Source organism: Pontibacter coccineus (genome assembly GCF_030546575.1).
GTDB lineage: Bacteria > Bacteroidota > Bacteroidia > Cytophagales > Hymenobacteraceae > Pontibacter > Pontibacter coccineus.
Map to the genome: position 1 here is coordinate 284,359 of NZ_JAUOTN010000002.1, position 115,343 is coordinate 399,701.

Annotated in this window: 98 protein-coding genes and 2 tRNA genes (2 of these 100 only partly in view); 46 read left to right on the forward strand and 54 right to left on the reverse strand. The window is 52.0% G+C overall.

What is annotated here, in order from left to right; genetic code table 11:
• Both Q4E40_RS05210 and hemC read left to right on the forward strand, forming a co-directional pair.
• Nucleotides 1-631 carry the 3' portion of a DNA polymerase III subunit gene (locus Q4E40_RS05210; protein WP_303410474.1) on the forward strand. 497 nt of this gene lie to the left of the window's left edge, so only the last 631 of its 1,128 coding nucleotides appear in the window; its start codon lies off the left edge, out of view; its stop codon occupies nucleotides 629-631.
• Between the two features lie 12 nt (nucleotides 632-643).
• Nucleotides 644-1,597 carry a hydroxymethylbilane synthase gene (hemC, locus tag Q4E40_RS05215; RefSeq protein ID WP_303410475.1) on the forward strand — a complete coding sequence of 318 codons (954 nt, stop codon included), beginning with the start codon at nucleotides 644-646 and terminating at the stop codon, nucleotides 1,595-1,597.
• A 93-nt stretch (nucleotides 1,598-1,690) separates the two neighbouring features.
• Here hemC and Q4E40_RS05220 read toward each other — a convergent pair whose 3' ends face one another.
• Entirely contained in the window at nucleotides 1,691-3,250 is a 1,560-nt protein-coding gene (locus Q4E40_RS05220; protein ID WP_303410476.1) for an alanine/glycine:cation symporter family protein, read from the reverse strand.
• Between the two features lie 294 nt (nucleotides 3,251-3,544).
• Between Q4E40_RS05220 and Q4E40_RS05225 the strand changes: the two genes are divergently transcribed.
• The 5 genes from Q4E40_RS05225 (at nucleotide 3,545) to Q4E40_RS05245 (ending at nucleotide 8,233) form a co-directional block, all read left to right on the forward strand.
• Nucleotides 3,545-4,186, forward strand: coding sequence for a peptidylprolyl isomerase (locus tag Q4E40_RS05225; RefSeq protein WP_303410477.1), 642 nt, complete (start codon nucleotides 3,545-3,547; stop codon nucleotides 4,184-4,186).
• 174 nt (nucleotides 4,187-4,360) lie between these two features.
• A complete protein-coding gene (locus Q4E40_RS05230) occupies nucleotides 4,361-5,269 on the forward strand; it encodes an SDR family oxidoreductase (RefSeq protein WP_303410478.1) in 909 nt (302 codons plus the stop codon).
• Nucleotides 5,270-5,444: 175 nt separating this feature from the next.
• Nucleotides 5,445-7,097, forward strand: coding sequence for a sodium-dependent transporter (locus tag Q4E40_RS05235; RefSeq protein ID WP_303410479.1), 1,653 nt, complete (start codon nucleotides 5,445-5,447; stop codon nucleotides 7,095-7,097).
• Nucleotides 7,098-7,103: 6 nt separating this feature from the next.
• Nucleotides 7,104-7,265, forward strand: a complete 162-nt coding sequence (locus Q4E40_RS05240) for a hypothetical protein (RefSeq protein WP_303410480.1) — start codon at nucleotides 7,104-7,106, stop codon at nucleotides 7,263-7,265.
• An 8-nt stretch (nucleotides 7,266-7,273) separates the two neighbouring features.
• Nucleotides 7,274-8,233, forward strand: a complete 960-nt coding sequence (locus Q4E40_RS05245; protein ID WP_303410481.1) for a ComEA family DNA-binding protein — start codon at nucleotides 7,274-7,276, stop codon at nucleotides 8,231-8,233.
• Between the two features lie 10 nt (nucleotides 8,234-8,243).
• Here the strand turns inward: Q4E40_RS05245 and Q4E40_RS05250 are convergent, their stop codons facing one another.
• The 3 genes from Q4E40_RS05250 to Q4E40_RS05260 all read right to left on the reverse strand — a co-directional run bounded on the left by Q4E40_RS05250 (nucleotide 8,244) and on the right by Q4E40_RS05260 (nucleotide 10,844).
• Nucleotides 8,244-8,726 (reverse strand): NUDIX hydrolase, encoded by a 483-nt coding sequence (locus Q4E40_RS05250; RefSeq protein WP_303410482.1) that lies wholly within the window; start codon nucleotides 8,724-8,726, stop codon nucleotides 8,244-8,246.
• Between the two features lie 26 nt (nucleotides 8,727-8,752).
• On the reverse strand, nucleotides 8,753-9,844 hold the full coding sequence (locus tag Q4E40_RS05255; RefSeq protein ID WP_303410483.1) for an alpha/beta hydrolase family protein: 1,092 nt from the start codon (nucleotides 9,842-9,844) through the stop codon (nucleotides 8,753-8,755).
• Nucleotides 9,845-10,052: 208 nt separating this feature from the next.
• Nucleotides 10,053-10,844, reverse strand: a complete 792-nt coding sequence (locus Q4E40_RS05260) for a hypothetical protein (RefSeq protein ID WP_303410484.1) — start codon at nucleotides 10,842-10,844, stop codon at nucleotides 10,053-10,055.
• Between the two features lie 158 nt (nucleotides 10,845-11,002).
• Here Q4E40_RS05260 and Q4E40_RS05265 point away from each other — a divergent pair, with 158 nt between their 5' ends.
• From Q4E40_RS05265 to Q4E40_RS05275, 3 genes are all read left to right on the forward strand, one after another.
• The gene (locus tag Q4E40_RS05265) at nucleotides 11,003-14,959 is read left to right on the forward strand and encodes an AAA domain-containing protein (protein WP_303410485.1); all 3,957 of its coding nucleotides are present in this window, start codon (nucleotides 11,003-11,005) and stop codon (nucleotides 14,957-14,959) included.
• 645 nt (nucleotides 14,960-15,604) lie between these two features.
• Nucleotides 15,605-16,459, forward strand: coding sequence for a hypothetical protein (locus tag Q4E40_RS05270; protein ID WP_303410486.1), 855 nt, complete (start codon nucleotides 15,605-15,607; stop codon nucleotides 16,457-16,459).
• Nucleotides 16,460-16,573: 114 nt separating this feature from the next.
• Nucleotides 16,574-17,440, forward strand: coding sequence for an SDR family oxidoreductase (locus Q4E40_RS05275; protein ID WP_303410488.1), 867 nt, complete (start codon nucleotides 16,574-16,576; stop codon nucleotides 17,438-17,440).
• Nucleotides 17,441-17,525: 85 nt separating this feature from the next.
• On the opposite strand, the gene Q4E40_RS05280 is transcribed toward Q4E40_RS05275, so the two are convergent.
• Nucleotides 17,526-19,565: a hypothetical protein gene (locus tag Q4E40_RS05280; protein ID WP_303410490.1), complete on the reverse strand. Its 2,040-nt coding sequence runs from the start codon at nucleotides 19,563-19,565 to the stop codon at nucleotides 17,526-17,528.
• A 405-nt stretch (nucleotides 19,566-19,970) separates the two neighbouring features.
• Between Q4E40_RS05280 and Q4E40_RS05285 the strand changes: the two genes are divergently transcribed.
• Nucleotides 19,971-20,162, forward strand: a complete 192-nt coding sequence (locus Q4E40_RS05285) for a cold-shock protein (RefSeq protein ID WP_116541469.1) — start codon at nucleotides 19,971-19,973, stop codon at nucleotides 20,160-20,162.
• Between the two features lie 72 nt (nucleotides 20,163-20,234).
• Here the strand turns inward: Q4E40_RS05285 and Q4E40_RS05290 are convergent, their stop codons facing one another.
• The 3 genes from Q4E40_RS05290 to Q4E40_RS05300 form a co-directional block, all read right to left on the reverse strand.
• Nucleotides 20,235-21,224, reverse strand: a complete 990-nt coding sequence (locus Q4E40_RS05290) for an endonuclease/exonuclease/phosphatase family protein (RefSeq protein WP_303410491.1) — start codon at nucleotides 21,222-21,224, stop codon at nucleotides 20,235-20,237.
• Between the two features lie 309 nt (nucleotides 21,225-21,533).
• Nucleotides 21,534-22,010, reverse strand: coding sequence for a gliding motility lipoprotein GldH (locus Q4E40_RS05295; RefSeq protein ID WP_303410492.1), 477 nt, complete (start codon nucleotides 22,008-22,010; stop codon nucleotides 21,534-21,536).
• Nucleotides 22,003-23,529, reverse strand: coding sequence for a regulatory iron-sulfur-containing complex subunit RicT (locus Q4E40_RS05300; RefSeq protein ID WP_303410494.1), 1,527 nt, complete (start codon nucleotides 23,527-23,529; stop codon nucleotides 22,003-22,005). The genes Q4E40_RS05295 and Q4E40_RS05300 overlap by 8 nt, the downstream gene beginning before the upstream one ends.
• A 362-nt stretch (nucleotides 23,530-23,891) precedes the next feature.
• On the opposite strand from Q4E40_RS05300, the gene Q4E40_RS05305 reads away from it, so the two are divergent.
• A complete protein-coding gene (locus Q4E40_RS05305) occupies nucleotides 23,892-25,307 on the forward strand; it encodes a lipopolysaccharide biosynthesis protein (protein ID WP_303410496.1) in 1,416 nt (471 codons plus the stop codon).
• A 104-nt stretch (nucleotides 25,308-25,411) separates the two neighbouring features.
• On the opposite strand, the gene Q4E40_RS05310 is transcribed toward Q4E40_RS05305, so the two are convergent.
• Nucleotides 25,412-26,575, reverse strand: coding sequence for a zinc-dependent alcohol dehydrogenase (locus tag Q4E40_RS05310; RefSeq protein WP_303410497.1), 1,164 nt, complete (start codon nucleotides 26,573-26,575; stop codon nucleotides 25,412-25,414).
• Nucleotides 26,576-26,731: 156 nt separating this feature from the next.
• Here Q4E40_RS05310 and Q4E40_RS05315 point away from each other — a divergent pair, with 156 nt between their 5' ends.
• Nucleotides 26,732-27,607, forward strand: a complete 876-nt coding sequence (locus Q4E40_RS05315; protein WP_303410498.1) for a GNAT family N-acetyltransferase — start codon at nucleotides 26,732-26,734, stop codon at nucleotides 27,605-27,607.
• An 86-nt stretch (nucleotides 27,608-27,693) separates the two neighbouring features.
• A complete protein-coding gene (locus tag Q4E40_RS05320; protein WP_303410499.1) occupies nucleotides 27,694-28,023 on the forward strand; it encodes a DMT family transporter in 330 nt (109 codons plus the stop codon).
• Here the strand turns inward: Q4E40_RS05320 and Q4E40_RS05325 are convergent.
• From Q4E40_RS05325 to rsfS, 5 genes are all read right to left on the reverse strand, one after another.
• Entirely contained in the window at nucleotides 28,020-28,886 is an 867-nt protein-coding gene (locus Q4E40_RS05325) for a hypothetical protein (protein WP_303410500.1), read from the reverse strand. The genes Q4E40_RS05320 and Q4E40_RS05325 overlap by 4 nt on opposite strands.
• Nucleotides 28,849-29,619: a UDP-2,3-diacylglucosamine diphosphatase gene (locus tag Q4E40_RS05330; RefSeq protein WP_303410501.1), complete on the reverse strand. Its 771-nt coding sequence runs from the start codon at nucleotides 29,617-29,619 to the stop codon at nucleotides 28,849-28,851. Before Q4E40_RS05330 ends, Q4E40_RS05325 begins: the two co-directional genes overlap by 38 nt.
• Nucleotides 29,603-30,253: a LutC/YkgG family protein gene (locus Q4E40_RS05335; RefSeq protein ID WP_303410503.1), complete on the reverse strand. Its 651-nt coding sequence runs from the start codon at nucleotides 30,251-30,253 to the stop codon at nucleotides 29,603-29,605. Before Q4E40_RS05335 ends, Q4E40_RS05330 begins: the two co-directional genes overlap by 17 nt.
• Before the next feature lie 12 nt (nucleotides 30,254-30,265).
• A complete protein-coding gene (gene ftsH, locus Q4E40_RS05340) occupies nucleotides 30,266-32,401 on the reverse strand; it encodes an ATP-dependent zinc metalloprotease FtsH (RefSeq protein ID WP_303410504.1) in 2,136 nt (711 codons plus the stop codon).
• A gap of 68 nt (nucleotides 32,402-32,469) precedes the next feature.
• Complete coding sequence (gene rsfS, locus Q4E40_RS05345) at nucleotides 32,470-32,844, reverse strand: ribosome silencing factor (RefSeq protein WP_303410505.1); 375 nt, start codon at nucleotides 32,842-32,844, stop codon at nucleotides 32,470-32,472.
• 49 nt (nucleotides 32,845-32,893) lie between these two features.
• Here rsfS and Q4E40_RS05350 point away from each other — a divergent pair, with 49 nt between their 5' ends.
• Entirely contained in the window at nucleotides 32,894-33,643 is a 750-nt protein-coding gene (locus Q4E40_RS05350) for a biotin--[acetyl-CoA-carboxylase] ligase (RefSeq protein ID WP_303410507.1), read from the forward strand.
• Here the strand turns inward: Q4E40_RS05350 and Q4E40_RS05355 are convergent.
• Nucleotides 33,636-34,229: a YceI family protein gene (locus Q4E40_RS05355; RefSeq protein WP_303410508.1), complete on the reverse strand. Its 594-nt coding sequence runs from the start codon at nucleotides 34,227-34,229 to the stop codon at nucleotides 33,636-33,638. The two genes, Q4E40_RS05350 and Q4E40_RS05355, sit on opposite strands and share 8 nt — an antisense overlap.
• Before the next feature lie 821 nt (nucleotides 34,230-35,050).
• Between Q4E40_RS05355 and Q4E40_RS05360 the strand changes: the two genes are divergently transcribed.
• From Q4E40_RS05360 to rlmB, 4 genes are all read left to right on the forward strand, one after another.
• Nucleotides 35,051-35,611 carry a T9SS type A sorting domain-containing protein gene (locus Q4E40_RS05360; protein ID WP_303410509.1) on the forward strand — a complete coding sequence of 187 codons (561 nt, stop codon included), beginning with the start codon at nucleotides 35,051-35,053 and terminating at the stop codon, nucleotides 35,609-35,611.
• Nucleotides 35,612-35,739: 128 nt separating this feature from the next.
• On the forward strand, nucleotides 35,740-38,694 hold the full coding sequence (locus Q4E40_RS05365) for a glycosyltransferase family 117 protein (RefSeq protein WP_303410511.1): 2,955 nt from the start codon (nucleotides 35,740-35,742) through the stop codon (nucleotides 38,692-38,694).
• Nucleotides 38,695-38,784: 90 nt separating this feature from the next.
• A complete protein-coding gene (locus Q4E40_RS05370; RefSeq protein ID WP_303410513.1) occupies nucleotides 38,785-40,047 on the forward strand; it encodes a GWxTD domain-containing protein in 1,263 nt (420 codons plus the stop codon).
• On the forward strand, nucleotides 40,020-40,865 hold the full coding sequence (gene rlmB / locus Q4E40_RS05375) for a 23S rRNA (guanosine(2251)-2'-O)-methyltransferase RlmB (RefSeq protein ID WP_253400785.1): 846 nt from the start codon (nucleotides 40,020-40,022) through the stop codon (nucleotides 40,863-40,865). Before Q4E40_RS05370 ends, rlmB begins: the two co-directional genes overlap by 28 nt.
• Nucleotides 40,866-40,991: 126 nt before the next feature.
• On the opposite strand, the gene Q4E40_RS05380 is transcribed toward rlmB, so the two are convergent.
• Together Q4E40_RS05380 and Q4E40_RS05385 are read right to left on the reverse strand one after the other, a co-directional pair.
• Nucleotides 40,992-42,068, reverse strand: a complete 1,077-nt coding sequence (locus Q4E40_RS05380) for a mannose-1-phosphate guanylyltransferase (RefSeq protein WP_303410515.1) — start codon at nucleotides 42,066-42,068, stop codon at nucleotides 40,992-40,994.
• A gap of 2 nt (nucleotides 42,069-42,070) precedes the next feature.
• Nucleotides 42,071-43,042, reverse strand: a complete 972-nt coding sequence (locus Q4E40_RS05385; RefSeq protein ID WP_303410516.1) for a KpsF/GutQ family sugar-phosphate isomerase — start codon at nucleotides 43,040-43,042, stop codon at nucleotides 42,071-42,073.
• Nucleotides 43,043-43,110: 68 nt separating this feature from the next.
• Between Q4E40_RS05385 and recQ the strand changes: the two genes are divergently transcribed.
• Both recQ and purD read left to right on the forward strand, forming a co-directional pair.
• Nucleotides 43,111-45,291: a DNA helicase RecQ gene (gene recQ / locus Q4E40_RS05390; RefSeq protein ID WP_303410517.1), complete on the forward strand. Its 2,181-nt coding sequence runs from the start codon at nucleotides 43,111-43,113 to the stop codon at nucleotides 45,289-45,291.
• Between the two features lie 228 nt (nucleotides 45,292-45,519).
• The gene (gene purD, locus Q4E40_RS05395) at nucleotides 45,520-46,809 is read left to right on the forward strand and encodes a phosphoribosylamine--glycine ligase (protein ID WP_303410519.1); all 1,290 of its coding nucleotides are present in this window, start codon (nucleotides 45,520-45,522) and stop codon (nucleotides 46,807-46,809) included.
• A gap of 76 nt (nucleotides 46,810-46,885) precedes the next feature.
• Here purD and Q4E40_RS05400 read toward each other — a convergent pair whose 3' ends face one another.
• Nucleotides 46,886-47,302, reverse strand: coding sequence for a BrxA/BrxB family bacilliredoxin (locus Q4E40_RS05400; RefSeq protein WP_303411070.1), 417 nt, complete (start codon nucleotides 47,300-47,302; stop codon nucleotides 46,886-46,888).
• 299 nt (nucleotides 47,303-47,601) lie between these two features.
• Here Q4E40_RS05400 and Q4E40_RS05405 point away from each other — a divergent pair, with 299 nt between their 5' ends.
• On the forward strand, nucleotides 47,602-47,925 hold the full coding sequence (locus Q4E40_RS05405; protein ID WP_303410520.1) for a hypothetical protein: 324 nt from the start codon (nucleotides 47,602-47,604) through the stop codon (nucleotides 47,923-47,925).
• Between the two features lie 122 nt (nucleotides 47,926-48,047).
• Here Q4E40_RS05405 and Q4E40_RS05410 read toward each other — a convergent pair whose 3' ends face one another.
• Nucleotides 48,048-48,812 (reverse strand): SDR family NAD(P)-dependent oxidoreductase, encoded by a 765-nt coding sequence (locus tag Q4E40_RS05410; RefSeq protein ID WP_303410521.1) that lies wholly within the window; start codon nucleotides 48,810-48,812, stop codon nucleotides 48,048-48,050.
• Between the two features lie 170 nt (nucleotides 48,813-48,982).
• Between Q4E40_RS05410 and Q4E40_RS05415 the strand changes: the two genes are divergently transcribed.
• From Q4E40_RS05415 to Q4E40_RS05430, 4 genes are all read left to right on the forward strand, one after another.
• A complete protein-coding gene (locus Q4E40_RS05415; RefSeq protein ID WP_303410522.1) occupies nucleotides 48,983-49,246 on the forward strand; it encodes a hypothetical protein in 264 nt (87 codons plus the stop codon).
• 239 nt (nucleotides 49,247-49,485) lie between these two features.
• Nucleotides 49,486-52,224: a family 10 glycosylhydrolase gene (locus Q4E40_RS05420; RefSeq protein ID WP_303410523.1), complete on the forward strand. Its 2,739-nt coding sequence runs from the start codon at nucleotides 49,486-49,488 to the stop codon at nucleotides 52,222-52,224.
• Nucleotides 52,225-52,641: 417 nt separating this feature from the next.
• Nucleotides 52,642-54,003, forward strand: coding sequence for an FAD-dependent oxidoreductase (locus tag Q4E40_RS05425; RefSeq protein WP_303410524.1), 1,362 nt, complete (start codon nucleotides 52,642-52,644; stop codon nucleotides 54,001-54,003).
• Nucleotides 54,004-54,424: 421 nt separating this feature from the next.
• Nucleotides 54,425-55,099, forward strand: coding sequence for a response regulator transcription factor (locus Q4E40_RS05430; RefSeq protein ID WP_303410526.1), 675 nt, complete (start codon nucleotides 54,425-54,427; stop codon nucleotides 55,097-55,099).
• Nucleotides 55,100-55,113: 14 nt separating this feature from the next.
• On the opposite strand, the gene Q4E40_RS05435 is transcribed toward Q4E40_RS05430, so the two are convergent.
• Together Q4E40_RS05435 and Q4E40_RS05440 are read right to left on the reverse strand one after the other, a co-directional pair.
• Complete coding sequence (locus tag Q4E40_RS05435; RefSeq protein ID WP_303410528.1) at nucleotides 55,114-55,464, reverse strand: hypothetical protein; 351 nt, start codon at nucleotides 55,462-55,464, stop codon at nucleotides 55,114-55,116.
• Nucleotides 55,465-55,682: 218 nt separating this feature from the next.
• Entirely contained in the window at nucleotides 55,683-59,678 is a 3,996-nt protein-coding gene (locus Q4E40_RS05440; RefSeq protein ID WP_303410529.1) for a chemotaxis protein CheB, read from the reverse strand.
• A 240-nt stretch (nucleotides 59,679-59,918) separates the two neighbouring features.
• Here Q4E40_RS05440 and Q4E40_RS05445 point away from each other — a divergent pair, with 240 nt between their 5' ends.
• Nucleotides 59,919-60,959, forward strand: a complete 1,041-nt coding sequence (locus tag Q4E40_RS05445) for a chemotaxis protein CheB (RefSeq protein ID WP_303410530.1) — start codon at nucleotides 59,919-59,921, stop codon at nucleotides 60,957-60,959.
• A gap of 320 nt (nucleotides 60,960-61,279) precedes the next feature.
• Nucleotides 61,280-61,621 carry a hypothetical protein gene (locus Q4E40_RS05450; protein WP_303410532.1) on the forward strand — a complete coding sequence of 114 codons (342 nt, stop codon included), beginning with the start codon at nucleotides 61,280-61,282 and terminating at the stop codon, nucleotides 61,619-61,621.
• Nucleotides 61,622-61,752: 131 nt separating this feature from the next.
• Here the strand turns inward: Q4E40_RS05450 and Q4E40_RS05455 are convergent.
• Nucleotides 61,753-61,862 (reverse strand) — tRNA-Ser (locus tag Q4E40_RS05455).
• A 112-nt stretch (nucleotides 61,863-61,974) separates the two neighbouring features.
• On the opposite strand from Q4E40_RS05455, the gene Q4E40_RS05460 reads away from it, so the two are divergent.
• Complete coding sequence (locus tag Q4E40_RS05460) at nucleotides 61,975-63,255, forward strand: tyrosine-type recombinase/integrase (protein ID WP_368411161.1); 1,281 nt, start codon at nucleotides 61,975-61,977, stop codon at nucleotides 63,253-63,255.
• Nucleotides 63,256-63,519: 264 nt separating this feature from the next.
• Here the strand turns inward: Q4E40_RS05460 and Q4E40_RS05465 are convergent, their stop codons facing one another.
• The 10 genes from Q4E40_RS05465 to Q4E40_RS05510 all read right to left on the reverse strand — a co-directional run bounded on the left by Q4E40_RS05465 (nucleotide 63,520) and on the right by Q4E40_RS05510 (nucleotide 72,437).
• Nucleotides 63,520-63,765 carry a hypothetical protein gene (locus tag Q4E40_RS05465; RefSeq protein ID WP_303410534.1) on the reverse strand — a complete coding sequence of 82 codons (246 nt, stop codon included), beginning with the start codon at nucleotides 63,763-63,765 and terminating at the stop codon, nucleotides 63,520-63,522.
• Nucleotides 63,766-64,249: 484 nt separating this feature from the next.
• Nucleotides 64,250-64,987 carry an outer membrane beta-barrel protein gene (locus tag Q4E40_RS05470; RefSeq protein ID WP_303410536.1) on the reverse strand — a complete coding sequence of 246 codons (738 nt, stop codon included), beginning with the start codon at nucleotides 64,985-64,987 and terminating at the stop codon, nucleotides 64,250-64,252.
• A 5-nt stretch (nucleotides 64,988-64,992) separates the two neighbouring features.
• The gene (locus tag Q4E40_RS05475; protein WP_303410537.1) at nucleotides 64,993-65,916 is read right to left on the reverse strand and encodes a hypothetical protein; all 924 of its coding nucleotides are present in this window, start codon (nucleotides 65,914-65,916) and stop codon (nucleotides 64,993-64,995) included.
• 579 nt (nucleotides 65,917-66,495) lie between these two features.
• Nucleotides 66,496-67,035 carry a hypothetical protein gene (locus tag Q4E40_RS05480; protein ID WP_303410538.1) on the reverse strand — a complete coding sequence of 180 codons (540 nt, stop codon included), beginning with the start codon at nucleotides 67,033-67,035 and terminating at the stop codon, nucleotides 66,496-66,498.
• Nucleotides 67,032-67,955: a relaxase/mobilization nuclease domain-containing protein gene (locus Q4E40_RS05485; RefSeq protein WP_303410539.1), complete on the reverse strand. Its 924-nt coding sequence runs from the start codon at nucleotides 67,953-67,955 to the stop codon at nucleotides 67,032-67,034. The genes Q4E40_RS05480 and Q4E40_RS05485 overlap by 4 nt, the downstream gene beginning before the upstream one ends.
• Nucleotides 67,945-68,340 carry a plasmid mobilization protein gene (locus Q4E40_RS05490; protein WP_303410540.1) on the reverse strand — a complete coding sequence of 132 codons (396 nt, stop codon included), beginning with the start codon at nucleotides 68,338-68,340 and terminating at the stop codon, nucleotides 67,945-67,947. Before Q4E40_RS05490 ends, Q4E40_RS05485 begins: the two co-directional genes overlap by 11 nt.
• Before the next feature lie 106 nt (nucleotides 68,341-68,446).
• The gene (locus tag Q4E40_RS05495; RefSeq protein ID WP_303410542.1) at nucleotides 68,447-69,403 is read right to left on the reverse strand and encodes a toprim domain-containing protein; all 957 of its coding nucleotides are present in this window, start codon (nucleotides 69,401-69,403) and stop codon (nucleotides 68,447-68,449) included.
• 87 nt (nucleotides 69,404-69,490) lie between these two features.
• Nucleotides 69,491-69,823 (reverse strand): helix-turn-helix domain-containing protein, encoded by a 333-nt coding sequence (locus tag Q4E40_RS05500; RefSeq protein ID WP_303410543.1) that lies wholly within the window; start codon nucleotides 69,821-69,823, stop codon nucleotides 69,491-69,493.
• A gap of 92 nt (nucleotides 69,824-69,915) precedes the next feature.
• Entirely contained in the window at nucleotides 69,916-70,869 is a 954-nt protein-coding gene (locus tag Q4E40_RS05505; RefSeq protein WP_303410544.1) for a hypothetical protein, read from the reverse strand.
• A gap of 116 nt (nucleotides 70,870-70,985) precedes the next feature.
• The gene (locus Q4E40_RS05510; RefSeq protein WP_303410545.1) at nucleotides 70,986-72,437 is read right to left on the reverse strand and encodes an RNA-binding domain-containing protein; all 1,452 of its coding nucleotides are present in this window, start codon (nucleotides 72,435-72,437) and stop codon (nucleotides 70,986-70,988) included.
• Nucleotides 72,438-72,788: 351 nt separating this feature from the next.
• On the opposite strand from Q4E40_RS05510, the gene Q4E40_RS05515 reads away from it, so the two are divergent.
• Both Q4E40_RS05515 and Q4E40_RS05520 read left to right on the forward strand, forming a co-directional pair.
• A complete protein-coding gene (locus Q4E40_RS05515) occupies nucleotides 72,789-73,124 on the forward strand; it encodes a hypothetical protein (RefSeq protein ID WP_303410546.1) in 336 nt (111 codons plus the stop codon).
• Entirely contained in the window at nucleotides 73,121-73,390 is a 270-nt protein-coding gene (locus tag Q4E40_RS05520; RefSeq protein ID WP_303410547.1) for a hypothetical protein, read from the forward strand. Before Q4E40_RS05515 ends, Q4E40_RS05520 begins: the two co-directional genes overlap by 4 nt.
• Nucleotides 73,391-73,436: 46 nt before the next feature.
• On the opposite strand, the gene Q4E40_RS05525 is transcribed toward Q4E40_RS05520, so the two are convergent.
• Complete coding sequence (locus tag Q4E40_RS05525; RefSeq protein ID WP_303410548.1) at nucleotides 73,437-73,562, reverse strand: hypothetical protein; 126 nt, start codon at nucleotides 73,560-73,562, stop codon at nucleotides 73,437-73,439.
• 476 nt (nucleotides 73,563-74,038) lie between these two features.
• On the opposite strand from Q4E40_RS05525, the gene Q4E40_RS05530 reads away from it, so the two are divergent.
• Nucleotides 74,039-75,214 carry a hypothetical protein gene (locus Q4E40_RS05530; protein WP_303410549.1) on the forward strand — a complete coding sequence of 392 codons (1,176 nt, stop codon included), beginning with the start codon at nucleotides 74,039-74,041 and terminating at the stop codon, nucleotides 75,212-75,214.
• A 259-nt stretch (nucleotides 75,215-75,473) separates the two neighbouring features.
• Here the strand turns inward: Q4E40_RS05530 and Q4E40_RS05535 are convergent.
• Nucleotides 75,474-75,547, reverse strand: a tRNA-Arg gene (locus Q4E40_RS05535).
• 69 nt (nucleotides 75,548-75,616) lie between these two features.
• Entirely contained in the window at nucleotides 75,617-76,336 is a 720-nt protein-coding gene (locus Q4E40_RS05540; protein WP_303410550.1) for a TVP38/TMEM64 family protein, read from the reverse strand.
• A gap of 176 nt (nucleotides 76,337-76,512) precedes the next feature.
• Between Q4E40_RS05540 and Q4E40_RS05545 the strand changes: the two genes are divergently transcribed.
• A complete protein-coding gene (locus Q4E40_RS05545) occupies nucleotides 76,513-77,652 on the forward strand; it encodes a cystathionine gamma-synthase (protein WP_303410551.1) in 1,140 nt (379 codons plus the stop codon).
• Between the two features lie 73 nt (nucleotides 77,653-77,725).
• Complete coding sequence (locus Q4E40_RS05550; RefSeq protein WP_303410552.1) at nucleotides 77,726-78,250, forward strand: DUF6141 family protein; 525 nt, start codon at nucleotides 77,726-77,728, stop codon at nucleotides 78,248-78,250.
• Between the two features lie 70 nt (nucleotides 78,251-78,320).
• Here Q4E40_RS05550 and Q4E40_RS05555 read toward each other — a convergent pair whose 3' ends face one another.
• The 3 genes from Q4E40_RS05555 to Q4E40_RS05565 form a co-directional block, all read right to left on the reverse strand.
• Nucleotides 78,321-79,037: an OmpA/MotB family protein gene (locus tag Q4E40_RS05555; protein ID WP_303410553.1), complete on the reverse strand. Its 717-nt coding sequence runs from the start codon at nucleotides 79,035-79,037 to the stop codon at nucleotides 78,321-78,323.
• A 317-nt stretch (nucleotides 79,038-79,354) separates the two neighbouring features.
• Nucleotides 79,355-79,720, reverse strand: coding sequence for a SpoIIAA family protein (locus Q4E40_RS05560; protein WP_303410554.1), 366 nt, complete (start codon nucleotides 79,718-79,720; stop codon nucleotides 79,355-79,357).
• A gap of 104 nt (nucleotides 79,721-79,824) precedes the next feature.
• On the reverse strand, nucleotides 79,825-80,217 hold the full coding sequence (locus Q4E40_RS05565) for a DUF5329 family protein (RefSeq protein ID WP_303410556.1): 393 nt from the start codon (nucleotides 80,215-80,217) through the stop codon (nucleotides 79,825-79,827).
• A gap of 145 nt (nucleotides 80,218-80,362) precedes the next feature.
• Here Q4E40_RS05565 and Q4E40_RS05570 point away from each other — a divergent pair, with 145 nt between their 5' ends.
• Entirely contained in the window at nucleotides 80,363-82,291 is a 1,929-nt protein-coding gene (locus Q4E40_RS05570) for a hypothetical protein (protein WP_303410557.1), read from the forward strand.
• Between the two features lie 41 nt (nucleotides 82,292-82,332).
• On the forward strand, nucleotides 82,333-82,830 hold the full coding sequence (locus Q4E40_RS05575; RefSeq protein WP_303410558.1) for a DUF421 domain-containing protein: 498 nt from the start codon (nucleotides 82,333-82,335) through the stop codon (nucleotides 82,828-82,830).
• A gap of 59 nt (nucleotides 82,831-82,889) precedes the next feature.
• Here Q4E40_RS05575 and trxA read toward each other — a convergent pair whose 3' ends face one another.
• Nucleotides 82,890-83,216, reverse strand: coding sequence for a thioredoxin (trxA, locus tag Q4E40_RS05580; RefSeq protein WP_076669473.1), 327 nt, complete (start codon nucleotides 83,214-83,216; stop codon nucleotides 82,890-82,892).
• 650 nt (nucleotides 83,217-83,866) lie between these two features.
• Here trxA and Q4E40_RS05585 point away from each other — a divergent pair.
• The gene (locus Q4E40_RS05585; RefSeq protein ID WP_303410560.1) at nucleotides 83,867-84,214 is read left to right on the forward strand and encodes a transposase; all 348 of its coding nucleotides are present in this window, start codon (nucleotides 83,867-83,869) and stop codon (nucleotides 84,212-84,214) included.
• Nucleotides 84,215-84,499: 285 nt separating this feature from the next.
• Here Q4E40_RS05585 and dnaE read toward each other — a convergent pair whose 3' ends face one another.
• On the reverse strand, nucleotides 84,500-88,123 hold the full coding sequence (dnaE, locus tag Q4E40_RS05590; protein ID WP_303410561.1) for a DNA polymerase III subunit alpha: 3,624 nt from the start codon (nucleotides 88,121-88,123) through the stop codon (nucleotides 84,500-84,502).
• A 289-nt stretch (nucleotides 88,124-88,412) separates the two neighbouring features.
• Between dnaE and Q4E40_RS05595 the strand changes: the two genes are divergently transcribed.
• Nucleotides 88,413-89,741: an MFS transporter gene (locus Q4E40_RS05595; protein ID WP_303410562.1), complete on the forward strand. Its 1,329-nt coding sequence runs from the start codon at nucleotides 88,413-88,415 to the stop codon at nucleotides 89,739-89,741.
• Between the two features lie 233 nt (nucleotides 89,742-89,974).
• Here the strand turns inward: Q4E40_RS05595 and Q4E40_RS05600 are convergent, their stop codons facing one another.
• From Q4E40_RS05600 to Q4E40_RS05615, 4 genes are all read right to left on the reverse strand, one after another.
• Nucleotides 89,975-92,551 (reverse strand): LysM peptidoglycan-binding domain-containing protein, encoded by a 2,577-nt coding sequence (locus Q4E40_RS05600; RefSeq protein WP_303410563.1) that lies wholly within the window; start codon nucleotides 92,549-92,551, stop codon nucleotides 89,975-89,977.
• 203 nt (nucleotides 92,552-92,754) lie between these two features.
• The gene (locus Q4E40_RS05605) at nucleotides 92,755-93,399 is read right to left on the reverse strand and encodes an O-methyltransferase (RefSeq protein ID WP_303410565.1); all 645 of its coding nucleotides are present in this window, start codon (nucleotides 93,397-93,399) and stop codon (nucleotides 92,755-92,757) included.
• A gap of 96 nt (nucleotides 93,400-93,495) precedes the next feature.
• Entirely contained in the window at nucleotides 93,496-94,734 is a 1,239-nt protein-coding gene (locus tag Q4E40_RS05610) for a M16 family metallopeptidase (protein ID WP_303410567.1), read from the reverse strand.
• 66 nt (nucleotides 94,735-94,800) lie between these two features.
• Entirely contained in the window at nucleotides 94,801-95,553 is a 753-nt protein-coding gene (locus Q4E40_RS05615; RefSeq protein WP_303410568.1) for a hypothetical protein, read from the reverse strand.
• 162 nt (nucleotides 95,554-95,715) lie between these two features.
• Here Q4E40_RS05615 and Q4E40_RS05620 point away from each other — a divergent pair, with 162 nt between their 5' ends.
• The 3 genes from Q4E40_RS05620 (at nucleotide 95,716) to Q4E40_RS05630 (ending at nucleotide 100,034) form a co-directional block, all read left to right on the forward strand.
• The gene (locus Q4E40_RS05620) at nucleotides 95,716-96,714 is read left to right on the forward strand and encodes a glycosyltransferase family 9 protein (RefSeq protein ID WP_303410569.1); all 999 of its coding nucleotides are present in this window, start codon (nucleotides 95,716-95,718) and stop codon (nucleotides 96,712-96,714) included.
• Nucleotides 96,715-96,901: 187 nt separating this feature from the next.
• Nucleotides 96,902-98,194: an aminopeptidase P N-terminal domain-containing protein gene (locus tag Q4E40_RS05625; RefSeq protein WP_303410570.1), complete on the forward strand. Its 1,293-nt coding sequence runs from the start codon at nucleotides 96,902-96,904 to the stop codon at nucleotides 98,192-98,194.
• A 385-nt stretch (nucleotides 98,195-98,579) separates the two neighbouring features.
• Nucleotides 98,580-100,034 carry an OmpA family protein gene (locus Q4E40_RS05630; RefSeq protein ID WP_303410572.1) on the forward strand — a complete coding sequence of 485 codons (1,455 nt, stop codon included), beginning with the start codon at nucleotides 98,580-98,582 and terminating at the stop codon, nucleotides 100,032-100,034.
• A gap of 882 nt (nucleotides 100,035-100,916) precedes the next feature.
• Here Q4E40_RS05630 and Q4E40_RS05635 read toward each other — a convergent pair.
• From Q4E40_RS05635 to Q4E40_RS05660, 6 genes are all read right to left on the reverse strand, one after another.
• Nucleotides 100,917-101,063, reverse strand: a complete 147-nt coding sequence (locus Q4E40_RS05635) for a hypothetical protein (protein ID WP_303410574.1) — start codon at nucleotides 101,061-101,063, stop codon at nucleotides 100,917-100,919.
• An 82-nt stretch (nucleotides 101,064-101,145) separates the two neighbouring features.
• Nucleotides 101,146-102,069 carry an aspartate carbamoyltransferase catalytic subunit gene (locus Q4E40_RS05640; RefSeq protein WP_303410576.1) on the reverse strand — a complete coding sequence of 308 codons (924 nt, stop codon included), beginning with the start codon at nucleotides 102,067-102,069 and terminating at the stop codon, nucleotides 101,146-101,148.
• 7 nt (nucleotides 102,070-102,076) lie between these two features.
• A complete protein-coding gene (pyrR, locus tag Q4E40_RS05645) occupies nucleotides 102,077-102,625 on the reverse strand; it encodes a bifunctional pyr operon transcriptional regulator/uracil phosphoribosyltransferase PyrR (RefSeq protein ID WP_303410578.1) in 549 nt (182 codons plus the stop codon).
• Between the two features lie 245 nt (nucleotides 102,626-102,870).
• Nucleotides 102,871-104,349, reverse strand: a complete 1,479-nt coding sequence (locus Q4E40_RS05650) for a hypothetical protein (RefSeq protein WP_303410579.1) — start codon at nucleotides 104,347-104,349, stop codon at nucleotides 102,871-102,873.
• 106 nt (nucleotides 104,350-104,455) lie between these two features.
• Nucleotides 104,456-104,860, reverse strand: a complete 405-nt coding sequence (locus Q4E40_RS05655; RefSeq protein WP_303410580.1) for an EVE domain-containing protein — start codon at nucleotides 104,858-104,860, stop codon at nucleotides 104,456-104,458.
• A gap of 60 nt (nucleotides 104,861-104,920) precedes the next feature.
• Nucleotides 104,921-105,322: a hypothetical protein gene (locus tag Q4E40_RS05660; protein WP_303410581.1), complete on the reverse strand. Its 402-nt coding sequence runs from the start codon at nucleotides 105,320-105,322 to the stop codon at nucleotides 104,921-104,923.
• Nucleotides 105,323-105,481: 159 nt separating this feature from the next.
• Here Q4E40_RS05660 and polX point away from each other — a divergent pair, with 159 nt between their 5' ends.
• Genes polX through Q4E40_RS05675 form a run of 3 tightly spaced genes read left to right on the forward strand, consistent with a single transcriptional unit; the run spans nucleotide 105,482 to nucleotide 109,166 of the window.
• Nucleotides 105,482-107,185, forward strand: coding sequence for a DNA polymerase/3'-5' exonuclease PolX (gene polX / locus Q4E40_RS05665; protein WP_303410582.1), 1,704 nt, complete (start codon nucleotides 105,482-105,484; stop codon nucleotides 107,183-107,185).
• A gap of 3 nt (nucleotides 107,186-107,188) precedes the next feature.
• Nucleotides 107,189-108,112, forward strand: a complete 924-nt coding sequence (locus Q4E40_RS05670) for a rod shape-determining protein (protein WP_303410583.1) — start codon at nucleotides 107,189-107,191, stop codon at nucleotides 108,110-108,112.
• A 55-nt stretch (nucleotides 108,113-108,167) separates the two neighbouring features.
• Nucleotides 108,168-109,166 (forward strand): glycosyltransferase family 9 protein, encoded by a 999-nt coding sequence (locus Q4E40_RS05675; protein ID WP_303410584.1) that lies wholly within the window; start codon nucleotides 108,168-108,170, stop codon nucleotides 109,164-109,166.
• 88 nt (nucleotides 109,167-109,254) lie between these two features.
• Here Q4E40_RS05675 and Q4E40_RS05680 read toward each other — a convergent pair whose 3' ends face one another.
• A complete protein-coding gene (locus Q4E40_RS05680) occupies nucleotides 109,255-110,166 on the reverse strand; it encodes a TraB/GumN family protein (protein WP_303410585.1) in 912 nt (303 codons plus the stop codon).
• Between the two features lie 166 nt (nucleotides 110,167-110,332).
• Between Q4E40_RS05680 and Q4E40_RS05685 the strand changes: the two genes are divergently transcribed.
• Nucleotides 110,333-110,743 carry a hypothetical protein gene (locus tag Q4E40_RS05685; protein ID WP_303410586.1) on the forward strand — a complete coding sequence of 137 codons (411 nt, stop codon included), beginning with the start codon at nucleotides 110,333-110,335 and terminating at the stop codon, nucleotides 110,741-110,743.
• A 186-nt stretch (nucleotides 110,744-110,929) separates the two neighbouring features.
• Here the strand turns inward: Q4E40_RS05685 and serS are convergent, their stop codons facing one another.
• On the reverse strand, nucleotides 110,930-112,204 hold the full coding sequence (serS, locus tag Q4E40_RS05690) for a serine--tRNA ligase (RefSeq protein WP_303410587.1): 1,275 nt from the start codon (nucleotides 112,202-112,204) through the stop codon (nucleotides 110,930-110,932).
• Nucleotides 112,205-112,485: 281 nt separating this feature from the next.
• Between serS and rho the strand changes: the two genes are divergently transcribed.
• On the forward strand, nucleotides 112,486-114,351 hold the full coding sequence (gene rho, locus Q4E40_RS05695) for a transcription termination factor Rho (RefSeq protein ID WP_303410588.1): 1,866 nt from the start codon (nucleotides 112,486-112,488) through the stop codon (nucleotides 114,349-114,351).
• 197 nt (nucleotides 114,352-114,548) lie between these two features.
• On the opposite strand, the gene Q4E40_RS05700 is transcribed toward rho, so the two are convergent.
• Together Q4E40_RS05700 and Q4E40_RS05705 are read right to left on the reverse strand one after the other, a co-directional pair.
• Nucleotides 114,549-115,028 carry a hypothetical protein gene (locus Q4E40_RS05700; RefSeq protein WP_303410590.1) on the reverse strand — a complete coding sequence of 160 codons (480 nt, stop codon included), beginning with the start codon at nucleotides 115,026-115,028 and terminating at the stop codon, nucleotides 114,549-114,551.
• A gap of 68 nt (nucleotides 115,029-115,096) precedes the next feature.
• Nucleotides 115,097-115,343 carry the 3' end of a UbiA family prenyltransferase gene (locus Q4E40_RS05705; protein WP_303410592.1) on the reverse strand. Its footprint extends 659 nt past the window's final position, so 247 of the gene's 906 nt are visible here — the last part of the coding sequence; its start codon lies off the right edge, out of view — the gene reads right to left on this strand; the stop codon is at nucleotides 115,097-115,099.

Below are 115,343 nucleotides of genomic sequence, written 5' to 3' on the forward strand. Positions count from 1 at the left end.
CGCGGCCAATGCCCTGCTCAAACTACTCGAAGAGCCACCCGTTAAAACGCTCTTCCTGTTGGTGTCGCAATCGGCCGAGAAGCTGCTGGCGACCATTACCTCGCGTACCCAGATCGTGCAGGTGCGGGCTTTTACCGAAGAAGAGGTGATCGGCTACCTGAAGGAAAAGCACGGCCTCGACGACACGGCCGCCTACCAGGTGGCGCAGTTGGCAGAGGGCAGCCTAAATGCCGCGACCAAACTCACGAGCGAGGTCAGCAGCGACTACTTCACCTTCTTCACCGACTGGATGCGCAACTGCTACAGCTATAAATTTGAGAAGGTGGTGGATGCCAGCGAGGAGTTTCAGAAGCTGGGCCGCGAGAACCAGAAGAACTTTTTGCTCTACGCGCTCAACCTCTTCCGCAAGGTGATGCTCTACGGTGTGGATGAAGCGCTGATTGCCTACCTGCCCCCCAACGAACTCGACTTTGTGCAGAAGTTCTCGAAGCTGATCACAGAAAACAATGCCGGAAAACTGGCGCAGGAACTGAACGAGGCGCACTATCACATAGAGCGAAACGCCAACCCGAAAATGGTGTTCGTGGACAGCTCTATCCAGATTGCCCAGTACCTGCGCAATGCTAGTTAAGAAGAAGATATCATGGAAAATAATACAACAGTAAAAACCATTCGAATCGGTACGCGCGGCAGCAAGCTGGCCCTTTGGCAGGCAAACGCCGTGGCCGATAAGCTACAGGCCGCCGGTCTCGATACCGAGATCGTCATTATCAGTACCAAAGGCGACCAGATACTCGACCGCTCCCTTGTTAAGCTGGGCTCAAAAGGTGTGTTTACCGAAGAGCTGGAAGTAGGGCTGCGCGAAGGCACCATCGAGGTTGCTGTGCACAGCGCCAAAGATGTGCAGTCGTCTATACCTGACGAACTGGAGCTAGTAGCCTTTATGGAGCGCGAGGTTGTGAATGACGTGCTTCTGTCCTTCAATCCGGATTTCAAGCTGGAGCGCGACAGCCAGGTGATGCTCGGTACGTCCTCCACTCGCCGCAGGGCTTTGCTCCGGAAGTACTACCCGAACGTGACCACCGCCGAATCGCGCGGCAACCTGCAGACCCGCCTGCAGAAGCTCAAAGAAGGTCCTTTTGAAGCGCTCATTCTGGCCTACGCCGGTGTGGTGCGGATGGGCTATGACGACATGATCGTGCATACCTTCCCGGACGATGAGTTCGTGCCTGCCGCCGGCCAGGGCAGCGTGGCCGTGGAGTGCGCCCGCGACCTCGACCCGGAGGTAAGACAACTGATAAAAGACGCCGTTGACCACCCGGATACCCACGTGTGCCTGCTGGCGGAGCGTGCTTTCCTGCGTACGATGGAGGGCGGTTGCAGCATCCCTTCTTTTGCGTTGGCCAAACTGACGGCGGAAGGAAACCTGCGCATACACGGCGGCATTGTAAGCCTCGACGGGCAACAGCACCTTTCAGAAGTGTTTGAAGGAAGCCAGGAGGAGGCCGAAGCGCTGGGCACCAGGCTGGCTGAAACGATCCTGAGCCGGGGCGGCGACAAGATCCTCAAGGAGATCAGGTCAGAAAGAGAAGAATAAGCGAGACAAGATTTAATTTATACCTATACCTAAACGGGCCACCTGCTTTGCGCAGGTGGCCCGTTTAGGTATAGGCCTTTGTATTGACTTTACCTATACCTCGGTTTCCAGCTGTGCAGCTTCTACTGACTTCTGCGTGAGCGGTCGTTTTGTGCTGGATCGTGCGTACGTCAGGAAAGCCTGCATCTCGCTTTTGACTACCGGAGCCAGAATAAACAAACCGATCAGATTAGGTATACTCATGGCAAACAGCATGGCATCAGAAAAGGCAACCACGCTGATGAGCTGTATCGGTGCACCCAGCACCACGAAAGCGCAGAACAGTACTTTGAAAGAATTTTTGGATGATCTGGAGTTGCCAAACAGATAGGTCCAGGACTTCAGCCCATAGTAAGACCAGGTGATCATGGTGGAGAACGCGAAGAGGATAACGGCTGCTGCCAGCACAAGCGGGAACCAGTCAATTACCGTAGCAAAAGCCGAAGAGGTGAGCGCTATCCCGTCGCCTGTATCCTGGGTATAGGCGCCCGTCACCACAATTACCAGCGCTGTCATCGTGCATACAATCACGGTATCGATGAAAGGCTCGAGTGAGGCCACAAAACCTTCTGTCACGGGCATGTTGGTTTTTACGGCGGAGTGAGCAATGGAAGCAGAGCCGATGCCTGCCTCGTTTGAGAAAATACCGCGGCGCAAACCCTGTATCATTACCCCAACCAAACCGCCACCAATGGCAGTCGTGCTGAAGGCCCCTTCAATAATGGCTACAAAAGCGGCGGGTATCTGAGAGAAGTTAACTGCCAGTACCACCAAGCCAGCCAGAATGTAGATGCCGCACATCAGCGGAACTATTTTTTCAGTTACCCGGGCAATGCTCTTCACGCCACCCAGGATAACCAGCGCCACCAACACGGCCATGATCAAGCCAAATAGCCAGGCATTGCCGCCGCCAAAAAAAGAAGCCTCCGCACCGCCTGTCACGGTAATAAACTGCTGCGTCGCCTGGTTGATCTGGAACATATTGCCGGCTCCCAAGGCTCCACCAATACACATTACCGCAAAAAATGCCGCCAGAAACTTGCCCAGGCCCGTCATGCCGCGCTCCGCCAGCCCTTTTTTCAGGTAGTGCATGGGGCCGCCTGAAACAGTGCCGTCAGCATGCACATCGCGGTACTTCACCCCCAGAGTGCACGATACAAACTTGGTCGACATACCCAGCAGGCCTGCCATGATCATCCAGAAGGTGGCGCCTGGCCCGCCGAGCGAGATGGCGATGGCCACGCCCGCAATATTTCCGAGGCCCACCGTGCCCGACACGGCCGCGGTCAGCGCCTGGAAGTGAGACAGCTCGCCGGAAGCATCAGGTTGGTTGTATTTGCCGCGCACGATGTCAAGCGCATACTTAAAGCCCCTGACATTGATAAAGCCCAGGTATACGGTAAAGAAAAGTGCGCCTGCCAGTAGCCAGACCAGGATAAGTGGTATACCTGCGCCGGCTACCTGTACTTCGTAAAAGATGATATCGGAAATAAACCGGGCAGTGGGTGCCACAGCTGCCTCAATTTTTTCATCAATGGTAGGTTCCGGCATTTGTGCCTGGGCGCTGCCCAAAGCAGCGAGGCCAAGGCCGGTCATAAGTAGTACTTTTTTCATCAAATAAGGGTAGGTGAGGTTAGTTAGTGAGTTTTAATATAACTTTATTTGACGGAAGTAGGAAATTAACCTTTAAATTGCTTCTACAGGTACAGTATAAAGTTCTTAAAGTGCAAGCTATACCTGGTATACGAAAGGGCTGTCTCCATAGAGTGCCATACCTGCGGACTTTATCTTGCAATAGGAGAATTCGTATGAACCTACAGAAAATGCAGGCAATACGTGGAAAGGAACCAAAAAGGCTTAAATTTGGAATTTAGACCTGATTTTTAACTGAAAACTTACCCCTTTAACATGAATCTGCTTAGAAAGATAACTGCTTTCGTTGTAGTGCTGGCATTATGCCCGCTGGCTGTGCTGGCCCAAAAGGCACCCAAAGGCAAAGACCAACTGGTAACGATCTCCACCCCACACGGAGACATGAAACTGGTGCTCTTCGATGACACGCCACTGCACAAAGAGAACTTCCTGAAACTCGCCCGCCAGGGCTTTTACGACGGCACCACCTTCCACCGCGTGATCGATGGGTTCATGATACAGGGCGGCGATCCGAACACCAAGGATGATGATCCGCGCAATGACGGTGCTGGCAACCCGGGCTATACCGTGCCTGCCGAGATCAAGCCGAAATACAAGCATGTGCGTGGCGCTTTGGCCGCAGCCCGCATGGGTGACCAGGTAAACCCCAAAAAAGAGTCGAGCGGCTCGCAGTTCTACATCGTGGAGAACCACCAGGGCACACCTCAGCTCGACGAGGCCTATACGGTGTATGGGCAGGTAATCGATGGTCTGGATGTAATCGACAAGATAGCGGCCCAACCTGTAGACGGGCGTAACCGACCACTTTCGGACGTAAAGATGACGGTGAAGGTAGAAGTAGTGAAGAAGAAAAAAATCGCCAAGAAGTACCGCTATACCTACCCGCAGGCGGAGTAACTATACCTGAAAAACATTGCTTCTTCAGTCAATTGCTATACCTGAAAGTAAGGCCGTGTCGATAGGTAAACGCACACGTGCCTTTATAAGAAGGGCATGATGTCGCTGCTTCTCGAACGGACGAAGCGGTGATCTTCTTCAATGAGAATTAATTATACAACAGAAACTGAGAACATGAAAAAAATACTGATCACAGGCTCGAACGGCCTGCTGGGCCAGAAACTGGCTGCTTTGCTGCTTCCCCGCACCGATGTGGAACTGCTGGCAACGAGCCGCGGCGAGAACAAACTGGCCGAGATCTTCCCGACGCTGGCCTTTACCTCCATGGACGTGACCAACCGCGATGAAGTAGAAAAGGTAGTCGCCGAATTTAAACCAACGCACCTGATCCATACCGCCGCCATGACCAACGTGGACCAGTGCGAATCGGACCGGGAGGGCGCGCTAAAGCTCAATCGCGATGCAGTGGCCTACGTGGTAGAGGCCTGCGAAAAGCACAACGTGCACCTGATCCACCTGTCCACCGACTTTATTTTTGATGGCGAGGATGGCCCTTATGATGAAGAGGCAGCAGGTAACCCGATCAGCTTTTATGGCGAAACCAAGCTAATGGCCGAGGAAATTGTGAAGCAGGCCAGTTGCAAATGGGCTATCCTCCGCACAGTGCTCGTGTATGGCGTGGTGCACGACTACGGCCGTACCAACATTGTGCTGTGGGTGCGCGACAGTTTGCAGGCCGGCAAAGTGATCAAGGTCGTGACCGACCAGTTCCGTACCCCAACGCTGGCCGAGGACCTGGCCATGGGCTGCTGGCTGGCTGTGCAGCACGATGCGGAGGGCATCTACAACATCTCGGGCAAGGAGATGTACACCCCCTACGACATGGCCCTGCTGGTAGCCGACTACTTTCAGCTGGACAAATCGCTGATCGACAAAGCCGACGGCAGCACCTTCTCGCAGCCGGCCAGGCGCCCGGCCCGCACCGGTTTCATCATCACCAAAGCCGAAAGAGAATTGGGTTACAAGCCGCATACCTTTGAGGAGGGCATTGCTATGGTGGCAGAGCAAGCCGATATGTATTAAAAATATCGGATATAATATGGTTCAATCAGATACATTACTTAAATTGGAAGCTTTAAATGCTGATTATGCGGTTTTTAACCTGGCTGCATAACTGGTTTTTGACAATTGCTGACGAAACGCGACCTGTACAAACCTTAACCTACTAATCTATACTAACCAACCTTTACCCTTATTTATGAGTGCTAACAAAGAATCATGGGGCTCCAGGGTGGGCCTCATTCTGGCGATGGCCGGCAACGCGGTGGGCCTGGGGAATTTTCTCCGTTTCCCGGTGCAAGCGGTGCAGAACGGTGGTGGTGCCTTCATTATCCCTTATCTTGTCTGCTTCTTGGTGATGGGAATTCCGCTCCTTTGGATTGAATGGTCGATGGGCCGCTTCGGCGGAAAATTCGGACACCACTCCACTCCCTTCATTCTGGATACCATGCACAAGAACCGCCTGTGGAAATACATTGGCGTGTTCGGCATCTGGACCAACATCGCGGTAGCCTCTTACTACTGCTACATCGAGTCCTGGACGCTTTCTTACGTGCTGCATTCCGTTCTGGGCACCTTCAATGGTATGGACCAGGAAGCTGTAGCCGCGTTCTTCAACACCTATGTAAGCATCGGCGAGTCCACGCTTGGTATTCCGCTGGAGGCCATCGTGTTTTACGTGCTGTGCCTGCTGCTCAATACCTGGATCCTGTCCAAAGGACTGGCTGGCGGTGTGGAGCGCGTGGCCAAAATAGGCATGCCACTCCTGATCCTTTTCGGTATTTTCCTGGCCTACAAAGGCTTTACCATTACAGCCGGTGAGGCTGGCGCCATCAACGACAGCTCCGTGGGCCTCAACTTCCTGTGGACGCCGGACTATACGCAACTGTGGTCGCCAACGGTATGGCTTGCAGCTGCCGGACAGATCTTCTTCACCCTGTCGGTAGGTATGGGCACGATCCATTGCTATGCATCCTACGTGCGTTCCAAAGATGATATTGCCCTGAGTGCGATGTCAGCCGGCTGGATGAACGAATTTGTGGAGGTAGTGCTGGGTGCCTCTATCCTGATCCCGATCTCGATCGGTTACCTGGGTATTGAGCGTGTGTCAGAGCTGGTTGCTTCCGGTGGTCTGGGACTTGCCTTTAAAACGTTGCCATTCCTGTTCACGCAATGGGGCCCGATACTGGGAGCCGTAGCCGGCGTGATGTGGTTTGGCCTGCTGTTCTTTGCCGGTATCACTTCTTCATTGGCCATGGGTACGCCGTGGATGGGCTTCCTGCAGGACGAGTTCAACTGGGGACGCAAATCAGCTGCCTGGTCTTTTGGCCTGGTTGTGTTCCTGCTGGGTATGCCGACTGTGCTGTTCTTCCACTACGGCGTGTTTGACGAGTACGACTACTGGGCGGGTACCGTGTCGCTGGTAGTATTCGCCTTGCTTGAATCGATTCTGTTTGCCTGGGTGTTTGGTATGAAAAAGGGCTGGCGTGAGATCATGTCCGGCTCAGACATACAGGTGCCGAAGATTTACAAGTTCATCATCAAATTCGTTACCCCGCTACTTCTGCTGTGGGTTTTCATCGGGTCGCTTATTACGCCGAAAGGTGGCGACTGGGGAGCGGCTTTCAGCGGTGAGTGGATTCTGGACGATAGCTCTATCATCAACAAGCTCAAGAACACGAGCCTGAAACGCCAGCTGGCCGAGGCCACCGACCCGGCTTTGATCACGCAACTGCAGGACACACTGTTCTTTGTGAATGCCTCCCGTATACTATTAGTGGTGGTATTCCTGAGCATCGCAGCGATGGTATACATGGCGTATAAAAAAAGAGTTAGAGAAGGAAGAATTTAGGAAACTATGAATACATCTGCACTTGTTATCATGCTCACTACCATGTCCCTGGTGACTGGACTGACGATTTACTTTTTTTACAGGGTGTTGAACGCCCCTCCAAGGCCAGAGCCGGACTCCTACCTCGACAACGACGATGAGGTAGAGCGGCAGGCCCCGCGGGCTTAGACTTTCATATGAGAAAACTCAGGTACTGGATTCGACGCAACTTTGGCTTTTCGCAGCGCGAGGTAAACGGGTTTCTGGTACTGATAGGAGCAATGGTGCTGCTGACGGCAGCACCATTGCTGTTTAAATGGTTTTCGAAACCGGAGATGGGCGTGGTTGAGAGCAGCCCAGCCGATAAGCAACTGCTCGACAGCCTGGTAGCGCAGCTGGAGGCCCGGCAGCCAGAGCGAACGGACAGAAAACAGGTATACCAAATGCCGGTGGCGTTGCAGCCCTTCAACCCCAACCACCTGACAGAAGCGCAGTGGCAGGAGCTAGGCATACCCAAATACATGGCGAAGCGCATCCTCAACTACCGCAACAAAGTCGGCGACTTCACTTACAAAGCCCAGCTTAGCACCATCTACGGCCTGTCCGATTCTGTTTTCCAGAACCTATACCCTTACATCCAGTTACCCGAAACCAAACCTGACAGGTATGGTCGCAAGCAAGGTATAGCCGCCAACTCCCGGACAGCGCCTAACCCCAACTGGGCCAGCAACCCACGACCACGCGAGCGCTTCATCCTCGCACCTTTCAACATCAACACCGCCGACACAACCGCCTTGAAACAGATCAGGGGGATTGGCAGCAAACTATCGGCAAGAATTGTGAAGTACAGAGATGGCCTGGGCGGGTTCCATAGCATGGCGCAGGTGCAGGAGGTATACGCCCTGCCGCCGGCCGTGGTAGACAGCCTGCACAAGTATACCTTCGTGCCAAAGGTAAACACACTGCAACAGCTTTCACTTAACCAGGCCGATGCCAATCAGCTGAAGGCGCACCCATACATCAGCTCCAATGTGGCGCGTGCCATCGTGGCCTACCGGGAGCAGCACGGCGAATTCAAAAAAGTGGAGGATATCCGGCAGATCAAGATCGTGACGGCAGAGTTGTTTGAAAAAATCAGTCCCTACCTGGCGCTGTAGGTATAGCGGGTTACTTTTTGAGGGCTTCGATGAGTCGCTCCGCCTTTTCCAGCGCCTGCCGTTCGCTTTTAAACGATAGCAGCGCTTTGGCCGCCTGCAAATCCACCCAGCGTGCTTCGTTCACTTCCCAGTCGTGCTGGCCAATGTCTCCTGACTGGTAAGCAAGCAAAAAGAAATGCACAAACTTGTGAAAACGGACTCGCTGCCCTGCCTTGTCGCCCACATACCAGTACTCAATGGTATCTATTTTCTCAACCAGCGTAGCCGTTACACCGGTTTCTTCCCGCACTTCTCGTACTGCCGTTACCTCAGGTGTTTCGCCGGGGTCTACTATACCTTTCGGCAGCTGCCAGCGCTCCGGCTTGCCGACCGATATCAACGCTACTTCCATACCTGACACTCCCTGCCGGAACACCACGCCGCCGGAAGAAACCTGCTCCAGCGTAGGTATAGCGGGTTTGGCGTGCTCGTCGTTTCCGGAAACTGCAGGCATAGGCTCAGGCTAAAACGGAAGATTATTTACTGCCCGGCCACGGGCTCAGGAGTAGGAGTTGCGATTTTCTTCCGCTGTTCGTTCAGCCACAACAGGCCGGGGTTGTAGGCCATGTCATGCTGCCCCACAAACAACACCAGGCGCACATTGTCGGACTGCCGCACAAACACCACCTCCGGATCCGAAGCACTGAAGTACTTGCTCTCCTCGGTTGTCCTGGCCAGTTCCTCGGGCAGCACCTGTTCTTTCAGAAGGTAGTCGATGTCCTGCTGCGAAATGGTATCGGCTGGGTTGGCCAGTATGTTGTAGGCCCGGATGGAGTGGTCCGGCGGAACCAGCACGTCTATGGTGCCGTGTGCCAGGAAAATAGGGACGTCTTTGGCATTTTGGATGTAAGTACTGGGGCTGCGGCGTTTGCATTCTTCGGCGGCGGGAGTGCCCGGCAGGGGCTCGCCCCCACAGGCAGCCACCACGTGGCGGTTGTAGTCGCGGTGCGGGTAGTTCTGGCTGAAGGCGTACCAGTCCACCAGGTCAAAAACGGGTACCCAGGCCACTACGCCCGCCCAAATTTCCGGATGCCGGCCGGCCGCCACCAGCGCCGTCATCGCGCCGCCGGAAGAGCCGAGGATATAGATGCGGTTCGTGTCGATCTCGGTGTGCTGCTTGGCGTAATTCACAGCATCCACAATGTCCTGTATAGCCAGGTCAGAGGCCATGGCGTCCGGGTTATCGAACTTGCCGCGGTAGTTGGGGTGGATGAAAGCCCAATCGTATTCCTTGCTCCAGAGTGCGTAGGGGATGCTCTTGACCTGCAGGTACTCGCTGCTCCAGCTGTGCAGCATCACCAGCAGCGGCCGTGGCCCGGTTGTTTTAGAGGTATAGAACAGGGACGGCTGCTCGGCGCCGTCAACCGTGGACTTAATGCTGACTTTCTGTATCTCGGGAACCTGCTCCTTCCATTTCTGCAGGCTCTCGTCTGTGAACTTAAAAGGGTATTTCTTGGAGGTGGTGAACTCATTCATGCGGGCTACTTCTTTCTCCACGCGCTCTTTGCGGCAGGAAGACAGCAGCACGAGCATCAGCCCAAAGAAAAGGAGCAGATTGATAGGCTTTTTCATAGTAAACGTCGGTGCAAACAGAATGCAAGCTACAGCATGTGCGCGATTCTACAACTGCTGTTCGGCGGAAAATGTTGTAGGGAATAGCGGAGCACAAAATAGCTTGGCAGGAAATTCTTACTCCATACGGGTAAACGGGCCCGCTAGGTTGAAAAGCCGTCCTGCCTTTTGGATTTAGGCAGCTTTCAATAAGTAAGGTGAGCCATGCCTATACCGGGGGTGAGGCGCTCTTGTTGAAAGGCATCAGGAAGGCGTAAAAAACAAAGCTGACGAGCACAAATTCCTGGAGCTCCCACTTTTTCCCGTCATCGATGAGCAGCAGGCTGCAAAAGAGCAGCGTATAGAACAGCGCCTGCAAAGGGGTTGGCAACGGAAGCCCGATCTTATCCACCAACTGCCTGAACCACCGCTTGTGCCGGTAGAGGACCGGAAAGATTAAAAAGTAGACGAACACCCCCAGGTATAATATCTTGCCGAAAATAAGCTTGTTCAGGTTCACGCCGTTCAGGTGGATGTTGTGGAGGTTGAACTCACTTTGCGGGTTGATCCTTTCCAGGTCTTCCGGCACTTCAAAGCCCAGGAGGCGCTGCCCCCAGGAGATCTCCTCGCCAAAGCCAAAGAAAAAAACAGCCGCCGCTACGTAATAGAAAGCCTTGGCCCATTTCCTGTCCATCCGGGGCGCCTTGTAAAGGCAGTACAGCGAAGTGGCCAGCAGGAAAAAGGAGGTGAAGTACTCGATATAGCCGTCTTCTGTGAGATAGCTGTAAAAGTGCCCTGTGTCCTGGAAATATAACCCGATGCCGACCAACACATGCACCACGGTCAGGGTATAGAGAAAAGCAGCCAGCAAGGCAGTCTTACTGATGGCAACATGTCCCAGGCTCTCTCCGGCAGCAGTAATAAATAAGCTGGATGATCTAAATTTTCTGATCGGATTCATAGGTATAGGAGCTGTGCGCAGGTATAGGTCTTGCGGATGCTGTATATGGTTAACAAGCAAGGCTTTATGAATATTTTTACGGATATAATACAAGAATGATAACCGTTTGGCCGTTTCCAAGTCCACTAAATTCATGTTAACTTGCCGTATTGCTACCGACTTGCCGTATAGCTACAGACTATTCTGCCAATCCATCCGTTTTCGGAGCAATACACTTTATGAAATCCATTCTCAAAAGCTATCGCCATCGTCTGCTTAACCTGAGCGCCGGCAACAGGGCCCTGTTGCTGTTGCGGCTTTCGCGTGAGCTGCACCTGGATGTAAACGAGCTGGATTTCATCAATAACAAGCCTGCTTTCCATGTGCTGGAGAAAGTGATCAGTGGCAAAACCGCTGTGCTGGCTCCTTTCGCCGACAGCCGCTATGCCCCGGTAACGCCCGTCAGCCAGCGACTGCGCTTCATCCGCCGCAAAGCCGGCATGATTTTGGAGGAGCGCGGCAGCCGGGAGCTATACCTGGGCTGGCCCTTTGTACATGGCCAGTTCGCCGATGGCACCACAGTGCGTTGCCCGCTGCTGTTTTTTCCGGTGCAGCTGCAGGTAAATAGCAAGCAGGAGTGGGAGCTTCTGCCTGACCCGTCGCAGCCAGCGCAGTTCAACCAGAGTTTTGTGCTCGCCTACGCCCACTACATGGGCACCCCGCTGGCCGAAGCCTTGCTGGAGCTCGATCTGGGCACACTGCCCCCGCACCCGCTGGAGTTCCGAACGCAGGTATACGAACTGCTGAAAGAGAACCAACTGACCGTGCACGCCGGCCGAGAGTTCTTTACCGATAAGCTCAAGCCGTTCCACGATTTCCGCAAAGCCGACTACGAAGCCGACCTGAAGTCCGGGCAGCTATACCTGGAGCAGGAAGCCGTGCTGGGCCTGTACCCGCAGGCCGCCTCTTATATGTTGGGCGACTACGACGAACTGCTGCAACGCAGCGGCTTGCAGGAGATGGAGGACCTGTTTACGGGACCCGACACAGGTATAACCCAGGCCGCGACGCAAGCACAGCATACCTTCACCGCTTTTGCCATGGACGCATCGCAGGAGGCCGCTCTGCAGCAGGTAAAGCAGGGACGTTCGCTGGTGGTGCAGGGGCCTCCGGGCACGGGCAAGTCGCAACTGATCTGTAACCTCGTGTCGGACTTTACGGCCCGTGGCAAACGAGTGCTGGTGGTGAGTCAGAAACGCGCCGCCCTCGACGTGGTGCACCAACGCCTGTCATCGGCCGGACTCGGTCCGTTTGCTGCCCTGGTGCACGACATCAACGCCGACCGCAAAAACATCTACCAGCAACTGCTCCTGCAGATAGACCAGATTGAGGAATACAAGAAACAGAATCTCGCCCTCAACAGCATCTACACCGACCGGACTTTCCTGGAAGTGAGCCGTGGCATCAACCAGTGCCTGCAAAAGCTGGAGGGTTTCCGTACCGCCCTCTTCGACAGCAGCCGATGCGGCTGGTCACCCAAGGAGCTATACCTGCGCAGCAGCCTGCAGCAGCCCCACGTGCAGCTATCCGAAGTGTTTAGGCAGTTTACAGCGACAACCGTAACAGATTTTCTGCCTCGTTTGCGGGCCTGTTTGCAGCAGGGCATTGTGCTGGAGCAACCCGGTTTTATCTGGAAGGAGCGCCACAGCATGCGGGGCTTCGGCTGGCCGCAGCAGCAGGAAATGGAACGCACGATCGAAGCGCTGCCCGAGCAGTATCGCGCCATGCAGCAAGGCATCAGCCAATTGAGCGGCGCCGAATTCGAGCTGAGCAGCCTGGAACGTTTCCGCACCGCTTACGATACCCTGGACGAACTGCAGCACCTGCTCGAGCGGGAGGGGGTACCTGAGGTGTTGCGGCCACTGCTGCAAAAAGAGGCCAAGGCATCGGAGTTGAAAAAACTGGTGCGCCAACTCAAAGGGTTATACCTGGTGTGCCCCGCTCCGGATGCCGCTATACCTATCGAGCAACTGACGCTGGTCAAATCGGCGATCACGGTCTTTGAGGCCAAGAAAAAGGACTTCCTGAAAGGTATAGGCTGGTACTTTTCGCAGGACAAGAAAGTGCTGCAGCAGGCGCTGGCCAAGTACAGGCTGGAGCTGACCCCCAAGGGAGTAGGCGAACTGCAGCGGCGTATCGAACTGCGGGAACAGGCGCAGGAACTGATCAAAGCAATTAACAAGAGCATCCGCTATACCTTGCGCCTGGAAGACAACCCAACCCCGATGCTGCAAAAGCTGGAGGTGGTGGAGCGGGCCCTGGAGGCGCACCAACTCCTGAAACAGCTGCACCGCGAGCGGGTACTGCACGAAAAGATGTGGCTGGAAACCAATCTGCCAAGTCATCTGCAAGCCCTGGCGCAGGCCCTGCAAGTGTTTGAGCAGCGCTACGGCGAGTGGGAGCAATGGCTTCCGAAAACGCACATCGGAAAACTGGCAGAGCAGGAAGGCTACAGCACCAAGTTATTGGAAAGCCTGCAGCAGTATTTTGAGCAACTGGTGGCTTACGACGAGCTGCGCAGTACGCTCACGGTTGCCGAACAGGAGGTATGCAAGCAAGTGCTACGTGAAGGTATAGCCACCGCTCAGCTAGGCGAATCACTTTTTATGAACAGCCTATACCTGGCCTGGCTGCACGAACTCGAAGGCCAGTGGCCCGAACTGCGCATGCCCGATAGCGGCGAACTGGAGCGGGTGGAAACAGACCTCCAGAACCTGCTGCAGCAAAAGCAGGACCTGAGTCAGGAAATCGTACTATCACGGTTGCGCGAGCAGACCTACCGCAACATGGAGTTCAACCGCCTGGGCAACGCTGTAACCTATCGCCGATTGCATGCCCAGGTGAGTAAGAAGCGCAGTCTGTACCCGATCCGCAAATTATTCGAGCTTTTCAGTGAAGAGATTCTGAACCTGGCTCCCTGCTGGCTGGCTTCGCCGGAAACGGTGTCGGCGGTGTTTCCGCTGGAGCGTTGCTTTGATCTGGTGATCTTTGACGAGGCCAGCCAGTGTTTCGCTGAGACAGGTATACCAGCCATGCTGCGCGGTCAGCAGGCGGTGGTGGCAGGCGACGAGCAGCAGCTGCGCCCCTCGGACCTGTACCGTTCCCGCTGGGGCGGCAACGGCAACGAAGAACCGGAAGAGTTGACAGCGGAATCGCTGCTGCAGCTTTGCGGGCTATACCTGCCGCAGACCATGCTCACACAGCACTACCGCAGCCGCTTCCCGGAGTTGATCGATTTCTCTAACCGTAATTTTTACCGTAACCGCCTGGAGCTTATACCGGAGCTGCAGGACGTGAACGCCCGCCAACCCGCCATCCAGTTTGTAAAAGTACAAGGCCTGTGGCAGCAAAACAGCAACCTTCCCGAAGCCGAGAAAGTGGTGGAACAAGTGTGGCAGCTTGTGCAGAGTGGGGTAGAAGACGTGGGCGTGATCACTTTCAACTACAGCCAGCAAATGCTGGTGCAAGACCTGCTAGAGGATAAGGCACAGCTGCAAGGTATAGCGTTGCCACCAACTGTAACGGTCAAAAACATCGAGAACATGCAGGGCGACGAGAAGGAAGTGGTGATCTTATCAGTCGGCTATGCGCCGGATGCGAAAGGCAAAATGGTCATGCAGTTTGGTAGCCTGAACCAGTCGGGTGGCGAAAACCGGCTGAATGTGGCCATCTCCCGTGCCCGGCAAATGGTGATTGTGGTGAGCAGTATCCGGAGCGAGCAGTTGCAAGTAGACAACGCACAGCATGCCGGCCCGAAGCTGCTGCGCGATTACCTGCACTACGCCCAGCAAGTCAGTCGTCGGTATTTCAAATACGAGCCGCAGGCACTGCCCATGCCCGCGCAGGTGCCCATGTTGAAGGAACAGCTGGCCCTGGCTATACCTGCCCTGCAGGCCGCTGTGCCTTTTGCTGACCTGACTGTGGTGGAGGATGGAAACTTCAGCAGCGTTGTGCTGACTGATGATGACCTGTACTTCAACAACCTTTCCGTACGCCACGCCCACGCCGACATCCCCAAACTGCTCCGGCAGCGGAACTGGCCTTTCCAAAGAGTCTACAGCCGACAGTATTGGGCAAATAAAGAAGCGCTGTTCAGAAAGTTAAAGGGGATAGGAGTTAGAGAGATGAAGGGTTGAGGAGTTTGAGAGTTTAGCAAGGTATAGAGTTGGGAATTGTAGCGACGCTATACCGTAACGTCGTTTCGCTAGCACGCAATTTCTGTCAGCGAAGTTAGCGACCCAGTGCCGTCAACTTAAGAATTAAAAGAGGCTGATCCGGCTATTGTTTATCCGAAGAGGGCCCCCAACCTCCAACTGCTGCGGGACTCCAATCCTGCGCACGCCGGCAGACAGGGATGCGGGCATCCCTGTGCAATGGGGGTTGGGGCCCTCGATAAAGCTTCCGGACAGGGACGTTCGAAAGGCCATTAAGATTTCAGAAAGAGATTAACACACGGGGATGTGGACATCCCCAACAGTTTGCTTTCGGACAGGGATGTCCGAAAGAGCATTAAATATCTGAAAGAGCATTAAGAGGTGGACATCCTCAGCAGAAAATTTCTGGACATGGATGTCTAGAAGAGCACTTAGAAAGCACTTGGAGAAATTTGAAACATGACCATTGCGGTAGAATAATCCAGATCTCTCATTATGTTCGAGATGACAGTTTAGCCCCTTATCACTTACGTTGCAGGCACTGGGTGACAACCTGCCCAATCGCGCACCGGCAACAATTAACTAGCAACAATTAACAATCCAACCATTCAACAATTCAACCCATAAATGCTCATCAAACTCTTCACCCTGTATGTATACCTACAAACGGCGTTGTGTGGCTGCGGGCCAGACAGGCGCAACAGCGACTTTGAGCGACTGAGGAAAGATTACAAGGTGAAGGTAGAACGCATCGGCCGCCTGGACACACGCATCAGGGAAAGCTCCGGCCTAGCGCATGCTACCGACAGCACGTTCTGGACGCACCCTGACAGTGGTCTGCCGGCTGAGCTATACCTGTTCAACCTGCAGGGCGAACTGTTGCAAACCGTACCACTGCCTATACCCAACCGTGACTGGGAAGAACTGGCACAGGATGACAAGGGTAATCTCTACATCGGAGACTTCGGCAACAACGCCAATGCCCGTCGCGACTTGCGGGTGTTTAAGGTGCAGGAAGGGATGACCGTGCAGGATACAATACTTTTCAATTTTGCCGACCAGCAGGATTTTCCACCACCGGCGCAGCAGCGCCACTTCGATCTGGAGGCTTTCTTTTACCGTGCTGACAGCCTGCACCTTTTCACCAAGAGCCGCGCCCGCAAAGGCATCACCCGCCGCTATACCTTGCCTGCCACAGCGGGTAACTATACCTTGCCGCCACAGGAAGAACTGCGGGTGAGCTCCGCCATCACAGCCGCCGACAGCAACCCGAACGGAAAAGACTTTGCTCTGTTGGGGTATGGGCGACTATACCTGTTCGAGCCCGAAAATGAGCAGGTGCAGTTTGCCGGCAAGCGCTATTGCCTGCCGCTGGCCCGCACGGGTCAGGCGGAGGCGGTGCTATACCTGTCGCCAACGGAACTGCTCATCAGCAACGAAAAAGGCCAGCTATACCTGGTTAGCCTTGAATTGAAACGGTAAACACGGCATCGCTTTAACCTATCGCCCGGCAGATCAGTTTATAGGTATGGCTGCAGAACGACACGGCAGCGGTGCCGTGCACGTATAGCTAACATACCTTAAAATGAAAAGACGATGCGACAAACGATATTGGTAACAGGCGCTACAGGTACGGTAGGCCATGAAATTGTAAAACAGCTTGCCATGCAGGACGTCACGGTGCGGGCAGGCGTGCACTCTGTCATCAAAGGAGAAAACCTGAAGCGATTGCCCGGTGTGGAGATCGTGGAGATCGACTTCACCGACCCTGCTTCGCTGCATGCCGCCTTCACGAACGCAGACCAGCTGGTACTCATTACACCACTCTCCGAAAGTCAACTGGAGATGGTCCGCAACCTGGTAGAAGAGGCGAAGAGAAGAGGTGTAAAATATATTGTCAGGCTGTCGGCGCTGGGAGCCGGAGCGGAGCCAGGTATACAGTTGGGCCGCTGGCACCGGGAGATGGAAAAGTATGTGGAGGAGAGCGGCATCCCTTACACCATTCTCCGGCCTGCGGGCTTTATGCAGAATCTTGTAAACTATAGTGCTGAATCTATTAAGCGGGAAGGCAAGTTCTACATGCCCGTAGGAGAGGGCAGGGTCAGCTACATCGATACCCGTGATATTGCGGCAGTGGCCGTGGAGGTGCTGCTGTCAGACGAGCATCATTGGAAGGTATACGAACTGACCGGTCCGGAAGCACTTTCGCATCAGGAAATGGCGGCGCACCTGGGGGAGGTAACCGGCAAGAAAATAGACTTTGTGGATGTGCCTGAGCAAGCAGTCCGGGAATCCATGCTGGCGCATCACACGCCAGCGCCAATAGCAGACGCTATCTTAGAATTGTATGCTGCTTACAGAGCTGGAAAATCTGCCATGGTAACGGATACAGTACAGGGGTTGACAGGCCGTGCTCCCCACAGTTTCCGGCAGTTTGCCAACGATTACCAGGAGTGCTTTTAATGCCCCCAGATAACTGTTAAGATGAAACAAAAAAGAGGGCCCTTCCTGTTTCAGGAAGGGCCCTCTTGCTTTAGATCAATTCAGATTAGTCAAGGTCGCGGTAACGGTCGCTTCTTCTTGTCTCGAAGTCGCTGCTGTCATCGTCGTAGCTGGAGCGTCCGCGCTGCGAAGAGCTCTGGCCGCCCATGCCACTGCGATAATTTTCGCGTGAAGACGAACCCTGGTTATCGCTGTAGTAAGAGGTGCCGCTGTCCATAGAGCCGTAACGGCTCTGGTCGCCGCCTCGTCCGCCCTGACCGTAGCCACCTTCGCGGTAACCACTCTGGCCATAGCCGCTCATGCCGCCGCTTCTTTCAGAGCCACCGTAGCCGCCACTGCTCATAGAGCCGTAGCCACCCTGGGAGCTGCCCATAGAGCCAGAGCCGCCCTGCGAAGAAGAACCGTAGCCTCCTTGCGAGCCACTGCGGCTGCCCATTGAACCGTAACCACCCTGTGAAGACGAGCCGTAGCCGCCTTGTGAGCCCTGGCGGGAAGAACCACCGTAGCTGCTCTGTGAACCGTAGTTGTCACCGTAAGAGCTTCCACCACGGCCGCCCTGAGACGAACGGTACTCATCGTTGTAAGAGCCACCGCGTGAGCCGTAGCCGCCCTGCGATCCATAGCCACCTTGCATAGAGCTCTGTGAGCTGTACCCTCTTTGTGATCCATAGTCATCTCGATCATACTCACTCATGCCTCTGGATGAACCGTAGCCCATGGAGCCGTAACGATCACGATCGCCGTAGCCACCCTGGGAGCTGCCCATAGAGCCAGAGCCGCCCTGCGAAGAAGAACCGTAGCCTCCTTGCGAGCCACTGCGGCCGCTCATAGAGCCAGATCCGCCTTGTGAGGATGAGCTGTAGCCGCTGCTGTCGCCGTAGCCACGCTGCATGCCACTGCCCTGCGACGAACTGTAACCACTCTGGGAACCACGCTGGCCATAATCGCCTTGTCCGTAGCCCTGCTGATAGCTACCTTGGCTACCATAGCCACCATGCATGTTTGATCTGGATGAACCAGAGCCACTCATGCTGGAACCGTAACCTTCCTGTCCACTGCCCTGCGAACCATAACCGCCTTGAGACGAGCCGCCATAATTGCCCTGGTTGCTGCTGCGGTAGCCGCCGCCTTGTTCGTATCCGCCACGGCCACTGTCGTAGCTGCCGTAGCCACCCTGGTTAGAGCTGCTGCCCTGCATGCCAAAAGAGCCTTGCGAACCACCGTAGCTCTGGCCACCGATGTTATCGCCTTCTCTGTCCTGCATGCCGCCCTGCATACCACCTCTCGAGGCACCGTAGTCCTGATCCTGGTAGCGGGTGCGGTTGCCTTCCATGCCTCCCTGGTTGCCATAGTTAAAGCCGCCCTGCGAGCCACCGTAGTTGCCTTGTGAGGACGAGCCGTGGCCACCTTGAGAAGATGAGCTGTAGCCGCTGCTGTCGCCGTAGCCACGCTGCATGCCACCGCCCTGCTGCGAAGAGCCATAGTCGCCCTGGTAACCATAACCACTCTGGCCACCGTAGCCGCCGCTGTTCTGCGAGCCATAACCGTAGCCGCCCTGCGAGCCATAGCCCTGCTGGCTGTCACCGTAGTTTTGGCCGCCCTGCTGCGAGCCGTAGCCGCCCATGCCGCCTTGCTGCTGGCTGCCATAGCCTTGCTGTGAGCCGCTCTGGCTGCCGTAGCTCTGGTCGCTGCTGCCCATGGAGCTGCTGCTATCAGAATCTTTGCTGCCTCTGGAAGAGGTAGAAGATTTTCCTGATTTTGAATCAGAAGTTTTGGAAGAGGTTTTAGTGCCTGACTTGGCTTTTGTACCTGTTGACTTGCTGTCTGAAGAAGTGGATTTGCTGCTGCTCTTCGATGATGGACTAGAGCTGGAAGATGACGATCCCATGCCGGAACTTCCCTGGCTCATGGAGCCCATACCAGAACCGCTTTGACTAGAACCACTTTGGCTGGAACTGCCTAAGCTGGAGCCACTTTGACTAGAGCCGCTTAGGTTAGATCCGCTTTGGTTAGAGCTACCCGATGACGAGCTGCCCGACATACTTCCAGACTGGCTGGATGACTGATTTTTTTCGTTTTCTTTCATAGTTCTGATCTCCTCAGTTTATAGTTATAGATTAAATGGAATAGTAAAGGCTTGAATGAATTTGACTTCGCCATTGCGCAGCACAAGGTGCCGGAACAGAAGCAAAGCCTTGTTCACGCTACATCAAAAAAATGGTGATTATACCTATTTAGTTAGTGTAACTGAACGTTTTAGCTATACGAACCTTACGGAGGAGGGTTATTAGGCGAACATCAGGAAATGGCGTGATTGTGGCTGGCGGAACTGCCCGCGGCACGATGCTTTGGGGTGATGCGGAACCAAGGCTATGTCTCTGATTTAGATGACCTTTTTCTGATTCAAAAGGTCACATTATATTTTTATGAATTTGGTTATTTATAAGAACTTATTTTTTACCTTTGCTTCTATTATTAACAATTATTTATCATGCAAACAGGTAAAGTAAAATTCTACAACGTATCTAAGGGCTTCGGCTTCATCGTAGCTGACGATACAAACCAAGACATCTTCGTTCACCAGACTGGTCTAGTTCACGAAATCCGTGAGAACGACCGTGTTTCTTTCGAAGTGAAAGATGGCAAAAAAGGATTGAATGCAATTAACGTAGAGCGTATCTAAGTTAAAGAACATATAGCCCTTTAGGCAGGGCATTCATCTATTTTGACCCGCTCAGTTTACTGAGCGGGTTTTTTATTTAATACCGTTTTTAGTTTCTTTTTCTCCGTTGCGTTCCTCTCCTTTTTCCAGCCCTTCCTCTATCAACTCATTAGCCTCCTCATGGTCTTCCGCATCGGCCTTGGGGGGCTGCTGTTCTTCCTGGTGCTTTGGTTCATAGTTCAGTGTGATCAGGATAGGGAAGTGATCGGATCCGAACTTCGGCAGTCGTTGCATGTGCACCAATCGGAATGAAGGATCATAAAAGACATGGTCCAGGGGGTAGCGGAAAAGTGGTACGTAGGCATTGTACGTATTGTAGAAGCCGCGGCCAACCCGCGGGTCCAGCATACCGCTTATCTGCTTGAAGAGTTTAGTAGTGCTCGACCAGGCCACATCGTTCAGGTCTCCGGCTACAATGGAGGGGTGCGGCGATTTTTTTACAGCCTTTGCCGCAATCAGGAGTTCCGCCTCGCGGGTTTCGGTGTTTTGCATCAGCCGGGGTGGCTGCGGGTGCACCGTATACAAGTCAAACAGCAGGCCGCTCGGCAGCTCGATGATGGTGAAGAAAGAGGGAATATCGTCTTCTACCATAAAGCGTATCTCACTATCCAGAAGCTTGAACTTACTGTAGAGGAGCATGCCGTAGGTATTCTCCAGTGGCTTTTTGATGGCATAGGGGAAGCGCTTGTCGAGTTCAGGCTGCAGGTGTTCGTGCCATGCCTGGTTGGGTTCGTTGATCAGCAAGATGTCAGGATCGGTGCGCAGGACGAGCTGCAAAAAGTTCTCGTACTTCTTGTTGGTCATGCGCACATTCGACACCATCAGGGTGATAGCGTTGGCTGGCCTTTCCACTTCCGTACGCAGGGCTTCGATGGGGGCGAGTGGTGTAAAGTAATACACGTAGCGCAACTCATTCACTATAGCCAGCACCCAAAGCACAAGCATAGCGATCTCGCCCGTGCTACCTGTCATACCAAAAAGCACCACGTATGCCACCAGTACGCCTGTAAGCAGTATGGCCACATGCAAGCGGGGGAAATCAAGCACCCTGATCCACCATAAGGGGGATTTAATGAGTGGGAGAAAAGAAAATAGCGTCAGAACGGATCCGGCTATCTGGAGGGTGAGCTTCATATGACTGCAAGCAAATAGGTATAGGACTTAAGATATACAGCATACTTTCAATGGTAATTTTTTGTTGTAATAGCTTGCTGTTTCTTGTTAGGGTATAAAGCGTTCGCTGCAAAGTATAGAGCGTAGGTATGCACAAAAGCAAAAGGGCCGAAGCTAGATTTTAGCTTCGGCCCTTTTGCTTCCTAATTACGTTCGGTACTAATCGGCGGCTTCTTCCACACGCACCCCCACTGCCAGAATGTTCGGAAGCGGATCGCGGCGCATGTACTGCGTGAGCTGGAGGCGGTAAGTACCCACTTGCGGGAACGTAACACCCTCGAGCGCAAGCGACTGCATGTCGTAAATGTCGCTCGATCCTTTGCCTTCAGGCTTCCCTGTTTTGGCATCCATCAGGTGCAGTTCGTGTAGCGACGACGACAACTGGCTGCTGTCCGGAGCCGTGAGGCGGTGCTGCAGGTATAGGTTATAGTAGTCGTAAGCCAAAGAGTAGCGCACATTGAAGTATACGTTGTACCGCTTGGTGGTATCCTCAATGGCAAACTCAAACACGGGCGCATTGTCTACTGTCCAGTTCTTATCAGGCAGTTCTACGTTCTGCTCATATACCCGCGAGGGGTCGCAAGCCGACAGTAGAAAGGTGCCTGCTACTGCCAGCATTAGCATTATTTTACGCATCTGGTGAAGGTGATTTAGGTTGGTCTGGTTTCGGCCCACGGTTCGGTCTGCGTGACCGCTGACGCCTGGGCTGCTGCGGTGCGCCATCGCCCTGCGGCGGCTGACCTTCCGGTCTGCCTTCACCACGAGGCTGTCTGGGCGCTCCGCCTTCCCGTGCCGGTCTCGGCTCACGCGGCTGCTTCTCGCCTTCCCTTGGCTGTCTATCCTCCCTGTTTTCACGTCCTTCACGATTGCCACGGTTGCGTGGCGGGCGCTGCTTTTTAGGGCGCTGGCCCTGTTCTGCCGGTGCTCCATCAACTCCTGCATCAGGCATTGCCGCTTTCGGCTGCTGCTGATCAGTAGGTTTTGCTTCGCGTGGGCCTCTGTCACGGCCACGGCCGTCCCGCTGGCCTCTGCTGTCGCGGGGTCCTCTGTCTTCACGTGGACCGCGGTCTTCCCGAGGAGCACGCGGCTCCCTGGGCTCACGGGTTTCGGTTTCCTGCACGCGATTTCCCGGTGCGCCTTCTACCTTATCGCCAACTGACTTTTTCTTCTTTTTCTTCTTCTTTTTGTTTTTGAACTTGTCGTCAAGGCGTTCGAGGCTGCCCTCTACCTGTGCTACAAATTCATTCTGCTTCGACTCTTGTACAGGCTCCTCCACCAGCGTTTCAGGTACAACGCCCTGGCTGTTCATTTTCAGGATTTCGTGCACGCGCTCCACCGGTACCGGGTACCAGTTATTGTCGCCCCGGTAGCCGAACCACATCATCTTTTTAAAGATGTCTGTTTTCTGCAGCATGGCGTCACCCTGCTTAGTCTGCAGCGGACGCGACACGGTAGGTATGTCCTTGAGCGCCTCCATGTAGGTTTCCAGTTCGTAGTTGAGGCAGCACTTCAGGCGTCCGCACTGGCCCGACAGTTTGCTCGGGTTAAGCGACAGGTTCTGGTAACGGGCAGCCGTAGTCGACACACTCTTGAAATCGGTGAGCCAGGTAGAGCAGCACAGTTCACGTCCGCAGGACCCTATACCTCCCAGGCGGCCGGCCTCGTGACGCAGACTGATCTGGCGCATCTCGATGCGTACCTTAAACTCCTCGGCCAGCTTTTTGATCAGGTCACGGAAGTCGACGCGGTCGTCGGCTGAGTAGTAGAAAGTTGCCTTGGAGCGGTCGGCCTGAAATTCCACATCCGAGAGTTTCATGCGAAGTCCCGTCTGCTGGATGATTTCGCGGGAACGGTACATGGTTGTGGCTTCCTGCTCCTGCACTTCGCGCAGCTTCTCCAGATCGCGCTCATTGGCGATGCGGTAGATGGTGCGTATCTCCTCGTTGTTGTCTACCTTCTTCTTGAGCATCTGCAGGCGCACGAGCTCGCCTTTCAGCGATACATTGCCTATGTGATGCCCATTGGGAACGTCTACGACCACCGGGTCGCCGGTGGTCAGGTCGAGTCTGTTTATGTTTCGGAAGAAATCTTTGCGTCCTCCCTTGAATCTTATTTCTACGATGTCAAACTCCTCAAACGCGGTTGGAATCTCCATATCGCTGAGCCAGTCGAACACATTTAAACGGTTGCAGCCTCCTGTGCTACAGCCGCCGTTGCTTTTGCAGCCGCCTGGTTTTTCGCCGGTGCTGCATCCGCCACTAGAACATGAACTACATCCCACTATTTATATCTCCTATATAGCCGTGAGGCTTCTTGTTTTCTTATTGTCTGAATTAACAAATATACTAATTTTTTGAGCTTATGCTCAACATGCCAACTTTTGTGCCTGCGGTTTCTAACAGACAGGAACATAAATTAGTGCTTTTACGGGAGATTAAGCAGCGTGGGACAAAGCGAATTCTGAAAATGCTCTCAGACAGGTATGGCTGTGAAGGGATTATCGCCTAATTTTAGAGGATGCTTCGAAAACTCCTGTCACACGCTGCGATCTATGGCTTGTCTGCACAGATACCCCGTTTGGCGGGTGTGCTGGCTCTGCCGCTGATCACCCAGCACCTGACCCCGATCGATTATGGGGTGGCGGGGGTCGTGACGGCTTATTACAGCGCGCTGATCATGCTGCAGTCGCTGGGCTTTACGGTGGTGATGGAAAACAGCTTCGCGCGGCACCCCACCCGTTTCCAATGGATCTGGCGCCAACTCTATGGTTTTCTGACCAGCTGGTCAGTGCTTTATGGGTTGCTTTCGATGGGCATACTCTATTGGGTGGTGCCTGCGGATGCGCATGATAACCGCTTGCTCATTGCGCTGCTTGTCGGGATCCCCATGGTCTTTTTTGTAGTCACCGATCTGTTTGGGGGGATGTATTGCCTGCATACGCAGCGGCCTTTGCCCATTGCGCTGCGATCTTTCCTGATGGGAGGCGTGAACGTCATCCTGACCATTTATTTTATCGCAGGACTTAAGATGGGGTATATGGGTTGGTTTTATGCCAGCACCATTTCGACGGCGGCAGGCTTTGTGGTAAGTCTCTACATTATCGCCAAACAGAAACTCTGGCCTATCTTTCATTTTAAATGGCACCGCATCCGGCATAGCCTTAAAGTCTCGTTACCAGCCGTGCCGCACGGGCTTTCCTTTTTTATGCTCGACACGTCTGACCGCCTGGTACTGGATGTGCTCGGCACCCCTGTCGGGCGGATTGGCCTTTACAACGTGGCATCGAATTTCGGGATTTATTTCGCATCGGCCAGCTTTGCGGTGGTGCAGGCGGCAACACCACTTTACATGAAACTTTATGCCCAGACAAAGAGCATAGAAGCCGCCCTGCAGGCCCGCTACATGACCTATACCTTGCAACTGCTCTTTTTCATCGGCACGTTTACCGCAAGCCTTTGGATGAAGGAAATATTCGGTTTTCTGATCCGCAACGAGGAGCTGCAACAAGCCTATCCGCTGGCTATCGTCATTCTGATGGGGTATAACTTCCGACCCATGTACATGGCTGTGATTAACCTGCTCACCTTCCATGAAAAAACAAACAAACTCTGGCGCATCTCCACGGTGGCAGGTATAGGCAACATCGTGCTCAACCTGATACTCGTGCCGCTCTTTGGTTTTCAGATGGCAGCCTGGACAACTTTTGCCGCGCTGATGTATATGGGCTATGCAGGTTTTTTCCTGCAGGTATACAAAGAGTTGGCCTTGGTGCGCTACCATGCCATTTGGTGGTTACTGGCAACGGTTGCCTTGCTGGTGTTGGCCTATCAAATGCGGGAAGTAGCGGTGTGGCAAAAAACGTTGGTCACACTCCTGAGTTTGAGTGCAGGTATAGCGGCATTTTGGAAGTATAGGAGCAAGGCGCAGTTCTAAGGAAACCGCGGCAATAGCTTATACCTGAAAATCTTTTTTAGAACAAAAAAACCGGCAGCAAGGTATAGGCCTGCTGCCGGTCTTCTAATTGAGTGGTCTCCAGTTTATGGTTTTAGTACCACCTTCAGGCAGTTGTCTTCTTTTTTGTTGAAGATGTCGTACATGCGCGACGCTTCTGCCAGGGGCACGGTGTGGGTAATGATGTCGTCGAGTTTTACTTTGCCTTCCTGAACCAGCGAGATGAGGTGATCGATGTAGCGGTGCACCCAGGCTTGGCCACCACGCAGGGTCAGCCCCTTGTCGAACCACTTGTACAGCGGGAAGTTGTTGTAGGGCGAGCCGTAAACACCCACCACCGTCACAGTACCCGCGCGTCGTACGGCGTCCATGCATTTCTCGAGTACCTTCATAGTGCCTTTTTCCATCTGCACAACGTTCATGGCTTTTTCCAGCACGGTGCGGTCGGCCTCCATACCTACGGCATCCACGCACACATCAGCCCCGTAGCCCCCGGTCATATCGCGTATCACCTGCACGGCATCCACTTCTGAAGCATTGATCACCTCCACATTGGCTGATTTGCGGGCTATCTCCAGACGGTAGTGCTCTATATCCACGCCAATCACCCGTTTGGCTCCTTGCAGCCAAGCCGATTTCATGGCCATGATGCCTACCGGTCCGCATCCCCACACCACCACTGTCTCACCTCCTTTCAGCTGCGCCCAGTCAATAGCGGCCCAACCGGTCGGGAAGATGTCTGTCAGGAAAAGCACCTGCTCGTCTGTCAGGTTATCTTGTACTTTGCGTGGACCGTAGTCAGCGTAAGGCACGCGCACGTACTCTGCCTGCCCGCCATTGTAGCCGCCGTAAATATCGGTATAGCCAAACAAAGCGGCGCCGACGCCCTTCATCATCGGGACTTCCCCTTCAGGTCCGTAGTTATCCGGGTTGGAATTTTCGCAGTGCGTGGGAAGTTGCATGTTGCAGTAATGGCAGGTGCCGCAGGAAATAGGGAAGGGCACTACCACACGGTCGCCTTTCTTAAGGTTTTTCACGCCTGTGCCCACTTCCTCGACAATGCCCATGAACTCGTGGCCCATCACCATGTCGCGGCCCTGGGGCACCATGCCGTTGTAGATGTGCAGGTCGGAGCCGCAAATGGCCGTGGAGGTTACCCGAAGTATACAGTCGCGCGCGTCCTCTATGCTGGGGTCATCGATGGTCTCCACCTGTATGTCTTTCATTTTGTGGAATACTGCTGCTTTCATAGTTTATTTTTTAGGTTTCCGTATTAGCTTCTATAAGCTTTTGTATTTTTCAGTACTTCAGTTTAACGTAAGCAGTGAAGGCGGGTTATTGCGGGAACCGTGTTATTGGCCCTGGTGCTGGCTGCGTTTAGTTCTTGTGTTTCAAATATTTACATCATGCAAACTCAGGCTTCTTATACTTTCTCCTTTTTGCGTGAACACGATGTTCCCGCGCTCTACGATACCTATGTGGCGGCTTTTGCCGACTACATCATCCCCATCAAAGTAAGCAGGGAGGAATTTTCCATGAAGTTCAAGCGGGAAGGAGTAGAACCTACCTTCTGTGTGGGCGCCTTCTACGGCGGGCAATTGGTGGGCTTCATAATGACTGGGCTGGGGGAGTGGCAGGGCGTACCCACCGCTTACAACGCGGGCACAGGTGTGATGCCTGAGCATCGGGGGCATCAGTTAACCCAACGGCTCTATACGTTCCTGCTACCCAAGCTGCGCGAAAGTGGCATTGAACAATGTTTGCTGGAGGTTATCGAGGGCAATGTGGCCGCCTTTAAGGTATACCGCTCCCTTGGCTTCGAGGTAAGCCGTTCGCTGGATTGCTACCGGAGCCCCGTTGGCGAATTGCTGCTTTCAGACGAAGAGTCTGAGCCTGTGGCGGAAATCAGGCAGGCTGGCAAGCCAGACTGGAAAACCTATGATAATTTTTGTGATATAAGGCCGAGCTGGCAAAACACCAAAGAGGCTTTTTGCAAAAACCCCGATCAGAAACTGGTGCTAGAGGCCTATGCAGAAGAACAACCGGTAGGCTACCTGGCTTTACTCCCGCGTACAGGCGTTATTGCCCAATTGGGGGTGCATCCGGCTAACCGTAACCAGGGTATAGCGAAGGCGCTGCTGAAAGAAGCGATAAAACAAACCCCGGCCTCGGCCCTGTTGCTGCTCAACATAGATCATACAAGCACCACCCTGGCTGCTTTTTTAGAGCGTATGCATCTCAACCGCTTTCTCACACAGCACGAAATGCTCCTGCGCCTGTAGCAGGTATGGCAATCCCCTTTAATCTGCCTAATTTGCAGCCTGAATTTTTATCACCGGGGCTTCAGTGCTCTTCAAAACTTAATTGTATGAACACTGCGTGGATTTACCTGCTATTGGCAGGTATATGCGAAATTGGATGGGCCTTTGGTCTGAAGTATAGCGAAGGCTTTTCGAAACCTTTGATCAGCATTGTGACGGTCATCGTAATGATTCTGAGCTTTATCCTGCTGGCGCAAGCCATGAAAACGCTGCCGCTCGGCACTGCTTATGCCATCTGGACAGGTATAGGCGCCGCGGGTACCGCCATCCTGGGGATGATTTTCCTCAACGAGCCCAAAGACCTGATGCGGATACTGTGCCTGCTGATGATCGTGGCTGGCGTGGTGGGACTGAAGTACTTTGCCGAAAGCAATTAGCGGCTCAGCTGGAACACGTCGGCCTGCTCTTTGGTGAACAGGTATAGCGTGTTGTTGCTGATCAGGGCGGAGAGGTAGTTCTTGTCGGCAGGCAGGGGCAAGGTGCGCTCCTGAAGCTTGTACAGATCGAAGAAGTGCAGCGCGTTGTCTTTCACAAAGTATAGCTCATTCCCCTTGAAAGATATGTAAGTCACCCCCGCAAAAGGCAGCTTCTTTTTGTAGTTACCCAGGTTGTCGAATACATAGATGCCGCTGTTATAATCGAGCAGGTAGACCATGTTCTGATACTCCCGGATAAAGCGCACATCAAAGCGGGCTTTGTCGAGGATAAGATTGAGCGGGGTTTCGATGATGGGTTTCTGGTAGCGCAGGTCCAGCTTGCTGAGCGTGAAGTCTGATTCGTTGAAGAGCCAGAAGCTGTCGTCGGAGGTGAGGGTGGCTGCCTGTACGTTGCCCATGTAGCCCAGGTCGGTCAGGCGGGTGTTGGCGATGGGGCGCATAAAACGGTCGAGTAGGGTGAGCTCCTGTCGGTCTTCGTAAAAGAGAAAGACTTTCATGGGGTTCCAGGCTTCCACGGCTGTGATGCGTCCCCGGCTGGGAGGCGAAAAAGTGTTGACCGGCTTGCCCAGTGTGTCGATCACAAACAGGTTCTGGCTCTGGTCCATGAGGTATACGCTGCCGTTTCGGGCTACTGACACCGTAGCCGGAGAGGAGATGGCAAAGCTGTGGCTGAAGGTGAGCGCAACCGATGAGTCCGGCTGCTGCGCGAATGCAGGTATAGCCAGCACGGCCAGGAGCAGGTATAGGACTGCGCTCAGGTATAGCCTACTGTTCAAAATACTCCAGTTTAAGGTCTTTGCCATCGTATACGCCGTAAGAGCAAAAATTGACCCATTCTCCGAGGTTCACATACCGGCTGCCGCCGTTAATGGGCATGTCGAGGGGCAGGTGGCGGTGACCGAATATGTAGAAGTCGTGGTGCTGCTCGCTTTCCACTTCTTTGCAGTACTGCACCAGCCATTCCTCCTCCCCAAAAAACTTCTCGTCTTCCTTGGTGTTGCTGATGCGGCTTCTGCGTGACCACCTGTTGGCAATGCCTATACCTGCGTTGGGGTGAAGCCAGCCAAACATCCACTGACAGGCTTTGTTATTGAACACCTTCTTGAGCACTTTGTAAGTGTGGTCGCCCGGACCCAGGCCATCGCCGTGCCCGATGTAGAATTTGTGTCCGCCAAAATTAGTCGAGATGGGCTCCCGGATGATGGGAATGTTGAGCTCTTCCGGGAAGTAGTCGAACATCCACATGTCGTGGTTTCCCGTGAAAAAGAGCACCGGTATACCTGCATCGGTCAGTTCGGCCAGTTTGCCCTGCAGCCGGATAAAGCCCTTCGGTATGGCGTGGCGGTACTCGAACCAAAAATCGAATATGTCGCCCAGCAGCAGGATGGCCGCCGCGTCGTGCTTCACGGAGTCGAGCCAGCGCACAATCTTTTTCTCGCGGGCGCGGCTCTGCTCGGCGTTGGGCACACCCAAGTGAAAGTCAGAGGCGAAATACACTTTCTGGCCGGGAGCCAGCTGGTCAATTCGGAAGGTCATCTATCAGGAAAAGTACGAGCTGTTTTGGGCCGTGAGCGCCCATTACCAATGTTTTTTCGATATCGGCCGTGCGGCTCGGGCCACTCACTAACGATACCATGGAGGGAAAGTTCTCCTTATACTTGTCGCGCACCCGCTGCAGACCATCTTTGATGTCGGGCACCAGTTGGCTTGCTTTGGCCACCACCATGTGCGTTTCCGGGTAGATGCTCAGGCGCCGGCCACCGGCATTGCCCGAACTTACCAGAATACTGCCGGTGCGTGTCACCAATGCTTCGCAAGTAGTGAGGCTGGCCTGTGCTTTTTGTATGAAATCCTCTTCCGTGGAGGTGAAATCTATACCTGCCTGGTAGAGGATGTTCTGCAGGTTGGGCTCCCAAACGTGCAGGAACTCGATCTGCTGCTCTCTTTTCAGATTGAAAAGCTGGTCAAAAAAATCCTCCTCGTCTTCGCAGTATACAAAAAGGCCACTGTTGGCGAGAAAAGTCTGTGCAAAGGCAATGGATTGATCTTCAGCTAGTGGCAAATGCAGAGGCGAGCTGAAGTCAGGGGTGGGAGGCAGAAAAGGCGCTGACTTAGCCAGCGCCTCTCTTACTCTTCTTAATACAATTTCTTTCGATTTTGCTTCGTACATGCTCGGGGTTTATCAAGCAGTTCTGCTGTTAATGGTATCGTTCGGGTTAGCAGGCGCATCGTTCTGAATAGGTGTGCCCGGCACGCTGCCTTGGCCATTCTGCTCCGGGTGCTCTGTCTGGCCAACCTCTACCGGATGCTGCTCGTGGATCACTTCGCTCTTTGTTTTGCTGCGATCCGTACCGGCTGTGTGTGCCTGGTAAGTCGTGAGCTCATCAAAAGGACGTTTGCCAACCAGTCGCTCCAGATCACTCTGGAACAGGATTTCTTTCTGCAGCAACTCCTGCGCCACTATTTCCAGTTCCCTTGCCTTATCCGTCAGCAATTGCTTGGTGCGGAGATAAGCGGTCTCGATGATGTTGCGTACCTCGTTATCGATGGTTTCGGCGGTGGCTTCAGAATATGGCTTGTTGAACGTCATGTCCGTCTGCTTCGAGTCGTAGAACGACACATTACCAATCTTCGCGTTCATACCATACATCGTCACGATGCTGTAAGCCATTTTGGTGATACGCTCCAGGTCACTCAAAGCGCCTGTCGAGATCTTTCCAAATACCAGCTCCTCGGCGGCACGTCCACCCAGGGCCATGCACATTTCGTCGATCAGCTGCTCGGTGGTATACAGGAACTGCTCTTTCGGTAAGTACTGCGCGTACCCCAGCGCGGCAACGCCACGTGGAACAATGCTCACTTTCACCAACGGATCGGCGTGCTCCAGGAACCAACCTGCAATGGCGTGACCCGCTTCGTGGTAAGCCACGATCTTCTTCTCTCCGGGAGAGATGATCTTGTTCTTCTTCTCCAGACCACCGATCACACGGTCGATGGCGTCGTTGAAGTCCTGCTGGTCAACTGCCTTCTTGTTACGGCGGGCAGCGATCAGCGCGGCCTCGTTACACACGTTGGCAATCTCGGCGCCGGCAAAGCCTGGCGTCTGGGCTGCCAATTTACGGGCATCCACATCAGCAGCCAAAGTGAGCGGCTTCAAATGCACATCAAATATCTCAGTACGGCCGTTGATGTCCGGCTTGTCGATGCTGATCTGACGGTCAAAACGACCCGGACGAAGCAGTGCGGAGTCCAGGGTGTCAGGGCGGTTGGTCGCTGCCAGGATGATGACACCCGAGTCAGTTGCAAAACCGTCCATTTCCACCAGCAGGGAGTTCAGTGTGTTCTCGCGCTCGTCGTTGCCACCTGGCGTAGCGCCACGGCTACGGTGACGGCCAATGGCGTCAATCTCGTCAATGAAGATGATACACGGCGCCTTGGCTTTCGCCTGCTTGAACAGGTCACGCACACGGGCCGCACCCACACCTACGAACATCTCCACAAAGTCAGAACCTGAAAGCGAGAAGAACGGCACGTCGGCTTCACCGGCCACTGCTTTGGCCAGCAAGGTCTTACCCGTGCCCGGAGGGCCTACCAGGAGCGCACCTTTCGGGATTTTACCACCCAGGATCGTGAATTTGCTTGGGTTCTTGAGGAACTCCACAATCTCCTGAATCTCTTCTTTCGCCTCTTCCAGGCCAGCCACGTCCTTAAACGTGATCTTTACCTTGTTCTCAGCGTCGAAAAGGGCTGCTTTAGACTTGCCGATGTTGAAGATCTGACCACCTGCGCCACCCGCTGTTACGCGGCGCATCAGGAACCAGAAACCAAACAGCAACAGGATCAGGAAGCCCCACTGGAAGAAGAAATCAGCGAAGCCGGTGCGGGTCTCAATGGTGTAAGGCACACGGTTCTCACGCGGGATGTTCTCCTGCAGTTTTTCATAGTCCTCTTTAAAAGACTCTGCTGTGATGATGGTGAAGTGGTAGTGCGGACCCTGGTCCATATTGCCCAGAGTGCCGCGGCTTGACAGCTCGCGGCTGTACTTTTCATTCTTCAGGGCATCATCCTTCAGGTATATCTCCACGATTTTGCCGTTCACGATGGTTAGTTTCTTCACATCGTTACTGAGCAGCATCTCTTCAAAGTTCTGCTGGGTGGTTTCTACAGAGGCGTTGCTCTTGTTAAGCCAGGTGAGTCCGAAAATAAGTAGGATGAGTACCGCCAGCATCCACAGCTGCATAGTAGGCCGTGGGGGCGTCTGGGGTATCATCGGCTTTTTCTTTTTGTTATTATTTCCTTTATTATTCTTTTCAGCCATGAATGTGTTGTTTCAGATACATGAAATACAGGAAGGAATCCCTCTTTGTTCAGGATTCCTTCTTTGGGTTAAGCATCTTCTATACGTTTGATGCCGGCATCACCCCATAGTTCCTCAAGCGCATAGAATTCGCGCTTGTCTTTCAGAAACACGTGCGCCACTACGTCTACGTAGTCCAGCAGCACCCACTCCTTGTTGGTGCGGCCTTCGCTCTGCCAGGGATTCTGGCGTACGGCTTTAAATATTTCCTCTTCTATGGAAGACGCAATAGCGTCAAGCTGCGAGTCTGATGATGCGGATGCGATCACAAAGTAATCAGACACGGCATTTTTGAGTGACTTCAGGTTAAGAACGACAATATTGCTGGCTTTCTTTTCCTGCATGCCTTTTACTACAAGCTCTGCCAATATGTCTGAATTGGCCTCAGCCTTGGTTTCTTTCATTTGTACTACTTAAATTTGATTTACAAAAGTACTAAATTCTGTTCAATGTATGGTGCCTAATACGCTGTTTATGGGCCAGCAGCTGTTTTTTCTGCCGGTTTGTACATCCACCAACTCCGAAGCCCAGCAGCTACTCCTCAAAAATGAAGCCACAGAGGGCTGTGTGGTGCTTACGGACGAGCAGACGCATGGTCGCGGCCAGCGGGGCAACACGTGGGAGGCAGCTCCCGGGAAGAACATCACACTTTCTGTAATTCTGTCACCTGTTTTTCTGGCTGTCAGGCACCAGTTTCACCTCAACATGGCTGTTTCGCTGGCAGTGCTTGACCTGTTGCGCGAACAGGGGCTGGAGCAGGCCCGTGTCAAGTGGCCCAACGACCTTTACTTCGAGGACAGGAAGCTTGGCGGGATTCTGATAGAAAACACAGTTACCGGTCAATCCATACAACACAGTATCGTGGGGATTGGTTTAAACGTAAATCAGCTTCATTTCGGAATCGGCACGGCCACTTCGCTGGCAGCCGAGGTAGGTACGCAACTCGACGTGAAAAGATTGGTGAACCGGTTACTCGAACTGCTCGAAAAACGCTACCTGGAGCTACGCAGCGGAAGAATCGATAAGTTAAAGTACGAATACCTGCAGGCGCTATACCGTTACCAGGAGTCGCATGGGTATCAGATTGGTTCGGAACAGGTGCAGGGCCGGATTATGGGAGTGGATGAAGTCGGCAGACTGGCGCTTGATGTGGAGGGCGAGCTGCGCTACTTCGCTTTCAAAGAAATCGCTTATATTATCTGAAGCTGAACTTTTTGATGGCCACAATCTGCTGCGGCTCTGGCTCAGTGGGGGTAAGCGGCATTTTGAGCGAAACGTGCATGGTGCTGGCGCCATAGCCTGAACTTAGCTTGGGTGCCTGGATGTGGTGATCGGCCAGTTTGACCGGAAAGTCAGTTATAAGTTGCCAGGAGTTTCCCTTCTGTACGATCGTACCCGTAATCGTTCTCTTTTTAGAAACGCCGTGAATGGTTAGTATACCTGCAGCGGTCACTTTCGCCTCCCCCTTCGCGGAAAACGGACTTTTTTCTGTGATCTTGCCTACAAAGGTCGCTTTTTGAAAGCGGCCGCTTTGCATGTACTTGTCGTTGAAGCGCTCCTGCATGAGCGAATTCAGGAACTGGAAAGAGGTAATGGGAACATCGAATCTGAATTTGCCAGTCTCCAGGTCAACCAGCCCGTTGGCGGACTCGGAGGTGCCCTTGATCAGGCTGAGCGGGGCGCCGGCCTCAAACACGATAGTGCCGATGCCCTTATAGGAGCCTGTCTGGGCCTGTGCCTGCGGGAGTAGCCAGCAAAGGCTGCATACAACTAGGAGTAGCTTTTTCATACATTCTTGTCTTCTCTTCTTGTTCAGCTTTCCTTCTTTTTATTTAACTAATCTGAGCTGAGATAGTTAAGCCCGTTTACTAAAAATAACCCGTCACTGAGGATGTTTTTGTTGTTTAGCCTCCCCTGTCGCTGCTTGCGCATCTGTTCTTTTCTTTCTTTCCGGCACGCCAAGTATAGGAGATCGACTTGACCCAGAGCCCAAACCTGGCTGCTTCAAACTATTTTTTCAAAATTATTGGTCTAAGCCATACGATGTGGCACAAATGAATTAGTGCAATGATTCGTTTGTTTTTGATGTAACGGGGCGTCTGCTGCTGAGTTGCACATTTTATATGTATAGCCCTATAGTTCAATCAGATTCTTTTTATCTTTATAAATGTACTTTAGGCCTCTTTAGGGTTTATGTTGCTTGATTCCGGAAATAAGATAACGGCTTAACGTTATGTGAGGGAGTTAGATTTGGATAGTATAATATTAATAATAGTGGCGGATTTAAAATGTATGAGCTGTGACAGGTGAGTCCAATTTGTATTATCATAACACAGGACCTGATGTAGATGATTTTGCTGAATGCGATGCAACCTCAGGTATAGGTATGGGGTCATGGTGGTGCAAAGGGTATTGAAAGGCATGGTTCTTGATAATGTCCCTGCGATGCCAAATCATGAAAAATCTCAGGTATAGCTATTTCTATAGTATCCTGTATTTTTAATTAGATTTTTTCTATTTACTATATTTTGGTATATCTTTGACAGCCTGCCAGCTCGTGGCCAGGACCTTTAGAAAAGCGAGGTGTGATATATGAGAACTTTTACAAAAATGATAATAACGGCTGTCTTTGCGGTTTCGCATCTGGCAGCATACAGTGTAACGGCCGATGGCCGCTTAAAGGAGGCCGGCGTACTCTCCGCTAACGAAGGGGGTAGCTCCGCCTGGAAAGCCGTTCCTGAAAAGAAAGCCGAAGCCAACGTGCGCGCTGAGAATGCCCGCACTGCTTCCTGGGTTAAGGATTACACTAAAAACAAGAGCAAAAGCCTGTACCTGACCGAGACGGCCTACGCCAGCTCTTCCAGGTTTGTGATCAACTCTTACATGGCCTTTATGCCGGCGCCAGAGCGCCAGACGCCTTCGATCAATGCCTACCCGAACCCTTCGCGTGGCATTACCCGCGTGCAGCTGTCGCAGGTAGGTATGAGTGAGAACTACAAGCTGAAGATCTCGAACACGATCGGTAAGGTGATGGAAACGCACGAGCTGCCGGTGACGCACTCCAACGTTTTCGTACTCGATATGACAGGATACCCTGCCGGGGTGTACTTTTACAGCCTGCTCGTGAACGATAAGACCGTGGAAACGAAGCGTTTGATCCTTCAGAAATAAAAGGGAGCTATACCCGTTCATTAGCGAAAGCCAGTTGAGAGACTGGCTTTTTTTTATTGCCAAATCGCCAAAGGTGCGCAGACACCGATTTATTTAGTATTTTCGACGCTGAATATTTGTAAGTTGCTATGACGGATTATCGCAAGATAAACAACCTCGTAGGCTGGCTCGTGTTTTTGATCGCGACCGCCGTGTATGTATTGACGCTGGAACCTACTGCCAGTTTTTGGGACGCGGGCGAATTCATCGCCTGTTCTTACAAGCTCTTAGTGCCGCACCCTCCGGGGGCACCGTTCTACTTGCTGGTAGGCCGTATGTTCTCCATGTTCGCCAGTGACCCGACCCAGGTGGCCTGGTGGGTGAACCTGCTCTCCGCCCTTTGTAGCTCATTTACCGTGCTGTTCCTGTTCTGGTCCATCACCATCCTGTCGCGCCGCCTGCTGGTGAAGGAGGAGGGAGTGGCGCCTGCTAAAGGACAGACTGTGCTAATCATGGGAGCCGGTGCCGTGGGTGCGCTTGCCTATACCTTTACAGACTCAGCCTGGTTCTCTGCTGTAGAGGCGGAGGTATACGCCATGTCGTCTTTCTTTACCGCCATTGTATTCTGGGCCATGTTGCGCTGGGAGTCCAAGGTAGGGGAGTCGCTCTCCGACAAGTGGTTGATTCTGATCGCCTACCTCATCGGCCTTTCGATCGGGGCGCACTTGCTGAACCTGGTGGCTATACCTGCACTGGCCTTCATCTACTATTTCCGTCTGTACAAACCAAGCTGGAAAGGCGGCCTGATCGCGTTTCTGATCAGTGCTGTGATCGTGGTTGCCATTCTGTGGGGCATTATTCCTGGCCTGCCGTCGCTGGCCGGCAATGTGGAGGTGTTCTTTGTCAACTCACTGAGCCTGCCTTTCGGTTCGGGCATCATATTCTTTGTGATTTTGCTGGTGGCGGCCATCATCTACGGTATCCGCTACTCTATCCAGCGCAATCTTCGTGTGCTGAACACTGCCATCCTGTGCTTCACCTTCATCCTGATCGGCTACTCGTCTTACATGATCATCCCGATCCGCTCATCTTATGACCCAACCATCGACGAAAACGACCCGGAGGACATTCTGAGCTTTGTGTCATACCTGAAGCGTGAGCAGTACGGTGACCGTCCGCTGCTTTACGGGCCGCAGTACAATGCGCAGCCTGTGGCGCAGGAAGAGGGAGCACCACGCTATGTAAAGGGCAAAGACAAATACGTGATGGCAGGACGTAAGCTCGAAACCATTTATGACAGCAAAGACAAAACCCTGTTGCCGCGCATTTACAGCGACAATCCGCAGCACCTGCAGGAGTATAAAAAATGGATAGACCTACAAGAGGGACAGGCGCCGACCTTTGGCCAGAACCTGAGCTTCCTGTTCCGCTACCAGTTAGGCCACATGTACTGGCGCTATTTCCTCTGGAACTTTGTGGGCCGCGAAAGTGACGTGCAGCAGGCGGGCGTGCTGTGGTTCGGCAAGCCAACCGACGGCGTGCCCGACCGGGTGGCCAACAGCAAGGCGCGCAACACCTTCTACCTGCTGCCGCTTATCTTCGGTATCGTCGGTTTGATCTACCAGATACGCAAGAACGAGCGCGATGCCTTTATTGTGGGCCTGCTCTTCTTCTTCACAGGTATAGCCATTGCCCTATACCTGAACCAGCCGCCCATAGAGCCGCGCGAGCGCGACTATACCTTCGCGGGTTCCTTCTACGCCTTCTCCATCTGGATCGGTCTGGGGGTGCTGGGTATAGCCGAGCTGCTCAACCGTGGCCTGCGCAATGTCACGACCAGCGGGGCCATCGCCACCGTTATTGGTCTGGCAGTGCCAGGTATACTGGCCGCCGAAGGCTGGAACGACCACGACCGCTCTGACCGCTACCATTCTGTTGACTCTGCTAAAAACCTGCTGGACTCAGTAGCGCCAAACGGCATCCTGTTCACCAACGGCGACAACGATACCTTCCCGCTGTGGTATGCGCAGGAGGTGGAAGGCTACCGTACCGATGTGCGTGTGGCCGTGCTCAGCTACCTGAACACCGACTGGTACATCAACCAGATGAAGCGCCAGGCCTACGAGTCCGATCCATGGCCGCTGACGCTGGAGAATGAAAACTACCGCCAGGGCACCAACGACTACCTGCCTTACGTAGAGCGGCAGCAGGTGGCAGCAGGTATAGATCTGAAGCAATTTATCAGTCTGGTGCGTCAGAACCATCCGGCGCTGCAGGTACAGGCAGGCAGCGGCACTTCGCTGCTGAGCTTCCCGACCAAGAACTTCTTCCTGGATGTGGACCAGGGCAAAGTAGCAAAGGCGGGCTTTGTCGCCAAAGATTTCCAGGACCAGATCGCGGGCCGTATGCAGTGGACCATCAACAAGTCGCTGCTTGAGAAGAAGCACCTGATCATACTCGACCTGTTGGCCACCAACGAGTGGGACCGTCCGGTGTACTTTTCCACGACCGTGAACAGTGCCGATTTTATGGGCTTGTCGGAATACTTCCAGCTCGAGGGCCTTGCCTACCGCGTAGTGCCGGTTAAGGTGAGCAGCGAGGAAGCGCCAGGTTTCCTCAACAAGGAGCTCATGTATAAGAACATGATGAACTTCAGCTTCCGCAACTTCAATGATCCGAGCATCTTCTACGATGAGAACTACTTCCGTTTCGCCGCCAATGCCCGCGACAAGTTTGGTAAGCTCGCCGCCGAGTACCTGATGAGCGGCGACAATGCCCGCGCCAAGGAGCTGGTGGACCACTGCTTTGAGCAGCTGCCGCCAAGCACTGTGCCTTACGACTACTATACGCCGCAGTTTATTTCCATTATGGCGGACTTAGGGGAAGAGGAGCGTGCGAAGAGCCTGTGGGAAGACATGGCCAAAAACTCACGTGAGTCAGTGGACTATTACCTCGAAAAAGGCGCCCTGTTCGATATGGAGATACAAACCAACCTGTTCATCATGCAGCAGCTAATAGGCGAGGCGCAGGCCATCGGCGAAGAGCAGAAAGCAAAAGAACTGCAGGATGTGTTTGTGCAATATCTGCAGCGCATGCGGCGTTAAACAAAATAGAGAGTTAAACAGTACAAAAGCCGAACCCGTTTGTGTGTTCGGCTTTTGCTATTTTCGGGTGCCTGCTTTATCTTCAAGCTAATGAAACAGATAAGTCTTCTTACCTGCCTGTCCGTGCTGCTACTGCTCTCCTCATGCGGCAGTTCGGACATTGCCTATGCGCCGATGTACCGCGACACTGCGCCCGTTGCCTCCAGATCAGAGCAGCCCGAGGTCGTCTTGCAGCACGGCTATTACAGCACAACCGACAGCCTGCACCTGATCCTCCGCTTTGAAGAGCTCCGGCAATTGCTCGACCTGACGCAGACCGCTGACCGTGTGGACTTCACGATCCGATCCGGCAGTACCGAACGGGACATGCTCCTGCTGCGCGACACGGTGCAGGTACTGCCTCAGTACAGGGTGGCGTCGAACGGGACCCTGGAAGTGCCGGTGACGGTGCCTGCCAAATATGTAGCGGCGGGCAACACCATGCAGGTAAGGCTCTGGATAAAACTGGCCGGCCAGGAGCGCCTCGGCGTGTCCCACCGACTGGCGCTAAACCCCAACATGCTGCGGAAAGACTTTATGCTCCTGCACGTGCGTACGAATGCGCCGGTACTGCGTGGCTTTGCCACCACTACAGATAGCCTATACCTGTGGCAGCCAAGCGATACCAGCGGTTCTGCCACTTTCAGGGTGCAGCAAGTGGATTATACCTTGCAGCCTGCCTTGCCCCCGATGTCAACGCGGCAGGAGAGTTTGCCTGAAGTGCCGCGAGCTGCCGGAGACACGCTTCCGCTGGCCGTTCTGGATACCTTTCGTTTAGAGCAGGAGGGGCTATACCTGTTGCGCACAACATCAGGCGCTACGCAGGGCCTAATGATGCAGGCCGGTACCTACCCACTCATCACCCGCGTGCAGGACATGATCACTCCGCTCATCTACCTGACCACCTCAGCTGAGCGGGAGGCGCTCTACAGTACCCAGGATAAGAAAGCGGCCGTGGATAGCTTCTGGCTGAAAATTGCCAAAGACAAGAAGCTGGCGCGTGAGTTGATCCGGGGCTACTACACCCGCGTCGAGACGGCGAACAAGCTCTATACCTCATTCAAGCCCGGCTGGGCGACCGATCGCGGCATGATCTACATCATCTATGGCAAGCCGCACAATGTGAGCGTCAGCCCCGATGCCGAGACCTGGATCTACCGCGAATCGGAGGCGACGCCCTACGTCAAGTTCGTATTTACGAAAAAAGAGAATACCTTTACCGAAAATCACTTTGAGCTGGTACGGAACCGTGAATACGAGGAGAACTGGTACAGCACTGTAGCAAGATGGAGAGCAGGAATAATAAATTTGTAGGTGGAAACCGCTATGGCGGCCCCAGAACTCCGAAGGAGGATAAAATGGAAATGATCTTTGGCCTCCGGCCGATCATAGAGGCAATGCTGGCCGGCAAGGTGCTGGAGAAGATCTTTGTACAGAAGGGCGCCCGGAATGCCAACACAGATGAGCTGCTTGACCTGGCCAAAAAGCACGATATACCGGTTGCCAGCGTACCGATCGAAAAGCTCAATAACCTGACCCGCAAAAATCACCAGGGAGCGGTTGCCTTGATCTCAGCGATCACGTACATGCCGCTGGATGAGATCGTCACGTCACTTTTTGAGAAAGGCAAAAGCCCGCTGCTGCTGATACTGGATCGCATCACGGACGTGCGAAACTTCGGTTCCATTGCCCGTAACGCTGAGTGCATGGGCGTGGACGCGATCGTGATACCGAGCAGGGGAGGCGCCCAGATCAATGCGGATGCGATTAAAACTTCGGCCGGTGCCCTGCACCTGGTGCCTGTCTGCCGCGAGCAGAACCTGAAACACACGATCGACTACCTGAAGGACTACGGCGTGCAGATCGTAGCCTGTACCGAAAAGACGGAGCATAACCTGACTGATAACACCGTGGACTTCGTCGGCCCAACTGCTATTATCATGGGCAGTGAGGAAGACGGCATATCACCGGAGTACCTCAAGCGTGCTGATGCCAAGCTGCGTATTCCGCTCATAGGCCAGATCGGGTCACTCAACGTGTCGGTTGCCACGGGCATCATCCTGTATGAAGCCATGAGCCACCGCCTGCGCGAGAGCGGTTACTCCAGCCAGAACACATTTGAGCCGAGATAAGCAGGTATAGCCTCACCGATTGAAGGTATAGCTATCGGGAATAGATAAAGAAAAGGGGAACGCTGCCAGCAGCGTTCCCCTTTTTCGTTCTGAACTATACCTCAGCAGGTATAGAAGTTCGGTATGCTAGATATATTCGGCGCCTTTTTTAGACTTGGCATCCGACATGAATTCTTTCACTTTCTGTTCTTCGCTCAGGCGGCAGATCATCAGCACATTGTCGTGCTCGGCCACAATATAGCCTTCCAGCCCCTCTACGACCACTAAGCGGCCTTTCGGAGTTTTGATGATGCAGTTTTTGGTATCGTAAAGCAGTACATCACCGCCTACCACGTTGCCCGCTTCGTCTTTCTCGTTGATGGTATAGAGCGAGTTCCAGGTGCCTAGGTCGGACCAACCAATGTCGGCCAGCACCACATACACATTGTCCACCTTCTCCATAATGCCATAGTCAATGGAAATGTTGCGGCAGTGGGAGTAAGCCTTCACTATGAAGTTGGCTTCTTTGGGCGTGTGCAGGTTCGCGGCGCCTTCTTCAAAAATCTCACTTATCTCAGGCAGGTACTGTCTGAAGGCCCTCATGATGCTCTGCACATTCCAGATGAAAATGCCGGAGTTCCACACAAAGTCGCCGCTGTTGAGGAACATCTGCGCCAGTTCCAGGTTCGGCTTCTCAGTGAAGGTCTTTACCTTCTTGATGGTCTGCGACTCGTCGTCGATGTACTGGATATACCCGTAGCCCGTGTCAGGTCGGCTTGGCGTGATGCCGAGCGTGATGAGCACGTCGTCGCTGTCGGCAGCCTCCACCGCTTTTTTGATGACCTGGGTAAAGGCGTCCTGCTTCAGTACCACGTGGTCCGAAGGTGTCACGATCAGGTTGGCGTTGGGGTTGACCTGCGCAATTTTGTACGAAGCGTAGGCAATGCAGGGAGCGGTGTTGCGTCCGATCGGCTCAAGCAGTATCTGGTTGTCGCTCAGTTCCGGCAGCTGCTCCTTCACCAGGTTTTCATAGTCGCGGTTGGTCACCACGTATATGTTTTCGGGTGGGCAGATATCCTTAAACCGGCTCATGGTCATCTGGAGCATGCTTTCGCCTACGCCCAGAACATCGTGAAACTGCTTTGGGAAATCGGTACGGCTAAAAGGCCAGAAGCGGCTTCCAATGCCGCCTGCCATGATAACCACATAAGTGTTTTCGTTCATGTCTATATGAGTCCTTCTTTCAGCAAATCGTGGAGGTGTACGAATCCCTCGAATTTACCTGCTTTAGTGACAATGAGTTGTGTGATATTTTTTTCCTGCATGATAGCAAGGGCTTCTGCGGCATAGGTCTCAGGCTCTATGGAAAGAGGGGAGGCTGTCATGATATCTGATGCGCGTATACCTTCTATCGAATCATATTTGTTGAGCATACGGCGTAAATCGCCATCAGTTATAATTCCCACCAATTCTGCCGTTCCGTCCTTTACAACGGCGGTGGCACCCAGTCTTTTAGAGGAGATTTCGATGATAATATCCTTCAGCGCGGCATTCTCTGAAACCTGTGGGGCCATGTTCTGGCGGAAGATATCGTCCACCTTCAGGTAGAGGCGCTTGCCCAGTGAGCCGCCCGGATGCAGGGTGGCAAAGTCGGCGCTGCTAAAGCCGCGGGCTTCCAGCAGGCTGACGGCCAGCGCATCGCCAAGCGCCAGCGCAGCCGTGGTGCTGGTGGTGGGGGCCAGGTTGTGCGGGCAGGCTTCACGCTCCACGGAGGCATTCAGCACAAAGTCTGCGCTCTGGGCCAGGTATGAGTCCGTGCTCGAAACCAGGGCCGCCAGCTGCGCGCCTTTGCGTTTGAGCAAAGGAACAAGTACCTTTATCTCAGGCGTGTTGCCACTCTTAGAGATGCAAATCACAAAATCATCGGGTTGGATCATACCGAGGTCGCCGTGAATGGCATCAGCCGCGTGCATAAAGAGCGCAGGCGTTCCCGTCGAGTTGAGGGTGGCGACAATTTTGGTGGCGATGTTGGCACTCTTGCCTATACCTGTCACCACAACGCGGCCTTTGATGTTCAAAATGGCTTTGACACAATCTTCGAAGCTTTCGTCGATAAAATCCGCCAGTCTGGCGATTGCCTCGGCTTCGTCGGTCAATACTTTTTTTGCTGTGAGGGCTATATTATTAAGAAGATTCAATTTAAATTTGTGTTAAAGGTATCCTACACGGGATACGTTGCTTTACAGTTAAATTTCTGATTTATTACATGTCTACCAAACAGGAGATCAATCTCAAGAACAAATTAAAGGAAGTTTTTGGGTATAATCAATTTAGGGGGAATCAGGAGTTGATAATAAACAACATTATCAACGGAAAGAACACCTTTGTGATTATGCCGACCGGAGCTGGCAAGTCGTTGTGCTACCAACTGCCTGCCCTATCGCTGCCGGGAACTGCCATCGTTATTTCGCCGCTTATCGCCCTGATGAAAAATCAGGTGGATCAACTGAACGCTTTCGGGGTGAACGCCCAATTCCTGAACTCCACGCTTTCTAAGTCGGAGATCAACAAAGTGAAGAAGGAAACCCTGGCCGGTGAGGTGAAGCTACTCTACGTGGCGCCGGAATCACTGACCAAAGAAGAAACGGTTGAGTTTCTGCGCGCGTCTAACATCTCCTTCGTAGCCATCGACGAGGCACACTGTATCTCGGAGTGGGGCCATGACTTCCGTCCGGAGTACCGTCGCATCCGCGGCATCATCGACCAGATCGGTAACCTGCCGATCATCGCCCTGACGGCCACGGCCACGCCTAAAGTACAGCTCGACATCCAGCGCAACCTGCAGATGGACGAGGCTTCGGTGTTCAAATCGTCCTTTAACCGTACGAACCTGTACTACGAGGTGCGCCCCAAGCACAACACCAAGAAGCAGGTGATCCAGTATGTAAAGAAGCACAAAGGCAAGAGCGGCGTTATCTACTGCCTGAGCCGCAAAAAAGTAGAAGAGATCGCGGAGCTGCTCCGCGTGAACGATATCAAAGCACTGCCCTACCATGCCGGTCTGGACTCCCACATCCGCATGGCCAACCAGGACGCTTTCCTGAACGAAGACGCCGACGTGATCGTGGCGACCATCGCCTTCGGTATGGGCATTGATAAACCGGACGTGCGTTTTGTGATCCACTACGACACGCCGAAGTCCATTGAGGGTTACTACCAGGAAACCGGCCGCGCTGGTCGCGATGGCATGGAAGGCAACTGCATCATGTTCTACAGCTACGACGACATCATCAAGCTGGAGAAATTCAACAAAGACAAGCCGGTAACAGAGCGCGACAACTCCAAACTGCTGTTGCAGGAAATGGCCGCCTACGCTGACTCGGCCGTTTGCCGCCGCAAGCAGCTGCTGCACTACTTCGGGGAGGCTTACGAGAAAGACTGCGGCTTCTGCGACAACTGCCTGCACCCGAAAGAGCGTTTCGAGGCGCAGAACGAAGCGTTGCTGGCCCTCAAAACAATTCAGCAGACAGGGGAGCGCTTCAGCATCGAGCACAACACAGCCGTGCTGACGGGCCTGCGCAACCAATACGTGACCAGCTACGACCACGATAAACTGGAAGTATTTGGGGCCGGCAAGGAGCAAGACGCCCAGTTCTGGAGCTCCGTGCTGCGCCAGGTGTTGCTGTCAGAGTACCTGGAGAAGGATATCGAGCAGTTTGGCATCGTGAAGCTCACCCAGAAAGGGCTTGACTTTATCGCCAACCCGCACCCGATCCAGCTGACCAAAGACCACGATTATGAGCAGGAGGTAAAAGAGGACGAGGAGAAAGAGGAAACGCAGGCCGCCGCCGGCCACGACGAGGTACTCTTCGATCTGCTCAAAAACCTGCGCAAAAAACTGGCCAAGGAGAAAAACCTGCCCCCTTATGTGCTGTTCCAGGATCCATCCCTGAAGGAGATGGCAACCGTGTACCCTACTTCCCGCGACGAGCTGGCGTATATAGCCGGTGTAGGAATGGGCAAGGTGCAGAAGTTCGGTAAGCCTTTCCTGGACCTGATCAGCAAGTATGTAGAGGAGAATGACATTGTGACGGCCGCTGATGTGGTGGTAAAGACCACTGTCAACAAGTCCAAGATCAAGATCTACATCATTCAGCAGATAGACAAGAAAGTAGATTTGGAGGAGATCGCCTCTTCTAAAGACCTGACCATGCAGGAGCTGATCGAGGAGATAGAGCACATCTGCTACTCAGGCACCAAGCTGAACCTGAACTACTACATCGACAATATTCTGGATGATGAGCGCCAGGATGAGATATCCGACTACTTCATGAGCGCCAGCACCGACAACATAGCGGTGGCCCTCAAGGAGCTTGGCACAGATGACTACAGCGAAGAGGATGTGCGCCTGATGCGGATCAAGTTCCTGTCGGAGTATGCGAACTAAATTGTTGCTTGCTGATTGATGATTGTTTGGTGACGATCAGCAGTGAGAAGAATAATAAGCAGGGAGAGGCCGTTGCAGTAGTGCAGCGGTCTCTTTTTGTTTGATGCTATACTTGGCGGGGAAAGTAAAAACCATGATTTTTGCTGTACTGCGGCTTATAAATTTATAACTTCGCGACGACGCTTTTGGTAAGGCTGAGAGCACCGAATAACAACTAGCAATTAGATTATGAACGTACTGATAATAGGTTCCGGAGCGAGAGAGCATGCGCTTGCCTGGAAACTGAGCCAGAGCCCATACGCCGAGCAGATATTTGTCGCACCCGGAAACGCAGGCACTGACGAGTTTCATACGAGCTGCGCCATCGACATCCACAACTTCGATGAGGTTGCCAAGTTCGTGACCGATTTCAATATCATGATGGTGGTGGTAGGTCCTGAGAACACCTTGGTGGAAGGTATACACGATTACTTCCAGGAGAAGGATTTTCTGCGTGATGTGCTGGTAGTAGGCCCTAAAAAGCTGGGTGCGATGCTGGAGGGCAGCAAAGATTTCTGTAAGGCCTTTCTGCAAAAGTACGACATCCCGACGGCACGCTACGAAACATTCACCGAAGCGAACTACCGCGAAGCCGTAGAGTACCTGCGCTCACACAGTTACCCCGTGGTGCTCAAAGCCGACGGCCTGGCTGCCGGCAAAGGCGTCATCATCGCGCAGAGCTTCGAGGAAGCCATTGACAGCCTGGAGGCCATGCTGCGCAACCATAAGTTTGGCAAGGCAGGTAGCAAGGTAGTGATCGAGGAGTACCTGCAAGGTATAGAGGTGTCGGTGTTTATTTTGACGGACGGCAAAGAGTATGTGCTGCTGCCCGAGGCAAAAGACTACAAGCGCATCGGAGAAGGCGATGCAGGCCTGAACACAGGAGGTATGGGCGCTGTTTCGCCTGTTCCGTTTGCCGACGACGCCTTTATGCAGAAGGTACGCGAGCGTGTCATCGAGCCAACCATCCACGGCATGCAGGCCGATAACCTGGACTACACCGGCTTTCTGTTCATTGGCCTGATGAACGTGAACGGCGACCCCTACGTGATCGAGTTCAATGTGCGTTTGGGCGACCCGGAAACAGAGGCTATCCTGCCGCGCATCAAGTCGGATCTGTTTGAGCTTTTCCTGGCCCTGCACGACCACAAACTTGGCGATTTCAAACTGGAGATAGACCCACGCACAGCTGCCACAGTATTCCTGGTGTCCGGCGGTTATCCCGAAGGCTTTGACAAAGGCAAGGAGATCTCAGGGTTGGGGCAGGTGAACCCTGATACGTTGGTGTTCCATGCCGGCACAAAGCGTATAAATGATAAGATCGTGAATAACGGGGGCCGTGTGATTGCGGTAACCGGACTAGGCGATACCATGGAAGAGGCACTGGCCAAAGCCAACCAGGCAGCCGAAGCAATTACCTGGACCGACCGCTACTACCGCCGTGACATCGGCTTCGACCTGCAGCAGCCAACCCGCTAGGCAGGCTATACCTTAATAAAAACAAAGGCCGGTGTTTTGCGAAACACCGGCCTTTTTGTTGAGATAAGCTCTTAGCTTAGCAGTAAGCTTCGAAAGCGCCCTGCAGGTTGTCTACAATACGGTTAAGCTCGTTGCCCTCAATGTGGTAACGCTCGATCATGTGCACCAGCTCACCATCTTTGAACAAAGCAATAGAAGGAGAGGATGGCGGGTAGGGCAGCATAAACTCACGCGCCTTGGCCACAGCGTCCTGTTCCATACCTGCAAAGACAGTGATCATTTTGGTTGGGCGCTTCTCAGAAGAGGCCACGGCCATCTTCAGAGCAGGGCGCGCCTTAGAAGCGGCGCAGCCGCAAACAGAGTTTACCGCTACCAGCACAGTGCCTTCTTTAGTCGAAAGTGCCTGCTCTACTTCTTCTGCGGTCATCAGTTGTTCGAAACCTGCAGAGGTCAGGTCTTCGCGGATCGGGGCGACCATATATTCAGGATACATTCCCATGATTATCAGCTTTAAATTAAAAGATAATTGACACTGCAAAATTAATCATAATTCTGCAAAAAGGCTAAAAATCAAATGCATAACACTGGCTAGGGAATTTAAAATATATCTTTTTGTATAGTTTTGAGAATATGCATTTTAGCTAAACACAAGGTAAAGAAACAGGGTATACACCCTTATCTCGTTATGCTGTGTTCAGGGCCTGCTCAGCGCACATGGCAATCGGGACTTTTACGCGATTCCTGGCTTAAGACCTGACTATGCAACCTCACTCTTACCCACATCCTTTTGGCATGAAAGGGCTCCATCAGGTGGCTTACTTTTACATGCCCGCTAATGATGGGCGGCCTGCCGAGCTTATCCAGATCCTGAATTGCGACTGCACCTACATTCATGTGCCCATGCGGGAAGAGGACGTCACGCTGGATGCCTTTTTTGTGCGTGATATGACAGAGGCTGAGATACAGAATTTTAGCGGCAATCAGACCTGGCAGATATTCGTGCATTGGGATGAACTCCACGAGGAACATATGCGCTACAAAGTGAGCGGGAAAGTGATCAAGCAAATGGAGCAGTTCAGACAGCGTTTTCCGTTATCTGAAAGTATAGCAGCCTAGGGGCGATTAACAGCAAAACCGAGTAATAGCAAAACTTGGGACAGGTATAGATAGCTACTTATAACGATTAAGGTAACACCATACGAAAAGCCTCTCAGAGAAATCTGGGAGGCTTTTCGTTATCACATCGCGGTATAACCACCATCCACAGCATAAACCGCACCTGTTACAAAGGAAGAATCATCGGAAGCCAACCAAAGATTGGCCTGGGCTACTTCTTCAGCTTTTGCAAAACGCCCGAGCATACTTAGCTGTTTAGCGTATTCCTCCGCATTTAACCCAAACTGTTCCAGCGCACCTCTTAGCATCGGCGTATCAATTGCTCCCGGCGCTACGGAATTGATCCGGATGCCATGGGGAGAATAGTCCATGGCTGCACTCTTTGTTAACCCGATGACAGCGTGCTTCGCAGCAATATAAGCGGGGGTTCCGGGCTGTGGACGAATACCACTTACAGAAGAAGTACAAATAATGGAACCGCCGTCACCCTGTGCCATCATCTGCTGCACTTCATATTTAAGACACAGCGCGACACCCTTTAGGTCGATTGACATTAACCGGTCCCAGTACGCTTCATCAAAATCGGCAATCGGTTTGTCATCAGGCGTGATAGCTGCGTTGTTCAGGGCAATGTCGAGTCTTCCATAAGTTTCAACCGTAAATTTTACCATTTTCTGAACGTCATCGGACTTTGAGACATCCGTTTTCACGAAGGCGCATTCGCCACCTGCAGCCTTTATCTTATCTGTCTGCTCCTGTCCTTTCTCTTCGTTGAAATCAGCGATAACCACTTTCGCCCCCTCTCTTGCAAAAAGTTCAGCCGTTACTGCGCCCATGCCCTGCGCTCCACCAGTGATGATGGCGACTTTGTTTTCCAGCTTTTTCATAGTGTTGATTTTAATCGGTTATGCTTATTTAAGTTCCTTATCAGTAATTGCCATACCTGCAGGATAACAGAGATCTCCTACCAGCTGAGGCAAGCTTAGTCGTGTACCTTTACATTCAGCCTCTTGGTCTGCGGATAATCTTCAGATACTGATCTGTTATACATAACACAATGAATACTTGGTTATGTCCTGTATGTAAATCAAACGAGGAAACAGTTCAGGGGTTGTTCAACCGTTTTTCTATGGCTGGCATTGGAAATGGTGATCAAATTTACGCGGTGGCTAAAACGACTCACAGCCGTGGCGCGGCAGCAGGCCGCTTTCCTTCGCCACAAACAGAGATTTTCTTAAATCAGCAATTTGGGCTAAACCTCCAGAAAGCAGTAACCCCACGCCGTGACCTGCGCATGGTTACTGCTTTTTCATTTGGCTGAATACTAGCCAAATGGAGAGTTGCTGACAAAGCAGTGCGCCCTCAGCCTGCCCGGAAAGTAATGGATCAGAAAATGCCCCGCTTTCTATACCTTGAAAAACCCTTCTGCACAATTCTGAGCCTGTTTTTATAAGCAGAGCCAAATTTTTGGGTGTTATATTAAAACATTCATATAAATAAATGCGTTTATTTGTCTACTCTTATATCATTCACGCATAAAGACTTAAAAGAAATCCGCTTATGAAAACACCTTTACTCACCCTCTTCCTATCGCTGGCGCTGCTCCTGAACGGGATGGCCCAAAACGCTCCCAAGCGGGAGTTCCGGGGCGCCTGGATCGCCACGTACGCCAATATAGACTGGCCAAACCGGAGCCAGACGCCGGCCCAGCAGCGTGCGGCTCTCATCTCGATCCTGGACCACCACAAGGCCACCGGCATCAACGCCATATTCCTGCAGGTGCGCAGCCAGTGCGATGCGCTATACCCTAGCCCTATTGAACCCTGGTCGGCCGACCTGACCGGTTTGCAGGGAAGAGCGCCCAGTACGCCTTGGGACCCGATGGCCTTCGCGATCGAGGAGTGCCGCAAGCGGGGTATGGAATTCCATGCCTGGATCAACCCTTACCGTGCCATCGCCAACTACAACAACATTGGCACCTTCGACCCGAACCACGTGGCCCGACGCAAGCCAGAGTGGCTGCTGGCGGCAGGTAACCAGCGCATCCTCAATCCAGCCCTGTCGGAGGTGCGCGACTATGTAACTTCGGTGATTGAAGACATTGTGACGCGCTATGATGTGGACGGCATCCACTTCGATGACTACTTTTACCCGAACGCGGCCTTCAACGACGACGCCAGCTACCTGGCTGACCCGAGAGGCTTCACAGACCGCGGCGACTGGAGAAGGGATAACGTGAACATGCTGGTACAGCAAGTGAGCGAGAACATCAAGGCGGCAAAGCCCTGGGTGAAGTTCGGCATTTCCCCTTCCGGCATTTACCGCAACAGCACTAACCCGGCCATTGGCACTGCCACCAGCGGGCTGCAGCACTATGTGACGCTCTATGCTGATTCCCGCAAATGGCTGCAGGAAGGCTGGATCGATTACCTGGCACCGCAGGTATACTGGTACATGGGTCAGCCCGGCGCCAACTACAGCGTGATAATCCCCTGGTGGAACAACAATTCCTACGGCCGACACATCTACATTGGGATGGCGGGCTACAAAGTGAACGACCCGGCTCAGGGTACGCATTGGGCCAACCCGTCGCAGATACCGAATCAGGTGCGAATGAACCGCGATGCTGCCCACAGCAACATCTACGGGCAGGCCGTCTACAATACCAGCAGCCTGCGCAGCGCCACCAAACTGGGCTTCCGCGACTCGCTGCGCTACGACTTCTACAGCAAGCCTGCCCTACTGCCCAACATGCCCTGGCGTGACAGTGTCGCACCTACAGCCCCGACAGACCTCATCGCACAGCGCCACGGCAGGGACTCTGTGGTCATCACCTGGACCAAACCTGCCGATAGCGGCAACGAACTTGACAGGGTGAGGCAGTTTGCCGTGTACCGCTCCCTCAGCCCGATGATGGATCCGGAGAACACCGACAACCTGCTGGCCATCACCAATACCGCCACCGGCGGGTATACCGACAAGACGCTGGCATCCGACGCGCCTTACTACTACTTTGTGACGGCGCTGGACCGCTTCCATAACGAGAGTGCGCCTTCTAATGTGAGTGACTACGCGGCGCCAATCATAGCTGGTGTGAGCACCCAGGAAATCTCATTGGATGCCGACAACTGCTCTGCTACCTTGCCTGACTATACCAAGCTGCTGACGGTAAGTGATGACGTCTCTTTCCCGGACCAGATCACGCTGACGCAGTCACCGGCCGCCGGTACCGTCATCAGTGGTGCCGGAACCATGCAGATCACGTTCACGGCGACCGATGCCTCGGGCAAGTCCAGCTCCGACAGTTTCACCCTCACCAAGAAAGACGTTACAGCACCGGTTATCCTGGTTCAGAACATCACGCGCACGCTCAGCAACGGTATCGTCAACATCACAGCAGCTGACCTTGACCAGGGTACCTGGGACAACTGCGGTCTGGATGTAAATTCACTTCAGATATCTCAGAGTAGCTTCGATTGCAGCAACATCGGCGAGAACACCGTGACCCTGACAGCCCGCGACCTGAGCGGCAACGAAGCTTCGGCTACAGCGGTGGTAACGATCAAGGGCGTGGTGCCACAGGCTGCCATCAGCGCCAGTAGAACGGATAACACCTATACCGGTCTGCCTGACAATACCATCGCACTGGGGTATGGTGCGCAAACGCTGACACTCACAGCAGCCGACGTAACTTCAGCCGATGCAGCCACCCGCTATACCTGGACGCCGTCAACCGGCCTGAGCAGCACGACGGGCGCAGTGACCGAGTTCTCTCCTCAGGCGGCAGGTACCTATACCTTCGCCGTGGAAGCGACTAACACGTACGGCTGCACCTCCACTGCCACGATTACGGTAGAGGTGATCGATGTGCGCTGCGGCGAGAACAATGACAAGGTGCTTGTATACCACAAGACAGGCAGCGCTACGAATCCGGGCAACGGCATCTGCATAGCGCCTGAGGCTGTGGCCGCGCACCTGAGCAAGGGTAGCGCACTGGGCGGCGATGCTCCGGCTGCAGTGGCCGGCAAAGGCCTTGCTCCTGTCCTGAGTGCTTATCCAAACCCATTCACCAGCGAAACGACGGTGCAGTTCACCCTGGGCCAGGCGGAGGAACAAGCAGTGCTGGAGGTATATGACCTAAACGGCAACAGAGTAGCGCGTCTGTTTGAAGGGCGTGCAGCTGCTCAAAAAGCTTATACCTTCACGCTGAATGGCAGCAGCCTGCGAAACAACGTGTACATCGTGCGCCTGGTAACTTCCGGTGAGGTGCAGACCTTCCGCCTGATGAAGAACAGGTAAGCCTACACTGGTTTTAATTTGGAAAAGCACCTGCCGGGAAACCGGCAGGTGCTTTTTTTTTGAGGCATTGCACTGCTTTTTGGTATAGAGCGGGCCAGGCTATATACCAGGTTCTGCAGTGCATCATTTTCTTGTGCCGTATTTCGGATAGGCAACCGGATGCAATTCTACCATTTCCTCAGCTGCCAGGACTTTACATTTCCTCCCGACGATTCAAAGGGTCGGTGCTTGTGCCTTTTCAAAGTCTGTCACACTACCGTGCCCAGGTAAAAAACGTATCTAAAACTAAAGCAGGCGGATTGAGAATCTAGATGGCAGTATCACACAGCGCCGGGAACCTTGTCATCTGAAGAATAAAATCAACGGAATCACAGGCTATACCTGTCTTTACACACATCACACTTAAAACCCTAACGAATGGCAAAACCGATAGAGCCGCATTACGACAACCTGATCATTGGTTTTGGGAAGGGAGGCAAAACACTGGCTGCCTGGTTGGCTAATAGGGGGGAACAAGTGGCCCTTGTCGAAAAGTCGGATAAGATGTATGGCGGGGCCTGTATCAATGTTGCCTGCATTCCCACAAAAGCGTTGATAAAAAAGGCCGAAGAAAAAATGCCTTATCAAAAAGCACACTCTCTGAAAAATGATCTGACTTCTTTTCTCAGAGAGCTCAATTACGATAAGATTGAAGAGTTGCCTGCAGCAACCGTTATAACAGGCGAGGCCACCTTTGTTTCACCCAACGAAGTGCTGGTAAGAACGGGCAAGGATAAGGAAGAAAAACGAATCACGGCCAACCGGATCTTCATTAACACGGGCTCGCAACCCTTTGTGCCGCCCATACCAGGTATAGAATCTACCAGGCATGTTTACACGAGTATTTCGTTGCTGGAACAATCCATGCTTCCTGAAAAGCTGGTCATCATCGGCGGGGGATTTATCGGGCTGGAGTTTGCCGACATGTATGCCAAATTCGGAGCGGAAGTAACGGTGCTGGACAGTGCGGAAGAATTTTTACCCAAGGAAGATGAGGATGTGGCAGATGAAGTATATAAAGTGCTAACAGGCAAGAAAATAAAAATCGTGACGGCGGCAACTGTTCAGAAAGTTGAGAATACGGAAGACGACAAAGTAAGAGTTGAGTATAAAAATAAAACCGGCGAAACGGTCTTTTTGCAGGCCTCAGCACTCCTGATCGCCACTGGCCGGAAACCCATGACGGAGGGCCTGAATCTGGAAACCGCGGGCATCCGGACAGACAAAAAGGGTTACATCGAGGTGGATGCGTCTTTGAAAACAAATGTACCTAACATCTGGGCCATAGGCGATATCAATGGCGGGCCCCAGTTCACCTATATTTCCCTGGATGATTTCCGGATCATACGGGATCAATTGTCGGGCGCTGAGTATACCTCTGTTAAACAGCGACAGCAGGTTGCTGCTTCGGTTTTTATTACGCCCCCTTTAGCGCACATCGGCTTGCGGGAGCGGGAGGCCGCTGAGAAAGGGTATGAGGTGAAGGTAGCCAAGCTACCGGCGACCAGTGTTGTAAGGGCAAGGATAGATGGCGACACCAATGGTTTCTTAAAAACGGTAGTGGACTCAAAGACTAATAAGATACTGGGTTGCACCCTGTTCTGTACCGGTGCGAATGAAATGATCAATACGATTCAGGTGGCCATCAATTGCGGATTGGATTACCGGGAGGTCAGGGACACCATTTACACTCACCCGTCCATGACAGAGGCTTTCAATGAGCTGTACGCTCAGATTTAAAGTCAGCTGTCAATTCATTTCAGGCGCCAGCGCACAGTAAACCAGGCTTGAGCGGGGCAGCCAGCAAACGAGTGGCGAAGGGTGGTAGCTACGCTGAAAGTTTCTGAAAGCTTTAGGATAGTTCGTTTTATGATAGTACGTATTAATACTTAATGCCTGAGGTAAATCTGTATTTAGGCGTACAAACCCTGTAATTCGCCTGCCAGAGCCTTCTCCCTTCAAAGCTCCCCGCCCGAATACCCGTATAAGACTAGGGTATTTGTTCCAGGGAAGGTGACATGCCACGCAGCACCGGAATGGGATATCCCTTTATAGACTGCATACAATCCAGCCTAAGGCAGCACATTCGTATACAGCATTAATAGTTGTCGTATAGCACTCACTCTGAACACCTTTATTTTCACCCGCATATAGCAAACCTATGGAAGAGCACAAGCCTGTTAAAGTTATTATAACAGAAGATCACATCATTTTGCGGCAGGGCCTGAAGGCACTGCTGTGCGAGGACAAGGAAATAGAGGTGGTGGGAGAGGCAAGCAACGGGGTGGAGCTATTGGAACTGCTTGCTCAAGTGCCTGCCGATGTGGTACTGATGGACATTAACATGCCTGAGATGGATGGGTTTGAGGCTACTGAGCGTGTTGTAGTGGAGTATCCTGAAACAAAGGTTATTACGCTTTCGATGCTCAACAGCTTGCCTTATGTACAGAAAATGATGAATTGCGGCGCTTCAGGATATATCTTAAAAACAACGGGCAAGGATGAACTGCGCTCGGCCATAAAGCTGGTAGCAGGCGGCACAAATTACATCTGTAGCGAACTCTCTATCAAGATGCTTTCCAATTCTATGTCGCCGGTGGCTACCAAGAACGAAAAAGTGGAGCAGGTAGGGCTTTCGAAGCGGGAAGTGGAGGTTTTGACTTTAATTGCCGAGGGATTCACCAATGCCGAGATAGCAGATAAGCTCTTTACCAGCAAGCGAACCATCGAAACGCACCGGCAGAACATACTGGAGAAAACGGGTGCCAAAAACACGGCCAACCTAATCAAGTTTGCCATCGGCCATAAGATCATTGACGTGGATATCCTGGAATAGCCACGCCGGCTCTTTTATTTATTTTTTGAATGGTCCGTTTTGTGGGCCATGCGCTCCAGGGTTGCATGTGCATTGAGTAGGCTTTTCAGCATCTTGTAATCAGGGGAGTTGGAGGTAATCCCATCAATATCAGAGAAGAAAATTTGCAGGGTATGGTACAGCTCAGTTGTAAGCTCTACTTCTTTTGTTTCGCCCGCCTCAGCAGGGTGTGGTTGTATAACTAACCCGTCGGGCACCACCTTCACTTCGAAGAACTCGAGCTTCCCTGTGGTCTGTTGATCCTCAAATTCCTGAAGCAAAGCATGCACCTTTTCAATCATCGTACCTTCAAATTTGCATGACGAAGTGCTGATAGCTACTCTCATGTAAACGTTTCTTAAAGGTAGGGTTATTAAAAAGCATTTACACCAGTAGAAGTACTCAGGAACGCCGTTATAAATGCTTAATTATTAAGCTTACTTTGTTTAAAATCAGAGTTTTAGATAATTCTATTACTGAAACGCAATATACAGCACGAAAAAAAGCATCGAAGGGAAACCGGATTCGACTTCCCTTCGATCTCCTTAAACACCCACCCAATATATCAATGGGGCTTCTTCATATGATCTTTGCTGAATGTAATTTCGATCAGACAGCCCTTGCCAGCCTCCGTAACTATTTCAAAATCGCCATCCAGCAGGTTTATCCTGTTTTTGATACTCTTCAGGCCTACCCCCTTCTTCGTTTGCATGTTTTTTTGGTCTATGCCTTTGCCATTATCACGCACACGCAGGTGAATCGTGCTGTCAGCTACAGTTAGCGCTACGTCCGCCTTTGTTGCGCCCGAGTGCTTGACCACATTATTCAGAAGCTCCTGTGCAATTCTGTATACAGGCAGTGAGACGGCGTAATCCAGGCTGTTGTCCGGTACGATGAGGGTAGATGTAATCCGCAATTGAGGACTCTTAAACCTGTTTATCATCTCCTGGATGGCTGTTTTAAGCCCAAATTCCTTCAGAATGGCGGGCGTTAGCTCAAAAGAAATATTACGGGTGATTTGAATGCCCTCTTTCAGAAACTGATCTACGCTTTCCTTCGTCTTTTTTTGCTGCGGAGTGCTTGTTGCCAGGTTATCCAGGCTGAGTTTGGCAGCATACAGAATTTGCCCGAGGCCATTATGCAGCGCTTCCGAAATACGACTGCGCTCTTCCTCCTGTGTCTGTAGCATCGTATTGATGGTTTCGAGCTGTTGCGATAACTTCAGTTTTATGGTAGCTTGTTCGGCGTCTTTCTGGTCCTGTATGTCCGTGGCGGTTCCGATCCAGAGCGTAATATCGCCGCGGTCATTTTTAACAGGCACATTCTTGATCAGGTGCCACCGGTACGTACGATCCGCTTTGCGGAGAATGCGGGCCTCGGTATTGTGTATTTCCCCTGTTTTCAGGCAGCGTTCGTACTCCGGGATGATGATTTTCAGATCGTCCGGGTGAAAGGCTTTCTTCCATCCCCAGCCTTCCGACTCCTCTTCTGTAAACCCTGTATACTCGTACCAGAACCTGTTGAAGGTATTGTTTTCACCGTTTGGTTTATTTGTCCAGGTAATGTGCGGCACGGCTTCCAGCAGGTTTTTAAACTTGTCGGCGTTTTGCCGTAGCTCTTCCTGTTGCCTCAGCACGGCCTGTTCATTCAGTTTCCGTTCCGTTATGTTCTGCAGCGTGAGCACCAGGCCGTCGTCAAACTTCACCGCCACCACGTGCAGCCAAACCTCTTTCCGGTTTATCTCCTGCATCAGTTCAGTATCAAGCGACTTGCCGGTTTCCACCACCTGCACCATCAGCTCAAACATACCCTGCTCCATTAATTTAGGATAAGTGTTCCAGAGCGTTCTGTCTATCAGTCTGCTTTCCGGCTTGTCGAACAGGTCCTGCGCCCTCTGGTTAACGGTGCTGATGCTGAAATCTGTGATCACGTTTGCGACAGATCTGACCGCTTTTAAGGCAAGTATGGCGTTTGGAGAGCTGTGGAGGATGCCTGCGTGCAGCAGGTGCATGATCTTCAGCTCGTTGATCTGGATAAAGATGATAATGGCCCCATCGATTTTCCTGTCTTGCGTGATGTAGGGCAGCAGGCGCATCTGGTACCACACGCCATTCCTGTCCTGCAGCTCCTTCTCCACGACTTGGTTGCTGTCTATAACATGCTTTATATCTTCGGTCAGCTTATCGTAGCGCAGGTTGTTGGAGATATGGTCTATCGAGCGGCCAATGTCACTTTCAATAAGGTTTATCAGACGCGTGGCCGAGGGCGTATACTTGCGGATGATCAGCTTGCGGTCCACAAAGATCTGCCCGATGTCGGTGCTTCTGAAGTAATTGTTCAGGTCATCGTCGAGCTCGATAAGGGCTTTTATTTTATACTGGTGCTCGGCATTGATGGTATGCAGCTCCTCGTTCAGCGACTGTAGCTCCTCATTGGTACTCTGCAGTTCTTCGTTCGATGACAGCAGCTCCTCATTGGTGCTTTGCAGCTCTTCGTTAGCGGTTTCCAGTTCTTCTACCACTGCCTGCAGGTCGTCTTTGGTATACTGCAGTTCCTGTTCCAGTTCATCCACCCGGCCCTTATACTGGCTTTCGCTCACGACCATTACCTGGTCCGGTTTAAGCGGAATAGGCGGCTGCTCTTCTGAGAAGAGAACGAGTATATAGTGCTGGAGCTGCTTTTTGTCGGGTGGGTATGGCTTAACAACCACATTGATATAGCGCAGATGGTCTCCTTCGTGTACCTGTACATTATGCGCCACCACTTTCTCGTTTTCTACAGTTGCCTTGCGTAGCATGGCACCCAGGCTAACGGCCAGGTCCTGCGGCACCAGTTTCAGGAGGTTAATGGTAAAGCTCTGCTCAGGCAGGTCCAGGAATTTCTTGAACTTACCAGCCCCATGCAGCACATCGTAGTTCTCATCCACATACACAGCCACAAAGCCATACTCTTCCAGCACGGTGCTACTCAGCAGCTCGTTAAAGCTGTGCTGCAGTACCTGTTTGGCTGTCAGGTCACGGGGCATAGTGGCGAGCGGGGTAATAACGGGGCGTTTACTCAGGTTTCCGGAGAACGTCTCCGTTATGCCGAGGGAACGGGCGGGTGTCGTGTTCCGGAATATCTTCCACTTTTTGTTTACCTCCTCGAAGCCCCTCTGGTCGCCTAAACTTTCGCTGGACCCCAGGAACAGGTACCCTTGCAACGCCAGTGCATAGTGAAATTTATCGATCACTTTTTTCTGCAGCATCGGGTTCAGGTATATGAGCATATTGCGGCAGCTCACCATGTCTATCCTGCTGAAAGGGGGATCGTTGGTCACGTTGTGCGGGGAGAAGATGACCATGCGGCGCACGCGCTGCGACACCCTTAATTTTCCTTCCTCTCGTACAAAAAAATCGTGCAGCTTGCTCTCCGATACTTCAGACAGACTGGCCTGGGTATACAGGCCCTTGCTCGCAAAGTCCAGGGCTCCGCGGTCTATATCAGATGCAAAGATTTTAACCTCGAGCTCCTTTTTTATTTTGTCCAGGTATTCCCGCACCAATATGGCAATAGAGTAGGCCTCTTCGCCGGTGGAGCAGCCTGCCACCCATATCCGGAGCTGCTCATGACTCTTCTTTCTGTCTATTATGTCAGGTATAACATTGCTTTCCAGGAACCTATAGGCCTCCTCATCGCGAAAGAATTTGGTGACCCCGATCAGGAACTCCTTACCCAGCATCTCTACCTCGTCTGCGTTCATGTTCAGGTGGTCGAGGTAGTCTGTAAAATTGCTGATGCCCTTAATGTTCATGCGCCTGCTGATGCGCCGGATAATGGTTGGTAGTTTATAGATGCTGAAATCGATGCCCGTCTGGCGGTTGATCATATCCAGGATCTGGAAGAAAGTAGCTTCCATCTCACCGTCAGCAAGCGCTAAGAGGTCCGCATTTACGGGGCCTAATTTGATGTAATCCAGTATTTCGGCAGACATCAGTTCAGGGGGGAGAACAAAGTCCGCACACCCTGAGTTGATGGCGCTGCGCGGCATGGCATCGAACCGGGCAGTAGTAGGGTCCTGCACCAGAACCAGCCCGCCTTCTTTTTTAATGGCTTCTATACCTTTGGTACCATCGGTGCCGGTGCCAGATAAGATAACCCCGATCGCACGCTGCTTTTTATCCTGGGCCAGGGAAGTAAAAAACGTATCGATGGTTTGCGAGCGGTTTAGATTCGTTTTGTTGCTAAGCCTGAACCGGTTGTTCTGGATGGTAAGCTCCTTCGTGCTGGGTATCACGTACACCCGGTTGGCCAGAACGGATGCGCCATCCTCTGCTTCCTGCACTTTAAGGGCCGAGTATTGTTCCAGTATCTCTGTTAGCAGGCTGCGGTATTCCGACGAAATGTGCTGCACAATAACGTAGGCCACGTTGTCCTGCGGTATGGTGCTGAACATAGCTTCCAGGGCCTGCAAGCCGCCGGCAGAGGCGCCGATTCCGATCACATACACATCCTGCTCCCTGTTTCTTGCCATTCTGGAGTCCAAACCACCGCTTTTGCCGTCCTTCGCTGCCTTTGCCATACCTGTTTCTTTAGCCTCTGTATCGGGCTGATTCTTTTTAACACGCCAATTTACCTAATAATACTATAACATATCGATCGCAAGCCAGGTGCTGCCGATTAGTAAATAGTAGGCCGCCACAGTATAATTCGTTTCACGGTATGCGCGTATAATTTAACGCATCGCTTAGGTGCCCGTACAAACTTATACCATGTCCCTGGACTATAGTTAGTTGCTCCGGATGAAAAATAACGCCACTTTATGACTGAGAACATACCTAAAATAATTGTTATCGGAACATCGGCAGGAGGGATGCAGGCACTAACGACGCTGCTGTCGCGGTTGCCCGAAAAGCTGCCTGCTTCCATTTTGATTGTGCAGCACCTGAGCCCCGATTCGTCCGCCACTTTTCTGGTAGACCGCCTGAACAAGCATACCAGGCTCGTGTGCAAAGTAGCGGAGCATGGGCTCGGGTTTGAGCCTGGTACCGTTTATTTTTCTCCTGCGGACATGCACCTGCTGGTGAGCGGCAATAAAATGCTGGTGGTAAAAGGACCACGCGAGAACCAGTTCAGGCCGTCCATTGACCCCTTGTTCCGGTCGGCAGCGGCTTACCATGGCGGCAATGCTGCGGGCATCATCCTGACCGGCTTTATGAGCGACGGCGTGATTGGAATGGAGTGCATTAAAAGAAGTGGCGGTATAACCATAGTACAACACCCGGACGATGCAGAGTTTCCTGCCCTGCCCGAGAACGTTTTAAGAAAGGTGGACCTGGATTATGTAGTGCCGTTAAGTGAAATGAGCACCTTATTGGAAGAGCTGATGCAACGGCCTGCTCAGCAATCGTTAACCATTCCGGCTGATATCCGGCAGGAAGCCTTAATTGCAGAACGTGTTATGAGCAACAGTACACAGACCAGCATCGAAGATTTGGAAAAGGCAGGCACCCGCACCGCCTATAGCTGCCCGGATTGCGGCGGCGGATTGTGGGAGCTGAGCCAGGAGGGGACTATAAAGCGATTTCGATGCCACTCCGGGCATGCCTTTTCGCAGGACTCGCTGTTACTGGGCATGTCCAACTCGCTGGAGGAAACGCTTTGGGTAGCACTGCGCACGCTCGAGGAGCGACGCAACATCTTACTGAACATGTTTCAGGACGAGACTATCAAGGGAAACCACAGGTGGGCCAACATGCAGGAAGAACGGGTAGAAGAAATGAAAGTGCACATTGAGCGGCTACGGGAGCTCCTGTCCAAATCTTCTGCAGCAGATGGCGAGCACATAGGAGAGCTGGGATAACAACAGATGGGGTTGGGTAGAGTTCACAGGTATACCTGCCATTACTCAAAATACGGTTGCTATCTGTGGTGCCGTAAAGATGCGTAGGGCACTGCGTGAAACCCTGATTGTGCTGCCTAAAGACGGTATTTATATTCAATTCCTTGTTCGTGCAGCATATCGGGGCGTATACCTGAATTGTACTTGTTTCTTTAGGAGCGTGTGCCTCTGAGCTTTGAATGGTGAAGCAGATTTTCTCCATCATCTGGCCTACCAAGGTGCTTCCTGAGCAACATTTGAACCGTATCCCGGCAACACGGCATATGGGAAAATAACTAAAGATGAATACTTCCCACGTCCGGCTTGTAGAGGAACTTCAGGCGCTTTCTCTCGGCTTGCCCACCAGCAGCACCCTTACACTCAAACACATAAACGGTTCTATGTTATGTCAGTTTCTGTCGCATGGTCTAGCGAATCATGTCGTTACGGTTACAAATCAACAGCTGGCCACAGCTCTCTGGCAGGTGAGCAGTTCGGGAATTATAGATGGCTCCGACTTTGTGGTCTTCAAAAACGTCTTCAGCAAATTCTCCTTACACGTAAAAACCAGGCTACTGTACGCCGAACTCGGGGTGCAGCAGCCTGATCTGGATATTGAACTGCAGAACCTGTTGGTAGCCTAGCTTATTTGGAGACTATGGTTGCCGCCCCTTGGGTGATTGTAGTTGGTGTGTAATTCACAATTCTGTGTGTAAATTGTAGGAACATAAAAAAAGCCACTTGACGATTTTACTCGTAAGTGGCTTTTTTCAAGTGGTCGCGAAGGGAGTCGAACCCCTAACCTTCTGATTCGTAGTCATGACAATAGACTTTATTGCTAGTTAGATATATTAGTAAAAGTTGCATTTTTAACCAAATTAAGCGGTTTTTGTTTATCCTTGTGTAGCGATATTACTTGACTTTTTGATGGTTTGTGTGCAAATTGTGTGTGCAGAAAATTATTTGCACACACATGATACCCGTACTTACTTCCGTCATGCTGGATACCAGAAGGGCCTTAAAAGCTGGCTCCTTTCCGGTAAGGCTAAGGCTTACCCACCAAAGGCAACGCAAATACTATAATACGGGCTACTCTTTGAGCGAGGCAGAATTTTCAAAAGTCCAAGCGGAAAAGCCGAAAGGGAAATTTAAGGAGCTTCAAATAGCTTTTCAGGCAATAGAGCAGAAGGCCATCAGTATTATCCGTGACCTAGAAGTCTTCACCTTTGAGCATTTCGAAAAGAAGTATCTGAACGCTGCCGTCAAGAACGACGTCTTTGCAGCCTTCGAGCAGCAAGTCAAAAGGCTGGTTGAGGAAGGCAGGGTAGGAACGGCCAGTAGCTATGAGAGCGCGAGCCTCTCGCTGGTGGCTTACTTGCAGAAGGAGCCTTTATCCAGAAATAAGGGCTTGTCTAGAGCTAAAGCAATCGAGAAAAAGGAAAACCTATTGAAGAAACGCAGGCCCCTAGCTTATGCCGCTATAACTGTTGATTTCCTGATGGGGTACGAGAAATGGATGCTTCAGAACGGCAGTTCTATCACCACCATCGGCATTTACCTGCGGGCGCTTCGCGCTATCTACAACAACGCAATCGCGGCAGGGGAGGTGAACGCTGACCTGTACCCGTTCGGGAAAAGAAAATACCAGATACCTTCAGGACGCAATGTGAAGAAAGCCCTGGCACTGGTAGACATTGAAAAGATATTCTCCTATAAGCCTGCCACCGAAAACGAAGGGCGTGCGCGAGACCTGTGGATCTTCTCTTATCTGTGCAACGGGATAAATGTGAAGGACATCGCCCGTCTGAAGTACAAGCAACTTGACCAGGAGAGGATAAGCTTTGTCAGGGCCAAGACGGAGCGAACCAGCCGCCAGAATATTAAGGCTATCACGGCCATGCGAACACCGGAGATTGATGAGATCATCGAGAGATGGGGCAACAAACCCGCTTACAGCGAGGCCTATGTGTTTCCTTTGCTTGAGCCAGGGTTATCAGCGGAAAGAGAACGGGCAAAGATTCAGCATGCCACCAAGACCATAAATAAACACATCAAGCGTGTTGCCTCCGCAGTTGGCATTGAGAAAAACGTAAGCACCTACACAGCCCGGCATTCCTTCTCTACGGTCCTGAAACGCGCTGGAGCACCGATAGAGCTTATATCTGAATCTCTGGGGCACTCTAACCTGAAGACAACCGAAAACTACTTGGACAGCTTTGAGGATAAAGTGAAGAAGCAGTACGCGGCACGACTGACAGCATTTAAAGTGGCTGACTAATGAGTCTCCTCTACTGGCTTATAGGAGAAGTAAGGTCACAATGGTACTACTTAGGGAGCTGTACAAATCACATTACTTTATGAATTGTAAAAAGTAGGCTGCCTCGCGTTCTATTCATGGTTTTTGAAAAAAACTATCAGCGGCTAATAGATGAGCACTAGCGGATTAATTCTAATGTGTCCTCATTGATAGAGATAAAATGAATGCGAAGTACTCTCTTCAGTTCAGGAGCCACTATTGGTCATACATAATACCTTAGAACTATTAATCATTAATTTTAGTATGGAACCTCTCGTTCGTAAACCTGATGGTGTCGGGTGCGGTGGGATCATTTCTGTTATCGAGTTGGTCAAATACCAACGTTACTTGAAACTCTCCTTTCACTTCTCTGGTTTTTTCGTTAAATGAGGTAATGGTCACGTAGTTGTCCACCGCTTTTCCATACACCTTAAAAATATCACCCAGCACATCCCCGTCGTCAACAAGGGTAGAGTAGCTAGAACCAGTCACGATTGTATCAACATCGACTTTGATGGTGTCTATAAGGTTTCTCTGCTCTTTGTATGGAATTTTAAACAAGGCAAGGGCCTCCCTCCGGAACTCCCTTTCGTTATAAACATGTATCATAATTGTAAATCCATAATCAAAAGGATTATTAGGCTGTGCATATATTTCCCCGCCCCAAGCTTCCCCATTTTTGGTAGCTGTTATCTTACCCCAGTAAACATCTGGAATTACGCTTTGCTCCTTCTTACAGGATTACAGGCTTATAAAAACAATCAAAAGAATTGAAATTCTGTATAGCATAGTTTTCTATTTAGATATTAACAGCCTTCTTGTCTCTGCGCTTTCCCCTTTTTGAATTTTCATGATGAAAACACCTGGGTGCAGCTCTGCAACATCAATATTTGCCGTATGAATACCTTGCTGCAGTGTACCAAGGTGTTTAGCGAGGACCACAGGCCTGTGATTTTAATTTCAAGACGTGTCTTACTTACAGCTTATAATTCACACCAAAAGCTAATGATTTGAAAAGGCGACGCCCCCATGGAGAATACGCTTCCCAGTCATAATCAAAGGAGTTATCGCCTGTCAGATTTCTTTTAAAGAGAAACAGCTCCGTATAACCGCTGAAGCGTTTGCTGATTTTGTAATTTGTTCCCAAGCCAGCCATCAGGAAAACATTCACTCCCTTATCCTTTGTGTAAGCTGTGCTGGGCACTTCGTGCAGTGTTTCTGTCATGCTGCTTTTGGTGCTCCCATAGGCTGTTATAGCTGATACTGTACCATATAAAGGAATGCGCCCGAAAGCTTTGAATAGGTCTACCTGTACTGTAGCAGGTATAGAGAACACATTAGTGCGGGAACCCGCTTTATACTTTACTGTATCTGTAGCCTGATGATTAGGCGACCACTCAGCTTTATCGCTGCTGCCTCCATAACCTATACCTGTCTGTGCTCGCACCCTGTCATTTATTTTATACCCGACAAGCAAGAAAACAGGAGTGAAATAGCCCGAAGTTAGGTGTCCCGCTGGTGAGGGATCTTTGTAATAGCTGTGGTAGGTGATGGTGGTTAACTCTATACCTAGATAAAATTTTCTATCTGATAATTTCAGTGTATCCTGCTGCTCAGCATTAACAGTAAAAGAGTAGAAAAAAAGAAGCACTAGAGCGACTTTTTTTTTCATGACTTTATTGGTTATTAAAACCAGCTTTTCGGAAAAGATCATGCTAGCTACCTTTTAAAACATAAATAAATATAATCCCCACCTGCACCTTCATTTAGATCTTGATGATATTTTATCCAGCCTGATGGAGGAGTTATGTTACTAGTATTCCCTGAAATTATACCTACCTCTTTAATTGGAGTTCTGCCATTAGATGTTTCACGGTATACGTGACCAAAAATATATTTACCCCCTACACCATCATTTAAGTCAACTGTTTGACTATAGGTTCCATTAAAAGTAAACATATGCACCCAGCCATTCCATGGATTTGCATTACAAAGATACCCATTGAATGTGTAGCAAACCTGTGAGTAGCTGACAGCCATTAGATCTGTAATAGGAGTGGTATAGTTGACTGGCGATATATAATTTTCATATGCATATTGTGGATCTCTTGTAAAAGTTAGATAAATATACTTACCACCAGCGCCTTTATTTAAATCAGTATTGATCTTTATGTGGCCTTCTGAAGGTTGAATGGAAGAGGAAGTACCAACAATCAAACGCAGAGCATATATATAACCGGAAGGATAAGAACTAACAGCACCTAGGCCCTCAGAAGTTAGAAAAACAGGGGGTAAAACACTCCCGCCTCCACCATCACAAGGATCACAAGGCACAACGTTTCTACTACCAATTTCGCCCGCTGTCACATCAAATTTTGGCCTTGTCGGGCGTACACTTCCATCATCATAGCCAATTACCTGCACGTCCTTGCTTACGTATTGGCCTGTCTTGTTGCGCTTGTAGTCGTCGTCTTTTCTGGCGTCTTGTGCTTGAGAAGTGTTTGGCTCAACTACGAAGGGTTGCGCTGTGTCCTTCGACTTCTCGCAACCAGTTAGGGCCAGCGTGAAGGAGAGGATAAATAAAAAGAGTGGCCTGCTTAGGGCGCTGCGCCACTGGGAGCGGGTAATTGGTTTTGTTTTCATAAGAATGTTTTATTGGAATTTAATATATTCTAAATATTATACAATTATTTACAATTCGCAAAGAAAGTTTGCCTTATGAAGTAACATGGATAACTGACTATACTTGAGCTATTTGAGGTGGAAAATCACTGGAATTTTAGTTCAGGAAGTATTATTATCAATAGAAAACGTCGAAAAAGTAACACGAACATGAGTCATTCCGGAGTTTAGGAATGGAATAAAAACGGAAAACCTCCTTTTTTTGGGATAAAGACAATTGTATCATCTGAAGACAGGAGGTTTTTATATGTTCTACCTCTAAAAATGCTGCTTCAGCATTGCAGGTTCTCTCCCGCCGGCAGGAGAATTATCTCTCCCCTTTTCTCACACAATTTGACGTGCTGCTGGACCGCCGCCTAATACTCACTTTCCGGAGCCTGTGCCAGGCGCTGTTGCGCCACCGCAGCCGCTCCTCCGGCTTACTGAAGACTTGCGGGTTCACTGTTCTTTTACAATCCCTCCATGATCCAGCGAGAGGGGATAAGGGATAGAAAATGTTAAGAGGAAAACGTCAGGTCAGGTAGTGGCCATAACATCTTCTTACTTCTGCTGCAATAGAGGAGCGATTGCCTCAGGCTCTCTGTTTTCAAGCCATGTTTTAGCATCTTCCGAGTTCTGATGAAAAGCCGAGTCAGCCCAATGTACTGCATCCGGATAAGCCTGCCGGACCATTCGGTACTTGATATCGCTCTCCTCTAGTCTGCTGTTCTCCCGGTACAGGCTGAAGCTCAGCCCGACGGAAATAGCCACCGTCAACAAACACACAATTCCCCCGATCACAAAGCCCCTGGACCTGTCCTCGAAATAGTGATGGTGCCGGACGGGCAGCACCTTGGGCAGCTTGGTGATCTTTTCCTGAAGTGAAGCGATCAGGGCGTAGATCTGCAGGGCCTGCACGCTCAGGTCATGCCGCTTGAGGAGCGCCTTCAGCTCCTCAAACTGGCTGTTGCAGTCAGGTGCCTGGGCAATCCGTGTGGGATTAGGCACAGTCCCTTCCTCAAGCTTTTCCAGCCGCTTGTCCTGCAGGGCCAGCACGCGCTCCACGTCCAGGATGCGCTCTTCCAGTTCTTCCGTTTTCATAAGCGAATTCTCTTTTTCTTGCTGCGTTTCTTTTTCCTGAAGGGATAGTCATTGGCGTCCGCTGCCTGCCCTGTGGCAGGAGCCAGCAAGCCCTCAATCAGGCCTGGCGTGAGGTTTCTGCCCGTGGTAATGCCAGAGAAGGGTGAGGCTGTTTGACTAAGTGGGCTGTGTTGCCTGGAGCCAGGTGACACCAGCTTCTCCTGCTTACTGTGCTGTTGGTCCAATTGCCTGCTGATGGCCCCGTAGCTCAGGCTCCTGTCCACGCTGGATCCCTTGAAGCTCAGCTCGCCCATGCGAAAGCTTATCCCCTGTACCTGCTGGGTTCCCCTCTTGTACTTGTAGTCGATGGAGATGCCCTTGCCCCGGAGCAGGCTCTCGAGCTCCTGCCAGGTCCCGGCCTTCGGCAGCGCCTGCCGGATCGCGTCGTGCAGTTCGTATTTGGCCTTGTCGGCCCCTTTCAGTCGCTCGAGCTTTACCTGCCCTTTGCCCGGGGCCAGGTAGTAGCCGTGCCTCTCGGTAAGCTCCCGGCACACCCGGACGTTGCGCCGGTGCTGGAACCTGTCTGGGATCGTCTTGCCTTCATAGTTGACCCGGTTGTAGACGATGTGCAGGTGCGGGTGCTCCCGGTCCCGGTGCAGGACAATCAGGTATTGTGTGCCGGTGATCTGCATCTTTTCCATGTACTCGCTTGCCCGCTCGACCATTACCCGGTCAGAGAGCTTCGCTTTGTCGTGCACGCTCCAGTTCAGGGCGATGTGTCCCACGGCCTTCTCTAGCCCGGGGTTGAGTTTGCGCTGCAGGTTAAAGTCTGCCACCATCGAGGCGACAGTGTCCGTGCGGACGCCGTCCCAGTCCAGCACCTCCGCTCCGAGTTTCTGGACCACGTAGCGCACGCAGCCTCCAAAGCTTTTACCTGTCATCACCTTTCCGATCATCTCTGCCTAGTTGCTGAAGTATGTGGTGGATGTCATAGAGGAGCTGGCGGCAGCTGCCCTGCAGGGAGAGCAGCCCCTGGCGGTGGGCCAGCCGGGTGAGCTGGTTGAGGTTGTTGGAGAGACCCGCGAGCATGCGCAGCGAGGCCGCCTCCTCGGGGCGGAGGCGCGCCACAACGACTGCCTTCTTGGCCGCCGCCCGAAACCAGGCCGAGACGCTCAGGCCCGCCTCCCGCGCCTTGCCTGCAATCAGGAGCCGCTCCGTGTCGGTCACCCGCACCACGAGGATGTGGCTCCGCTTCACCCGCTTGAGCGGCCGGCCGCCCTTCTTTCCCTCGTGGCACTGCTGCCGCTGTGCTGTCTCTTTTTCCATGCGCTCGTTGTTTACTTAGTAAGAAGAATCCCCTGCTGCGACCACCGGGAGCGGAGAGGCCGCCAGGAGTTTTTGTATGACAAAAACACAAACTTGCTCCCCACTTTCAGAGGCTCCTTCCCCTGGCTCCCTTCCGGTGTCCGAAGCGGGGCCGAAGCCGCTTTGCCTGCCCCCGCCTGGCCACCAACAGCTCGTTCACGTCCTTGTGGCCTTGGTAGAGGGAGGAGAGGTCCCGGCAGTTTAGCTCCGATCGGAGCAGACGCTCACTTTCCATTCTGCCCGCCTGATCATGGTCCAGAAAGAGGAGCACCCGCCGGTGCCGGCCGAGCATATCCAGGCTCTTGCCGACCAGTGCAAGGGAGTTGAGGACAAGAAAGCTGGAGCTGGTCCCGAGGCGGGGCCGGAGCTCCAGGAGGGAGAGGAAATCCATGAAGCCCTCCACCAGGCAGACGGTGCCTGCGCCGTTGCCCACGAAGGTGATGTCCTTGGGGGAGGAGGAGCCCTTGAACCAGGCGTTGCGCAGCTCGTAGCCGCCCGAGCGGTTTTGAAACCCGATGGCTTGATAATGCCTGGAGCCGATGGCGAAGCCGACCTCCCGGCAGTAAGGGCCTGCCGTATGAAGGCTGATGCCCCGCTGTAGCAGGTAGCCTGCCAGCGGGCTATCAGCCTCCAGCGGCTTTGCCGCCAGCACCCTGATACCGGTGGGAGGTGCTGGTGCAAGAGCTGGAACTTCTCCCTTGGCTTGTTTCCCGGTTGATTGAATACTCAGGTCAGATATTGCTGTTGAAGCAAAAGTCTGTCCGGAAAGGAGCTGGATGACTTCCCGGATCGAGGCGGTGCGGTGGAGCCGCATGGCCAGGTCGAAGACCTTGCCGCCCTCCCCGCTGCCGTGGTCGTACCAGCGGTTCAGGCGCGTGTTGACCTTAAAGGAAGGCGTGCGCTCGGCCATCCGCACCGGGGAGATGTACCACCAGTCGCAGCCCCTCTTGTAGGCAGGCTGGATGCCCTGGCTGGCCAGGTAATCCGTGATCACGATTTCGCTGTTGATCTGCTGGATGTTCATCGTTTTCTTCCTTCAGAGGCAAGAGGGAAAATAATTGGGGCGGGAAGCGCTTTCTCCCGAGGCAGGCGTGATTTTTGCTGGCAGGCACTACTTCTTTTTTTTGCCTGCAGCAAGCTGGACCGCCTCCTCTCGGATCTCGGAAACGGTCTTCTTGCGGCCCTGGCGGACCCACTCCTCCAGCTCGCCTCGGTGAAAGTAGAGGCGCTTGCCCCGCTTGCTGAAGGGCACCTCCCGGCAGCTAACCTTGGTGTAGAGCGTGGCCACGGAGAGGTGGAGGAGGGCGGCTGCCTCGTGGATGTTGAGGATGGCCGCTGCCTCCTGCTGGGGGCGTTGTTCGAGTAGCAGCCGCTCGATGCGGCCCATCTGCTCGTGCAGCAGGCTGACGGCGCGGGGGAGTTGGTCGAAGGTGAGGTTTTCCATGGCAGCGTTCTGTTTGGTTTGTGCTGCAATGGTAGGGCGTAAGTTTGTAAGGCTGCAAGAGGGCTGCCCTGCATCCTGCCTGTTTCCTACCGTTAGTTATATTTTTTCTGCGTGCGGAGCACCGGGAAGACGGCGTAAGCGCCGCTGGGCTGCCTGCGCACGTCCAGGATGGGGGACTGGCAGGGTTTGGCGTTGGAGGAGATGATGGCGGCAAGGTAGTTGGGCGGCAGGGTCCGCTGCTGCCTGCGGTAGACATAGGCAAAGTGGGCCGCTATCCACGACTCCAGCTCGCCTTTCAGGCAGCCCACGATCAGGTTGGCCTCGTAGAGCTGCTTGAAGGCGTCGGCCAGCTGGTTGCCGTTCCCGTGGAAGAGCAGGGGAGTAGCGGGGGGATGGTTTCCCTCGAGGAGGGCCAGCAGCTGCTGCTGGTCCTCCGGGGTAAAGTAGCCCTTTAGGACTTCGAAGAGCCTCTCCGGCACCCCGTCCACAAACCGGGGATGGCCTGTGACAGGCTTGGAAGGGGTGGTATTTCCCGTGGCTGTCTCCTGCGGGGCGGGAAGCAGCGCCTGCACGTGCCGGATGAGATTGTCCAGCAAAGATTCCCGCAGCTTGACCGACTCGCCCAGATCATCCACCAGCTCCTCCCTGACCTCGATGCCGAACTCGATGGGTTGCAGGTTGCGCAGGACAAACAGCTCAGGCAGGCTGAGCTGGTGGAGGTAGCCGGCCGGGTAGGCTCGCCCGTAGTCCGGGGCGTGGTTGTGGAAGCTGACCCAGAAGGTCCTGAAGCGGTCTTCTATCCCGGTGAGCTGCTCCAGGACGAGCTGCAGCTGCGGGTGGCGAAGGGGGAGCAGATCCAGTGCCGCCATCTGGGCAAGGAGCCGGAGCCCGCTCTCGAAGACGGCCGCCTCGTCGTAGGGCGTCTCGTGCCTCAGGTCGTAACTACTCACTTCCTTCTGGCCAAAAGGGCCCATAGCCTCTTTTCTTTGAATAAGCTTGAGTTCAAAGGTCTGCAGGCGAGCCAAAAACTCCTTCAAGTGCTTCATGCTTAAACTTTTTAGTTGGTTAGTTTCTGGCCACAACTCGGCCACAACTTGGCCACAACTTGGCCACAACTCGGCCACAACTCGGCCACAACTTGGCCACGGCAAAGGGGTAAATGTTAGTGTGTGCTCTTCACTAGCTCATAAAAACCAAAAGAGTCTGACTGTCGAATTACACCGGCTTTTATCAGGGCTGCGAAGTCCCTTCTAATTGTACGGGGACTAAATCCAGTTAAACTAGACATTTTACTAACAGATAGAGCTTGATTGTTCATGAAAATTGATAATTCCTTGAGCAGGCGCTCTCTGACTGGTTCCTGTATAGGCAGGCTATTAACAACCTTTCCTAATTCTTTAGCAAGTGGCCCATTTACATCAGGACCTGAAATACTCTTACCAAGACCAGGGACAGGGACAATTGCCCTAAAGACATCTTCTTCTATAAATTGGGCTGTTTGATTAGGAGCATAGAATCGGACTAGCCTGGTCACATTGCGGATGCCTGATCCCAGCTCTTCCACACGCCCTAGCTGTACAAAGAACTTAGCGAGAGTAGGGTTTTTAGGATACGGAGAAAATCTTTCTGGATCTATTGGGCCGAAGCCTTTTGGCTTATTAGCATTTTCTGTTTCTACTCTGTCAGAGTAGATTATGAACTTAGCCGGAGTGGCATTACTGTATTCCCTATGGACAATAAGGTTAGCAACGATTTCCCTAAAAATGATGTTCCGAAGATCTACGCGCTGACTTCCTTCAAGGAAAAATTTATCGGGGAGATGCTTATCTACAAAGGCCATAAGCAGATCATAAGCATCAATCAAATTAGTTCTAATATCAATCCTGTCATCATACCTGTCTGTATCTACCCTCCGTAAGATGGCATCGATTCGGTAGTGAGGAAGTATGCTCTGAATTACATCATCTTTCCCAAGTAGTAGAGCAGCTGCAAGCGTATATCCTTCTTCACCGGTCTGAAAATCTTTTCGGTAGAGGCCAGCACTTTGAAGAAGTTCGGTGTCTGTCAATGTAAGCCACAGATGGCTTGCAGAACGGCTACGTATAAGCTGGCGCACTCTTTCAATAATTCCTGGCCTGAAGTCTGTGATAGCTAAATGCGAATAAATACGGCTTTCTGAATAAAGGCCACTTTTACGGGTATAAATCTGTCTTATGTTGGCATCATCTGACACTTTGAAGTCTCCTTCGTGGCTACGGTCATATACTATATTATTGCATCGGTGCACTTGGGAGCTTTCAGGGACATAAGCATAAAGTACGATCTTTTCATCTAAAGCAACCTCTGTGAACTCTAACAGGAAGGGAGGGTTTAATTTATTTGCATTATTGGAGAGAGTTGTAAATTCTCGCTTCAAACGGTCTGCATGCTCTGGGGATACGCCAACTATAGTACCATTGTCCTTTACTCCTAAAAGTATATGTCCACCGGCTCTGTTAAGAAATGCACAGACAGTTTCGAAAAGATCAGAAGGCAAGTCATTTTTAGCCTTCTTGAATTCAATATCCAGACCTTCGCCTTGTTGAATTAGCCGTTCAATGTCTCTGGGAATCATAAATGCAAGTTATATACTTATTGCACAAGTGTTATTACTCCGCAATTACAAACGATGCGGTGTGTGCTTTCATGTGTGCTTTCAAATACACATGAAAGATATGACAATTGTGTAAGATATGCCCTTATGTAAGGGGTGTAAACAACATTTTATTATGTTTCGTCAGCAAGATGAATAACAAAATTAAGTCGCTCTGTAATACTGTAATAGTAAGGGATACCTATTTGACATCAATAACAAATGACTTATCCATAAAGGAAAGATAATATTAGTGTTAATAAACAATAGTATTGAGCACTTTATTGGGGAGCAGGTTCAAATCCGATGGTTCCGGGCTCACCTCCAATAGATGTGTTTTCTGAGTTCTCTATTACAGAAAATAAAAAAGCAGGGACTTTGTCCATATCAGGAAAAATTACGGGCGATAACTTCCCGTCAACTGAAGCATTTATATCTGACCCTAGCGGACAAAATGTATTTCTCGGTATTGGCTTCTATGAAGGAGATCCTTTTTCTAGTTTGGATGGCGAGAATAAACGAGATATTACCAGTTTTAATTTAACACTTACCACTGATAAATATGGTAATTTCACAGGAGTAAGAGTAGGAGACAGGACATATAAGGTTAATGAATGGAATAAATTGTTTGAGAAAGAGGATCCACATAAAAACAATAATAAAAAATGAAAAGAGCTCTGATTTACTTGTTTTTAGGTTTTTGTATTATGATTCTTTCTACCTATACAATGGGTATATTTGATGATGCACTTGAGAGGACCTATTATACCGGTGTATGGTATAAAGATATTATTGGGTCATTTAAATATTATATATTTTGGGTATTGCCTTATTGGTGGGTTATTATTGTTGGCGGGGCTATATTTTTGGCTTTAATTTTTTATGGCATTGTTACTGGAATAGAGAAAGCAAAGTCGTTGAATCAAGGTAGCTGACAGCTATGCATCTGGAGAACAATTGTTACTTATACTTGAAAGGCCATTACTTGGAGAAGCGGGGTTCGTGCGTGTCCTCGCTCACGCTCCCTTCGGCACACCATGGTCTACTCGCTACGCTGCGTTCCACCATGGCTTTGCCTTTCGGTCGGCTCGTTGTGGTACTCCTCACGGCTGTTGCTATTTTGTTTTTGAGTTTATAAATATGCCTCCGGCAGGGAGGTGAAAAAACAAAACCCACAGCCCACGTTATGCTCGCCTGCGGGTCAGCCGCCGCACAGCCAGCCGCCCTCGTGCCTCGGGCTCTTCCCGGCTGGCTTTTGCTTCCGCTCGCAGCGGCTTCGCGCTTGAAATCTTACCCCCAACCCCCGGCATCAACCGGGGGGGGGTATAGTTGCATAGTTACAGCTATACCTTGATGCCAGCGACTGGCCAGCCGCACAAAGGCCAAGGGGCTTTTCCGGCCTCTTCTACCCCAGGAGCCTTGCCTTGGAAAGTAAAGGCAGAGGAGGCAAACTGTAAATAAGATATCATTTCCAGGCGAGGAAAAGTGGCTGTATTACTTTATCTTGTAGGAGCAATTTCTGCTCAATAATTGGAAGCGAATTATCTACCTGACAATACTTTATAGAAAAACTATACCACTCTATGCGCTACCTGCTCTCCCCCCTCACGCGGCCTTACTTCCGTCTGCTACCTTTCGTGCTCTTGCTACTGCCTGTCATGGGGGCTGCCCAGCAAACCAAGCAGCACCTGCCGACCACAGCCCCGGAGGTGGGGCAGCTGTTGCGGGAGATGATTGTATGGCAGGACAGCCTGCAGGCTATCGACCAGGTGCTGCAGGACTCCTCACGACTTGAAGCTCAGATGGACAGTCTGCGGCAGCTGGGTTTGGAAGGGGAAGAGCTGGCCCGAAAAGCGGACAGCCTCTCGCAGGCAGTGCTGGGCCAGTCGGTAGTGCCCGAGGAGCTCAAGCAGGTACGGGCGCGGTTGGCGCGGCAGCTCGGGGAGGGGAAGGAGGCACTGGCCGCCCAGCTTTTACCCGAGGAGCTGCAGGCGGCCCTGCGCCAGCTCGAAGAGGCTGGACAGAAGAGTGTTGCCACCAGCTTGCAGCAACCCCCGGGCTTGGGGCAACTGCCCACCTCTGCCGACGAGCTAAAGGCAAAGGCCGGGCAGACGGCGCTGAAGGCGGCGGGTCAGCCCTTCACCGAGTCTTTCGACAAGCTGGGGCAGGCGAGAGCGGACATCGACAAATACAAGGGGCGGGTAAGCAAGGTGGAAAGCATGAAAGACATGCCCAAGGGCTTGCTGGGTCCCAACCCGCTCAAAGGAAAGCACTGGGCGGAAAGGCTGGTGCTGGGCAGCCTCTGGCAGGCAGGCATGCAGGAACGCTTTTTCCTGTACCTGGGACCAACAGTGGCCTGGCGCTTCACAGAAAGGCTCTCAGCGGGCTTGGGCGGACAGTACCGCCTGCACCTGAGCGTGAAGGAAAAGCCTTTTATGGGCGGAACAGATAAAGTAGGGGGTTATAGCCTTTTTACCGATTTTCAGATCAAAAGCGGTTTCTTTGGCCGTCTGCAGTACGAGGGCTTAAGTGCGCCGGTGACGCATACAGACCCTTTCGCGCAGGAGGAGACGAGCGGACGTGAATGGGTACCGGGCCTGTCGGCGGGACTGGGCAAGGACTACACGCTCTATAAAAAACTCAGGGGCTATGCGCTGCTGCAGTATAACCTGTGGCACGAGAAGAATAAAACGCCCTACCTGCACCCGCTGCAGGCCCGGGTCGGCTTCTTCCTCTTTGGCAGAGACATTGTTAAATGATTTTACGCTACAGCATGCACTTGTAATTTTGTGGGGATCTTATCCTGTGGAAGGCCACAAGCTTGCTTAGCGTTGATAAGCCAAATCACATTTTAAGTTAAAGAGGTTTGTGCGGAATAATTTCTAAGTATTTTAAGAAAAATTGGAAGAGATAAAAAAAGGGAATAATTAGCTTTAAAAGCGGGAGACTTGTGTGCAAATTGTGTGCACATAAAAAAAGCCACTTAACGATTTGACTCGTAAGTGGCTGATTTTCAAGTGGTCGCGAAGGGAGTCGAACCCCTAACCTTCTGATTCGTAGTCAGATGCTCTATCCAGTTGAGCTACGTGACCATTTTCCGTTATGGTGATGCAAAGTAAAGGCCTTTTTTCTTGCGATGCAAGCCCTAAAGCGAATTTTTCTCAACTTTTTGCTGTCGCTTTCCGAAGCGCCCGCTTCAGGGCGTGGTCAAAAATAAAGTATAGCCCGCCTATTGATATGATTACCAGTGCGATCATCAGCAGTTGACTTCCTTTGTTGCTGCCCGGGTCCTGTAGTAATTTTATGACGTCGCTGGCCTGCGTGCCCACCCAGAAAAAGAAAAGTGTGCGCGGCAGCATCCCCACAATGCTCGCCAGAAAGAACCGGGTTCTGTCCACCTGCAGCAGCGAGAGTACAAAATTCATAAGCGCAAACGGCAGCACCGGCGAAATACGGGTCAGAAAGATCAGGCTCCAGCTTTGGTCGCGCAATTCCTGCATCAGGTACTTTGTCTTCTCAAAGCGGTTCAGGAAAGACATCATTTTGCCATGGTCGATGAGGCGGGCCAAGGTATAGCCGATGAGCGAAGCAATGCCGTACGACACTACTACACCCGCAAAGCCAGGCCACCCCAAATAGAAACCACTCACCAATGCCACAAAGGTAGTCGGGGTGAGGGCCAGCGACATGGTGAAGGAAATCACGACAAAGTAAAGGAGCATCTGCGGCCAACTCAGGTCCTGTAGCAGGGTTTCGTTCTGATAGAGGTATACAGCAGCCGAGGAACTGACAACCAGCGGCACCACAACCAGCAGCAGCATGGAAATAAATGAGGGCGCGTTTTCCCGTATAAAAGTCCGCAGCATGGACAGTTTAGGCATAGAAGGCGTTTTAGTCAAAGATAGAGCCTTGCAGGCAAAGATTTGCTGAAGGTATACGTAGATTGCAGTACAGTCATTGAAATTTTGCGATTTGTGCGAAGCCCTTGCAGTCATTTTACTCCTGAAAGGCAAATTTATTAACTTGCATCAAGCCATTTATCCATAAAATAGATAATATGAAATTCGGAACAAAAGCTATACATGCCGGCGTGGAGCCGGACCCAACCACAGGCGCCATCATGACGCCGATTTACCAGACCTCCACCTACGTGCAGCGCTCACCAGGTGATCATAAAGGCTACGAGTATTCGCGTACGCACAATCCGACGCGCACAGCCCTGCAAAATGCATTGGCTGAGCTGGAGAACGGGAAGCATGGCCTTTGTTTCTCTTCAGGTATGGCCGCCATCGATGCCATCATCAAAATGCTGAAGCCGGGCGACGAGGTGATCTCAACCAATGACCTGTATGGTGGCAGCTACCGCATCTTCACGAAGATTTTCGCCAACTACGGCCTCAAGTTCAACTTCACCGACATGAGCGACCTGAGCAAGGTAGAGGCGTTGGTGAACGAGAACACCCGCATGATCTGGGTAGAGACGCCAACTAACCCGCTGCTCAACATCATCGATATCAAGGGCTGCGCCGCCATTGCCAAAAAGCACAACCTGCTGCTGGTAGCTGACAACACCTTCGCTACCCCTTTCCTGCAAACGCCGCTCGACATGGGAGCCGACATCGTGATGCACTCGCTCACCAAGTATATGGCCGGCCACTCGGACGTGGTGATGGGTGCTGTGATTGTGAAAGATGACGAACTGCACGAGAAACTGGCCTTTATCCAGAACGCCTGCGGTGGTACGCCTGGTCCGCAGGACTGTTTTCTGGTGCTGCGTGGCCTCAAAACGCTGCACATCCGCATGGAGCGCCACTGCGAGAACGGTCGTGCTGTAGCCCAATACCTCAAGAATCATGACAAGGTAGAGAAGGTATACTGGCCAGGCCTGGAAGATCATCCGGGCCATCGTGTAGCCAAAGAGCAGATGCGCTCGTACGGCGGTATGGTTTCGTTTGTGCTGAAAGGCGACAGGATGGAAGATGCCATCGCTACGCTGGAGCGCTTTAAGTACTTCGCTTTGGCTGAGTCACTAGGTGGTGTGGAATCGCTTTGCGGACATCCGGCCTCGATGACGCACGCCAGCATTCCGAGCGCCGAGCGCCTCAAGGCAGGCCTGAGCGATTCGCTGATCCGCCTGAGCGTAGGTATAGAAGACATTGAGGACCTGCTGGCTGACCTGGAGCAGGCCATTGGCTAATCATTACAAAACTGAAAGGTATAGCCGTTCCGCTCACAAGTGGGGCGGCTATTTTCGTAAGGTATAAGTATAGATGGAAGAGCAAAACATCTTGTTCAGGGAAAAGCAACGGTTCACGCAGTTCTGGCTGTGGGCGCTGCTGCTGGGTCTGGCGGCCATCATGCTGGCAGGTTTTGTGTACCAGGTCCTGCTGGGCGGTACCTTCGGCAACCGGCCCGTGTCGGATGTGCCGCTGAGCATTATGGTGGCCCTGATAGGCTTCGGGCTCCCGTTCTTTTTCTATTGGGTAACGCTGACCACAGAGGTAATGCCGGGCGTACTACAGGTGCGTCTGCGGCCTTTCCACCTGAAACCGGTGCGCATACCTTTGCATACCGTGCGTGATTTCGAGAGGGTGACTTACAACCCAATCGATGAATACGGCGGCTGGGGTATACGCTGGGGTGCAAAAGGAAAGGCGTACAGTACGTCGGGCAGGGAAGGAGTATTGCTGCGCTTTTACAACCAACAACCTCTCCTGATCGGCTCGCAGCGAGCCAAGGAGCTGTTTCTGGCAATAGAGCAAGCCAAAGCGCTGGGCAAAGGTATAGCGGACTAAATTGGCAGGTATAGAAAAGGCCGCTGTTCGATCTGAGCAGCGGCCTTTTCTATGGTATCAGGTATAGAGACTACTTTATCGACTGAATGCCCAGTATTTTGTAGATCTCCGTGAAGTCAGGGGTCAGGATGATTTCCGTACGACGGTTCTTGGCTTTGGCAGCAGGCGTACGGCCTGTGTCCACTGGCTGGAAGAAGGCGCGCCCGGCAGGTGTGATGCGGTCCGGCGACAGGCCGCGCTGTGCCATTAGGCGGGTGATCTCAGTGGCGCGCAATACGCTCAGGTCCCAGTTGTCGGCGATGTCCTTCGTGCCTGGTCGTACCTCCACGTCATCTGTGTGGCCTTCAACCAATACGCCAACGCTCTGGTTTTTCTTCAGCACGTCTACCAGTTGGTCGAGGGCCTGCTTGCCCGTGTTGTTCACTTTTGTACTGCCTGTGGCGAACAAAAGCTTGTCGGACATCGACACGTATACCTTGCCGTCTTTGATGTTCACGCTCAGATCGCCCTGGTTGAAACCAGACAGCGCACCGGTCACCTCGTTGCGAAGGTTATCCAGTATTTTCTTCTGGTCGTTCATGGCGCGCTCCAATTCAGTCAGTTTCTGCTCACGTGCCCGCAGCGTATTACTCAGTTCTTTTTCCTTTTCGCGGCTGGCGGCCTGTTCGCGCTCCAGGGCCTCTTTGCTGGCTTTCAGCTCGTCGTACTTTTTAGAGGAAACGCATGATGACATTAGGACGCCACATAGAAGCAGTGACAATGATGCTTTCGTGAAATTAGATCTCATGTGTAAGGGTGTTAATTGATCAGATTGTTTGTAATTGATTTTTACTGGCAACTATGGAACAAAACGCAAAACGAGGCCTGTAAGTATAAGCTAATTCAGTTTCGCTCCCTGATTGCCCCGGTTACCGAGCAAATATTGTGCTACAACTATATTTCAGGTATAGCCGAAGGTATAAATATTTCTGGTATCGTAACAGGTTATCCGTGGGAAAAGGCTGATCAGGAATCAATAACCGGAGAAGGCGGCGTGGTTTGACGGGCGGAAGGACTACTGCAGAATATAGCAGGTGCTGGAATACTGTGGTTGCGCTTGATCTTTTACTCGTCGTCTCTCCGAACCCATTCCAATGCTTTGTCGCGGTCGGTGGGTTCAAAGTACTTTACCTTGGCCGTGGTGAAGGGAGTTGCCATGACGGTAAACCAGTCCAGCCACTTTTGGTTGCCGACGAGCGCCACTTTTCTGAAGTCGCCTGCGTGCCGGAAGTCAAACCTCAGGTCTTCCCAAAGCGCCTGCAACGATATTTCTTCAGCCTCCTGCAACTCTGCATACACCCGTATCTTACCGTACTGTTTGATTTTCTCCTCCAGTATCGGTAACATCACCTCGTAGTCATGGCGGTCTACGCTGCCTGCCAGTCGAAAAGCAACCAGCTCTTCCCGCGACTCTTCAAGTAACTGTAGCATTGGGATCAGGTTTGTCGTCATAGATACGTAACGACGATGACCACGTTCAAGTATAGTATTCGGCTACAGCTATACTTATGCCTGTTATTGTACCATATTCTGACCTATTGGGCAGCCAACGTGCTCAGCTGGCGAAGTAGTATGTCGCGGGTGGTACTGGTGGTGCCGTCAGCGAACCGGATGCTGTAAGGCGTGCCAGACGAAGACTGCGTAGCCAGTTCTGTGACAAACCCTTCCGCCGTTTTAATTTTTGAGGCATGCTTGTTCCATTTTGAATACAGGTGCTCCGCAGCCTTTTCAGGTGCAAATTCGCTGTTGTCGCGTATAAAGGTGGCGCCCTGGAGGGTGCGTATGTATTCGATCAGCTGCTTCACTTTCTGATCTTCTGACATTGTTTCGGAAGAACCGCTGAGTTCGTAAGAGCCCTGTGCAGCAGCAAGTTGCGTTGCACTTTGGGCTAACAGGATGGCCACCGCCACGAATAGTACTCTGAACATGGTTTTTGTACTCGTTTATTTTAAAAAAATCTGTTCGGATCATTAATTTTGCAATCCGGTAAGGCACTTAATTTCAAGTCTTAACGTTAGGTTCAGAAGCAAAAGCTATACCTGAATCTGCCGTTGTAACGGCTATACGTATTTTATGAAGAAAATTTTCTCCCTTTTTGCGGTGGCCTTTTTGCTAGGCCAGCAGGCCTTTGCCCAACAAAACATCGAAACCAGATTGGGCTACAGTTACAACGATAAATTTGAATTTTCGGACGAGTGGCAATACCTCTCCACTGACATTTACCTCTTCAACGGTGGCCAGTTTAACCGTGTGCTCAACGAGTTGGAGTCAGGGGTAAAAAAGAAAAGCAAGAAGAATTACGCTTACGAACTGGAGTACCTGTTCATCACGGCGCAGCTCAAAAACCTGAAGCTCTTCGGCAACGACCAAATCGTATACCCGCTCTTCAACTTCCACATCAACACCGACAAGAAGGAATACCACACCCAGGTAAGTGACCACCTGGAAGTGGTGCGCATTATAGACAAAATGCCGCTGACTTCTGCCCAGAACAGCATCGATGCCGCCATCAACGCCAAGGCAGTTACCAACCAGGACGGTGATCAGGTGTTCAACCTGGTGGCCAGCCAATTGGTAAGCCTTTCGAACCTGACCAACCCATCGGTGGCGGTCATGTCGCTGGTAGGGGAGTTTGGCAACTTGCTCAATTCGCGCGCCAAGAAGAAAGAGTACAAATTCAGCTCCACCATCCGCCTTTACGAAGGCCAGGATTTTGACACACGGCTGCACTCAGTGAAGGTATACGTGTTCGTGCCTGGCAATGTGAAGACCGTTACTTTAAAGCCCGCCAAACTTGCCGATTACCTCAGCAAGAACTCCAGCAAACTCGATCGCAAGCAGATAGAAGATGCCATCGGGTACAAGGAGTATCCCTACATTGTGGTGGCCAACTATAAGTCGCTCTACAAAGTGGATGTGCTGACCGGCGACGAAGTGACCATGGACCTGATCGAGAAGCGCAAACAGAAGATCCAGACGGCCTACGACACGAAGCTGATGAACGACGAGACCTATCGCCAGGAAAAGCTGTATGTAGAGTTTCTGCGCATTTTCGCCGAGATGAAGCAAAACCTGAACGCTTACCGACTCAACTACCGCAACAACTCCCCGGAGATCAACGCCAAGAACCTGTTCGGCATCATGCAGGAGTACAAGCGTATGAAAACCGCCTTCGAGGCACGGGAGAAAGAGTTTGACAAGAACTCTACCTATAAGAACATCTTCCGGTCGGAGTACGAGTCTATACTGGCTAATGCCGACCTATACCTGGACGCCGACCATAACCTGAAAAACGCCAAGGTGCTGGTGAACACGCTGCAGGAGCTGGAGAACAACCCGAAAGCCTGGGATACGCCGGCCAAGCGCGAGGCCGCGCTGGCCAAGCTGTCGTCTGTGGAGTTGCCGCGCGCCGATTACCTGTCTGCCTCAGTAGAAGGGGAGGCCATCGTGCGCCTGACCAAAAGGTTGGAAGACATGCAGTACCGCGAGGTGTTTGAAAAGGAAGTGAAGCAGCTGGCGGAAGCGCAAGCCTCTGATGAGTCAGTGTCGATGCGCAATGCCCTGCAGGACAAAGCCAACACGAGCAACTGCCTGAGCTGCCGCGACAAGGTGCGTGATGCGGTGAACGAGTACAACAAACGCCACGAAAGCTCCCGACTGAAAGAAGAGACCAAAGAGATGGGCAAGCTGCAGAGCGCCGCCGAACAACAGGTGCTGCGCCACCTGCGCTGGCAGCTGTGCTTCGACAATAACCTGCAGGCGGTGGCCGTAGCCAGTTCCGACAATGGCATGGACCAGTACTACGCGAAGCTGGGTGAGAGAAGCAGTGCCTTTGCCGCCACGATCAAAGAACTCGACACGCTGGCCAAAAACATACCTGAGAACCCGCGTCTGCAACAAGTGCAGGCCTATAACAAACAGCTCACCAACCTGATGAAAGAAGTAGAGCAGCACTATACCTTGCTTTGCGAGTTAGACAAAAAGCTCTGCGAGTGTCAGTAAGGCGCCAATAACATTCCCGCGATTTTACCCGTTGGGACTGTATGGTTGATTTTCTGGATACGCTCTTAGGTATAGACTCCGATTCACTCACATGGTGGCAAATGTCCATCCGGGCGGTGGTGGTATTCATTGTCGCCCTAATTATCATGCGAATCGGCAACAAGCGCATCTTTGGCAAACAAACCGCCTTCGATATCGTGCTGGGAATCATCTATGGTTCAATTCTTAGCCGCGCAATTACCGGCAATTCTCCCTTCTGGCCTACACTGGCCGCCGCCCTCATACTGGTTCTCCTTCACCGCTTTCTGGCTTTTCTGGCCTATAATACCGAGGGCTTTATCGGGCCCTTTATCAAAGGAAATCCTGTTTGCCTGATCAGAGACGGGCAACTTCAGGAGGACAAACTTAAAAAGCACAACCTGACCGACAATGATTTGCAGGAAGCCCTGCGAAGTGGTGGCGTTTCCTCCATAAAGGAGGTAGAGTCGGCCTACCTGGAGCGGAGCGGGGATATCAGCATCGTGAAGAAAGCTACATAAACACGAAAGCCTTTCCAAAACTGGAAAGGCTTTCGTGTTTAAATTTTGTTAGACAGTGCTTAGGCCATCTGTGCGTCCAGCTTGCCAGCCAGTACGTTTTTAGGCACAGCGCCTACCTGCTTGTCCACAACCTGTCCGTTTTTGAAAACGAGCAGTGTTGGGATGCTGCGGATACCGAACTTGGCAGAAGTCTGCGGGTTTGCGTCTACGTCAACTTTACCGATCACGGCTTTACCTTCGTACTCGCCAGCCAGCTCCTCTACAATTGGGCCTACCATGCGGCACGGACCGCACCACTCTGCCCAAAAGTCTACCAATACGGGTTTATCTGAATTGATGATCTCATCAAAATTAGCGTCAGTGATTTCTAATGCTTTGTTAGCCATAACTTTAACGATTTGTTGGTTAAATTCTGTGTTTTAAATATAGTAACATTTTATAGCTTGTCAAATTTAAGCCCAAAGTGCTTCTGCCTGACAAGCTGTCCTGTTCCCGGGCAATTCCCGCTGCAAATTTAGAACTTATACATACGACTATTGCAAGCGGAGGGTATATTTATTTGTATAAACAAATGTTGCGGGATTAAGTTTCATTGGCGAGGGGGTGGTAGAGGAGTGTTAACTTAATCTGGATGCTTAGTTGGTAGTAAGCTAGGAAAGTTACGGTAGGCTCTTTCGGATTTATCAATCCGAAAGTTAACTGTAGCGGATTTCTTAATCCGCGTATACAAACTTCATTTATTAATGCACGCGGATCTGGAGATGCGCAACAGTTATTCTTCGGATTGATAAATCCGAAGCAGCATTAAGGGAAGCATTAATGTTTCAGGAAATTGCGATGGGACTCAAAAACAGGATAGCAACAGGGAATTTATACTTCTTAACCTTAACAGTGGTGGATTGGGTAGACCTTTTCATGAGATCGATTTACAAGCACATTATAGTCAATTCCCTTAAGTTCTGTCAGGAAAAGAAAGGACTCCAGTTGTATGCCTGGGTGTTGATGACAAACCATCTGCATATAATTGCGGCAGCAGATGAAGGCAAATAATTTATCTGACATCCTGCGCGATTTCAAGAAATTTACAAGTCGACAGCTGGTGGAAGCTATTCAGCAAGGAAATGAAAGTAGAAAAGAGTGGCTATTGTATCGCTTTCATTTAGCGGGCAAGTACGATCCAAAAATCACGCATTACAAACTTTGGCAAGACGGCAATGAAGCCAAAGAAATACACAGCAACACTTTTATGGAGCAGAAGCTGGAGTATATTCATCAGAACCCAGTTCGAGCGGAGTGGGTTGATGAACCCGAGCATTACAGGTATAGCTCAGCGGCTAATTATGCCGGGTTGGCTGGCTTGCTTCATGTGGAGTTTCTGGATTGATATTAGAATTTACTAGTTGCTACTTCAGAACCTGCTACTTCGGATTTATCAATCCGAAGTTTAACTGTTTCGGGTCTCCAGACCCGCGTGTACCACCTTTTGGAATACGGGGATTAGGAAATCCACTACAGTTAACTTTCGGATTGATAAATCCGAGAGAGCAGTTTGCGATTCGGGCAGTGGTGTCCGAATGAGCAACAAAAAAGGTATGCCACTTACGCAGCATACCTTTCCTATACCTGAAAAGTGGAGACTGTCACGCCAATCTCCAAAACTCCAAATCCTTTACAGCAGCTTACACTCTCCCAGTCCCAGGTCCTTGATCTGGCCCAGGAATACTTTCGGGTCAACGCGGTATTTGCGGGAGTAAGTGGGTAGCACCAGTTTTTCGTCTGGAACGTGGAGTGTGATTTCCAGTCGCTTCTGGCCCGGGCTGGTGGCGATGGCTTCTTCCAGGGCTTCAGCCAGGTTAGGGGTCAGGAGTTGCAGGTTTACGTTAACTTGCACGCCTTGTGCCATTTTGTCCATCACGTCGCCCAAAAGCTGGATATTGGTAGGCTTAAGCTCCCACTGGTCCTCCGTTTTATAGCGCAGCTGCACCTTACCCCGGATGAACAGGTATAGCCCTTGCCGCAGGTAGGGCTGGAACTTCATGTAGTCCTCTCCGAACAGCGCCATTTGCAGCGTGGTATCATAGTCTTCGATCGAGAACAGCGCAAACGGGTTGCCGTTCTTGGCAGTACGGATCACCACTTCTGACACCATACCCGCCACATTGATGTCCTTGTTTTTGTGGTTGGCAATATCGGCTAATGCGGAGGTACAGTATGAGTCGATCTCCATCTTGAACTGGTCGAGCGGGTGACCTGAGATGTAAAAGCCTACCACGTCTTTCTCACGGCGAAGCATTTCGGCCTGCGTCCATACCTGTACCTCGGGTATTTTTGGTAGCGGCGAGGCCACAGCGGCACTGCCCCCGAACAGCGACTGTTGCGCTGCCTGTTGCTCTGCCTGGTAGTTGTTGCCGTAGCGAACCGCTTTCTCCAGCAAACTGATGTTCTCGCCTTCTGGCACTTCCATTAACTGGGCGCGGTGATAGAGTCCCCAAGAGTCAAATGCTCCGGCCAAGGCCATGCTTTCAAAGGTCTTTTTGTTCACGGCACGCAGGTTGATGCGCTTCGAAAAGTCAAAGATATCCTGGTATGGACCGTTCTTTTCTCTTTCCGAAATGATGGCGTCTACCGCGGCTTCGCCGGTGCCTTTTATCGCGGCCAGTCCGAAACGGATCTGCCCCTGTTCGTTCACGTTGAACTTCAGCAAAGATTCGTTCACGTCCGGACCAAGCACGGCAACACCTTGTTTGCGGGCCTCCTCAATAAAGAACGTCACCTTCTTGATGTCGTTCATGTTGTTGGTGAGTACCGCCGCCATGTACTCGGCAGGATAGTGCGCCTTCAGGTAACCGGTCTGGTAGGCCACCACGGAGTAAGCAGCAGAGTGCGAGCGGTTGAAGCCGTACTGGGCGAACTTCTCCATCACGTCGAACACCTCCGAAGCTTTTTTCGCCGGGATCTTGTGCATTTCTGCGGCACCGGCGATGAACTTCTCACGCTCCTCGGCCATCTTCTTCATGTCTTTCTTACCCATGGCACGGCGAAGCAAGTCGGCGCCGCCCAGTGAGTAACCGGCCAGGATCTGGGCCGTCTGCATGATCTGCTCCTGGTACACCATGATCCCGTAAGAGTAGTTCAGGATCGGCTCGAGCAGCTCGTGCGGGTATTCCACTTCCTCTTTGCCGTGCTTGCGGTTAATGAAGTTCGGGATGAACTGCATCGGGCCCGGCCGGTAAAGGGCGTTCATGGCGATCAAATCTTCAATGTTGGTCGGCTGCAGGTCCTTGAGGTACATGCGCATACCTTCCGACTCGAACTGGAACGTACCGATCGTATCGCCACGCTGGTATAGTTCGTACGTCTTCTCGTCATCTATCGGAATGTTGTCAATGTCGATCTCTACGCCGTGGTTCTTTTTGATCAGCTCCATGGCATCTTTGATGACGGTCAGGGTTTTCAGGCCCAAAAAGTCCATCTTCAGCATACCGGCACTCTCGATCACTTTGCCATCGAACTGTGTCACGAGCAGGTCCGAGTCTTTGGAGGTCGAAACTGGTATGTAATTGGTGATGTCGTCCGGCGCGATGATCACACCGGCGGCGTGTATACCTGTGTTGCGGACCGAACCTTCCAGCTTTTCGGCCAGCTTGAGCACAGCAGCGCGCGCATCGTCTCCTTCGCGGATGGCGGCCAGCTCCAGGTTCTCCATGAAAGCCTTGGCCAGCGTAGTGCCCGGTGTGTCTGGTACCATTTTAGCCAGTTCGTTGGCCTCGGCCAATGGCAGTGAGGTAGAGCGAGCCACGTCTTTGATTGACGATTTAGCGGCCATGGTGCCGAAGGTGATGATCTGGGCTACCTGCGTTTTGCCGTATTTGTCCACCACGTAATCGATCACGCGCTGGCGGTTCACGTCGTCGAAGTCGATGTCAATATCGGGCATCGACACACGCTCCGGGTTGAGGAATCGTTCGAAGAGCAGGTTATACTTGATCGGGTCGATGTTGGTAATACCGACACAGTAAGCCACAGCCGAACCGGCAGCAGAACCACGACCCGGACCCACGAACACACCCATATCACGGCCCCGGTTGATGAAGTCCTGCACGATCAAAAAGTAGCCGGCAAAACCCATCGTCTTGATCACGTGCAGCTCAAAATCGAGGCGCTCGGTCACTTCCGGGGTAATTTCAGAGTAGCGCTTGGCAGCCCCCTCGTAAGTCAGGTGGCGCAGGAAATCGTCGGCATTGGCATGCTCCGGCGGAATTGGGAAGTTCGGCAACAGGATGTCGCGCTTCAGAACGGGCGGTGTGATTTTGTCAACGATCTCGTTGGTGTTGTCCACGGCCTCCGGCACGTCCTTGAACAGCTGGTTCATCTCGGCCTGCGTTTTGAAGTAGAACTGGTCGTTCGGGAAACCAAAACGGGTCTTCGGGCCGGCCTCGTCGATGCGCTGCAGCATCTGGCGCACGTTCATGTGGTTGCTATACTTGCTGCGCACGTTCTCAACGGTGTCATAGATTACCTTCTGGTCGTCGCTCAGGAAGCGGTAATACTTGGTGGCAAAGTCGCCCACCGGTGTGCTCTGGTCTTCGCCGGTGTTCACGCATAGCAGAATGTCGTGGGCGTTCCAGTCTTCCTGATCCACGTAGTGGGAGTCGTTGGTGCAGATCACCTTGCAGTTATACTTCTTCGCCCACTTCAGCAGCACCTGGTTAATGTCCTCCTGGCTCTTGCCGGTGCCGTCGATGTTCATCAGGCCGTGGCGCTGTATCTCAATGTAGTAATCTTCACCGAACACATCCAGCCACCACTTGAATATCTCCTCGGCCTCTTCTTCGCTTTTCCACAAAATGGCCTGTGGTACCTCGGCACCAATGCAGCAGCTAGTCGCGATCAGGCCCTTGCTATACTTGAGTAGCAGTTCCTTGTCGATGCGCGGCCACTTGCTGTATACCCCCTCAATGTAAGAAAGCGAGCAAAGCTTAGCCAAATTCTGGTAACCCTCCTGATCTTTAGCGAGCAGCAACTGGTGGTGGCGCACGTCTTTCTGTTCCTTGGTGAAGGTCTTCAGGTGGCGGTCTTTCACCAGATAGAACTCACAGCCCACGATCGGCTTCACGTTATATTTGTTGGCCTCGTTCACGAAGTTGAAGGCGGCGAACATGTTGCCGTGGTCGGTCATGGCAACGGCGGGCATGCCATCGGCCTGCGCCTTTTTCATGAGCGCGCTGATGCTGGCCTGACCGTCGAGCAGGGAGTACTGGGTATGGGTGTGTAAGTGCGAAAAAACTGGCAAGACTATAGAGAATTAATAATGACGAATGATGAATTAAGAATGACACGGAGGTATAGAACCAGCTATACCCCGAGCATTTTCCGGGATGTTAAAATTACGGAAAATCGGTCGGCTGCCCAAACCAAAAACAGCCCTGCAGCAAAACAAACGTATGGGCGTAATCATCCCCTGCACATCAGGGAATTTACCGATAGGTATTCCCAAATAAAGTGTATAATTATAACTCAAGCAGCATCACGCACCGTAAGATAAAGCCTGTGCCGAAACAGGTATAGCAACAGGGAACAGCATGGCAGAAACAATTGATTCAGGGAAGATAGGAGGTATGTTCCGGGCTTTGCGCTCGCGCAACTACCGGGTCTTTTTCATGGGGCAGGGAATTTCGCTCATCGGCACCTGGATGCAGCAGATCGCCATCAGCTGGCTCGTATACCGTCTCACCGACTCCGTGTTCCTGCTGGGCGCCGTTACGTTTGCCAACCAGATTCCTTCTTTTTTACTTGGGCCCTTTGCCGGAGTGCTGGCCGATAAGTTTAACCGCCACCATGTATTGCTGGTCACGCAGTTCCTGTCGATGCTGCAGGCGGGCACATTGGCAGCCCTGGTGCTAACGGGTACGGTGCAGGTATGGCATGTGATGACGCTTATGGTGGTGCTCGGTACGATCAACGCTTTTGATGTCGCCACCCGCCAGGCCTTTGTGGTGCAATTGGTCGACAAGCGCGAAGACATCAGCAACGCCATCGCGCTCAACTCCTCGATGTTCAACATGGCCCGACTGGTAGGGCCATCCATAGCAGGCGTGCTGATTGCCTGGGTAGGGGAGGGCGTCTGCATCCTGATCAACGCGGTGAGCTACATCGCGGTGCTTGCCTCGCTCCTGACGCTCCGGCTTAACCCCTTTGTGCGCGAAATTCGCCAGGAAAATGTATGGGCCTCTCTCAAGCAGGGCTTTTCCTATGCCTTTGGTTTTCCGCCCATCCGCACCCTTATCCTGATCGTGGGATTGATCAGCATGTTCGGCATGCCTTTCAGTGTGATGCTGCCGGTGTTCGCCCGCGACATTCTGCACGGTGGTGCCAACACGCTGGGCTACCTGATGGGAGCTTCCGGGCTGGGGGCTTTGTCGGGGGCCCTGTTCCTGGCGCAGCGTAAATCGGTAATAGGGCTTGGTAAGGTGATCATTTTCACGATGACGTTGTTCGGTACAGCGCTGATGGCTTTCTCTTTTTCCACTGTACTGTGGCTGTCGCTGGTGCTGATGCTCTTCACCGGTTTTGGGATGATCGTAACGATGGCCTCCTGCAACACGCTGTTGCAAACGCTGGTAGATGAGGACAAGCGGGGCCGTGTGATGAGCCTGTACGCCACTGCCTTTATGGGCATGGCACCGCTTGGCAGTATGCTGGCGAGCAGTATAGCCGAGCAGATCGGGGTGGCCTATACTTTGCTGGGTTGCGGCTTCCTTTGTGCTGTTAGCGTTATCCCTTTTGCCCTGCGCCTGAAACGCCTGCGTGTGATGGTGCAGCCTATCTACGAGCGCCTCGGCATTATACCGGAGATTGCCTCCGGCCTTCGTACCGCCACAAAGCTGACCGCTCCTCCAGGGAAAAGGTAATTTAAAACGTAGCACGAGACACGTAGCATGATGCCTTCAGTGATTGCTTGGTAGTAGACTACTCGAGAAAGAACAAACGATTTCCCCTTCGGTAGATATAAACAGAAAAGAGAAGCATAATTGCTTCTCTTTTCTGTTTTGCTTGATCTCCAAAAAGACTTTTGTCCTTTGTCAGGGAATCCTTCTGGTACTCTTTAAGAGAGTCGTGCTACGTGTGTTGTGATACTAAAAGTCTACTTCTTCCGGATCACCAGCTTATCGCCCGGTTTCACGTTGAAGTCAGATTTGTTGTTCCACTCCATGATGTCTTTGATGGTAACGCCATACTTACGGGATATCTGGTAGAGGCTCTCGCCGGATGCCACTGTATGCTGGGTGCTGGAGCCTGTAAATGTTTCTGCAGGCGCTTCCTCTAAATCCTCGTTTGTCACTTCCTGATCGGCTGGGGCAGTCACGCGCAGCTCCTGTCCAATGGAAAGGGCCGTGCTACGCAGGTTGTTCCAGGCTTTCAGCTCGTTCACCGTCACGTTATACCTGCGCGACAGCACGTACAGCGATTCGCCGGCAGCTACGGTATGGACCTCGGTTTTCTCTGTTGCAACGGGGGTTTCTGCATTTGCCTCCACGTTAGGGGCAGACTCTTCAGGTACCGTCTGCGGCTCTGCAATGATCAACTCCTGACCGATCTTGATCGGAGCGTCACCGAGGTTGTTCCAGGTCGTGATGTCGTTCACGGTCACGGCGTACAGCCTCGAGATGCCCCAAAGCGACTCGCCTTGTTTCACGATGTGGCGTGCTGGTTTGGCTTGCGGAGCAGCATCTTCTTTAGCAACTGTACTGGCCTGGGTAGTTTTAACTGGCTCCTGTCTGGCAGGTTTTGGCTTTGCCGGTGCAGCTTTAACAGGAGTTGTCTTAACTGTCACCTGCTCTGTGGCAGCAGTTTCCACTGTTTTTTCTGCTTCCAACACCTCAGCTGTTTCTTCCTCTTCATTTCCGGAGAAACCCACGAACACATCTTCGCTCAAGCCTACTGCCCATTCGGCATTTTCCTCTTCTGCCTCTTCAACAACTGTTTCCTGAGCTACCGTCTTTTGCTTCTCCGTTTCCTGGGTTTTCTTGCCAGGGTATAGGTTCGCATTTTTTGGCTTCTCCGTAGCTGCTGGCGTTGTCGCCTCTTGAGCTTTAACTGGTTCTGTAGCTTTTACTTCCTGCTCTGGTTGCTTCATCACAGGTATAGGCGCCGTTTCATTTTTAGGTGTAACAGCCACCTTTACCGGTTCCTCTTCCTGGACTATACCCTGTTCCGTTTCTTTAACAGGTGCAGCTGGAATAGCTGTTTCTTCTTCCTGCTTTGTGGTGGTAGCAGTTTGCGTTTCTTGTTGTTCAGGTGCTGTTGCCTGGCCTTTCAGTTTGCTCCAGCTCTTTTTGAAGCGGGTCAGGAAGTCGTCTTGCTGGGCAGCAGGCTCTGTAGCAGTTGTCTTAGCTGACGCTGTGGCCGTTTGAGGGGCTTTTTCCTGGGTAGTAACATGCTGCTTTTCAGCACCTGGGACAGGCTTCAATTCACGCACCTCGATGGCTACTTTGGTTGGACGGCGTTTCTGCAGCCAAAGCACGCGACCCGGTACCGGCACCTCCGCACGTTTCATGCGGTTCTTGAACTGCAGGTAGTCCATCCGGATACCGTATTGCTGGGCGATCTCCTGCATGGTTTCTCCGTGTTGCACCACATGGTACTCTTTGTCGGCATTGAGGCGTTTTGCCTCGATGTAATACGCTTCGCCTTCTTCGAACTTGTCGAAGTCGCGCATGTCGTTAAAGCGCAGGAGTTTGCGGGTGGTGATGCCGGCTTTGATGGCCAGTTTGTCCTTGGAGTCACCCTTGCCGGCTACGATGGCATTCAGGTTGTTGCGCTTGATGATACTGCCCGCCGCAGGTATAGCCGCCGTCTGGCGGACAGGTGCTGTGCGAACAGGCTCCGTAGAGGCCACTATACCTGGCTCCGTCGTATGGCGAACCGGTAGCATCACATAATAATCCTTGTCGGCAGGTATGGTGCTACCTAGTAGCCACTTGTTGTATTTTTCGAGTTCTGATGGATCGGTTTGATAAGCCAGTGCTATGTCAGCGAGGCTTTGGCCAGGGGTGGCACGCAGCTCACGCAGCGAAACCACCGGCGGGGCGCTCTTCCCGATAAAGCTGTCATAGGCCACCTTGTGCGCCAGGAAGGTCAGCAGGTAGGGGTCCGACTTCTCCGTAATATCCATTTGTTTGCTACCCTTGTCTGACTCTTTGACATAAGCCTTAGCGCCCGAGTAGCCGTGGTAATACGACAGCAGCGCATTAAACCAGTTGTTATAGTAGTTGTTGCTGCGCTTGAAATAGCGGGCAGCACCACGGCTGGCCTCTACAATATGCCGGCGCTCATCCACCAGGTGGTCCATGCGCAGGTTGAAGTCCAGCGCCGCCTCTTTTTTAAACTGCCAGTAGCCTACAGCATTGGAAGTAGACACGGCATCGCCGCGCAGGCCGCTTTCCTGCAGGGCCAGGTACTTGAAATCATCCGGAACACCTTCTTCCTGAAACGTGCGCTCAATCAGCGGAAAGTAGGCGTCGGCCAGTTCCACTTTCATTTGGAAGAACTTCGGACTACGGTGTAGGGCATCCACTTTTTTCTGGATCTCTTCCTGTGCCCTCGGCGAAATGCGCAGGTGGATGTCACCGAAATACAGGTTGTGAGGCACGGTGACAGTTTGTGCCATAGCAAGCATTGGCAGGAGCAGGAGCAGTAAGAAAGGTAATGGTCTCTTCATAAAGGTAAACGGGTAAAATAAGCCAAGCTATCCACAAAATGGCTACAGCATATGTTGAAACAGATGTGGATAACTCATTAAGGTATAGTATGTTCTCTATATAGAGATACGCTTGCAAAATTAACGCAATTTACCCCGCATTCTAAAGCTTAGAACGAAGTTATTTTAGAGAAACTTTTTGATGTGGATAAGTAAAGGGGAGGTTATTTCTTGCGGGCCACCATCAGGCCATCGCGCACGGGCAGCAGGATGTTTTCTACCCGCGGGTCGTCCTGCACTTTTTTGTTGAAATCCAGCAAGGCGGCCGTGTCTTCATCGAGCTTCTTTCGGTACTTAGCCAGCACCTTGCCACTCCAGAGTACATTGTCAGCAATGATGTAGCCACCTGAGCGTACGCGGTCGATCACCAGATCGTAGTAGTTGGCATAATTATACTTGTCGGCATCAATAAATACCAGGTCAAAAGTAGCGTCGATAGTAGGGATGATCTCCAGAGCATTGCCGATGTAGTATTTTACGCTCTCGCTCAGGCCCGCCTCTTTTATATAGCCACGCACCGTGTCTTCAAGTTCTTCGTTGATGTCGATGGTGTGCAGCGTGCCGTCTTCCTGCAGTCCTTCCGCCAGGCAAAGGGCCGAGTAACCGGTATAGGTGCCCACTTCCAGGATCTGCTTGGGGCGGATCATGTGGGAGAACATGGAAAGCAGACGGCCTTGCAGGTGACCTGACAGCATGCGCGGTCGCATCACGTTCAGGTGCGTCTGGCGGTTTATCTTGTGCAGCAACTCCGACTCCGGTGAGGTATGCTCCTCTGCGTATTGCTGCAGTTCTTCATCCAGAAATTCCATTTTTTGAATTGTTAAATGGTTGATGGTTAAATGGTTGTTGTGGGATGGATTAACAATTAAACAATTTAACCATCAACCATTTAACCATATAGCAATTTATCCTTTAACAGGTACGTAATTCAGGAAACTAAGCTTCTCTTCGCGCAGCACATCGTTGGCAATGTCGATCAGGTCCTGGGCGGTGGTGTTTTTGATCTGGTCGAAGATCTCGTTCAGGGTATCGATGTGGCCCTGGTCGAGGATGCTCTTGCCCATCATCATCATCAGGCCCATGTTGCTTTCCTCCGCCATGGCCAGCTGACCCATCAGCTGCTCTTTGGCCGTGTGCAGTTGCAGCGAGCCCAATTGTTTTTCGCGCAGCTTCTTGAGTTCCTTCAGTACCAGCGAGGTGGTGCGCTTGAGCTGCTTTTTCTCCGTGCCGAAGTAAATAGACAGCAAGCCCGTGTCAACGTAAGTGGCGTAGTTGGCGTCGATGGTATACACCAAGCCGTGCTTTTCGCGGACGGCCAGGTTCAGGCGCGAGTTCATGCCCGGACCGCCCAGCAAATTCACCAGCATGAAGAAAGGTATACGGCGGTCGTCGTTGAGGGCGTAAGCCGGACAGCCGATCACGCAGTGTGCCTGTGAGATCGGCTTTTCGAACGTAACCGCCTTTGGTGTGTAGTTCTCAAAAGCAACACGCTGTCGTGGCTTGCTGATAGCCGGGATGTCGGCCAGGTACTTTTCGGCCAGCTTTACCACCTTTTCGAAAGGCAGGTTGCTTACCGAGCAAAACACCAGGGCTTCCGTGCTCAAGTTGTCTTTTATAAAACGCTGAAAGTCTTCTTTCTTGAAACCGGAAACGCTTTCCTTGGTGCCCAGAATGTTGTTACCGAGCGGATGAGTGTCAAATACCACGTTATCAAACTCGTCCACGATCGCCTCTTCCGGGGTGTCCAGGTACATGGCCATTTCCTCGAGTATCACGCCGCGCTCTTTCTCGATTTCCTTTTCAGGGAAGATGGAGTGGAAGGTGATGTCGGTGAGGAGCTCAAAAGACTTCTCGAAGTGTTTGTCGAGCACGGAGCTGTAAAAGCAGAGCTTTTCTTTAGTAGTGTAGGCGTTCAGTTCGCCGCCCACCGACTCCAGTCTGTTGAGGATGTGGAAGGACTTGCGCTTGTCCGTGCCCTTAAAAGCCATGTGCTCCCAGAAATGGGCCAGCCCCAACTGGTCAGGCTGCTCATCGCGGCTGCCCAGGTCCAGAATAAAGCCGCTGTGGGCAATTTTGGTGTGTAGTACTTGTTTGTGAACGATTCGAATACCGTTCGGCAATGTATGAATATGATAATCAAGCATTCAGTTCGCAATTAGCCTGCAAAGATAGGCAAAAAGTACCAAAACAGGCCGCTTGTCCGCCAAATGTTAGCGGTCGAGGCTGCGTCCGCCCACGTTGATCACGAAGCCCAGCGAAAAAACAGAATAGCCCGCTGTGAGCGCCTTGCGGTTGCGAAGTCCGAAGTTGGTGCCGCTCGTGTACTGCAGCTGCACCGAAGGACTAAGTACCATACGGGTATAGAAGATCGGCTCCAGGAAAATGTTGTCCTCGTTTGGTTGTTCCACCCCGTTGAGCAGGTGTTTGTTCATGTTGACATAGCTCACCCGCAGGGCCGTGCCATAGTTAAGCGGAAACTCGTTGCCGAGCAGGCGCAGCGACTTTTTCTTTTTGGAGCTGAAGTTCACCTGCGTGAAATATTTGCTGAAACCAGCCTCGCGACGGGTATAGGTCATCACGCCTTCTTTTTCTTCCTTTTCGTTACGGTCGCTGCTGCCACCGCCAAAGCCGGCGTATACCTCCAGGACCCGGTTCTGGTTCGCGCCAAACGTGGTGAAATAGCCCGCGCCGGCCTCTATCAGGTTGTGGCGGAAGTCCCGCTTCTTGCGTTCCTGGTTCAGCATGGAGCCGTTCAGCATCACCCCGATGTTATCGGTTACGGCATAGGCCGTGTTAAACGTGATATTGCCTTTCGGTGTGATGTGCCCGCCGGCACTCAGCTCACCTTTCTCGGTGAACATGGGCACATTGGGCACATTGGGCATGTACGTTGACACACAACCAGTGGTCAGGAAAAGGAGGGCAGCTGTGAAGAGTTTAGTAGAATGTAATAGTGATTTCATACGGGCAAGCATGGCTAAAAGAACTGCTAAACTAACTTTCCTGTCGCTAAGAAGGAAAATATTTTTGCTCTTTTCCGTGAAAGGCGCTGCAGGCTTATACCTACAGCGCCTAAGCTTTCAAGTTTAGCCGCATTGGCGTAGCTTTGCGGCAGCTTATACCTGATGAAAAAGATCCTGATCATACAGACCGCCTTTCTGGGCGATGTGGTGCTGGCAACCGGACTGGTCGAGAAACTGCATGCCCATTATCCGGAGGCACAACTTGACTTTCTGCTCCGCAAAGGCAATGAGTCGCTGCTGAAAGGGCACCCACTGCTGCGCCAGGTCCTGATCTGGAACAAACAGGAGGGCAAGTATAAAAGCCTGCTCCAACTGCTCCAGCAGATCCGACACGAGCGCTACGATCTGGTCGTGAATCTGCAGCGCTTCGGTGCCACCGGTATTCTCACCGCACTTTCCGGTGCCCGGGAGACGGTCGGGTTCGACAAGAATCCTTTCTCCCGCTTCTTCACCCGCCGCTACACCCACAGCGTAGACTCGGGTACGCACGAGGTGGAGCGCAACCACCTGCTCATCGCCAGCCTCACCGACGGGCAAGCGGCCAAGCCCAGGCTATACCCTTCTCCAGAGGACTTTAATAAGGTGGAACCGTTCAAGCAGGAGCCTTTTATTTGTATGGCGCCTACCTCGGTTTGGTTTACCAAGCAGTACCCGCTGGAGCAGTGGGTGGATTTGCTCGACCAGTTAGGCGACAGGTATACCGTATATCTGCTCGGGGCGCCGGCCGACAAAGCCCACTGCGAGGAGATCATCAGCAAAACCAAAAGCAATCGGGTGAAAAACCTGTGCGGGCAGCTTAACCTGCTGCAGTCGGCGGCCCTGATGCGCGATGCCGTACTCAACTACGTGAACGACTCTGGCCCCATGCACCTGGCCTCTGCCCTGGATGCGCCCACCTGTGCCATCTTTTGCTCCACGGTGCCGCGCTTTGGCTTCGGGCCATTGGCAGATTTCTCGGCCGTTGTCGAGAGAAAAGAGCCGCTTTACTGCCGCCCCTGCGGCTTGCACGGGTATAAATCCTGTCCCGAGGGACATTTTAAATGTGCAAAAGACATAGCCACAGCACAGTTACTGGAGGTGCTCGCTACCCGCACAGCCTAAATAAGTTAGCGTGTCGGGGACGGTATGTCAGAAGAAGGAATAAGACAAGTCCGGAGCAGCTGGTATATTAGGTTTTTTCTATAAAGGCCTTTGCAGTTGATTTAAAAGTACTACCTTTGCGGTGCAAGTTCTGCTAGGCCTAAGAATCTGACGAACCGCTGCACCTAGCCACTATACCTACAAAACTATGAAATACCAGCCCATCGACAGGGAGCTGTTCTGCTATAACAGGCGCAATTTTGTGCGGCAGCTCAAGCCTTCCTCTCTTGCTGTTTTTCATTCTAATGATGTGATGCCGACCAATGCGGATGGCACCATGGCGTTCCGCCAGAACAGCGACCTCTTCTATCTTTCGGGAGTAGACCAGGAGGAGAGCATCCTATTGCTTTTTCCGGACGCACGCGACGAGCGCATGAAGGAAGTGCTGTTTGTACGCGAGTCGAACGAGCACATCATGGTATGGGAAGGGTATAAACTCACCAAAGAGCAGGCTCGCGAAACGTCAGGTATAGCCTCTGTGCTGTGGCTGAAAGATTTTAAGCAGGTTTTCAATAGTTTGATGGCCGAAGCCGAGCACGTATACCTGAACACCAACGAGCACCTGCGTGCCGTGGTGGAAGTGGAGACACGCGACGCCCGCTTCATCAAATGGTGCCGGGAGGTATACCCGCTGCACCGCTACGAGCGCAGCGCGCCCATCATGCACCACCTGCGTGCCATCAAATCCGAAAAAGAAATAGACCTGCTTCGCAAGGCGTGCGATATCACCGAACTGGGCTTCCGCAGACTGCTGCAGTTTATCAAGCCCGGGGTGATGGAGTACGAAGTGGAGGCAGAACTCTACCACGAATTTATACGCAACCGCTCACGCGGCCCGGCTTACAGCCCCATCATCGCTTCGGGCGAGAACGCCTGCATCCTGCACTACACCGACAATAGTCGCGAGTGCAAGGACGGCGACCTGCTGCTACTCGACGTGGGGGCGGAGTATGCCAATTACGCCGCTGATATGACGCGCACGGTGCCCGTGAACGGTAAGTTTACCAAGCGCCAGCGCGAAGTATACGAGGCAGTGCTGCGAGTGATGAAAGCCGCCACCCAGATGCTGGTGCCTGGCAACTCGCTGGACCAGTACCACAAGTTTGTGGGGACAGTGATGGAGAACGAACTGATCGGACTCGGCCTGCTTAACGCAAGCGATGTACGCAACCAGGATCCTTCCAATCCATTATACAGGAAATATTTCATGCACGGCACTTCGCACCATTTAGGGCTCGATGTGCATGATGTGGGCAGCAAGTACCGCTCTTTTGAAGAAGGAATGGTGTTTACCTGCGAGCCAGGCATCTATATAAGAGAAGAAGGTATAGGCGTGCGGTTGGAGAATGACATTCTGGTGACGCGGAGCGGACCGGTGGACCTGATGAAAAATATTCCGCTGGAGGCGGACGATATTGAGAGGCTGATGCAAAAGCGCTAAGCGCGTGCATGGCAGGGGTTTACAGATAACTACTTGCAGCCTTTTTTATTGTATTTACGTTAAAAAACAGATGCTTTGCATTAATTGATGTTGAGCATACAACCCGCTAGTTGTAAAAAGGGTTGAAGTACAGGGATGCGCGGCTGCTGAAAACAGGTAAAGCAGTGCAAACAGCGCATCGGAGTAGAATTAGATTTAAGCTGATAAGACCGTTTTTTTAGACATTAACAAAATGCTTTTGCTTATGGATAAAAATTACAACAATGCAACGACTACCCGCCTGACGTATCGAAATATACGTTCCGTCTGTTTTTTTATAGAAATATAAAAAAACTTACCTGAAAATATGTACGTATTGTCATATCAAAATATACTTTTTAAAATTATGCGAAAAACTCTAACGAAACTATTTACAACTGCTTTTGCGCTTGTATTCCTGCTGTCTGCCAACACAGCTGTGCTTGCGCAGAACGCCGACCAAAGGACGAACCTCCAGATCTACGGAAGTGCGCTCCAATATAAAGGTGATTTAGGCCATAACTGGTGGAAAGATAAAATGGGCTGGGGAGGCGGCGTTTCGCTGAACAGATACATGAGCCCGTCTTTCGACGCTGGTCTGCACCTGAGCTATGGTAACACTGAATTCAGCAGATTCGGATCCACCATGGATACCAAACTCGGCATGGCAATGCTCGGCCTGAGACTGAAAATGTATGGCACTATCCTGAAAGAGGACGCCTTTATCGGCCCATACCTGACAGTTGGTGGCGGTGGTCACTTTGTGAGACCAGAAGGTACTTCACCAACCGGTGCTTATGAAGATAACTTCGTTGCAGCTGCTGCTTTTGGTGGTGCTGGTATCCGTTTCAGATTCTCTGACAATGTGAGCCTGTTCATTGAGACAAAAGCTCACTTCACGAGCAACGACAAGTATGACAACATCGAGTCGAACATCAACGATCGCTTCCTACAGCACAACATCGGCCTTGGCTTCAACCTTGGTAAAGGCAAAGATACGGACGCTGACGGTGTGCCTGATAGAAGAGACAAGTGCCCAGATACTCCAACTGGCGTGCAAGTTGACAAAGACGGTTGCCCAATCGATACTGACGGCGACGGTGTTCCGGATTACCAGGACGAATGCCCAACTGAGGCTGGCGTAGCTAACCTGGGTGGTTGCCCTGACCGTGACGGTGACGGCGTAGCTGACAAAGATGATCAGTGCCCAGACGAAGCAGGTACTGCTGCCACACAAGGTTGCCCAGACAGCGACGGTGATGGTGTAGCTGACAAAGACGACAAGTGCCCTGACACGCCATCTGGTGTTCAAGTAGGTGCCGATGGTTGCCCAGTTGACTCTGACGGTGACGGTGTTCCGGATAACGAAGACCTTTGCCCTAACTCAGCAGGTACTGCCGAAACTAAAGGTTGCCCTGAGCTGGATGCCCGCACTAAGAAACTGATCGAAGAGAAAGTTAAATTCGAATTTGACCAGGCTCGCGTACAGGACGGTTACCGCCAGCTGCTTGACAGCATCGTGGTAGCTCTGGAGAAATACCCTGACCACGTACTGTTGATCAAAGGTCACGCTGACCACATCGGTTCAGAAGAGTACAACCAGGCACTGTCTGAGCAAAGAGCACAAGCTGTGAAGGACTACCTGATCCAGCGCGGTGTTCAAAACCCAGACCGTTTGGTAACAAGAGGTTACGGTGAAACTCAGCCACTTGTACAGGTTAACACAAGACTGTCTAAAGCCAGAACTGCTGCTGCCCGTGCTCAGAACCGACGTGTCGGTTTCGAGATGAACACGCCAGACATGCAACTGAATCTGGAGTAACATAACTAGCCGTTAAGGTTAAAACACAAAAAGGCCCCGCAGAGCAATCTGCGGGGCCTTTTTGTGTTTATGCGGGGTTGTGCAGAACAAGGTTAAGGAAAATTTTCAGGTGTGAGAAAGGCAGAGGTGAGCACAAAGACCTCGCAGCGTCTTTCAGACCTGCGAGTGTCTAAGGGCTGCGCAGGTATAGCTTGTCTGAATCAGGATTAACAGGATTTTAAAGAGGGCCCCTACCCCCAGGATTGACAGGATTTTCTCAGACGATTGACATCTCCCTGCCCCCAAGGTAGGGTCGTTGAGTTCTAAGGAATTCTCCCCTTGAGGGGAGCGCAGAGGGGTGTTTACATCTGCGAGGAAACTGGAAGTTGGCCATTTACTGGCTTTTCGACTCTGTATTTACACCCCTATGATCCCCTCAAGGGGATAGTTTATGGCAGAACGTCCCCAAGGGGGATTTCCCGTCTGTTGCCAATCTGCAGGTATAGGTGCTGTAGTTCCCGTTGCTGAACCGGGTCAAATCACCCCTGCCCCTCCTTGTCCTTTAAGAGGGCGCCTACCCTAGGAGGGGAGCTTGTAACTGCCAATTCACAGGTACAAGCCCCGTGGCACCTGTTTCACACCCCTGGCAGGTATAGCAAGACTAACTTGCCCCGGAAGCGATGAAACAAACAGCATCAGCCAGGTGCACTAAATGACGCTCCACTGTTCGAGCGTTCAGCGAGTGGGGGTAGGGGCCCTCGATTTGGAGCGTCTTGATTTTTTTGCCTTGGGCGTAGGGGCCCTTGCTTTTTTTATCAAGAAAAAAAGTAGGTGCCCGCCGCACAGGCGAAGCTATAAAACAGCACTGGTTGCTATACCAGCAACAGCAGTAGCGACACCAGCTTAAAACTTGCCATCATGCACTATCGGCCGGAGTCCGCCCGATACCTCACACTCGCCAGAGGCGAGCGAGAGCTCAGAAGCCGGGGCAACCACAATAGGGCCGGAGGCCCCATCATAGCAAGTCACGAGCGTGGACGCTCGCGCCATAGCACATAGCTCCGCAGGACAGGCAAAGAACCCGCCTTGCTATACCTATAGCACTTCCGAGAAAACCGAGTAAAGAGAAATTCTACTGCTTCGAAGCCAGCAGGTATAGCACCGCCATACGAATGGCCACGCCATTCTCTACCTGGTTGAGAATGATGGAGTGATGAGAATCAGCGGCATCGGAGCTAAGTTCTACACCGCGGTTGATCGGGCCGGGGTGCATGAGTACGATCTCCTTGTCGAGGCTGTCGAGCATCTTCTTGTCGATGCCATAGTAGAGTGTATACTCACGTAGGGATGGGAAATACTTCATTTGCTGGCGCTCCAGCTGTATGCGCAGCACGTTCGCTACATCGCACCAGGCAAGCGCTTTGCGCACATCAAACTCCACTTTTACGCCCAGCTCCTTAATGTACTTGGGTAACAGCGTAACTGGCCCGCAGACCATCACCTCGGCACCAAGTTTCTGTAGCGCGAAGATGTTGGACAGCGCCACACGAGAGTGCAGAATATCGCCGATGATCACCACTTTCTTGCCTGCAACTTCGCCCAATTTCTCACGAATGGAAAAAGAATCAAGTAGGGCCTGGGTGGGGTGCTCGTGGGTGCCGTCGCCGGCATTTACGATGTTGGCATCGATATGGCGCGACAAGAAATGGGGTGCTCCCGGGCTGGAGTGGCGCATCACGATCATGTCCACTTTCATGGCCAGGATGTTGTTCACCGTGTCGAGCAGGGTTTCGCCTTTCTTCACGGAGCTGCCGCTGGACGAGAAGTTGATCACATCAGCGGAAAGCCTTTTTTCGGCCAGCTCGAAGGAAAGGCGGGTGCGGGTAGAGTTCTCGAAAAAGACGTTGGCAATGGTGATGTCACGCAGCGAGGGCACTTTCTTGATGGGCCGGTTCAGAACATCTTTAAAGTTATCAGCGGTCTCGAAAATGAGTTGAATGTCTTCTGCTGTAATGTCTTTGATGCCGAGGAGATGCCGGACGCTGAGCTCTTGCATGGGTGCTTTATTCTTCGTTTTTGGTCACTAACCAGATATTGTCTTCTTGTGTTTCGGACCCTTGCCACTCCACCAGCACCCGCTGCGATTGCAGAGAGTTGACACGCCGGCCCACGTACGTTGGCTCGATGGGCAGATGGCGGCTGTAGAGCCGATCAATCAGCACCAGCAGCTCCACATTGGCCGGGCGCCCGAAGGAGATCATGGCATCCATGGCGGCCCTCACCGAGCGGCCGGTATAGAGCACGTCATCCGCCAGAATCACTTTCTTACCCTCGATGAGGAAGTCGATGTGCGTGGCGTTAGCGGCCAGTGGCGTATCCCTTCTTCTGAAGTCGTCGCGGTGGAATGTGGTGTCGAGGTAGCCTGTTGGAACCGTGGTGCCCAGGATGGCTTTCAGGGTGCTTTGGATGCGTTGTGCCACCTGGCGTCCGCGGGGCTGCAGACCGATGATCACAGAATCAGAAAAATCGCCGTGGTTCTCGATGAGCTGGTGGCAAAGGCGCATCACCATAATCTCGAGCAACTGGTGATTTACGATGAGTCTTTTCTGCATGGCCTGGGGTCTTGGTTGCAAATATAGGATGTTCGGTTGAATTGTTAAATTGCTGGGTAGCTAAAAGGGTAAATTGTTAAATTGTTGAATGGTTAAATTGTTGGATTGTTATTGATTAAGGCGGTAAGAAAGAAATTTTGAAGAAAGCATAGTGAATACCGTACGCTGTTAGAAATAGGTATAGCCGTAATTCTGTAAGTAAAATCAATAACCATCAACCATTCAACAATTTAACCATCCAGCCTTTAAAATGTAATCTTGTTGATGTAGAACACGGAGCGGTTGGGGCCGTTGGGGACGCGTATACGCTGGAAACCAAAGGCGGCGAAGTGGGGGCCATACCAGCGGATCAGGCCCGGCAGATCTGTGCTGATGACTTTTTCCTCTTTTTCGTAGGGCAGGAGCTCAATGGAAGTTTCCTTGTCCGTGAACTTGTTTTGCTCCATCTGGCGGTAGATGATTTTTTCCTGGTCAGGATAGGCCATCACCACCCGTCCGTCCGGCAGGCCAGCAACTTCTACTGCATGGGTCAGCTCAGGGGTTAGCACGTCGGGGAGGGGGAAAGCGTTGTCCCATAGCAGCACCCCATCCCGATCGAAGCCCAGGGCAATAGCATGCGTATGCTTGTAGGCCTGCGCTTCCCGTTCCAGTCCTCTGATGCGATTGTCGAAAAAATTGCTGTTGCTGCGGTACTGGGGGAAATATACCTCTGCAGCCAGTACGTACCCGTTGGGCGTTTCGATCAGATCGTGCAGGAGCATGCGGTAGCGCTGCAGGGGCTCTTTGCCATCGGCAATGCGGGCAAACTCACGCTTGCGGGTGCGTGCTTCCCGGCGCGGCTTCATGTATTTAAAGAAGTTCTGCAGATCCAGCAGCGAGTAAAACTCCCCTTCCGCGACTTTAAAAGCCACCGGCGATGTGAAAAAGCCCTGCACAAAGCGCAGGTCCCGGGCTCCGTAGGTGCCCACCAGCATGCGCGAAAGTGTGTCGCCGGGGGTGACCTCTGCGTTGAGCAGGCTCCTGTCCTGAGGCTGCAGGATAAAGTAGTTTTGCAGCAGCTTGCCGTTGTGGTCAAAGCTCTTTACCTGCAGGCGCGATATCCGGCGGTTAGTCTCGGACAGCACGACATCCACACGGCCGTGCTCGTGGTCGGTCAGCAGGTCAGAGAAGGAGGACTCTTCGCCATACAAGGCGGGAAGGACGGTGGGCTGTGGCTTCTCCGGATTCAGGTATAGCAGGCTCGGCTTTGTATCGTAGCTGTTGCCGGTGATCAGGAAATGGTTGCCGCGCAGCACATTGAATTCATAAATGTACTCTGACTTGTCAAGCTCGATCTCGCTCTGACTTACCGTGCCATCGCCCATGTCGAGCCGCACGAAGGTATAGAGCGTGGGCTTGGCTGCCTGAAAGATAAGGTAGGTATAGGGGGCTTCCGTGTAGAGGCGTACAAATTCATACTCGGGCTTCAGGTCCAGGTTACTTTTCCAGACAGGCTCCAGCTTGGCATTGTACTTCTCCAGAACAAAGTCAGGATTCCTGGCCCAGGTGTCGGCTTTGCGGCTGTAGACCAGCAAACTGCTATCGGGCAGTGCCAGTACCTCCACGTGGCTGGTTTCGTACTGATAGGGCAGCTCGAGGCGCACGGGCTGCTGAGGCTCCTGTGCCCAAAGCAGGACAGGTGCCAGCCCGGCAAAGCAGAACAGCAAAAGGCGCAGGTATGGCATGTTACAATCTTATGCTGCCGGTAGGCAGTGGGTATAAGGCAGTTAAATGCTTTTTACTCTTTTTTGTAAGGTAACGTTGTGCCTGCGTGCGGCCAGTCGCCCCGGATTAATTGCCCAGGGCGAGCAGCACGTCAAACTCCTCCACTTTGAGCGGCATCACCGACAGGCGTGACTGGCGCAGCAGGGCGACGTTCTCCAGGCGTGGGTCTTTCTTGATCTGGTCCAGTGTTACGGGATTTTTAAATGCACTTTCCGGCACCAGGTCTACCGCCATCCACTTCGGGTCGTCGGCGCTTGGGTCAGGGTAGGCGGCTTTGTCCACTTTGGCCATGCCCACAATCGCTTTCTCGGACACGCTGTGGTAAAAGAGCACCAGGTCGCCGGGCTGCATGAGCTGCAGGTTGTTGCGTGCCTGGTAATTACGAACGCCATCCCAGCAGACACGGCCTTCTTTTACAAATCTGGCCCAGGAATAGGCCTCAGGTTCTGATTTTACTAACCAGTATTGCATGTGTAAGGTATAGGTAAACGAATTTAAGATCAGTTGAAATAGTGCCGAAAAGGCATCCCGTTACTCGTCCTTCACTTCCGGCTTTATCCTCACCTTCAGTACGCTGTCTTTCAGCGACACCACTTCCATGGTATAGCGCTGTTCGGGGTAACCGTTGCCCTGGATGTGCACGAGTATGGTGTTCTTGTCTTTGTACTCCCAGATGCCGATGTGTTCCTCCAGCCCGTCAGCAGGCGCTATGACATATTGCTTGGCCACACCCTCGCGCTCCAATGCAAAGCCGGTCCGCCCTCTGGACGGCGGAAAGTCGTAGGTGTTGGGGCGGTACACGAGCACATCTTCCTCATCTTCTTCGTAAGAGTGTAACCAGGTTTGGCCCAATAGTTCGGCCTCTGCCTTTTTACGGCAGGTGTTGGCCAGCAGCACGAGGCACAGAACGCATAGCAGCGAAGCGTATTTCATATTTTTTGTTTTATGTGCTCCTATCAGAAACAGCTAAATAGATAGCCAAGATAGGGATTTCCTGCTTTATATAGAAGCTCCATAATATAAAAGGCGCTCGGACAGGGGTGGCAAAGGTATGGCGGCTTTTTCTATCTTTGTATTCATACAGACATTGCCTTGGAAAATAAGAAAATCATAAAGCTGTTTAAGCTGGCCGCCGAGCTTATGGAGCTGCACGACGAGAATCCGTTTAAGGTGCGCTCGTATGTGAATGGGGTTGCCGCGCTGGAATTGGTGGAGGAGCCGCTGGCACTCAAAAGCCAGGCCGAGCTGGAAGGTATAACCGGCGTGGGCAAAAGCATCGCTGCCCGCGTGATCGAAATAGCCGAAACTGGTTCTTTCACGGAGCTGGACCAGCTGCTTTCGGTAACGCCCCCGGGCGTGGTAGAGATGCTGCGCATCAAAGGCATCGGTCCGAAGAAAGTGCGCAACCTCTGGAAAGAGCTGGGTGCGGAAACTGTAGAGGAGTTGCTGGATGCCTGCGAGCAGGACAAGGTGAGCAAACTCAAAGGCTTTGGTGCCAAGACCCAGGAAAATATCAAACAGGCCCTGCTGTTTACGCAGCAGAACCGTGGCAAACTGCTGTTTGCAGAAGCCGAATCAGCTGCCCATGCTTTGCTGGAGCAGGTGCAGCAAGCCCTGCCGGATGCGGAAGTCGCGCTGGTGGGCGACGTGCGTCGCTGCCTCGAGATTGTGGAAAAGCTGGAGCTGGTGGTGGGCACCGATAACCCAACGGAAGCAGAAACGGCCCTGAACAAACTCGACGAGCTGCAGCAGGATGAATTAAACTCTGGCCCCATGGTATGGCGCGGCAAGCACAGCGTGAGTGGTTTGGCCACCGAGATCCGGTTTGCCAGCCCGGCCAATTTCCAGAACGAACGCTTCATACGCTCTGCTTCCCAAGAGCACCTGACCCAGGTATTTGCGGCCAACAAGAACATGCTGACCGTAGCCCGCGAGGGCAGCCATAGCTCTGAAGAAGATATTTACGCCTCGGCAGGTATGGCCTACATCGTACCGGAACTGCGGGAAGGTACAAACGAGCTGCAGCTGGCCATGGAAAACAGGCTGCCCAAGCTGCTTGAGCTTGGCGACCTGAAAGGCATTCTGCACAACCACAGCACCTACTCTGACGGCGCTCATACCCTGGAGCAGATGGCCACCTACTGCCGCGACATGGGCTACCAGTATTTAGGTATATCCGACCACAGCAAGACGGCCGCTTACGCCGGCGGTTTGCGCGAAGGAGATGTGTTGCGTCAGCAGAAAGAGATTGACGAGCTGAACCAGAAATTGGCGCCTTTCAAAATATTCAAAGGTATAGAGTCCGATATTCTGGGCGATGGCTCCCTGGACTACGAAGAGGACATTCTGAAAACCTTCGATTTCATTGTGGCCAGTATCCACAGCAATCTCAACATGGACGAGCAAAAGGCCTCATCTCGCCTGATTACAGCCATTGAGAATCCTTATACGACCATGCTGGGCCACCCGACCGGGCGTTTGCTGCTGCGCCGCGAAGGCTATCCGATCAATCACAAAATGGTGATCGATGCCTGCGCCGCCAACAACGTCATCATCGAGATCAACTCCAACCCCTGGCGCCTCGACATTGACTGGCGATGGGTGCACTATGCGCTGGAGAAAGGCGTGATGCTGAGCATTAACCCGGATGCGCACCACACCAGCGGTTACGACGACATGCGCTACGGCGTGCTGGTCGGTCGCAAAGGCGGACTCACAAAAGAGATGACCTTTAATGCGAAGTCTGCGGAAGAAGTGGAGGCGTATTTCAAGGCACGGAAGGAGAAGATAAAGTAGGGGATGCTTAAAAGAGAAGTCTGGATAGAAGTCTGCTCTCGGGTAACAAAGGTTTATTCTAAAGGAGAACTTATAGCAAATGAGCCTACTGCAGTCGCTATAGATGGCCTAAGCGGTAGGGTAGAAGCCTTCGGGGATGCTGCACTAGAATTCATGCAGCGTTTAGCAGCAAATCAGGTGCAGTATAATCTTGTTTGGCCTGTTAGTACTGGAATAACTGATTTTTATGCCTTTGAGTATTTTCTTAGAGGGTTATTGAATAAGAGCTTTGATGGCAATAAGCTTTTAGGGCTTCTGCAGCGTTCTTACCAGATGGTATTCATTGTACCATCAACCGTATCCAGTGTAGACTTAAGAGCTTGGCGCGATTCAGGTCAACATGCCGGAGCAGCGGAGGTATATTTTATACATAAGCCTTACCTCGTCATGAGAGGCCTCGGTATAGATTTTTACACCACAGCAGGAACAGCATTGGTAGAAATTGGGAGCAGCTCAACAGAAATTTTTGTGATAGCGAATGGCAAAATTTTAGCCAATGAGCAGCTGGCAGTGGGTAAAAACAGTTTTATAAGTTCTATACAAGTAGATTATAAGAGGACGCAGAATCAATCCATCTCGGTGACTGCTGCAGAGCGGCTGCTAGAGCAAGATGCAGCTGTACTGAAATGGGTTGAGAAGTACTACTTCATCATAGAAGAGACTTTATGGCGGGTGCTGGATACAATGCCTGCTGACACAGTACAGGCAATCGTAGCAAAAGGAATAACTCTTTACGGAGCGGGTGCTAACAGTGTCGGTTTAAAGGCTGCGCTAAGCTTTAATGGCAAACTGGCACTACAACATGTGAGTGATAGCGATCACGTTATTTCACGTGAAATTGGGAATCTAAATGGTAAAGGCTTTCCACGTGATCTATTTATAAGATAAAAAGGCCAGTACTCCGAATCACAAGCCTCAAGAATCAATTAAACTTTAGTACTGAATGCCGAAAATACTAATTCTCCGTTTTTCCTCTATCGGTGACATCGTGCTGACTACGCCGGTGGTGCGCTGCATCAAGCAGCAGGTGCCGGATGCGGAAGTGCACTATTGCACCAAGCAGGCCTTTAGAGGTATACTGGAGCCTAATCCTTACATCGACAAAGTGCACACATTAGGCGATAGTCTGGGTGAACTGGTGCAGCAACTAAAGGCCGAGAACTTCGACTTTGTGGTGGACCTGCACAACAACCTGCGCACCCGCGTCATCAAAACCCGCCTGGGTAAGCCCTCCAAAAGCTTCGATAAGCTCAATTTCGAGAAGTGGCTGATGGTAAACCTGAAAGTGAACCGCCTGCCCGATGTGCACATTGTAAACCGCTACCTGGCCGCTGCTGCGCCACTAGGTATACAGGACGACGGCAAGGGACTGGACTACTTTATACCTGCCGCCGACGAAATGGACATTCATACTTTGCCAGCCGGTTTCCAGAACGGATATGTAGCCTTTGCCATCGGGGCGCAGCATTATACCAAACGATTACCTACGGAGCGCATCATTGAACTTTGTGCAAAACTGCAGCAACCAATTGTTCTGCTCGGCGGGAAAGAAGACGCTGCCACCGGTGATGAAATTGCCAGCTACTTTCAACAATCAGCAAGTAACAATCAGCAATCAACCATCATCTTCAACGCCTGCGGCAGGTATAGCCTCGCAGGTTCAGCCTCGCTGGTGCGGCAGGCAACACAGGTGGTTAGCCACGATACCGGTCTGATGCACATTGCGGCGGCTTTCCAGAAGAACATCATCAGCGTGTGGGGCAACACCATACCCGAGTTTGGCATGTACCCTTTCCGGACCAGGTATAAAGTGCTCGAGGTAAACGGACTGCCTTGCCGGCCCTGCTCTAAGATAGGGTATAGCAAATGCCCCAAAGGTCACTTCAAGTGCATGCGGGATATTGATTTCTCTGCCATTGAGCAGCAGCCTTATAAAGTATAGACAGCTATAAAAACGACAACGCCCTCGCAGGTTTATACCTGCGAGGGCGTTGTCGTTTTTCAGGTATAGGTATACCTGATGAGTTGGTTTACTGCAGTGGTTTTACGGTATAGCCGGCTCTTTGCAATAGCTTTAGCAAACCGTTTTCGCCCGGAAGGTGCGCTGCTCCTACTGCTATAAAGGTAGATTGCTCTTTCATAATGGCAGGTAGCTTAGTCATCCAATCTTTGTTTCGGTCGTCCGTCATATAGGCCATGTCACCACCGCCGGTCAGCTCATTGTATTCCTGCGATAGCGCCCAGATGCCTTCCACGTCCTTATCGAAATACAGCTGCACGAGTTTGTTTGAAAGCTGCGTAGCCACATCTTTGTTTTTGATGTAAGCCACGAGTTGCTCCGCCTGTTTGTCCAACGGGTAATGGTTGTAAAGCAAATCAAACTGCTGCTCCATGGTCTCGAGCGTGCTTACTTTCTTGTTGCTTTTCTTGTTGTAGCTGGCAAAATACATGTCAAGCGGCTGGCCGGTGTAGTTTTTTAGCACTTCCATGTCCTGGTAGTCTTTCATGGAAAGCATCAGCATCAAGGTCATCGGTTTCATCTGGTCGGCCATGCTCAGCTCAAAGCCAAACTTTTCTTTCACCTCCTGGTTCACCAGCGCATAGTCCTCCTTGTTCAGCAGGTTCGAGAGCTTGTTGTCCGGCATCACCATTTTAGCGCCCAATAGCATCATCTTGGCCGAATCGATCTCTGTTTCCACCACCAGGCCGCGGCTTTCCATAAAGCGCTCCATTACCTCCGGTTGCGTGTTGAGGTAGCTGGAGTTGAGCAGGTGATAGGTGCCGTACAGGTATGAGGGTTGCTTCAGTCCATTGCCGCTGATCTCCCAAAGCAGCGATTTGGCCGATGCAACAGGTTGTGCCTTGGCAGTGGTCCTGGCTTTGGCTGATTTAGATTTTAACTTCTGGGCCTGGCTGAGGGAAGGGATAAAAAGGAAAGCCATCCAAAGGAGGCAAATCAGGGGGTATCTGTTCTTAGAATGCATGTATAAAAGGTTAATAAAAAGGTTGTTTCAGATTGAGCGGGATAGCTGTAGTTTTGCAAATGAAAATGCCATTGGCTGCTTTTTGCGCGAATGGCACCTATAAAGATTCAGAAAAGTAATTTATATGTCCAAATATAATCTGAGCTGGCAAGCCACCGACGAGCAACTACTCGATGCGCTTTTGCTGGCAACTGGCGGTGAAGGAGGGGCTACTCTGCAGGATGTGCTGCTGATGATCGATGCCCTGGACGGCGATGTGATGTCGTTGGAAGACCTGGAACAAGGGCTCGAAAAGCTGGTGTCGGCTGGTTTTGTGATGGTGCAGAAAAACAAGCTGGCCCTGTCTGAGCAATTCTTGGCCAAATATGAACAAGCGACGCTGACCTCTACAGAAGAAGCGCCTGAAAGTCCGCTGCAAAAACTGCTTTCTCAAACGCCCCTCACCGAAGCAGGTATACAGCAAGCCCGAACCGAATCGCTCAAGAAGTACAAGCTCAAAAACCACTACCAGCAGTACCAGGAGCAGTTTGGGTAGTTTTAGGATTTGGAAATTTGAAGATATGCAGATGCTGAAATAAGAAATTGCCGATTTCTATTTCTGAGGTATAAGTAGGGAATCTAACAACAAGCTAATAAATGCAGAAGCGCCGCTGAGTTAATTCAGCGGCGCTTCTTATTTCCAGGTATGGAGAAATTTTCAAATCTCCACAATCTTCAAATTTTAGCTGATCTTCTCAAAACCCAGGTATGGGTGCAGCACTTTCGGCATGTTGATACCGTCTGGCGTCTGGTTATTCTCCAGGATAGCAGCCACGATGCGCGGCAGGGCCAGGGCACTACCGTTCAAGGTATGCAGCAGCTGGGTTTTGCCTGACTCTGTTTTGGAACGCAGCTTCAGGCGGTTGGCCTGGTACGTCTCAAAGTTAGAGGCAGAGCTTACCTCCAGCCAGCGGTTCTGGGCGGTAGAGTATACCTCCATATCGTAGGTGAGGGCAGAGGTAAAGCCCATGTCACCGCCGCACAGGCGCAGCACGCGGTAAGGGAGCTCCAGTTTTTGCAGTAGGCCCTGGATGTAGCTGCTCATTTCCTCCAGCGTTTCGTATGACTTTTCTGGCAGCGTAACCTGTACAATCTCTACCTTGTCGAACTGGTGCAGGCGATTCAGACCGCGCACATCGGCACCCCACGATCCGGCCTCTCTTCTAAAGCAGGGCGTGTGGCCGGCGTTCTTGATCGGCAGTTGCTCCACCGGCACAATCACGTCGCGGTAAAGGTTCGTGATGGGTACCTCGGCAGTCGGGATCAGGTATAGGTTGTCTTCCGTGGCGTGGTACATCTGGCCGTCCTTGTCAGGTAGCTGGCCGGTGCCGTAGCCAGAGGCTTCGTTCACCAAAATTGGCGGCTGCACTTCCATGTAGCCCGCTTTCATGGCCTCGTCGAGGAAGAAGTTGATAAGGGCGCGCTGCAGGCGGGCACCTTGCTTCTTGTACACCGGGAAACCAGCGCCTGATATCTTGTTGCCCAGCTCAAAATCGATGATGTCGTATTGCTGGATCAGCTCCCAATGCGGTAGGGCACCTTCGTGCAATTTTGGAATTTCACCGTGTTGTAGAACTACTTCGTTGTCTTCTGCTGTTCTACCTTCAGGAACACTTGCATGCGGAAGGTTCGGCAGCTTGTATAGTGCTTGCTGTATTTGCTCTTCGATGGCAGCCAGCTGCTCACTCAGCGATTTGGTCTGCTGCTTTAACTCTGATGTTTCTGCTTTGGAGGCTTCCGCCTTTTCGCGGTCGCCGTTCTTCATCAGTATACCGATCTCTTTTGAGAGGGTATTGGCACGGGCCTGCAGCTCATCGTGCTGGCTTTGCACCTGCCGGCGCTGCTGGTCCAGGGCTACAATAGCCTCTACCTCTTGGGCGGCATTTTTGTAGTTTTTCTTGGTAAGTCCAGCTATCACAAGTGCTGTCTGCTCTCTTAAAACGTTTAGCTGTAGCATAGTTTGGGTCGTTATGTAGCTGCAAAAATATACTTTTTTAGGTTGTTAGCGGCATTTGCGAAATCTTTTAAGGAAAAACTGAAACATTTTCAACAAAATCCCCGCTAATATTTGTTAATTACTAAGCATTGCAATAACATTGCAGTGCAATTTATGGCAGGCCCTTTCCTGAGCCGCACAAAACTCTATCGCATTCATTCATTTTCCGAATTAAAAGTAAAGCTCTCGCTGCGTCCGCCCATGCGTGCCAAGCAGGTTAATTTAACTACCATACCACATTTATGTACAATATTGAAGAATTGAAAGATAGGCTTCTTTCAGAACTCAAGGAAATTGCAGAAGACCTGGGTGTTAAGAATTTCAAGAAACTCAGCAAACAGGATCTGGTCTACAAAATCCTTGATCAGCAAGCCATAACCCCTCCCGACAAATTGCCGAAAAAAGTAAAATCCTCCTCTAGCACAGCCGTCGCCAGCGAAACCGCAGCTACTGAAAACACAATTACCATTAGTGAAGAGCAAGAGGTGAATGAAGAGCAGGAAGCCCCTGCAGCCGAAGCGATAGCCCAGGCAAAACCTGCCCGCGAAGCAGCGCGCCGCGAACAAACCAGTCCGACTTTAGTACAACAGGCCGCACCCGCAAAGGACCACGGTCCGCAGCGTGAGCGTGTAACGACCCGCCGCGACAACCGCAGCGAAGGCGCCAATCCGCGTGAACCACGTCAGGAGCAGCGTGTGGAGCGTACAGAGGCCCGCCCGGAGCGTGCTGAGAGAGCGGAGCAGCGACCGGAACGCGTTGAGAGAACAGAGACTCCGCGTCCTGAGCGCAACGAGAGAAATGAAAGAAACGATAACCGCACAGAGCAGCGTGAGCAGCGTCCTGAGGTAGGAAACCGTGCAGAGCAGCAACGCGAGCCGCGCCCTGAAGTCGGAAACCGTAGCGACAGCCGCAATGACCAGAGCAACCGTAGCGGCGATAACTTCCCGCGCCGTCAGCAAAATGCAGCCGCAAGCAGCAATAACTTCCGCGAGTTTGACGGAATAATCCTAAATGAAGGTGTGTTGGAGCTGATGCAGGATGGCTACGGCTTCCTTCGCTCCACGCATTACAACTACCTGGCCTCGCCAGATGATATCTATGTGTCTCCTTCGCAGATCAAATTGTTCGGTCTGAAAACGGGCGACACAGTAAAAGGCCAGATCCGTCCGCCGAAAGAAGGGGAGAAGTACTTTGCCCTGCTTAAAGTGGATCTGGTGAACGGACGCACCACGGAGGAAATCCGCGACCGTATACCTTTCCAGCACCTGACGCCGCTTTTCCCGGAAGAGCGCCTGAAGCTCACCACCAAGCCAAACCTGCTCTCAACCCGTATCCTCGATCTGTTTGCCCCGATCGGTAAAGGCCAGCGCGGTATGATCGTGGCGCAGCCGAAAACAGGTAAGACCGTGTTGCTGAAAGAGATCGCCAACGCCATCTCCGAAAACCACCCGGAAGTATACCTGATGATCCTGCTCATAGACGAGCGTCCTGAAGAAGTGACCGATATGGCCCGCAGCGTGAAGGCGGAGGTAATTGCCTCTACGTTCGACGAAACGGCCGACCGCCACGTGAAGGTTGCGAGCATCGTACTGGACAAGGCCAAGCGCATGGTAGAGTGCGGCCACGATGTGGTTATCCTGCTCGACTCCATTACGCGACTGGCGCGCGCCTATAACACAGTGGTGCCTTCGTCAGGTAAGATCCTGTCGGGTGGTGTGGATGCCAACGCGTTGCACAAGCCGAAGCGTTTCTTCGGTGCGGCCCGTAACGTGGAGAACGGCGGCTCGCTCACCATCATCGCCACTGCGCTGATCGACACCGGTTCTAAAATGGACGAGGTGATCTTTGAAGAATTTAAAGGTACCGGTAACATGGAACTGCAGCTGGACCGCAAACTGGCCAACCGCAGAATTTACCCTGCTATCGACGTGCCGGCATCCGGTACACGCCGCGAAGACCTGCTCATGGACAGAGACGAACTGAACCGCATCTGGATCCTGCGCAAGTTTATGTCCGACATGAACTCCGTGGAAGCCATGGAATTCCTGAAAGATAGAATGCAGGGAACCAAGAGCAACGAAGAGTTCCTGATCTCGATGAACGGATAATGTATACTTTACCAAAAACAGACCGGCCCCCATTGCTTTGTAGCAGTGGGGGCCGGTCTGTTTTTGGAGGTTAAATTGTTAAACGGAAATTTTTATCATCCACAGCATTGAAACACTTAGGTTTTAACTCAATTGCTGAATGCAATTTGATAGTTGCGTATAACCATCAAAAATTTAACCATTCAACCATCAACAATTTAATACAAACTCCAAAACGGATAATCCGGCTTGGCTAGCAGGTAGACGGTATAGGTGAGTACCAGGCCAAAGACGATGTGTGCAAAAACGAGTGTGGACAGGTATGAGCGGAGTGCTATGATAGGTGGTCTGGGATGCACCATGAACAACAGATACCACAAGAACATTGCGATCAGGCCATGCGCTAGCCCGAAAAGGAATCCCCACGAGGCATTGATAAGCCCTACTTCAGAATGCCACAGCGCGATGTAAAAGAGTGCAAAAATAATCCCGACCATGTAGTGCGCCACGGTGCCGTATACCTTGGTGTTGGTCGCTTCTGAGAGCGACCCATCGGGTTGGGTACGGTTCATGAGCATGGTGCCCAGTATCCGGGTTACTTTCATAACACGGTGCGTCACATACGAGAGCAGGTATAGGAAGGCAGTCATGGCGGCGGTGGCGGCAAGGCCACCTATTACAGCGTAGAGAAGTTTCATGCGGAGACGGTTTTTGCTGTTATACGCAATCAGGCCAGGTAGTTGCAAAACGCCGTTCAGCGTGCATGTTAAGCGCCGGAAACGGTGCGCAGCAGGAGTATGAGGAAAAAAGCCAGGCTGATGCAGAGCGACGAGATCTTGTTCATGCGCATCGTGTTTTCAAAATTCACTTCCCCGGAATTCTGCCACGACCGCCGCATCCAGCTCAGGAAGTAAAAAGTAATGGGTGCAGTGCAAAGTAGAAATACCCCGATGCTGAGCAGTTGCCCGAACGCCAGGTATAGCCCGATCAGAAGTGCCGCTCCCAGGCTTAAC

Excerpts from the sequence above, each read along its gene's own strand:
- Q4E40_RS05275 (WP_303410488.1), top strand. The coding sequence starts at position 16,574 with ATGCGACAAACGATATTGGTAACAGGCGCTACAGGTACGGTAGGCCAT.
- Q4E40_RS05630 (WP_303410572.1), top strand. The coding sequence starts at position 98,580 with ATGCGAAAAACTCTAACGAAACTATTTACAACTGCTTTTGCGCTTGTA.
- Q4E40_RS05635 (WP_303410574.1), bottom strand. The coding sequence starts at position 101,063 with ATGGCGCGAGCGTCCACGCTCGTGACTTGCTATGATGGGGCCTCCGGC.
- Q4E40_RS05505 (WP_303410544.1), bottom strand. The coding sequence starts at position 70,869 with ATGAAGCACTTGAAGGAGTTTTTGGCTCGCCTGCAGACCTTTGAACTC.
- trxA (WP_076669473.1), bottom strand. The coding sequence starts at position 83,216 with ATGGCTAACAAAGCATTAGAAATCACTGACGCTAATTTTGATGAGATC.
- Q4E40_RS05685 (WP_303410586.1), top strand. The coding sequence starts at position 110,333 with ATGTCCAAATATAATCTGAGCTGGCAAGCCACCGACGAGCAACTACTC.
- Q4E40_RS05625 (WP_303410570.1), top strand. The coding sequence starts at position 96,902 with ATGAAATACCAGCCCATCGACAGGGAGCTGTTCTGCTATAACAGGCGC.
- Q4E40_RS05565 (WP_303410556.1), bottom strand. The coding sequence starts at position 80,217 with ATGTTCAGAGTACTATTCGTGGCGGTGGCCATCCTGTTAGCCCAAAGT.
- Q4E40_RS05700 (WP_303410590.1), bottom strand. The coding sequence starts at position 115,028 with ATGAAACTTCTCTACGCTGTAATAGGTGGCCTTGCCGCCACCGCCGCC.
- serS (WP_303410587.1), bottom strand. The coding sequence starts at position 112,204 with ATGCTACAGCTAAACGTTTTAAGAGAGCAGACAGCACTTGTGATAGCT.
- Q4E40_RS05305 (WP_303410496.1), top strand. The coding sequence starts at position 23,892 with ATGCTTCGAAAACTCCTGTCACACGCTGCGATCTATGGCTTGTCTGCA.
- Q4E40_RS05500 (WP_303410543.1), bottom strand. The coding sequence starts at position 69,823 with ATGGAAAACCTCACCTTCGACCAACTCCCCCGCGCCGTCAGCCTGCTG.
- Q4E40_RS05435 (WP_303410528.1), bottom strand. The coding sequence starts at position 55,464 with ATGAGAGTAGCTATCAGCACTTCGTCATGCAAATTTGAAGGTACGATG.
- Q4E40_RS05490 (WP_303410540.1), bottom strand. The coding sequence starts at position 68,340 with ATGGAAAAAGAGACAGCACAGCGGCAGCAGTGCCACGAGGGAAAGAAG.
- Q4E40_RS05560 (WP_303410554.1), bottom strand. The coding sequence starts at position 79,720 with ATGCTACAGTTACTTGAAGAGTCGCGGGAAGAGCTGGTTGCTTTTCGA.
- Q4E40_RS05240 (WP_303410480.1), top strand. The coding sequence starts at position 7,104 with ATGAATACATCTGCACTTGTTATCATGCTCACTACCATGTCCCTGGTG.
- Q4E40_RS05325 (WP_303410500.1), bottom strand. The coding sequence starts at position 28,886 with ATGGCAAAGACCTTAAACTGGAGTATTTTGAACAGTAGGCTATACCTG.
- Q4E40_RS05220 (WP_303410476.1), bottom strand. The coding sequence starts at position 3,250 with ATGAAAAAAGTACTACTTATGACCGGCCTTGGCCTCGCTGCTTTGGGC.
- Q4E40_RS05425 (WP_303410524.1), top strand. The coding sequence starts at position 52,642 with ATGGCAAAACCGATAGAGCCGCATTACGACAACCTGATCATTGGTTTT.
- Q4E40_RS05485 (WP_303410539.1), bottom strand. The coding sequence starts at position 67,955 with ATGACAGGTAAAAGCTTTGGAGGCTGCGTGCGCTACGTGGTCCAGAAA.
- Q4E40_RS05540 (WP_303410550.1), bottom strand. The coding sequence starts at position 76,336 with ATGCCTAAACTGTCCATGCTGCGGACTTTTATACGGGAAAACGCGCCC.
- Q4E40_RS05650 (WP_303410579.1), bottom strand. The coding sequence starts at position 104,349 with ATGCCATACCTGCGCCTTTTGCTGTTCTGCTTTGCCGGGCTGGCACCT.
- Q4E40_RS05660 (WP_303410581.1), bottom strand. The coding sequence starts at position 105,322 with ATGAAATACGCTTCGCTGCTATGCGTTCTGTGCCTCGTGCTGCTGGCC.
- Q4E40_RS05480 (WP_303410538.1), bottom strand. The coding sequence starts at position 67,035 with ATGAAAACGGAAGAACTGGAAGAGCGCATCCTGGACGTGGAGCGCGTG.
- Q4E40_RS05555 (WP_303410553.1), bottom strand. The coding sequence starts at position 79,037 with ATGAGATCTAATTTCACGAAAGCATCATTGTCACTGCTTCTATGTGGC.
- ftsH (WP_303410504.1), bottom strand. The coding sequence starts at position 32,401 with ATGGCTGAAAAGAATAATAAAGGAAATAATAACAAAAAGAAAAAGCCG.
- Q4E40_RS05300 (WP_303410494.1), bottom strand. The coding sequence starts at position 23,529 with ATGGAGATTCCAACCGCGTTTGAGGAGTTTGACATCGTAGAAATAAGA.
- Q4E40_RS05400 (WP_303411070.1), bottom strand. The coding sequence starts at position 47,302 with ATGTATCCTGAATATATGGTCGCCCCGATCCGCGAAGACCTGACCTCT.
- rlmB (WP_253400785.1), top strand. The coding sequence starts at position 40,020 with ATGGAGAGCAGGAATAATAAATTTGTAGGTGGAAACCGCTATGGCGGC.
- rho (WP_303410588.1), top strand. The coding sequence starts at position 112,486 with ATGTACAATATTGAAGAATTGAAAGATAGGCTTCTTTCAGAACTCAAG.
- Q4E40_RS05320 (WP_303410499.1), top strand. The coding sequence starts at position 27,694 with ATGAACACTGCGTGGATTTACCTGCTATTGGCAGGTATATGCGAAATT.
- Q4E40_RS05225 (WP_303410477.1), top strand. The coding sequence starts at position 3,545 with ATGAATCTGCTTAGAAAGATAACTGCTTTCGTTGTAGTGCTGGCATTA.
- Q4E40_RS05530 (WP_303410549.1), top strand. The coding sequence starts at position 74,039 with ATGCGCTACCTGCTCTCCCCCCTCACGCGGCCTTACTTCCGTCTGCTA.
- Q4E40_RS05595 (WP_303410562.1), top strand. The coding sequence starts at position 88,413 with ATGGCAGAAACAATTGATTCAGGGAAGATAGGAGGTATGTTCCGGGCT.
- Q4E40_RS05310 (WP_303410497.1), bottom strand. The coding sequence starts at position 26,575 with ATGAAAGCAGCAGTATTCCACAAAATGAAAGACATACAGGTGGAGACC.
- Q4E40_RS05330 (WP_303410501.1), bottom strand. The coding sequence starts at position 29,619 with ATGACCTTCCGAATTGACCAGCTGGCTCCCGGCCAGAAAGTGTATTTC.
- Q4E40_RS05335 (WP_303410503.1), bottom strand. The coding sequence starts at position 30,253 with ATGTACGAAGCAAAATCGAAAGAAATTGTATTAAGAAGAGTAAGAGAG.
- Q4E40_RS05520 (WP_303410547.1), top strand. The coding sequence starts at position 73,121 with ATGAAAAGAGCTCTGATTTACTTGTTTTTAGGTTTTTGTATTATGATT.
- Q4E40_RS05575 (WP_303410558.1), top strand. The coding sequence starts at position 82,333 with ATGGTTGATTTTCTGGATACGCTCTTAGGTATAGACTCCGATTCACTC.
- Q4E40_RS05460 (WP_368411161.1), top strand. The coding sequence starts at position 61,975 with ATGCTGGATACCAGAAGGGCCTTAAAAGCTGGCTCCTTTCCGGTAAGG.
- Q4E40_RS05410 (WP_303410521.1), bottom strand. The coding sequence starts at position 48,812 with ATGAAAAAGCTGGAAAACAAAGTCGCCATCATCACTGGTGGAGCGCAG.
- Q4E40_RS05450 (WP_303410532.1), top strand. The coding sequence starts at position 61,280 with ATGAATACTTCCCACGTCCGGCTTGTAGAGGAACTTCAGGCGCTTTCT.
- Q4E40_RS05295 (WP_303410492.1), bottom strand. The coding sequence starts at position 22,010 with ATGCGTAAAATAATGCTAATGCTGGCAGTAGCAGGCACCTTTCTACTG.
- Q4E40_RS05235 (WP_303410479.1), top strand. The coding sequence starts at position 5,445 with ATGAGTGCTAACAAAGAATCATGGGGCTCCAGGGTGGGCCTCATTCTG.
- Q4E40_RS05285 (WP_116541469.1), top strand. The coding sequence starts at position 19,971 with ATGCAAACAGGTAAAGTAAAATTCTACAACGTATCTAAGGGCTTCGGC.
- purD (WP_303410519.1), top strand. The coding sequence starts at position 45,520 with ATGAACGTACTGATAATAGGTTCCGGAGCGAGAGAGCATGCGCTTGCC.
- Q4E40_RS05250 (WP_303410482.1), bottom strand. The coding sequence starts at position 8,726 with ATGCCTGCAGTTTCCGGAAACGACGAGCACGCCAAACCCGCTATACCT.
- Q4E40_RS05380 (WP_303410515.1), bottom strand. The coding sequence starts at position 42,068 with ATGAACGAAAACACTTATGTGGTTATCATGGCAGGCGGCATTGGAAGC.
- Q4E40_RS05670 (WP_303410583.1), top strand. The coding sequence starts at position 107,189 with ATGCTTAAAAGAGAAGTCTGGATAGAAGTCTGCTCTCGGGTAACAAAG.
- Q4E40_RS05495 (WP_303410542.1), bottom strand. The coding sequence starts at position 69,403 with ATGAACATCCAGCAGATCAACAGCGAAATCGTGATCACGGATTACCTG.
- Q4E40_RS05405 (WP_303410520.1), top strand. The coding sequence starts at position 47,602 with ATGAAAGGGCTCCATCAGGTGGCTTACTTTTACATGCCCGCTAATGAT.
- Q4E40_RS05475 (WP_303410537.1), bottom strand. The coding sequence starts at position 65,916 with ATGAAAACAAAACCAATTACCCGCTCCCAGTGGCGCAGCGCCCTAAGC.
- Q4E40_RS05415 (WP_303410522.1), top strand. The coding sequence starts at position 48,983 with ATGAATACTTGGTTATGTCCTGTATGTAAATCAAACGAGGAAACAGTT.
- Q4E40_RS05655 (WP_303410580.1), bottom strand. The coding sequence starts at position 104,860 with ATGCAATACTGGTTAGTAAAATCAGAACCTGAGGCCTATTCCTGGGCC.
- Q4E40_RS05445 (WP_303410530.1), top strand. The coding sequence starts at position 59,919 with ATGACTGAGAACATACCTAAAATAATTGTTATCGGAACATCGGCAGGA.
- recQ (WP_303410517.1), top strand. The coding sequence starts at position 43,111 with ATGTCTACCAAACAGGAGATCAATCTCAAGAACAAATTAAAGGAAGTT.
- hemC (WP_303410475.1), top strand. The coding sequence starts at position 644 with ATGGAAAATAATACAACAGTAAAAACCATTCGAATCGGTACGCGCGGC.
- Q4E40_RS05440 (WP_303410529.1), bottom strand. The coding sequence starts at position 59,678 with ATGGCAAAGGCAGCGAAGGACGGCAAAAGCGGTGGTTTGGACTCCAGA.
- Q4E40_RS05255 (WP_303410483.1), bottom strand. The coding sequence starts at position 9,844 with ATGAAAAAGCCTATCAATCTGCTCCTTTTCTTTGGGCTGATGCTCGTG.
- Q4E40_RS05510 (WP_303410545.1), bottom strand. The coding sequence starts at position 72,437 with ATGATTCCCAGAGACATTGAACGGCTAATTCAACAAGGCGAAGGTCTG.
- Q4E40_RS05640 (WP_303410576.1), bottom strand. The coding sequence starts at position 102,069 with ATGCAAGAGCTCAGCGTCCGGCATCTCCTCGGCATCAAAGACATTACA.
- Q4E40_RS05270 (WP_303410486.1), top strand. The coding sequence starts at position 15,605 with ATGCTCATCAAACTCTTCACCCTGTATGTATACCTACAAACGGCGTTG.
- Q4E40_RS05570 (WP_303410557.1), top strand. The coding sequence starts at position 80,363 with ATGAAGAAAATTTTCTCCCTTTTTGCGGTGGCCTTTTTGCTAGGCCAG.
- Q4E40_RS05545 (WP_303410551.1), top strand. The coding sequence starts at position 76,513 with ATGAAATTCGGAACAAAAGCTATACATGCCGGCGTGGAGCCGGACCCA.
- Q4E40_RS05680 (WP_303410585.1), bottom strand. The coding sequence starts at position 110,166 with ATGGCTTTCCTTTTTATCCCTTCCCTCAGCCAGGCCCAGAAGTTAAAA.
- Q4E40_RS05585 (WP_303410560.1), top strand. The coding sequence starts at position 83,867 with ATGAAGGCAAATAATTTATCTGACATCCTGCGCGATTTCAAGAAATTT.
- Q4E40_RS05370 (WP_303410513.1), top strand. The coding sequence starts at position 38,785 with ATGAAACAGATAAGTCTTCTTACCTGCCTGTCCGTGCTGCTACTGCTC.
- Q4E40_RS05280 (WP_303410490.1), bottom strand. The coding sequence starts at position 19,565 with ATGAAAGAAAACGAAAAAAATCAGTCATCCAGCCAGTCTGGAAGTATG.
- Q4E40_RS05230 (WP_303410478.1), top strand. The coding sequence starts at position 4,361 with ATGAAAAAAATACTGATCACAGGCTCGAACGGCCTGCTGGGCCAGAAA.
- Q4E40_RS05620 (WP_303410569.1), top strand. The coding sequence starts at position 95,716 with ATGAAAAAGATCCTGATCATACAGACCGCCTTTCTGGGCGATGTGGTG.
- Q4E40_RS05615 (WP_303410568.1), bottom strand. The coding sequence starts at position 95,553 with ATGAAATCACTATTACATTCTACTAAACTCTTCACAGCTGCCCTCCTT.
- Q4E40_RS05675 (WP_303410584.1), top strand. The coding sequence starts at position 108,168 with ATGCCGAAAATACTAATTCTCCGTTTTTCCTCTATCGGTGACATCGTG.
- pyrR (WP_303410578.1), bottom strand. The coding sequence starts at position 102,625 with ATGCAGAAAAGACTCATCGTAAATCACCAGTTGCTCGAGATTATGGTG.
- Q4E40_RS05315 (WP_303410498.1), top strand. The coding sequence starts at position 26,732 with ATGCAAACTCAGGCTTCTTATACTTTCTCCTTTTTGCGTGAACACGAT.
- Q4E40_RS05610 (WP_303410567.1), bottom strand. The coding sequence starts at position 94,734 with ATGCTTGATTATCATATTCATACATTGCCGAACGGTATTCGAATCGTT.
- Q4E40_RS05550 (WP_303410552.1), top strand. The coding sequence starts at position 77,726 with ATGGAAGAGCAAAACATCTTGTTCAGGGAAAAGCAACGGTTCACGCAG.
- Q4E40_RS05605 (WP_303410565.1), bottom strand. The coding sequence starts at position 93,399 with ATGGAATTTCTGGATGAAGAACTGCAGCAATACGCAGAGGAGCATACC.
- Q4E40_RS05430 (WP_303410526.1), top strand. The coding sequence starts at position 54,425 with ATGGAAGAGCACAAGCCTGTTAAAGTTATTATAACAGAAGATCACATC.
- Q4E40_RS05265 (WP_303410485.1), top strand. The coding sequence starts at position 11,003 with ATGAAATCCATTCTCAAAAGCTATCGCCATCGTCTGCTTAACCTGAGC.
- Q4E40_RS05420 (WP_303410523.1), top strand. The coding sequence starts at position 49,486 with ATGAAAACACCTTTACTCACCCTCTTCCTATCGCTGGCGCTGCTCCTG.
- Q4E40_RS05245 (WP_303410481.1), top strand. The coding sequence starts at position 7,274 with ATGAGAAAACTCAGGTACTGGATTCGACGCAACTTTGGCTTTTCGCAG.
- rsfS (WP_303410505.1), bottom strand. The coding sequence starts at position 32,844 with ATGAAAGAAACCAAGGCTGAGGCCAATTCAGACATATTGGCAGAGCTT.
- Q4E40_RS05470 (WP_303410536.1), bottom strand. The coding sequence starts at position 64,987 with ATGATCTTTTCCGAAAAGCTGGTTTTAATAACCAATAAAGTCATGAAA.
- Q4E40_RS05355 (WP_303410508.1), bottom strand. The coding sequence starts at position 34,229 with ATGAAAAAGCTACTCCTAGTTGTATGCAGCCTTTGCTGGCTACTCCCG.
- Q4E40_RS05600 (WP_303410563.1), bottom strand. The coding sequence starts at position 92,551 with ATGAAGAGACCATTACCTTTCTTACTGCTCCTGCTCCTGCCAATGCTT.
- Q4E40_RS05360 (WP_303410509.1), top strand. The coding sequence starts at position 35,051 with ATGATAATAACGGCTGTCTTTGCGGTTTCGCATCTGGCAGCATACAGT.
- Q4E40_RS05365 (WP_303410511.1), top strand. The coding sequence starts at position 35,740 with ATGACGGATTATCGCAAGATAAACAACCTCGTAGGCTGGCTCGTGTTT.
- Q4E40_RS05350 (WP_303410507.1), top strand. The coding sequence starts at position 32,894 with ATGGTGCCTAATACGCTGTTTATGGGCCAGCAGCTGTTTTTTCTGCCG.